General features: G+C 69.8%; 91 protein-coding genes, 1 tRNA gene and 1 pseudogene (1 of these 93 cut by a window edge). 41 read left to right on the forward strand and 52 right to left on the reverse strand.

Annotated features, from left to right (window positions below; all coding sequences use genetic code 11):
* Nucleotides 1-417: the 3' portion of a hypothetical protein gene (locus AC07OY_RS25605; RefSeq protein ID WP_495045415.1), read on the forward strand. Its footprint begins 744 nt before the window's first position; the window shows 417 of its 1,161 coding nt (coding positions 745-1,161); its start codon lies beyond the left edge, outside the window; the stop codon is at nt 415-417.
* A gap of 3 nt (nt 418-420) precedes the next feature.
* Here the strand turns inward: AC07OY_RS25605 and AC07OY_RS25610 are convergent, their stop codons facing one another.
* The 8 genes from AC07OY_RS25610 to AC07OY_RS25645 all read right to left on the reverse strand — a co-directional run bounded on the left by AC07OY_RS25610 (nt 421) and on the right by AC07OY_RS25645 (nt 10,467).
* Nucleotides 421-2,106 (reverse strand): flotillin family protein, encoded by a 1,686-nt coding sequence (locus AC07OY_RS25610; RefSeq protein ID WP_495045416.1) that lies wholly within the window; start codon nt 2,104-2,106, stop codon nt 421-423.
* Nucleotides 2,107-2,122: 16 nt separating this feature from the next.
* On the reverse strand, nt 2,123-2,749 hold the full coding sequence (locus tag AC07OY_RS25615) for a YqiJ family protein (RefSeq protein ID WP_495045417.1): 627 nt from the start codon (nt 2,747-2,749) through the stop codon (nt 2,123-2,125).
* Nucleotides 2,750-2,780: 31 nt separating this feature from the next.
* Nucleotides 2,781-3,446, reverse strand: a complete 666-nt coding sequence (locus AC07OY_RS25620; RefSeq protein ID WP_495045418.1) for a PspA/IM30 family protein — start codon at nt 3,444-3,446, stop codon at nt 2,781-2,783.
* Between the two features lies 1 nt (nt 3,447).
* A complete protein-coding gene (locus AC07OY_RS25625; RefSeq protein WP_495045419.1) occupies nt 3,448-3,942 on the reverse strand; it encodes a hypothetical protein in 495 nt (164 codons plus the stop codon).
* Between the two features lie 229 nt (nt 3,943-4,171).
* Nucleotides 4,172-5,224 carry a homocysteine S-methyltransferase family protein gene (locus AC07OY_RS25630; protein ID WP_495045420.1) on the reverse strand — a complete coding sequence of 351 codons (1,053 nt, stop codon included), beginning with the start codon at nt 5,222-5,224 and terminating at the stop codon, nt 4,172-4,174.
* On the reverse strand, nt 5,221-6,294 hold the full coding sequence (locus AC07OY_RS25635) for a tartrate dehydrogenase (RefSeq protein ID WP_495045421.1): 1,074 nt from the start codon (nt 6,292-6,294) through the stop codon (nt 5,221-5,223). Before AC07OY_RS25635 ends, AC07OY_RS25630 begins: the two co-directional genes overlap by 4 nt.
* Nucleotide 6,295: 1 nt before the next feature.
* On the reverse strand, nt 6,296-7,183 hold the full coding sequence (locus AC07OY_RS25640) for an alpha/beta fold hydrolase (protein WP_495045422.1): 888 nt from the start codon (nt 7,181-7,183) through the stop codon (nt 6,296-6,298).
* A 14-nt stretch (nt 7,184-7,197) separates the two neighbouring features.
* Nucleotides 7,198-10,467, reverse strand: a complete 3,270-nt coding sequence (locus tag AC07OY_RS25645; protein WP_495045423.1) for a hypothetical protein — start codon at nt 10,465-10,467, stop codon at nt 7,198-7,200.
* 232 nt (nt 10,468-10,699) lie between these two features.
* On the opposite strand from AC07OY_RS25645, the gene AC07OY_RS25650 reads away from it, so the two are divergent.
* The 3 genes from AC07OY_RS25650 (at nt 10,700) to AC07OY_RS25660 (ending at nt 13,879) form a co-directional block, all read left to right on the forward strand.
* Entirely contained in the window at nt 10,700-12,283 is a 1,584-nt protein-coding gene (locus tag AC07OY_RS25650) for an ABC transporter substrate-binding protein (RefSeq protein WP_495045424.1), read from the forward strand.
* Nucleotides 12,284-12,377: 94 nt separating this feature from the next.
* Nucleotides 12,378-13,277, forward strand: a complete 900-nt coding sequence (locus AC07OY_RS25655; protein ID WP_495045425.1) for a LysR family transcriptional regulator — start codon at nt 12,378-12,380, stop codon at nt 13,275-13,277.
* Nucleotides 13,274-13,879, forward strand: coding sequence for a M15 family metallopeptidase (locus AC07OY_RS25660; protein ID WP_495045426.1), 606 nt, complete (start codon nt 13,274-13,276; stop codon nt 13,877-13,879). Before AC07OY_RS25655 ends, AC07OY_RS25660 begins: the two co-directional genes overlap by 4 nt.
* Before the next feature lie 18 nt (nt 13,880-13,897).
* Here the strand turns inward: AC07OY_RS25660 and AC07OY_RS25665 are convergent, their stop codons facing one another.
* The 3 genes from AC07OY_RS25665 to AC07OY_RS25675 are packed head-to-tail and all read right to left on the reverse strand — an operon-like array spanning nt 13,898 to nt 15,590.
* The gene (locus tag AC07OY_RS25665) at nt 13,898-14,152 is read right to left on the reverse strand and encodes a hypothetical protein (RefSeq protein WP_495045427.1); all 255 of its coding nucleotides are present in this window, start codon (nt 14,150-14,152) and stop codon (nt 13,898-13,900) included.
* Nucleotides 14,153-14,169: 17 nt separating this feature from the next.
* Complete coding sequence (locus AC07OY_RS25670; protein WP_495045428.1) at nt 14,170-14,619, reverse strand: GNAT family N-acetyltransferase; 450 nt, start codon at nt 14,617-14,619, stop codon at nt 14,170-14,172.
* Nucleotides 14,620-14,627: 8 nt separating this feature from the next.
* On the reverse strand, nt 14,628-15,590 hold the full coding sequence (locus AC07OY_RS25675) for a helix-turn-helix transcriptional regulator (protein WP_495045429.1): 963 nt from the start codon (nt 15,588-15,590) through the stop codon (nt 14,628-14,630).
* Between the two features lie 91 nt (nt 15,591-15,681).
* Between AC07OY_RS25675 and AC07OY_RS25680 the strand changes: the two genes are divergently transcribed.
* Nucleotides 15,682-16,278, forward strand: a complete 597-nt coding sequence (locus AC07OY_RS25680; protein WP_495045430.1) for a hypothetical protein — start codon at nt 15,682-15,684, stop codon at nt 16,276-16,278.
* Between the two features lie 220 nt (nt 16,279-16,498).
* Here the strand turns inward: AC07OY_RS25680 and AC07OY_RS25685 are convergent, their stop codons facing one another.
* The 4 genes from AC07OY_RS25685 to AC07OY_RS25700 form a co-directional block, all read right to left on the reverse strand.
* Complete coding sequence (locus AC07OY_RS25685; protein WP_495045431.1) at nt 16,499-17,983, reverse strand: C13 family peptidase; 1,485 nt, start codon at nt 17,981-17,983, stop codon at nt 16,499-16,501.
* Nucleotides 17,984-18,005: 22 nt separating this feature from the next.
* Nucleotides 18,006-18,803, reverse strand: a complete 798-nt coding sequence (locus AC07OY_RS25690) for a substrate-binding periplasmic protein (protein ID WP_495045432.1) — start codon at nt 18,801-18,803, stop codon at nt 18,006-18,008.
* 23 nt (nt 18,804-18,826) lie between these two features.
* Entirely contained in the window at nt 18,827-19,915 is a 1,089-nt protein-coding gene (locus AC07OY_RS25695; RefSeq protein WP_495045433.1) for an alkene reductase, read from the reverse strand.
* Nucleotides 19,916-19,998: 83 nt separating this feature from the next.
* Nucleotides 19,999-20,124 (reverse strand): hypothetical protein, encoded by a 126-nt coding sequence (locus tag AC07OY_RS25700; protein ID WP_495045434.1) that lies wholly within the window; start codon nt 20,122-20,124, stop codon nt 19,999-20,001.
* Between the two features lie 96 nt (nt 20,125-20,220).
* Between AC07OY_RS25700 and AC07OY_RS25705 the strand changes: the two genes are divergently transcribed.
* On the forward strand, nt 20,221-21,129 hold the full coding sequence (locus AC07OY_RS25705) for a LysR family transcriptional regulator (RefSeq protein ID WP_495045435.1): 909 nt from the start codon (nt 20,221-20,223) through the stop codon (nt 21,127-21,129).
* Here the strand turns inward: AC07OY_RS25705 and AC07OY_RS25710 are convergent, their stop codons facing one another.
* The 3 genes from AC07OY_RS25710 to AC07OY_RS25720 form a co-directional block, all read right to left on the reverse strand.
* Nucleotides 21,130-21,360: a DUF1653 domain-containing protein gene (locus AC07OY_RS25710; protein WP_495045436.1), complete on the reverse strand. Its 231-nt coding sequence runs from the start codon at nt 21,358-21,360 to the stop codon at nt 21,130-21,132. It lies immediately after the preceding gene.
* A 6-nt stretch (nt 21,361-21,366) separates the two neighbouring features.
* Nucleotides 21,367-24,204, reverse strand: a complete 2,838-nt coding sequence (locus AC07OY_RS25715) for a peroxidase family protein (RefSeq protein WP_495045437.1) — start codon at nt 24,202-24,204, stop codon at nt 21,367-21,369.
* Between the two features lie 110 nt (nt 24,205-24,314).
* The gene (locus tag AC07OY_RS25720; protein WP_495045438.1) at nt 24,315-25,160 is read right to left on the reverse strand and encodes a hypothetical protein; all 846 of its coding nucleotides are present in this window, start codon (nt 25,158-25,160) and stop codon (nt 24,315-24,317) included.
* A gap of 49 nt (nt 25,161-25,209) precedes the next feature.
* Here AC07OY_RS25720 and AC07OY_RS25725 point away from each other — a divergent pair, with 49 nt between their 5' ends.
* On the forward strand, nt 25,210-26,247 hold the full coding sequence (locus AC07OY_RS25725; RefSeq protein ID WP_495045439.1) for a S66 peptidase family protein: 1,038 nt from the start codon (nt 25,210-25,212) through the stop codon (nt 26,245-26,247).
* Here the strand turns inward: AC07OY_RS25725 and AC07OY_RS25730 are convergent.
* From AC07OY_RS25730 to AC07OY_RS25740, 3 genes are read right to left on the reverse strand one after another with little or no spacing between them, the layout of a single operon-like run.
* Nucleotides 26,240-27,007, reverse strand: a complete 768-nt coding sequence (locus AC07OY_RS25730) for a substrate-binding periplasmic protein (RefSeq protein ID WP_495045440.1) — start codon at nt 27,005-27,007, stop codon at nt 26,240-26,242. The genes AC07OY_RS25725 and AC07OY_RS25730 overlap by 8 nt on opposite strands.
* A gap of 35 nt (nt 27,008-27,042) precedes the next feature.
* The gene (gene dacB / locus AC07OY_RS25735; protein WP_495045441.1) at nt 27,043-28,458 is read right to left on the reverse strand and encodes a D-alanyl-D-alanine carboxypeptidase/D-alanyl-D-alanine endopeptidase; all 1,416 of its coding nucleotides are present in this window, start codon (nt 28,456-28,458) and stop codon (nt 27,043-27,045) included.
* Nucleotides 28,458-29,390, reverse strand: a complete 933-nt coding sequence (locus AC07OY_RS25740) for an ornithine cyclodeaminase family protein (RefSeq protein ID WP_495045442.1) — start codon at nt 29,388-29,390, stop codon at nt 28,458-28,460. The genes dacB and AC07OY_RS25740 overlap by 1 nt, the downstream gene beginning before the upstream one ends.
* A 210-nt stretch (nt 29,391-29,600) precedes the next feature.
* Between AC07OY_RS25740 and AC07OY_RS25745 the strand changes: the two genes are divergently transcribed.
* On the forward strand, nt 29,601-32,513 hold the full coding sequence (locus tag AC07OY_RS25745) for a TonB-dependent receptor plug domain-containing protein (RefSeq protein WP_495045443.1): 2,913 nt from the start codon (nt 29,601-29,603) through the stop codon (nt 32,511-32,513).
* A gap of 101 nt (nt 32,514-32,614) precedes the next feature.
* Here AC07OY_RS25745 and AC07OY_RS25750 read toward each other — a convergent pair whose 3' ends face one another.
* The 5 genes from AC07OY_RS25750 to AC07OY_RS25770 form a co-directional block, all read right to left on the reverse strand.
* Nucleotides 32,615-33,517: a S66 peptidase family protein gene (locus AC07OY_RS25750; RefSeq protein ID WP_495045444.1), complete on the reverse strand. Its 903-nt coding sequence runs from the start codon at nt 33,515-33,517 to the stop codon at nt 32,615-32,617.
* A complete protein-coding gene (locus tag AC07OY_RS25755; protein ID WP_495045445.1) occupies nt 33,496-34,596 on the reverse strand; it encodes a serine hydrolase in 1,101 nt (366 codons plus the stop codon). The genes AC07OY_RS25750 and AC07OY_RS25755 overlap by 22 nt, the downstream gene beginning before the upstream one ends.
* Complete coding sequence (locus AC07OY_RS25760; protein WP_495045446.1) at nt 34,593-35,837, reverse strand: D-amino acid dehydrogenase; 1,245 nt, start codon at nt 35,835-35,837, stop codon at nt 34,593-34,595. Before AC07OY_RS25760 ends, AC07OY_RS25755 begins: the two co-directional genes overlap by 4 nt.
* A 340-nt stretch (nt 35,838-36,177) precedes the next feature.
* The gene (locus AC07OY_RS25765) at nt 36,178-37,371 is read right to left on the reverse strand and encodes an amino acid aminotransferase (RefSeq protein ID WP_495045447.1); all 1,194 of its coding nucleotides are present in this window, start codon (nt 37,369-37,371) and stop codon (nt 36,178-36,180) included.
* Nucleotides 37,372-37,398: 27 nt separating this feature from the next.
* Entirely contained in the window at nt 37,399-38,511 is a 1,113-nt protein-coding gene (locus AC07OY_RS25770) for a DUF2332 domain-containing protein (RefSeq protein ID WP_495045448.1), read from the reverse strand.
* A 56-nt stretch (nt 38,512-38,567) separates the two neighbouring features.
* On the opposite strand from AC07OY_RS25770, the gene AC07OY_RS25775 reads away from it, so the two are divergent.
* Nucleotides 38,568-39,221: a Crp/Fnr family transcriptional regulator gene (locus AC07OY_RS25775; RefSeq protein ID WP_495045449.1), complete on the forward strand. Its 654-nt coding sequence runs from the start codon at nt 38,568-38,570 to the stop codon at nt 39,219-39,221.
* 111 nt (nt 39,222-39,332) lie between these two features.
* Nucleotides 39,333-40,889 carry a tryptophan halogenase family protein gene (locus AC07OY_RS25780; protein ID WP_495045450.1) on the forward strand — a complete coding sequence of 519 codons (1,557 nt, stop codon included), beginning with the start codon at nt 39,333-39,335 and terminating at the stop codon, nt 40,887-40,889.
* Nucleotide 40,890: 1 nt separating this feature from the next.
* On the opposite strand, the gene AC07OY_RS25785 is transcribed toward AC07OY_RS25780, so the two are convergent.
* Complete coding sequence (locus AC07OY_RS25785; RefSeq protein ID WP_495045451.1) at nt 40,891-41,382, reverse strand: glutathione peroxidase; 492 nt, start codon at nt 41,380-41,382, stop codon at nt 40,891-40,893.
* A gap of 157 nt (nt 41,383-41,539) precedes the next feature.
* On the opposite strand from AC07OY_RS25785, the gene AC07OY_RS25790 reads away from it, so the two are divergent.
* On the forward strand, nt 41,540-42,502 hold the full coding sequence (locus tag AC07OY_RS25790) for a hypothetical protein (protein WP_495045452.1): 963 nt from the start codon (nt 41,540-41,542) through the stop codon (nt 42,500-42,502).
* Between the two features lie 18 nt (nt 42,503-42,520).
* On the opposite strand, the gene lplT is transcribed toward AC07OY_RS25790, so the two are convergent.
* Complete coding sequence (lplT, locus tag AC07OY_RS25795; RefSeq protein ID WP_495045453.1) at nt 42,521-43,810, reverse strand: lysophospholipid transporter LplT; 1,290 nt, start codon at nt 43,808-43,810, stop codon at nt 42,521-42,523.
* Between the two features lie 118 nt (nt 43,811-43,928).
* Between lplT and alr the strand changes: the two genes are divergently transcribed.
* Together alr and arfB are read left to right on the forward strand one after the other, a co-directional pair.
* Complete coding sequence (gene alr / locus AC07OY_RS25800; protein WP_495045454.1) at nt 43,929-45,041, forward strand: alanine racemase; 1,113 nt, start codon at nt 43,929-43,931, stop codon at nt 45,039-45,041.
* Between the two features lie 152 nt (nt 45,042-45,193).
* Nucleotides 45,194-45,592, forward strand: a complete 399-nt coding sequence (arfB, locus tag AC07OY_RS25805; RefSeq protein ID WP_495045455.1) for an alternative ribosome rescue aminoacyl-tRNA hydrolase ArfB — start codon at nt 45,194-45,196, stop codon at nt 45,590-45,592.
* Nucleotide 45,593: 1 nt separating this feature from the next.
* Here the strand turns inward: arfB and AC07OY_RS25810 are convergent, their stop codons facing one another.
* The 3 genes from AC07OY_RS25810 to AC07OY_RS25820 all read right to left on the reverse strand — a co-directional run bounded on the left by AC07OY_RS25810 (nt 45,594) and on the right by AC07OY_RS25820 (nt 48,533).
* A complete protein-coding gene (locus AC07OY_RS25810) occupies nt 45,594-46,895 on the reverse strand; it encodes a hypothetical protein (RefSeq protein ID WP_495045456.1) in 1,302 nt (433 codons plus the stop codon).
* Between the two features lie 103 nt (nt 46,896-46,998).
* Complete coding sequence (locus AC07OY_RS25815) at nt 46,999-47,904, reverse strand: DMT family transporter (RefSeq protein WP_495045457.1); 906 nt, start codon at nt 47,902-47,904, stop codon at nt 46,999-47,001.
* A complete protein-coding gene (locus tag AC07OY_RS25820; protein WP_495045458.1) occupies nt 47,904-48,533 on the reverse strand; it encodes a LysE family transporter in 630 nt (209 codons plus the stop codon). The genes AC07OY_RS25815 and AC07OY_RS25820 overlap by 1 nt, the downstream gene beginning before the upstream one ends.
* 72 nt (nt 48,534-48,605) lie before the next feature.
* On the opposite strand from AC07OY_RS25820, the gene AC07OY_RS25825 reads away from it, so the two are divergent.
* The 8 genes from AC07OY_RS25825 (at nt 48,606) to AC07OY_RS25860 (ending at nt 53,704) form a co-directional block, all read left to right on the forward strand.
* On the forward strand, nt 48,606-49,307 hold the full coding sequence (locus AC07OY_RS25825) for a hypothetical protein (protein ID WP_495045459.1): 702 nt from the start codon (nt 48,606-48,608) through the stop codon (nt 49,305-49,307).
* A 13-nt stretch (nt 49,308-49,320) separates the two neighbouring features.
* The gene (gene radA, locus AC07OY_RS25830; protein WP_495045460.1) at nt 49,321-50,685 is read left to right on the forward strand and encodes a DNA repair protein RadA; all 1,365 of its coding nucleotides are present in this window, start codon (nt 49,321-49,323) and stop codon (nt 50,683-50,685) included.
* Nucleotides 50,686-50,753: 68 nt separating this feature from the next.
* Nucleotides 50,754-51,185 carry a hypothetical protein gene (locus AC07OY_RS25835; RefSeq protein ID WP_495045461.1) on the forward strand — a complete coding sequence of 144 codons (432 nt, stop codon included), beginning with the start codon at nt 50,754-50,756 and terminating at the stop codon, nt 51,183-51,185.
* 7 nt (nt 51,186-51,192) lie between these two features.
* Nucleotides 51,193-51,597, forward strand: coding sequence for a VOC family protein (locus AC07OY_RS25840; protein ID WP_495045462.1), 405 nt, complete (start codon nt 51,193-51,195; stop codon nt 51,595-51,597).
* Between the two features lie 10 nt (nt 51,598-51,607).
* Nucleotides 51,608-51,955, forward strand: a complete 348-nt coding sequence (locus AC07OY_RS25845) for an antibiotic biosynthesis monooxygenase family protein (protein WP_495045463.1) — start codon at nt 51,608-51,610, stop codon at nt 51,953-51,955.
* Entirely contained in the window at nt 51,952-52,329 is a 378-nt protein-coding gene (locus AC07OY_RS25850; protein ID WP_495045464.1) for a hypothetical protein, read from the forward strand. The genes AC07OY_RS25845 and AC07OY_RS25850 overlap by 4 nt, the downstream gene beginning before the upstream one ends.
* 35 nt (nt 52,330-52,364) lie before the next feature.
* Nucleotides 52,365-53,309: a branched-chain amino acid transaminase gene (locus AC07OY_RS25855; protein ID WP_495045465.1), complete on the forward strand. Its 945-nt coding sequence runs from the start codon at nt 52,365-52,367 to the stop codon at nt 53,307-53,309.
* Between the two features lie 179 nt (nt 53,310-53,488).
* The gene (locus AC07OY_RS25860) at nt 53,489-53,704 is read left to right on the forward strand and encodes a zinc-finger domain-containing protein (RefSeq protein WP_495045466.1); all 216 of its coding nucleotides are present in this window, start codon (nt 53,489-53,491) and stop codon (nt 53,702-53,704) included.
* 2 nt (nt 53,705-53,706) lie between these two features.
* Here the strand turns inward: AC07OY_RS25860 and AC07OY_RS25865 are convergent, their stop codons facing one another.
* Nucleotides 53,707-55,668 carry a hypothetical protein gene (locus AC07OY_RS25865; RefSeq protein WP_495045467.1) on the reverse strand — a complete coding sequence of 654 codons (1,962 nt, stop codon included), beginning with the start codon at nt 55,666-55,668 and terminating at the stop codon, nt 53,707-53,709.
* A 66-nt stretch (nt 55,669-55,734) separates the two neighbouring features.
* On the opposite strand from AC07OY_RS25865, the gene AC07OY_RS25870 reads away from it, so the two are divergent.
* From AC07OY_RS25870 to AC07OY_RS25880, 3 genes are read left to right on the forward strand one after another with little or no spacing between them, the layout of a single operon-like run.
* Nucleotides 55,735-56,178 (forward strand): YybH family protein, encoded by a 444-nt coding sequence (locus AC07OY_RS25870; protein WP_495045468.1) that lies wholly within the window; start codon nt 55,735-55,737, stop codon nt 56,176-56,178.
* Nucleotides 56,179-56,189: 11 nt separating this feature from the next.
* Nucleotides 56,190-57,155: a YheT family hydrolase gene (locus AC07OY_RS25875; RefSeq protein ID WP_495045469.1), complete on the forward strand. Its 966-nt coding sequence runs from the start codon at nt 56,190-56,192 to the stop codon at nt 57,153-57,155.
* Nucleotides 57,156-57,167: 12 nt separating this feature from the next.
* Nucleotides 57,168-57,683: a DUF2946 family protein gene (locus tag AC07OY_RS25880; protein ID WP_495045470.1), complete on the forward strand. Its 516-nt coding sequence runs from the start codon at nt 57,168-57,170 to the stop codon at nt 57,681-57,683.
* Nucleotides 57,684-57,738: 55 nt separating this feature from the next.
* On the opposite strand, the gene AC07OY_RS25885 is transcribed toward AC07OY_RS25880, so the two are convergent.
* Entirely contained in the window at nt 57,739-58,278 is a 540-nt protein-coding gene (locus AC07OY_RS25885) for a c-type cytochrome (protein ID WP_495045471.1), read from the reverse strand.
* A 130-nt stretch (nt 58,279-58,408) separates the two neighbouring features.
* Here AC07OY_RS25885 and AC07OY_RS25890 point away from each other — a divergent pair.
* Nucleotides 58,409-58,484 (forward strand) — tRNA-Arg (locus AC07OY_RS25890).
* Between the two features lie 67 nt (nt 58,485-58,551).
* On the opposite strand, the gene AC07OY_RS25895 is transcribed toward AC07OY_RS25890, so the two are convergent.
* Complete coding sequence (locus tag AC07OY_RS25895) at nt 58,552-59,091, reverse strand: pyridoxamine 5'-phosphate oxidase family protein (protein WP_495045472.1); 540 nt, start codon at nt 59,089-59,091, stop codon at nt 58,552-58,554.
* A gap of 196 nt (nt 59,092-59,287) precedes the next feature.
* Here AC07OY_RS25895 and AC07OY_RS25900 point away from each other — a divergent pair, with 196 nt between their 5' ends.
* On the forward strand, nt 59,288-59,563 hold the full coding sequence (locus tag AC07OY_RS25900; protein WP_495045473.1) for a hypothetical protein: 276 nt from the start codon (nt 59,288-59,290) through the stop codon (nt 59,561-59,563).
* Between the two features lie 3 nt (nt 59,564-59,566).
* Here the strand turns inward: AC07OY_RS25900 and AC07OY_RS25905 are convergent, their stop codons facing one another.
* The gene (locus AC07OY_RS25905; RefSeq protein ID WP_495045474.1) at nt 59,567-60,457 is read right to left on the reverse strand and encodes a LysR family transcriptional regulator; all 891 of its coding nucleotides are present in this window, start codon (nt 60,455-60,457) and stop codon (nt 59,567-59,569) included.
* A gap of 92 nt (nt 60,458-60,549) precedes the next feature.
* Between AC07OY_RS25905 and AC07OY_RS25910 the strand changes: the two genes are divergently transcribed.
* From AC07OY_RS25910 to AC07OY_RS25920, 3 genes are all read left to right on the forward strand, one after another.
* Entirely contained in the window at nt 60,550-61,578 is a 1,029-nt protein-coding gene (locus AC07OY_RS25910) for an NAD-dependent epimerase/dehydratase family protein (RefSeq protein WP_495045475.1), read from the forward strand.
* Complete coding sequence (locus tag AC07OY_RS25915; protein WP_495045476.1) at nt 61,575-62,318, forward strand: proteasome-type protease; 744 nt, start codon at nt 61,575-61,577, stop codon at nt 62,316-62,318. Before AC07OY_RS25910 ends, AC07OY_RS25915 begins: the two co-directional genes overlap by 4 nt.
* A 186-nt stretch (nt 62,319-62,504) precedes the next feature.
* Nucleotides 62,505-63,602: a PEP-CTERM sorting domain-containing protein gene (locus tag AC07OY_RS25920; RefSeq protein WP_495045477.1), complete on the forward strand. Its 1,098-nt coding sequence runs from the start codon at nt 62,505-62,507 to the stop codon at nt 63,600-63,602.
* Between the two features lie 55 nt (nt 63,603-63,657).
* On the opposite strand, the gene nadC is transcribed toward AC07OY_RS25920, so the two are convergent.
* Together nadC and AC07OY_RS25930 are read right to left on the reverse strand one after the other, a co-directional pair.
* Complete coding sequence (nadC, locus tag AC07OY_RS25925) at nt 63,658-64,524, reverse strand: carboxylating nicotinate-nucleotide diphosphorylase (protein WP_495045478.1); 867 nt, start codon at nt 64,522-64,524, stop codon at nt 63,658-63,660.
* A 5-nt stretch (nt 64,525-64,529) separates the two neighbouring features.
* Nucleotides 64,530-65,228, reverse strand: coding sequence for a fumarylacetoacetate hydrolase family protein (locus tag AC07OY_RS25930; protein ID WP_495045479.1), 699 nt, complete (start codon nt 65,226-65,228; stop codon nt 64,530-64,532).
* Here AC07OY_RS25930 and AC07OY_RS25935 point away from each other — a divergent pair.
* Complete coding sequence (locus AC07OY_RS25935) at nt 65,227-66,120, forward strand: septal ring lytic transglycosylase RlpA family protein (RefSeq protein ID WP_495045480.1); 894 nt, start codon at nt 65,227-65,229, stop codon at nt 66,118-66,120. The genes AC07OY_RS25930 and AC07OY_RS25935 overlap by 2 nt on opposite strands.
* On the opposite strand, the gene AC07OY_RS25940 is transcribed toward AC07OY_RS25935, so the two are convergent.
* Entirely contained in the window at nt 66,117-66,863 is a 747-nt protein-coding gene (locus AC07OY_RS25940; RefSeq protein ID WP_495045481.1) for an SDR family oxidoreductase, read from the reverse strand. The two genes, AC07OY_RS25935 and AC07OY_RS25940, sit on opposite strands and share 4 nt — an antisense overlap.
* Before the next feature lie 51 nt (nt 66,864-66,914).
* Here AC07OY_RS25940 and AC07OY_RS25945 point away from each other — a divergent pair, with 51 nt between their 5' ends.
* The 5 genes from AC07OY_RS25945 to AC07OY_RS25965 all read left to right on the forward strand — a co-directional run bounded on the left by AC07OY_RS25945 (nt 66,915) and on the right by AC07OY_RS25965 (nt 72,176).
* Nucleotides 66,915-68,108 (forward strand): GGDEF domain-containing protein, encoded by a 1,194-nt coding sequence (locus AC07OY_RS25945; protein ID WP_495045482.1) that lies wholly within the window; start codon nt 66,915-66,917, stop codon nt 68,106-68,108.
* 142 nt (nt 68,109-68,250) lie between these two features.
* Complete coding sequence (locus AC07OY_RS25950; RefSeq protein ID WP_495045483.1) at nt 68,251-69,411, forward strand: GGDEF domain-containing protein; 1,161 nt, start codon at nt 68,251-68,253, stop codon at nt 69,409-69,411.
* A gap of 97 nt (nt 69,412-69,508) precedes the next feature.
* The gene (locus tag AC07OY_RS25955) at nt 69,509-70,093 is read left to right on the forward strand and encodes a DUF4337 domain-containing protein (RefSeq protein ID WP_495045484.1); all 585 of its coding nucleotides are present in this window, start codon (nt 69,509-69,511) and stop codon (nt 70,091-70,093) included.
* A 59-nt stretch (nt 70,094-70,152) separates the two neighbouring features.
* On the forward strand, nt 70,153-70,878 hold the full coding sequence (locus tag AC07OY_RS25960; protein WP_495045485.1) for a hypothetical protein: 726 nt from the start codon (nt 70,153-70,155) through the stop codon (nt 70,876-70,878).
* On the forward strand, nt 70,875-72,176 hold the full coding sequence (locus AC07OY_RS25965; protein WP_495045486.1) for an outer membrane protein assembly factor BamB family protein: 1,302 nt from the start codon (nt 70,875-70,877) through the stop codon (nt 72,174-72,176). Before AC07OY_RS25960 ends, AC07OY_RS25965 begins: the two co-directional genes overlap by 4 nt.
* Nucleotides 72,177-72,183: 7 nt before the next feature.
* On the opposite strand, the gene AC07OY_RS25970 is transcribed toward AC07OY_RS25965, so the two are convergent.
* From AC07OY_RS25970 to AC07OY_RS25980, 3 genes are all read right to left on the reverse strand, one after another.
* Entirely contained in the window at nt 72,184-72,801 is a 618-nt protein-coding gene (locus tag AC07OY_RS25970; RefSeq protein WP_495045487.1) for a hypothetical protein, read from the reverse strand.
* A 205-nt stretch (nt 72,802-73,006) separates the two neighbouring features.
* The gene (locus AC07OY_RS25975) at nt 73,007-75,052 is read right to left on the reverse strand and encodes a M13 family metallopeptidase (RefSeq protein ID WP_495045488.1); all 2,046 of its coding nucleotides are present in this window, start codon (nt 75,050-75,052) and stop codon (nt 73,007-73,009) included.
* 72 nt (nt 75,053-75,124) lie between these two features.
* Nucleotides 75,125-75,685 carry a YdeI/OmpD-associated family protein gene (locus AC07OY_RS25980; RefSeq protein WP_495045489.1) on the reverse strand — a complete coding sequence of 187 codons (561 nt, stop codon included), beginning with the start codon at nt 75,683-75,685 and terminating at the stop codon, nt 75,125-75,127.
* Nucleotides 75,686-75,717: 32 nt separating this feature from the next.
* On the opposite strand from AC07OY_RS25980, the gene AC07OY_RS25985 reads away from it, so the two are divergent.
* Nucleotides 75,718-76,650 (forward strand): NAD(P)-dependent oxidoreductase, encoded by a 933-nt coding sequence (locus tag AC07OY_RS25985; RefSeq protein WP_495045490.1) that lies wholly within the window; start codon nt 75,718-75,720, stop codon nt 76,648-76,650.
* A gap of 27 nt (nt 76,651-76,677) precedes the next feature.
* Here AC07OY_RS25985 and AC07OY_RS25990 read toward each other — a convergent pair whose 3' ends face one another.
* Nucleotides 76,678-76,926 (reverse strand): hypothetical protein, encoded by a 249-nt coding sequence (locus AC07OY_RS25990; protein WP_495045491.1) that lies wholly within the window; start codon nt 76,924-76,926, stop codon nt 76,678-76,680.
* A gap of 151 nt (nt 76,927-77,077) precedes the next feature.
* Here AC07OY_RS25990 and AC07OY_RS25995 point away from each other — a divergent pair, with 151 nt between their 5' ends.
* Together AC07OY_RS25995 and AC07OY_RS26000 are read left to right on the forward strand one after the other, a co-directional pair.
* Nucleotides 77,078-77,449: a VOC family protein gene (locus AC07OY_RS25995; protein ID WP_495045492.1), complete on the forward strand. Its 372-nt coding sequence runs from the start codon at nt 77,078-77,080 to the stop codon at nt 77,447-77,449.
* Between the two features lie 64 nt (nt 77,450-77,513).
* Nucleotides 77,514-79,019 carry a TonB C-terminal domain-containing protein gene (locus AC07OY_RS26000; RefSeq protein WP_495045493.1) on the forward strand — a complete coding sequence of 502 codons (1,506 nt, stop codon included), beginning with the start codon at nt 77,514-77,516 and terminating at the stop codon, nt 79,017-79,019.
* 10 nt (nt 79,020-79,029) lie between these two features.
* Here the strand turns inward: AC07OY_RS26000 and AC07OY_RS26005 are convergent, their stop codons facing one another.
* Both AC07OY_RS26005 and AC07OY_RS26010 read right to left on the reverse strand, forming a co-directional pair.
* A complete protein-coding gene (locus AC07OY_RS26005; protein ID WP_495045494.1) occupies nt 79,030-79,341 on the reverse strand; it encodes a hypothetical protein in 312 nt (103 codons plus the stop codon).
* Nucleotides 79,338-80,300, reverse strand: coding sequence for a zinc metalloprotease (locus AC07OY_RS26010; protein ID WP_495045495.1), 963 nt, complete (start codon nt 80,298-80,300; stop codon nt 79,338-79,340). Before AC07OY_RS26010 ends, AC07OY_RS26005 begins: the two co-directional genes overlap by 4 nt.
* 266 nt (nt 80,301-80,566) lie before the next feature.
* Here AC07OY_RS26010 and AC07OY_RS26015 point away from each other — a divergent pair, with 266 nt between their 5' ends.
* The 3 genes from AC07OY_RS26015 (at nt 80,567) to lnt (ending at nt 84,903) form a co-directional block, all read left to right on the forward strand.
* Nucleotides 80,567-81,667 carry an SGNH/GDSL hydrolase family protein gene (locus AC07OY_RS26015; protein ID WP_495045496.1) on the forward strand — a complete coding sequence of 367 codons (1,101 nt, stop codon included), beginning with the start codon at nt 80,567-80,569 and terminating at the stop codon, nt 81,665-81,667.
* A 156-nt stretch (nt 81,668-81,823) separates the two neighbouring features.
* On the forward strand, nt 81,824-82,489 hold the full coding sequence (locus tag AC07OY_RS26020; RefSeq protein WP_495045497.1) for a hypothetical protein: 666 nt from the start codon (nt 81,824-81,826) through the stop codon (nt 82,487-82,489).
* Nucleotides 82,486-84,903, forward strand: a complete 2,418-nt coding sequence (gene lnt, locus AC07OY_RS26025) for an apolipoprotein N-acyltransferase (RefSeq protein ID WP_495045498.1) — start codon at nt 82,486-82,488, stop codon at nt 84,901-84,903. The genes AC07OY_RS26020 and lnt overlap by 4 nt, the downstream gene beginning before the upstream one ends.
* Before the next feature lie 15 nt (nt 84,904-84,918).
* On the opposite strand, the gene AC07OY_RS26030 is transcribed toward lnt, so the two are convergent.
* The 8 genes and pseudogenes from AC07OY_RS26030 to AC07OY_RS26065 form a co-directional block, all read right to left on the reverse strand.
* Nucleotides 84,919-85,293, reverse strand: coding sequence for a VOC family protein (locus tag AC07OY_RS26030; RefSeq protein WP_495045499.1), 375 nt, complete (start codon nt 85,291-85,293; stop codon nt 84,919-84,921).
* Between the two features lie 246 nt (nt 85,294-85,539).
* On the reverse strand, nt 85,540-85,947 hold the full coding sequence (locus AC07OY_RS26035) for a hypothetical protein (protein WP_495045500.1): 408 nt from the start codon (nt 85,945-85,947) through the stop codon (nt 85,540-85,542).
* 80 nt (nt 85,948-86,027) lie between these two features.
* Complete coding sequence (locus AC07OY_RS26040) at nt 86,028-86,363, reverse strand: hypothetical protein (protein WP_495045501.1); 336 nt, start codon at nt 86,361-86,363, stop codon at nt 86,028-86,030.
* 160 nt (nt 86,364-86,523) lie between these two features.
* Entirely contained in the window at nt 86,524-86,955 is a 432-nt protein-coding gene (locus AC07OY_RS26045) for a putative signal transducing protein (protein ID WP_495045502.1), read from the reverse strand.
* A 107-nt stretch (nt 86,956-87,062) separates the two neighbouring features.
* A complete protein-coding gene (locus AC07OY_RS26050; RefSeq protein WP_495045504.1) occupies nt 87,063-87,611 on the reverse strand; it encodes a CC0125/CC1285 family lipoprotein in 549 nt (182 codons plus the stop codon).
* Between the two features lie 43 nt (nt 87,612-87,654).
* Nucleotides 87,655-88,062, reverse strand: a complete 408-nt coding sequence (locus tag AC07OY_RS26055) for a hypothetical protein (protein ID WP_495045505.1) — start codon at nt 88,060-88,062, stop codon at nt 87,655-87,657.
* 44 nt (nt 88,063-88,106) lie between these two features.
* Entirely contained in the window at nt 88,107-88,766 is a 660-nt protein-coding gene (locus AC07OY_RS26060; RefSeq protein WP_495045506.1) for a general secretion pathway protein GspB, read from the reverse strand.
* Nucleotides 88,767-88,780: 14 nt separating this feature from the next.
* Nucleotides 88,781-89,467 (reverse strand): annotated as a pseudogene (locus AC07OY_RS26065) (peptidoglycan-binding protein); the annotation flags it as partial.

Raw genomic sequence — 89,467 nt, forward strand, 5'->3', positions numbered from 1 at the left:
GCACCGCCCGCGCCGCCCGCGCCGATGGCCGTCCCGGTACCGCCGGTGCCGCCCATGCCCCTGCTGCTGCCGGGTCCCATGCTGCCGCGTGAAGGCGGCACGACGACGACGCTCGCCGCCAAGGAGATCGAGGGCGTCAAGGTCAGCGGCGAGCGCACCACCTGGACCATCGAGGCCGGCAAGATCGGCAACGAGAAGCCCATCGTCATCAGTCGCGAGGTCTGGCGCAGCCCCGAGCTGGGGCTGACGGTGCAGAGCCGCGATGCCGACCCGCGCTCGGGCGAGCAGAACTACCGTCTCGAGAAGATCCGCCGCGGCGAGCCCGATGCGAGCTTGATGAAGCCGCCCGCCGACTTCAGCGAGGGGCCGCGCCGCAGCGCCAAGCCCGCCGCGAGCGCGCCCTCTCGTTCATCCTGAGCCTCACTCCGCCGGTGTGGCCGGCGTGGTCGGCTTGAGCATGGCCGCCAGGTTGTGCGCCATGCCCGTGATGCCCTGATTGGACAGGCCGGCGTCCTGCATGACGGCGTCGACGATGGGCTTGGCGATCTGGTACTGCAGGGCCGAGTTCATGACCTGCTCGGGAAAGGTGGCGCCGTTGGCGGCTCCACCGCCTTCCGAGCCGCCCTGGCCGGGCATGCCGTTGACCTGGACGATGCGGATGGAGTCGATGTTCTCCATCGGCTTGACGGCCTCGGCCAGGATGGTGGGCAGCTGCTGCAGCAGCTGGGTGCGCACCTGCAGATCGATCTGCGCGGCCGACAGCGTGTTCAGCGCCTCGTTGATGGCGCGGCGGCCTTCGGCCTCGGCGATGGCCGCCGCCTGCTTGGCCTTGGCCTCGATCGTCAGCGCCTCGGCGCGGTCGATGGCGGCTTCCTTCTCGGCGGAGGCCGACACCTTCACCGCGATGGCATTCTGTTCGGCATCCTTGCTGGCCTCGATGAGCTGAATCGCCTTGTCACGCTCGGCCACCGCCACCTGGCGGGCGGTGTTGACCGTTTCCTCGGCCTTGACGGCTTCGGCGCGGGCCAGGTTGGCGGCGGCGTCGGCCTCGGACTGCTCGCGCGACTTGGTGGCGATGGCAATCTGCGTGTCCTGGCGGGCGATCTCGACCTGCTTGCGCTGGTCGGCACGCTTGAGTTCGGCCTGGCGCTCCTGTTCGATCTCGCGGGTCTGGATGACGAGGTTCTTCTCGATCTCGGCCGCCTTGATCTCGCGCTCGGCTTCGATGCGGCGCTGGCCCACCTGGCGCTCGGCCTCGATCTTGACCGTCTCGGCCTCGCGGTTGCGCTCGGCCTGCTGGGACGCGATCTGCGCGGACTGCTCGGCGCGCGCCATCTCGATCTCGCGCTTCTGCGTCAGCGAGGCGAACTCCTGGTCCTTCTCGATGGTCAGCTTCAGGCGGGAGGCTTCCAGGTTCTTGGTGCGCACCTGCACCTCGGTGTCCTGCTCGACGTCGTTGCGCTGCTTGCGGCGCGCCTCGGTCTGCTCCGTCAGGCGCGTCAGGCCCTCGGCGTCGAAGGCGTTGTTGGGGTTGAAGAACTGCTTGTCGGTCTGGTCCAGGCTCGTCAGCGAGACGGACTCCAGCTCCAGGCCGTTCTTCTCCAGGTCTTCGGCGACGGCGTTCTGCACCGCCTGCACGAAGTCGCGGCGCTTGTCCTGCAGCTCCTGGATGGTCATGGTCGCCGCCGTGGCGCGCAGGCTGTCGACGAACTTGTCTTCCACCAGGGCCTTCAGCTCATTGGGGCTCATGGTGCGGGCACCCAGCGTCTGCGCGGCGGTGCTGACGGCCTCTTCCGTCTGCTTCACGCGCACGAAGAAGGCGGCCGTCACGTCGACGCGCATGCGGTCCTTGGTGATCAGGCTCTCGCGCTCGCGGCGCAGCACCTCGAGCTTGAGCGTGTTCATGTTGACGAGCACGCGCTCGTGGAAGACCGGCAGCACGATGGCGCCGCCGTCCATGATGACCTTCTGCCCGCCCAGGCCCGTGCGCACGAAGGCCAGCTCCTTGGTGCTGCGCTTGTACAGGCGCGCGAAGACGAAGCCGATGGTCAGCAGGCCCAGCAGGGCGATGCCGGCAATGGCGCTGATTTCGATGATGTTGTCCATGTTCTGTCGATCTCCCTCAGATCAGGTTGGGATGCGGGTTGGCGATGCAGCGGTAGAAGGCGCCGGCCTTGCGCACGATCAGTATCTGCGCGCCTTCCTCGAAGACTTCATCGTCCAGGTCGGGTTCGACCATCAGGTAGTGGATGCGGCCATGGGCGTCGCGCACGCGGGCCTGGGCGGCCAGGCCGCGGCGCGCGGCACCGGCGCTGACAACGCCGCCCCGCCCCACCAGCGACTGCTCGCTGACCGCCGTCGTCTCGTCGCGCGGGATGATGTGGGCCACCAGCGAGCCCAGGCCGCGCACCGTGGCCAGGCCCGGCGGCACCGCCAGCAACCCCGCCAGCCAGGCCGGCAGAAAGCCGCCGAGCAGGTTGAAGGCCACCTTCTGCAGCGCATAGCCGAACAGCGCATAGCCCAGCAGGAAGAGCAGCAGCAGCACCAGGGCCGGCACGCGGCCCAGATGCAGCCAGCCCAGCACGCGGTCCAGGCCGGACTCGGGCAGGGCATGGGGCAGCAGGTCGTCGATGACATTGCTGGGGCTGAGCGCCACCAGCATGCCCAGGCCTTCCAGCAAGGCGATGGCCACGATCAGCGCCACGGCGACGCCGAAGGGCAGGGTCTGTGGCGCAGTGAAGAGGTTCATCCCGTCTCCTCAAGGTTCGAGGTGCGCATTCTTAGGCTTGTCCCGCCTTGATTTGCGCCATTCGCTCGGCGATCTTGTTGTCGCGCGCCAGTTCGTCCAGCTCGCGCAGCTGCGCCTCCTGCTTCAGGCCGCCGGGTTGGGAGCCATTCAGCCCGGTCTGGCGCTGATAGATCTTGTCGAAGGCATCGGTCACCTGGCCCAGCCGCTGCTCGACGTTGGACTGGCCCTGCGGCTGGGCGGCAGACCCGGCGGCGGCACGGCTCTGGCGGAAGTCGGCCAGCGCCTCCTGCATCTCGCGCTTCTTGGCCAGCAGCGCGGCGGTGAAGCCCTGCAGCTCCTGCTCCTGGCGGGCCAGGTCGGCCAGCGTCGTCTCCAGCACGGGGATCTGGGCCTCGATGTCGATCTGCCGCGACACGGCGGCGCGCGCCAGGTCCTCGCGCTGGGCGGCCAGGGCCTGGGCGATCTGGTCGCTCAGCTCCTCATGGCCGCGGTTCAGCTTGGCATGCTGCTGCTGGGCCAGGTGGCGGTTGGCGCTGACCATGCCGAGCTCATGACGCACCTCGTCGATGACGCCATCGGCCTCGCGGATGGCCTGCTCCATGGCGGCCTGCGGGTTCAGGTCTTCGATCTTGTCCAGCAGCGCATGCATGCCGCCGGCAATGACGCGGCCCACGCGGGCCTTCAGGGAATCGCTCATCTCATGCTCCTTTCAGTGTGGAAGCCAACTCGACGGTCGGGTTGAGGTGGCGCTTGACCACCTCGGGATCGAAGGCATGCGCCCCGCCAGTCGTGGCCTGGCGCAGCAGGGACTCGCCCAGCAGGGCCGCGCGGCGCACCAGGGCGTCTTCCAGCTTGGCGGCCTCGTCGGCGCTGGCCGGGGCATGGCTGATGACCAGGGCCATCAGCGTCGTGACCTGGTCCACCAGGCCGTTGAGCACCTCGGAGTGCCGGCCCTCGCTGCCCTCGATGCGCACCAGCGCCTCGCGCAGCCGGTGCGTCAGCTCGCGTGCCCAGGCGTGGGCGGCCACGTAGTCGAAGGCGCCGTCGTGCTGGCGCTTGAGCTGGCCCAGCAGCACGCGCAGCTTGTCGCTGTTGGTCGTGGCGCCTTCGACTTGCAGCTGGGCCAGCCAGAGGTAGAGGTCGCTGGGGATGCGAGCCGACAAGGGCTCCATCGTGATCGTCTGCGTCGCCATGCGGCACCGCCTTCAAATGAGTTCCAACGAACACGAATGTATTCGTTTGAATTCATATGTCAACAACAGAATCCGAAGTCAGCCTTCGGCCTGACTTGAGGTATCCGTCCTTGATGGCGCGAGAGTGAAAGGCGGCGGCCAGGACTCGTGCTTGCACGGTCCTGAACTTTGCTTGCGGAGGAATGCAGGTGAAGCGTGTTGTCCACGCTTCACAGGCGGCCGGCGTCGCTCAGGCCGCGTCCAGCATCTGGCTGAAGAACTTCTCGCCGCTGACTCGCGGCTTGTAGGCCGACACGGCCTTGGCGATGGCCGCGATGTGGTCGGGCGTGGTGCCGCAGCAGCCGCCGGCGATGTTGAGGAAGCCGGCCTGGGCGAACTCGCCCACCAGGCGGGCCGTCACGTCCGGCGTCTCGTCGAAGCCGGTGTCGCTCATGGGGTTGGGCAGGCCGGCATTGGGATAGCAGCTGACCGCCACGTCGCCGGCCACCTTGGCCAGCTCCTCGATATAGGGCCGCATCAGCGTCGCGCCGAGGGCGCAGTTCAGGCCGATGGCGATGGGCCGCGCATGGCGCACCGAATGCCAGAAGGCGGTCACGGTCTGGCCGGACAGGATGCGGCCGGAGGCGTCGGTCACGGTGCCCGAGATGATGACGGGCAGGCGCTCGCCGGTGTCTTCCATCAGCTCGTCCAGCGCGAAGATGGCGGCCTTGGCGTTCAGCGTGTCGAAGATGGTCTCGACAAGGAAGAGGTCGCAGCCGCCCTCCAGCAGGCCCTTGGCCTGCTCGTAGTAGGCCGCGCGCAGGGTGTCGAAGTCGACATTGCGGGCACCGGGGTCGTTGACGTCAGGGCTGATGGAGGCCGTGCGCGGCGTGGGGCCCAGCGCCCCGGCGACATAGCGCGGCTTGTCGGGCGTCGAGTATTTGTCGCAGGCGGCGCGGGCCAGCTTCGCGGCCTCGACGTTCATCTCGTAGGCCAGGCCGGCGAGGTCATAGTCCTCCTGGGCCACCGAGGTGGCGCCGAAGGTGTTGGTCTCGATGAGGTCGGCGCCGGCGGCCAGGTATTGCTCGTGGATCTCGCTGAGCACATCGGGCCGCGTGAACATCAGCATCTCGTTGTTGCCCTTCAGGTCCTTGTGATGGTCCTTGAAGCGCTCGCCACGGTAGTCGGCCTCGATCAGCTTGTAGCGCTGGATCATGGTGCCCATCGCGCCGTCGAGGATGGCGATGCGTTGCTGGAGCAAGGCCGGCAGGGACTGGCCGCGGGTGTAGGCGATGGACTTCATGCCCCTATTTTCGCAGCCTCTGCAATAGCCTCACCCAGTTGGGCACATGAGGCCTTGCCACCCAGGTCGGGAGTTCTTGGCGCGGCAGGGTCGGCCAGCACCGTTTCGATGGCCGCCATGACCGCATCGTGGGCGCCCCGGTGGCCGAGGAAGTCCAGCATCATGGCGCCGGCCCAGATCTGGCCGATGGGGTTGGCGATGCCTTTCCCGGCGATGTCCGGCGCCGAGCCGTGCACGGGCTCGAACAGGCTGGGCCATTCGCGAGTCGGGTTCAGGTTGGCGGATGGCGCGACGGCAATGGTGCCGGTGCAGGCCGGGCCGAGGTCGGACAGGATGTCGCCGAACAGATTGCTGGCCACGACGACGTCGAAGGCTTGAGGCCGCTGCACGAAATGGGCGCAGAGGATGTCGATGTGGAATTTGTCGACCGCAACGCCGGGGAACTGCGCGGCCATGGCTTCGACGCGCTCGTCCCAGTAGGGCATGGTGATGGCGATGCCATTGCTCTTGGTAGCCGAGGTCAGCTTCGCCCGTGGCCGCGACGCGGCCAGCTCGAAGGCGAAGCGCAGCACGCGGTCGATGCCGATGCGGCTCATGACCGTCTCCTGCAGCACGATCTCGCGCTCGGTGCCGGCGTACATGCGACCGCCCACGCTGGAGTACTCGCCCTCGGTGTTCTCGCGCACGATCCACATGTCGATGTCGCCGGGCGCTCTGCCGGCCAGCGGCGAGCGCACGCCGGGCAGCAGGCGGGCCGGGCGCAGGTTCACATACTGGTCGAACTCGCGGCGGAACTTCAGCAGCGAGCCCCACAGGCTGACGTGGTCGGGCACGATGGCTGGCCAGCCGACGGCACCGAAGAAGATGGCGTCATGGCCGCCGATCTGCTCCTTCCAGTCGTCCGGCATCATCTGGCCATGCTGCTCGTAGTAGCGGCAATCGGCGAAGGCGAACTCGTCGAACTGCAGCGGCAGGCCGAAGCGCTCCGCCACTGCACGCAGCACGCGCAGGCCCTCGGGCATGACCTCGGTCCCGATGCCGTCGCCGGCGATCACGGCAATCTTCTGCATGTCAGTCTTCCTCGAAGAAGGTGCTCGCCTCGGCCAGCACGTCGGCGGGCGCTTCCTCGGCGATGTAGTGGCCGCTGTCGACGGCACGGCCCGTGACGTTGTCGGCGGCAGCCTGCCAGAGCTTCAACGGCTCGAAGCAGGTCCCCACCACGCCCTTGGCGCCCCACAGCACGCGCAGCGGCTGCGTCACGCGGCGGCCGGCGGCGCGGTCGGCGCGGTCATGGTCGAGGTCGATGCCAGCCCCGGCGCGGTAGTCGGCGCAGACCCCCGCGGCCGAGCCGGGCCGGGCCATGCAGCGCTCGTATTCGGCCCAGGCTTCGGGCGCGAACAGGCCGGCACCCCGCCGACCCATGCCGTCGCGCAGATAGGCCTTGGTGTCCGCCTCGATGAGGCGCTCCGGCAGCGGCGCGGGCTGGATCAGGAAGAACCAATGCCAGTAGGCGCGCGCAAAGGCCTCGGTCGTGCCCTCGTACATGGCCAGCGTCGGCGCGATGTCCAGCAGCATCAGCCGGGTCACGGCCTGCGGGTGGTCCAGGGCCATGCGGTGCGCCACGCGGGCACCGCGGTCATGGGCCAGCACGGCGAAACGCTCATGACCGAGGGACTGCATCAGCGCGACGGCGTCTTTCGCCATCTCGCGCTTGGCGTAGGCCGCGCTGGCGTCGCCGGCCGGCGGGCGGTCGCTGTCGCCATAGCCGCGCAGGTCCATCAGCACGACACGGCGGTCCCGGGCCAGCGTCGGCGCGACGCGATGCCACATCGCCATGGTCTGCGGGTGGCCATGCAGAAGCAGCAAGGGCGGCCTGCCGGAGTCCGACGGGCCGCCCTGGCGGGCAAACAGCGTGACGCCGTCACGCTGAATGGTTAGAGGCTGGAAATCGGTCCACATGCGGACCGATTCTGTCAGGCCGTGCGCAGGAAGTAGAGGTTGCTGCTGCCACGCGCCAGCAGCACGAAGCCCTTCAGCGCCGGGATGTAGCGCAGGCGGTTCTGCAGGCCGCCGGAGCCCGGCGATGCCACCTTCACGCTGCCCGCAGCGGTCGCAAGCACGCTCATGTCCCACACATTGCCATCATTGGGCTTGATCACATAGACCCGGCCTGCTGCGTCGCCTTGACCGCTGTAGAACAGGAAGCGGTCGTTGTCCGCGTCGTAGTCCATGCCGGCATAGATGGGCTTGTCGGCCAGCCATTGCGTCAGCGCGGCGCTCGGGTTGAAGCTGACGGCGATCTGCTGGGTGCTGCCGGTGGGCATGCGGTAGGCCACCAGGCGCTGCGGCTCATAGCCCTGGCCGTCGCCCCACTGCAGGCTGAACACCTGGCTGCGGCGCGGGTCGAAGGAGATCGGCCAGCGCACCGGGTCGCCGTTGGGGCTGCTGACCAGCTCCGTCCACTTCTTGTCCACCGGCGACCACTTCTTGAGGGCGACGGTGACGATCTCGCCGGTGGCGCGGATCTGCGCGGCGCCGTAGCTGCCGGCCGGGATGTCGGGCCAGGTGCCGGCCTTGTCCCAGGTGTTGTTGTCGAGGTTGAAGCCGTCGACCTTGGCGAAGTCCCAGGCCGCGCCGTACACCGCGCGGGCGCCGAACAGCATCACGCGATTGAGCTGGGGCACGAAATGCAGCGAGCTGTAGACGTGGCGCGACGAGGGCGTGCCGTCGGTGTAGTAGGGCACGTTCTGGGTCGTGACCTTGCTGGGCTGCGAACGCACCGTCCAGGTCGGCGCGTCAGCGCCCAGGCGGAGGGAGACGACGCGGTTGTCCGCCGAATCGCCGTGGCCGCCGGCGCAGGCGATGATGATCTCGCTGTGGCGGTCGTTGATGGCCATGCCGCTGAAGGCATCGACGGCCGAGCCGCCGGCACCCGACGTGCCCGGGATCTCGAACCAGGTGTTCAGGGGCTTGCCGGCCAGCCACGCGGGCGTGATCTGCGCGGGCGCCACCGACCACACGGGACCGGTGTCGAAGCCGTCGCGCAGGGCCGGATAGTTGCTGGCCCGCGTCAGGCGGTCGTAGGCCGCGGCGGCGCCGGTGACGCCATGGCGCACGGCATAGCTCAGGGCCGGCATCAGATTGCCCCACATGGCGCGTTCGCCCGGCATGATTTCGCCGAACAGCGTGCCCTCGAGGTTGCCCAGCCAGCTCGGGCGCAGCAGATAGGTTGCCAGGTAGACGGCGGCGTCGCTGGCCAGCCAGGGGCCCTTGCCACCCAGGTAGTCCGGCATCAGGGCCGGCGAGATGGTCATGGTGTAGGGCGTGCCGTTGGCGTACCAGAACTCCGAGGAGGTACCCATGCGCATGACCGCGCTGCGCGCCTTCCAGCGGAAGAAGGCATCGTGCTTGGTCGCGGACGCGGCCGAGACCGGCAGACCCATGGCCAGCGAGTAGCCGAAGGCCGCGGTGACGAAGTCCTGCTGCCAGGGCGCGCCGAAGGTGTAGCCGCCGCCGTAGCCCTCGCCCGGCTGCACCCAGCCGAAGGGGTTGTTGCGCTGGGCCACATAGGTGGCGTGATAGTCCTCGATATTGGCTTCTACGCTGGCGATGAACTCCTGGCGCAGGGCCGTGTCGTTGTCGGGCGTGACGGCCAGCGCCTGGGTCAGCGCGCGCCATTGCCAGGCGCTCGAACGGGTCTGCCAGCCGCCGGCCACGGCATGCACCAGGCCCAGGGCGCCCTTGCGCATGTCGGCGCTGTCGGTCTTGGTCAGGTAGTTGGCCGTCGCGGCGAACTGCACCTGCTCCATGAAGTACCAGCGGCCGGTCACCAGATAGGCCATGTAGCCGACGGAGGGGCTGTGCGCGCAATCCCACATCGGCGGCAGCTTGCCGGTCGGCTTGGGCGTGTACTGGCCGCGCGTCGAGGCGCCGACGTCGCGCACATTGCTGGCCTCATGCAGCACCAGGTTGGGGTACTGGGAGAAGCGCAGCGGACGCTGGGTCTTCTCGTCGCGGTAATGGATGGCGTAGCGGCCCGCGGCATAGCCATTGCGCACCACGGCGCCATAGGCGTTCATGTTGTCGCAGGTCAGGTAGAGCACATCGTGCTGAGGCAGCAGGCCGATGGGCTCCTGGAAGCCGCTGGACGGCATGGCGTCCGAGTCGTAGGTGAAATTGGTCTGGGCCAGCGGCGTGTAGCTGGCCGCCAGCCGCGTCGCCACGGCGGCGTTGGGGTCGACGCGCGCGCTGTAGGTCGGCACCTGCTCGGTCGCCTGCAGATAGGCCTGGTCATGGCGCGGCGTGATGGCGGGGTCGTCGCCCAGCCAGTAGGACAGGGCCGCGCCGCTGATCAGCGGCGTGCGGCAGTGGTGGGGCAGGTCGATGGCCGCGGAGAAGCGCTGGCTGCCATTGATCTTGAAGCTGTAGGTCGCCGCCTTGCTGGTCGGGGCGGCCACGTTCAGGTAGCCGTTCTCGATCCAGGGCAGCACTTCGACGGCGCCGCCGGCGAACACGCGCACTTCCATCCAGGCGGTCAGGTGGGCGTCGCTGCCGAAGGGCTTGCGGAAGATCCAGGACGACATCTGGGCGCCACTGACCCAGGTCGTCAGCGGCGCATCCCAGTCGGCGGCCGCGAAGCTGGCGCTGCCCAGCGTGCCTGCAGCGAATTCGGCCGTGATGCCGGTCTTCTTCAGGTCGGCCAGGCTCAGGGCGGTGCCCGCGGCAGCGGCCGTTGAAATGACTCGCAGCCTCACGGTCTGCATGGCGTTGGCGGTCGTGTCGGCCACACCGGACAACTGGGCGAACTTCAGCGAGCCGTCGGGCCAGGTCGTGCGCGGCGTGACCTGCAGGGCGCTCAGGTTGGAGCTCACCGAGCTGCCGGCCGGAACGTCGCCGCGCCTGAAGGCAAAGCCCAGGCTGAAAGGCGCCTTCACCTGGTTCTTGGTGCTGACCAGGCTGAACTGCATCGCACCGGTGGCCAGGCCGAGCGTCGTGAAGGCCGACGGCGCGGGCGCCGGAGCGGGAGCGGGCGTCGGCTTGGGCGTGACAGGCGTACTGGGCAGCTTGATGACGGCCGCGGCGTCGCTCGACGGCAGCCCGTCGGTCGGCGTCGTCGCGGCGGGGGCTGCGATGGCCTCGCCCACGCTCTCCCCGCCGCCGCCACCGCCGCAACCGGCGAGGGGAATGGTGCCGCCCAGGGCGGCGGAATACTGGAGGAACTTACGGCGTTTCGGGTCGGTCATGGCAAAGCAATCCTTTGCAGCGGGACGTCGCTGCACTTCGTACTAGGGGGTGGCCTAGGTTGGCGGAGCGGATTCTGAGGGCAGGCTCTGACCGGACCGTGGCGAAACGTTACGAACTAGGGAGTCCGGAGGGTATAAGTTTGAGTTATGCGATTCGACCTTTGCCGCCCTTGCCGTGGCGCCTCAGGCTCCAAACAATTCCCGCCCGTTCTCCTCTGAAAAACACGCCGTCATGAAGCCCCTTCACGCCGCCCTGCTGACCCTTCTTGCGCTGGCCGGCGCACCCGCTGCGCAGGCCCAGGGCAAGCCTCTGATCTACTGTGCTGACGCCAGTCCGGAAGGCTTTGACCCTGGAATGTGGGACAGCGCTAGCACCAACACGGTCAGCGCCCAGCTCTTTGACGGTCTGTTGGGGTTCAAACGACCCACGACGGAACTGACTCCCAAGCTGGCCACAAGCTGGGAAATCTCGCCCGACGCGAAAAGCTTCATTTTCAGATTGCGGGAAGGCGTGAAGTTCCACAGCACCCCCTGGTTCAGGCCCACCCGCGACCTCAATTCAGATGATGTGCTGTTCACTTTTCAACGCTTCATCGACCCCAACCACCCGTTCAACAAGGCGTTTCCGGCAAATTTCATCTATCCGCAGAACCTCGGCCTGGCCAAGCTGATCGAGGGCATCGACAAGATCGATGACCGCACAATTCGTTTCCGGCTCCGCCAGCCCAATGTGACATTCGTCGCAAACTTCGCTTTCGCCTGGGCGGGCATCCAGTCCGCGGAGTACGCGGCCCAGCTGCTGAAGGACGGAAAAGCCTCGCAGATCAATGTGCAGCCGGTCGGCACGGGGCCCTTCCGCTTCAAAAGTTATGCCAAGGACGACGTGCTGCGCATGGAGGCCCACCCCGACTACTGGGGCGGCAAGCAGCCGACGAACAACCTGGTCTTCAGCATCAGCCGCGAGCCCAATGTGCGTGTGCAGAAGATCGCGGCCGGCGAATGCCATGTGACGGCGGCCGTGCGTGACGTCGACATCGCCGGCTTGGCCGGCAATGCCAACGTCAGCATCGAGAAGATCCAGGCGCTGAACATCTCCTACCTGAGCTTCAACCTGAAGAAGGCGCCGACCGACAAGCGCGAGGTGCGCGAGGCCCTGGACATCGCCATCGACCGCGACGCCATCTTCAAGGCCCTGTTCCCGCGCGGCGACGCCATGCAGGCCGTCAGCGCCTTCCCGCCGGCCATCCCGGGCTACAACAAGAAGCTGAAGAACGAGTTCGACCCGGCGAAGGCCAAGGCCCTGCTGGCCAAGGCGGGCTTCCCGAACGGCTTCGAGCTCGACCTCTGGGCCCTGCCCGTGCAGCGCCCCACCAACCCCAACGGCCAGCTGATGGCCCAGCTCATCCAGCAGGACTGGGCCAAGATCGGCGTCAAGGCCAGCATCAAGACCTATGAGTGGGGCGAATACCTCAAGCGCGCCAACAACGGCGAGCACAACGTCTACATGAGCGGCTGGAGCGGCGAGACCGGCGACGCCGACGACTTCCTGACGCCCAACCTCAGCTGCGCGGCCAACAAGAGCGGCGTCAAGTTCTGCAACGCCGAGTTCGAGAAGCTCATCGACGAGGCCCGCGCAACGCCCAACCAGAAGAAGCGCATCGCCATGTACGAGAAGGCCCAGGAGATCTTCAAGCACGAGCGGCCGTGGATCACGATGGCGCACTCCACCGTCTACATCCCGGTGCGCAAGGATGTCGTCGGCTTCAAGATGGCGCCCAACGGCTCGGTGGACTTTGAAGGCGTCTACAGAAAATGAAGCCCCCGGCCCGGCGAGTACGCCAGTCCGCCCCCCGAGGGGGCCAACTCGTTGACGGGGAGCGGCCCAGCGCTCGGCCCTGAATACAGAAACCATGCGCCTCAGACACATCGAAGTCTTCCACGCCATCATGCAGGCCGGCACCATCAGCGGTGCCGCCCAGCTGCTGCACATCTCCCAGCCGGCCGTGACCAAGGTGCTGCAGCACTGCGAGCTGCAGCTCGGCATGCCGCTGTTCGACCGCGTGCGCGGCAAGCTCTATCCGACGCCCGAGGCCCAGCGCCTCTTCGTCGAGATCGACAAGCTGAACCGCGACCTCGTCGGCATCCGCCGCCTGGCCGCCAACCTGAAGAGCGGTGAGAGCGAGCAGGTGCGCCTCGTCGCGACGCCGGCCCTGGCCACGGCCATCGTGCCGGCCGCGATGACGCCCTGGTGCAAGGCCTACCCGAACGCGCACTGCTCGCTGGCCACGCATCACACCCGCGAGATCGTGTCGGCCCTGCTGCTGGGCGAGGCCGACCTGGCCCTGTCGCTGCAGGATCCGCGCCACCCCGGCATCAAGGCCGAGGCCATCGCCGGCGGCATGATGGTCGCGCTCTGCCCTCTCGGCAGCCCCGAGGCCCAGGGCGAAGGGCCGCTGGGCCTGGCCGACATCCGCACCGAAATCGTCGGCCTGCAAAGCGACGATCCGCTGGCCGGCCTGCTCCACCATGCCGGCGAGGCCCTGGGCCAGCCGCTGGCCAGCCGCATCACCGTCCAGACCTACCAGCTGGCGCGTGCCCTGGTGGAGGCCGGTGTCGGCATGACGCTGGTCGACCCTTTCACAGCAGCCAGTGCGGACGCTGGCAAGGTCCGCGTGCGACCGCTGTCGCCTTCCGTGCCGGTCCAGCTCTATCTGCTCAGTGCCGCCAGCGCGCCGCTGGGCCAGGCCTCGCGCCGCCTGGTCAAGTTCATCACGGCCGCCGCGCACGAGCATCTTTCGCGTCTGCCGTGATCCCCATCGAAGACATCGCCTCGCATCCGGACTTCCGCCGCCTGGACACGCTGCAGCACGGCATCGCCACCGACCTGCGCTACGCGACGGCCGACAACTTCGTCGGCCATTCCGTCTATGCCGGCATTGACTGCGCCTGGCTGCGCCGCGAGGCCGCCGAGGCCCTCGAAGCCGCCGCCGCCTGGCTGGCGCAGCGCCGCCCCGGCTACCGCCTGCTGGTGCTAGATGCGCTGCGCCCGCAGCGCGTGCAACAGCGCCTGTGGGATGAACTGCAGGGCACGCCGTTGACGATGTATCTCGCCAACCCCGAGCGCGGCTCCATCCACAGTTTCGGCATGGCCGTGGACCTGACCCTGCTCGACCCCGCAGGCCGCGAGGTCGACATGGGGTCAGGTTTTGATGAAATGACGCTGGCTTCCCACCCCGACCACGAGGTCGAACACCTGGCCCTGGGCGCGCTCAAGCCCGAGCATCTGGTCGAGCGCGGCTGGCTGCGCGCGGCCATGCGCGAGGCCGGCTTTCACGGCATCGGCACGGAATGGTGGCATTTCGATTTCGGCGACCGCGTGGCGGTCAGGCGGGATCTGCCGCGGGTGCTTTGAGGCGCTGCCGCCGGCGATTCAATCGTCCAGCCCGGAAACCGGCAATCCCACTTCGGGCAGAGCTAGCCCCTCGGAAGCATCCGGCTTCAGCAACTGCCCTCGTGGCGTGAGCAGCCCCGCGATGAAGGCGACCAGCCCCGACAGCCCGGCGACAACGGCGACGGGCCATCCCCAATCACTTTCGCCAGCCATCAGCTTTCCGGACAGCACCGCCGCGATGGCGAGCAACACCACACCGAAGATCAGCGCAAAGCTGCGAAGGGCGTCTTGCATTGCGTCGGCACCGCGGCTCAAAACGCCTTCTGCATGAAGACGCTCAGCGGGTCATCCGCATAGCCACCAAAAGGCCCGCACCTCTCGTAGCCACTGGCGGCATACAGGCCCAAGGCCTCGGGTTGATAGGGCCCGGTCTCGAGCGTGATGCGTCGGCAGCCCTGGGCCGCCGCTTCGGATTCCAGCTTGTCCAGCAGCCTTCTGGCCACGCCACGCCCCCTCGCCCGCGGGCTGACGAACATGCGCTTGAGTTCGCCGAACTCCGCCCCCAGCACGATGGCACCACAGCCCACGGCCTCGCTGCCTTCATTGCGCGCCACGGCAAACAGCACGTGCGGCTGCACCAGCACGCTGAGGTCCAGCGCATGGCGGCTCTCGGGCGGGTAGAGCGAGTCCTGGTAGGCGTCCAGCTCGGTGATGAGGGCGATGACGTCGGGCTGGTCGGGGGATTCGAGGGCGATGCGCATGCAATGCACTATGCCTTGTGCCGCCGCGCCAGCTGCGCGCCCCAGGCCACGATCTGCTCGCGCAGCTCGGGCGGCTCCAGGGCCTCGGCCTCGGGCGCCAGCGACAGCACCAGCCGCGCCGCCTGCTGCAGGCTCTCGATGGGCAGCCTGACCTGGGCCAAGCCCTGCTTGTCCACCTTGGCCGCCGCGACCGCCTGGGCGGCATAGCTGCCCTTCTCGGCCAGGCGCCGCTTCCCCTCGGGCGTGAGCAGCAGCAGCGCCGTCTGCGGCCGCAGCTCGCGCTCGAAGCGCTGCAGCGAGGCCTGCCACCAGCCGGCCAGGTCGAAATCAGCGGGGCGTTCAAAGCTCTCCTCGGTCACGCTCAGTGCCTGCACATTCGACACCTTCAAGGTCATCAAGCGCGCGCCGGACCGCACGACGGCATACCAGCTGCCGCCCTTGAGCACCACGCCCAGCGGCTCGGCGCGCCAATGCCGCTCGCCCTTCCAGCTGAGGTAGTCCAGCTCGACGACGCGGCATTCCAGCACCGCCTGGGCCAGGGCCCGCAGATGGGCTGCCGGCTCGCCGCCCTGATACCAGTCCAGCGGATCTACATGCAGCCGCGCCTGCAGCCGGCCCGCCAGCGCGGCCGACTCGCCCGGCAAAGCCGACTGCAGCTTGAGCCGCAGCCGCTGCGACGCGCCACCCAGCCCCAACTCGCTGGCTGCGCCCGGCAACCCGAGCAGCGGCAAGGCCTGGGCCTCGTCACCCAACAGGCCGTTGAGCCGCGTCGCGAATGAACCCTCGCGCAGCTTGAAACCGCCGCCGCGGCCGCGCTCGGCGTAGACAGGCACGCCGGCAGCCGACAGCTCGTCGATGTCGCGCAGGATGGTGCGCACCGACACCTCGAACTCGCGCGCCAGCGCCGGCGCCGTGATCTGCGGGCGCAGCTGCAGCAGGATCAGGATGGACAGCAGTCGGCTCGCACGCATGGCCGGGATGATGTTTCGTAAAACATGACGTCGATTGTCATGTCTTGCCCAGCAGCATGCGCCACCTCCACTTTTTCAACGGGAAGACGCCATGACCGACACCACCGAACGCCGCCGCCTGCTGCAAGCCGCCGCGGCCCTCGCCCTGACTCCCGCCGCGGCCACCGCCGCGCCGGCGGCGCCCGCCGAACCCGTGCCCGGCCCCGCCATGACCGGCACGCGGCCCGCAACGCTGACGCCCGGCAAGCCCGGCGACTTCGACTTCCTGACCGGCCGCTGGAAGATCCGCAACCACAAGCGCAAGGACGGCGCCTGGGATGTCTTCGACGGCGAAGCCACCGTGCACGCCATCCTGGCGGGCATCTGCAGCGTGGAGGAACTGCGCATCCCGGCGCGCAAGTTCAGCGGCATGGGCCTGCGCCTGCTGGACCTGAAGAAGCAGCAATGGTCCGACTTCTGGGTCAACGGCGCCGCCGGCGCCCTGGGCGCCGAGGGCCTGCCCGGCAGCTTCGAGGGCGGCGCCGGCATCTTCCAGAGCGAGGAAGAGGACAACGGCGTCAAGGTCATCTACCGCAGCGTCTGGGACCGCATCACGCCGACCAGCTGCCGCTGGCAGCAGGCCACCTCGCGCGACGGCGGCAAGACCTGGGCCATGGACTGGTCGATGGACTGGACAAGGATCAGTTAGCCCCTCGCCTGGTCTTGCCGCGCTGGACGCGGGCAAGACCAGTCTGGGACCGCGCTGCGGCTCGCGCCTCAGCGCTTCGCCAGGCACATGCCGCCCACCGGGCGCCATGGGTCCGGGCGCAGCCCCCGAGGGGACGGCGATTGACCGGGCATTGAGCCCGGCCAACATCGCCAGACGGGCCGGCTTGGGAGCGGCCCGGCGCTCGGCCCGCAACAAGGCACTACGGTCGCGGCGCGAAGGCTCTTGCTTCGCGCGCGTCGAGTTCCCGCGCCAGCCGTTGCAGCACGAGGCGGATGCCCGCCCCCTCGCTGATCTGCGGATTGGAGTAGCCGTCGCTCTTGCCGGCTTCCTGCTCGCGCGACTCGATGACCTTGCGCGCGGCCGCATGCGCTTCGGTGAAGGACCAGGTCTTGCGCAACTCTTCTTCGTACATCGCACGGCCGAAGAAGGTCAGCTCGGAATGCTTGCCGCAGCCATAGGAGGTGTGCTGGGCGTCGGCTGCCGTCATCACCAGCGTGCCGTCGCCAGCCAGCGGCTCGACCCAGCTGCCCGAGTAGCAGGCCGACACCGAGACCACACGCCAGCGCACGCCGGCCTGGTCCAGCCAGCGCTTCAGCAGCTCGGGCGTGACGGGTTCGGTCTGCAGGGGCCAGGTGTCGGTGGCCAGCTTGCCGTCCCGGCCGCCATGCGAGGTCAGGTGCAGGAAGAGGACGTCGCGGTCGCGATCCATCACCGCGGCCATGCGGGTGATGGCCGCGCGCAGATGGGCCGGCGTGGCCCAGGGCAGGGTGTCGCTGCTGGCGCGGTTGGCCACCAGTTCAACCAGCCGCCCGTCCGCGCCGAAGCGCTCGCGCATCGTGCGGGCGACCGTGGCGCTTTCGCGCATGAAGACATCCTCCGAGGCATAGGGCGCGTAGGTCAGCGCATAGACATTGACCCGTCCCGGCCGTGGTGGCTGCACCGCCTGCAGTGCGGCGTCCAGGAGGCGCGCCTGCCTGAAGATGGACTCGTCGGTCAGCGGCAACCCGGTGTCGCTGACTTCAGTCCCAGCCTCCTCGGCGGCCGGCGCTTCCGGCCACCAGAAGCTCACCGGCGCCAGCCAGCCGCCAACCAGAGGCGGGATGACCAGGAACAGCATCACCACGATGCGCGCCCCGCCCGGGCCGGCAACCCGCCAGAGCAGCAGGGTCTGCGCGAGCCAGCCCCAGGCCAGGGGCAGCAGCCAGGCGCTCCATGAAAAAGCATCGGGCCACTCGCTCCAGGGACCCAGCAGGGCCCTCGCGCCGAGCAGGGCGACGCTGCTGCCCAGGCACAAGGCCAGCCCCGCGCCGAGCAGCACGGCCAGGACCGTGGCGGGCTTCAAGGCGGCTGCGGCGCTCAGCCTGCCGGACGACCTTGCGGCGGTCCAGCAGAGCCAGGCCAGCAGGGCGGTGCCCATCCAGCCATTGAGAATCCCGCGCCAGAGAAACCGGGGCGCCCCGCCCATCAGGACCCATTGCATGGCCAGCACGACCACGTAGCCGGTCAGCACCAGCGCGGCCAGCGTCAGCGGTCCCGCGTCCAGCCCCTCCCAGCGAGGCCGGCGCAAGGCCAGCACCCGCGCACCCTCTTGCAGCCAGGCCAGGCCGCCTCGGGCCACCGGCTGCCCAGGCGCGGCCGGCGGCGGCTCGGCCGCCATGGCTGGCGCCTGCCCTTCTTCGTTCATCCCTGCGTCCTCCCGGCCTCGACTATGGGGCATCCCGCGGCGCCGGCTGGCAGGCGGCGGCCGGCAGCCCGTAAGGCTTGAAGAGGGTGGCCGTCGTGCCGCTGCTGCACAGGGCCTGGAGGGTCCGGGTGAAGGCCAGCCGCTGCGCCGCATCGACGCGGCCCGGCACGAAGGCATAGCTGTAGGCCAGCTCTTTCACGGGCATCACCGGCTGCAGCTCACCGAGGCCGCCATCGGCCAGCAGACGGCTCGCAACGGCTTCATTGACGAGGGCCAGACCGTCCTCGCCGTAACGTCCGGCGCCCAGCTTGCGCAGCACGGCGGGATGATCGGGTTCGATCTCGGTCCGCGCGCCTGGCACGCCGGCGAGCAGTTGCTGCAGGGTGGCCGCCGCATCCGAGGGACCATAGGCGGCCAGCGTGCGGCCGGCCAGTTCGCGCGGGTCGGCGCTGAGGGCCGGCGCCTGGCCCTGCCGCGCCAGCAGCACATAGCGCGCCGTCACGACCGGTGGGCTGAGCTGAAAACTGGCGCGCCGGGCCGGCGAGTCCACGAGAGGAAAGATGCCGTCGACCTTGCCCTGTTCGGCCAGGGTCAGGGCCCGCCGCCAGGGCAGCGACTCGACCCTGCAGGTCCAGCCCAGGCGGGCGCACGCCGCCTGCAGCAGGTCCACCAGCGGCCCGGCGGGCCGGCCGGCCGCGTCGGTCAGCGCATAGGGCGGGAAGGGCTTGGTGACGAAGTGCAGGACGGGCGGATCGGCCCGGCCCGGGCTGCCCAGCGCGGCGAGGGCCGCGAGCAGCAGGACTCTTGCACGGCTGGCCATGGTGGGTCCTCCTGCCAGCTCGGTCAGGCCGCGGCGGCGGCTGCGGTGAACTGGGTGTAGCCCTCGGCGCCACCGCCGAAGTAGCCGGCAAAAGGCGCGTCGAACAGCGGCTTGTTGTCGCGCAGGCGCGCCACGAGGTCGGGGTTGCCGATGAAGGCGCGACCGAAGGCGACCATGTCGGCCTGGGCGGCCTCCGTGGCCGCCAGCGCGCGCTCGCGGTCATAGCCGTTGTTGGCGATGTAGGCGCCGCCGAAGGCCTGCTTCAGCGCGTCGAGGTCGATGGCCGAGGTGGCGTTGTCGCCGTGCATCTGGCCTTCGACGACATGCAGATACGCCAGACCACGCGCGCCGAGCTGGCGCACGAGGTGTTCATGCGTCGCCTGGGGCGTGCTGTCCAGCGGCGTGTCGCCGATGGCGGTGGACAGCGGCGACAGGCGCAGGCCGACGCGGTCGGCGCCCCAGACGCTCGCCACGGCGTCCACCACCTCCAGCGTCAGGCGGGCGCGGTTCGCGATGGAGCCGCCGTAGCCGTCATCGCGGTGGTTGGTACTGTCGCGCAGGAATTGCTCGAGCAGATAGCCGTTGGCGGCGTGCACCTCGACGCCGTCGAAGCCCGCGTCCTTGGCGCGCCGGGCGGCCTGGCGGTAGTCCTCGATCAGCGCGGCGATCTCGTCCAGCGTCAGCGCCCGCGGCATGGACGGCGCCTCGAAGCCGGCCTCGGTGAAGACCTGGCCGCCGGCCTGCAGGGCCGAGGGCGCGACCGGCGCGGCGCCGTCGGCCTGCAGGCTGGTGTGCGACATGCGGCCGACATGCCAGAGCTGCACGACGATCTTGCCGCCTTCGGCATGGACGGCGTCAGTGACCTGCTTCCAGGCCGCCACCTGGGCGTCGCTGTACAGGCCCGGCGTGTAGGCATAGCCGCGGGCTTGGGCGGAGATGTTGGTGGCCTCGGCGATCAGCAGGCCGGCCGTGGCGCGCTGGCGGTAGTAGTCGGCGGCCAGCGGCGAGGGCACGCCGTCCATGCCGGCGCGGGAGCGGGTCAGCGGGGCCATGGCGATGCGGTTGCGGACTTCGATGGCGCCGATGCGGCTGGGGGTGAACAGGGTGTGCATGAGGATTCCTTTCAGTGGGCAAGGCTCCGCCTGTGCCGCGACGCAAGGCCGCTGCAAGGAGGTGGGTGGGGTGGGCTAGCGGATCAGAGGAACTCGGGCAGCCAGATGCGGCCAGCCGCGGAGGGCTTGCGGCCGTGGCGCAGGCCGTCGAAGGCAGCGGCCAGCTGGCGTGCAGTGCGGGCGAGGGAGAGAAGGATCTGGTTGAACATGCTGGGCTCCTTTCGATGCCTCAATGATGGGCAAGCGGAGGCCATTCATCCAATTTATCCGTTGAATTCCAGACATTCACACGGCAACATAACTGCGTGCGCTACGACCTCAATCTGCTGCCCGTCTTCCTGACCTTGATGGAGGAGCGCAGCGTGACGCGCGCCGCCGAGCGTCTGGGCATCACGCAGCCGGCCCTGTCCAACGCGCTGACGCGGCTGCGCGCGCTGATGCTGGACCCGCTCTTCGTGCGCGAGCGCTATGGCATGCAGCCCACGCCCAAGGCCCAGGAGCTGGCGCCGGTCATCGCCGCGGCCCTGGCCAGCCTGGACGGTGTCATCCTCGGCCAGCAGGCCTTCGACCCGGCCCGGGCCGACCAGTTGGTCACGCTGGCGCCCAACAGCTATGTCGAGTTCGCGCTGATGCCGGCCATCGTCGCGCGCCTGCAGGAGCGTGCGCCGGGCATCCGCCTGCGGCTGACGCCCTATGGCAGCGACCTGGCCGAGACCGGCGTGATCTCCGGCACCACCGCTCTGGCTCTGGGCCGCTTCATCGAACCGACGGACAACGTCGTCGTGCAGCATCTGATGGACGAGGGCCTGGCCTGCGTCGTGCGGGCCGACCATCCGACGGTCGGCGGCAGCATCAGCAAGAAGCAGTACGAGAAGCTGCGTCACGTCAACATGCTGCCGCCGGGGCGGCTGCGCACCGGGCTGTTCCAGGCGCTGGAGAAGCAGGGGCTGAAGCGCGACGTCGCCGTGTCGGTGACCCATTTCCTGGCCATCCCCGAGATGGTGGCCGTGACGGACTTCTGCGCCACCCTGCCCAACCTCATCTGCCGGCGGCTGCAGTCCGACCCGCGGCTCAAGGTGCTGCCGGCACCGGTGGACCTGGGCAGCTTCCCGGTCGAGATGGCCTGGCATGTGCGCTACCGGCACGACCCGGCCCACCGCTGGCTGCGGTCGCTGATCGCCGAGGTTGTCAGCGAGGTCGCCGCGGCCGCGTGATCAGAGCCGAATGAAGCGCGGTTGCTCGACGCCGTCGATGACGACGCTGCCGGTGAACATCTCGAAGGGCCTCACCCACCAGCCGCTGTCGTTGTACAGCGGCCGGTAGACCACCACGATCTCCAGCGTCTCGCTGTGGCGGGCCACATGCAGCACTTCGTACTCGCCGCCCTTGTAGTGGCGGTAGCGCCCGGGGGCGAGGTGGGGCAGCGGAGGCAGGTCTGAGCTCATGGGGCGCTATTTGAACGCGGGGTCGCTTTCCGCTCCTTTGCGCGGTTGCCACCCGAGGCCGTAGTACTCGCCGCGATCGCGCGCCCAGGGGTCGAAGGCGTTGACGACATGGCTCAGTTCGGCGCTGAGCTCCGGCACGGTGCGCAGCAGCACGCGCTTGAAGGGCGAGACCTCGATGCGGTGGCCGTTGCTCTCCCGGGCCTCGAACTGCTTGCCGCCCGGGCCGTTGTTCTGCAGCCATTCCATGCCCAGGTGGCCATAGAACTCGGGCCGGAAACTGCTGGTGAAGAAGCGGTCGCTGAAGAGGCGGCGCGAGGCGTTCAGGATGAAGACCTGGAACTGCGTCTCCGAGATCGCATAGCCATGCGGCCGCGTGAACTCGGACAGCCAGCCGACCACCGTGTCCACGTCCTCGATGTTGTCCACCAGGCTGCCGTCGGGCTGGCCCAGGCAGTCGTTGATGGGGCTGCCGTCGAGGTTCTTCTGCGCGGCAGTGATGATCTTCTTCGCATCGCAGCGGTGCTGGCCGTAGACGCTGCGCAGGTCGTTGATGACGCGCTGCTGGCGGGCCCGCTCGGGCGAGTCGGCGGGCAGGCGGGCGTCGATGAAGTCGTCAAAGCTCGTCAGCTGGCGCAGGCCGTACTGGCGGCGGAACTCGTTGAAGCGCGGCACGCCGTGTTCGCGATCGCGGATGATGTCCAGGGCCGCGACGTCGATCTTGCCGCTGGCCGATTGCAGGCGCGGGATGGCGAGGTTCTGCAGGAAGGCCGGCGTGTTGCCCAGGGTCAGCAGGCCCAGGCGCTGGCGGCCCATGGACAGGCCCCAGTCGGCCACGCCTTCGCTGGCCAGCACGCCGGTGGCCTTGCCGCGGAAAGTCTCGATGACGGGCACCTTGGCGGCGATGCGGTTGGGGTCGCGGTCCCAGTGGCGCAGCTCGATGAGGTCGGGCACCAGGGCATGCAGGCGGTAGACGCTGACGAACTCCTCGGGGAAATTGAAGGGCGAGCCGAAATGGTTGACGCCGCCGTTCACATGCTCGGGGTTGGACAGGCTCCAGACGTCGTCCTTCTTGGCGTCATGCCGCGCGAACAGGCTGTCGTCCTTGTAGACCCTGGCGCCCAGGCCGAAGATGCCCGGCCCCGAGGCCAGGGCCGAATACCACTGGCCGGCCTTCTTGGCGTCGGTGCTCTTGCCGTAGTTCTGCACGACGATGGCCTCTAGGGCGTTTTCCACGAAGGGATGGCCTTCGAACAGCCCGCCCCAGTTGGCGTTCATGCCGAGGTAGAGGGGCTCGTCGTAGAGCAGCTGCGTCGTCCATTCGATGGTGTGGATCTTGGCGATCTCGGCGGCGACGACGAGGCGGCCCACCTCGAACAGCACATCGGGCGTCACGTCGCGGTAGCGGACCACGGCGCCCGGGTTGGCTGGGTCGCGCAGGCCGGAGTCGGCCTCGGGCGTGGCCGCGGCGCGGCGGCGGAACTCGGCGACGAAGGCGTTGTGCTCGCGCGAGAACACCGTCTGGTAGAAGCCGACGCCGATGCTCCAGTTGTCGGGAAAGGCGGCCGCGCCCTGGCCGGCCCATTGCGGCAGGATGGGGTCGTTCGCCGCGAACACCGGCAGCTGGCCCAAGGCCTCGCCGGCGCCGGCGCGTGCACCGGCGGGCATCAGCAGCCGGGCCGGGTCGGCCGGGTCGCGCTTGACGCGCTGGCGCGAGACGGCGTTGTAGCCATAGATCTGCGACGCGTCCCACCAGGCCGTGTTGTTGTTGGCATGGGTGCGGAAGGCGCGCGCCAGCGGCTGGGTACCGTCGGCCGCCGTGTAGCGCGGCGGCGCATTGCCCTCGGCAACCAGGGCGCGGTCGATGCGGTCCTCGGGCCGGCAGCCCAGCTTGGCGGCGTCGCCCGTGCAGCCCACGCTCATCCATTGCGGCGCGTTCGTGCCCTCCTGCATATGGGAGAACCAGTCATGCGTCATGAACTGGATCCAGAACGCCGCCAGCACATTGAAGAAGGGCGCCTTCTGGTAGTCGCAGTTCGCGTCCACCGGGTTGCCCGGCAGGCCCTGGCCGTCGCGGCACTTGGCCGGATCGCTCTGGGCACGCGTGAACAGCTTGCGGCTGATCAGCTGCGGGTCGGGCTGCAGCAGGGACAGGCGGTCGCCATGGCGGTTGCGGGCCAGCTGGTCGTTGCTGATGTCGGGATAGGTGGCCTCGAACTGGGCATTGCGGGCGAACAGCGTGCCGGCGGCGCCCATGCGGGGATTGCGGATGTCATTGCAGATGCCGTCGAGCTGGCGCCAGCGGATCAACTCGCCCTGGCAGAGCTGGGTGCCATCGCCGCCGACCGCCGCGTAGAACGGCGAACCGGCCGGCAGGCGCATCGAGGGCCAGGTCTTGATGGCGGCGCCGCCGACGCCGTCGCGGCCCAGCGCGTAGTCGGCGAAGCTGCCGGAGTTGTCGAACAGGTTGAACTTGATCAGCTCCATGCGCTGGTACTCGAGGTCCAGCAGGGCACCGTCGACACCGCGGCCGTTGGCGCCGAGATGACTCCCGACGCCCGTCGTGCCCGGCAGCAGCGTGGACTTGTCGCCGGTGGCCCAGTAGTTGGCCCAGTCGACATAGGGCGTGTGGCGGAAGGCGGCGGCCTTGTCGCTGCCACGGCAACGGGCCACCTGCTCGCCCACCTTGCCCTGGAAGCGCTCGCTGCGCTCGTCGGCCACCTTGCGGAAGCCCCCGGCCACCATGGCCGCGCAGTTCTTCGTGTCGTCCAGGCTGGCCTGGGGCGTGGTGCTGATGCAGCCGGCCAGCAGCAGCAGGCCCAACAGTTCCAATAGGCGATGCGTCATGAGGAGCTCCTCGTCTTGTTCTTCGCAGATCGCGCAACATAGCGAGGCCGGCCGCGCAGCGTCAATCCTGCGAAGGCCCCGGAAGATTCACCTTGAGGACAACCCGGCTGCTAGGGCAGCCGGCAGGCGCCGTCGGCCTTGGTGGCGGCGGACTGCCTGCACATCTCGCGCCACAGCCGGGTGACGAATGCACTCTCGCCACGCGCGAACGCCGGCACCGCCCCCACATGCAGGCGGCGCCGTTCGACGACGGGGCCGAAGCGCTCGACCTGGCGCGCCAGCGCGGCGTCCTGGCGCAGCCGCTCATCGAGGTAATAGCTGTGCACCAGCAGCAGCGGCGTGCGACCAGCCAGCAGCTTTTGCAGCGCGCTCTCGTGGCTGGGCGCCGGCTCGAGCGGCCAGCCGCGTTCCTGGGCCAGCATCTCGGCCCGGCTGCCGGCCGTCACGCCGACGCGGGCCTTGGGCGGCAGCACCGGCGCCTCCTGGCCGTCGGAGCGGCTGGCCACCAGGCCGCGGCGGGCGTAGAGGGCGTAGTCGACATGGCCGAGGCTGAGATCGAACTCGCGCCGGGCGCCGCTCGCGGGCGGCAGGGTCAGCAAGGCGGCCAGGGGGCCGCCCTCGCCCACGCCGGCGACGAGATCCAGCTGACCCGACTCGATCATGGCCCGCACTCGCCGCGCCGGCAGGCGCAGCAACTCGGCCTGCTCCAGGCAGCCGAGCTGGCGCAGCGCGGCCCGCATCCAGTCCACCAGCAGGCCGGGCGGCCGCTCGAAGTCGTCGCCCTGGCCGCGCAGAAAGGGCTCGGCGGGGGTGTCGGGGAAGGCGATGCGCAGGCGCTCGGGACAGGCCTCGGCCGCGGCCGTGCCGGTTATGAGGCATGCAGCAATAGTCAGCACATGGCGGCGCAACGCCGCCGCCACGGCGGACACAATGCCGCGCGAGGTCGACGAGTCCACGCGACCAAGTATGCGGTTGAGCCCTTATTTCTGACTGTTTGCAAACGATATGAACCCGTCACGTCGTCAACTACTGCACTTCAGCGCCGCCACGGCCGGCCTGCTCGCTGCCGCCACTCCCGCCCAGGCCGCCGGCGGCCCGCTGCTGGCGCGGCGGCTGCGCCCGGGCGACACGATCGGCCTGGTCAGCCCCGCCAATGCCACCTTCGAGCGCGAACCGCTGAAGATGGCGGTCGAGGTGGTGCAGGCCCTGGGCTTCAAGGTCAAGCTGGGCGAGTTCGTCGCCGCCCGCCGCGGGCCCTTTGCCGGCACCGATGCGCAGCGCGCCGCCGACGTCAATGCGATGTTCGCGGACGACGCGGTCGCCGGCATCCTCGCCGTGACCGGCGGCTCGGGCTGCAACCGCATCGTCGACAAGCTCGACTACGAGCTGATCCGCCGCAAACCGAAGTTCTTCGGCGGCTTCAGCGACCTGACCTGCCTGGTCAACGCCATCCACCGCCAGACCGGCTTGGTCGCCTTCCACAGCCCGGTGGCGGTGTCGGAGTGGAACGACTATTCGGTGCAGAGCTTCCGCGCCATCGTGATGAATGCCGAGGCGGCGCTGCTGCGCAACCCGGCCGTCAAGCCGGTCGACGACCTCATCGCCCGCGAGGAGCGCATCGCGACGATGCGCGCCGGCAAGGCCCAGGGCCGGCTGGTCGGCGGCAACCTGACCGTGCTGGCCTCGATGGCCGGCTCGGCCTATTTCCCGGACTGCCGCGGTGCGATCCTCTTCCTCGAGGACATCAACGAGTACATCTACCGCATCGATCGCTGTCTCTCGACGCTGCGCCTGGCGGGCGCGTTGTCGCAGCTGGGCGGCGTCGTGCTCGGCCGTTTCACCAAATGCGAGCCCGGCGACGGCTATGGCAGCCTGACGCTGGACGAGGTCTTCGACGACTATTTCCTGCCGCTCAACATCCCCGTCTATCGCGGCGCGGCTATCGGCCACATCAAGCGCAAGCTGACGGTGCCGGTGGGCGCCCCGGCCGAGATGGATGCCGACGCGGGGACGATCCGGCTGCTGCAGCCGGCGGTCATTTGACGCAGGCCGAAGCCCCCAGGCCGTGGGGCTTGAGCAGCTCGGCCGTGCGGCCGCTGCGGCAGAGCTCCTGCAGGACCTTGGCGAACGCCGCCGCCGTGGCCGCGTCGATGCGCTGGTTGCTCAATCCGAAGGCATAGCCGAAGGTCCTGACCACGCCGATGGTCTGCAGGCCGGCGATGCCTTCCTCGCGGATCAGATGCTGGGCGGCGCCCTCGTTGACCAGGGCCAGGCCGGCGTCGCCGTAGCGGCCGGCGGCCAGCTTGCGCAGCACCGCGCGGTTGTCGGTCTCCACCTCGGCCTGGGCGCCCGGCACGCCGTCGATGAGGGCCTTCAAGGCATCCTGCGCCGCGGACGGGCCATAGACGCCGACGACCCGTCCGGCCAGCAGCTGGGCATCGCCCTCGAAGCGCAAGGCCTCGCCGTTGCGCGCCAGCAGCACGTAGCGACCCTCGACGACGGCCGGCGACACATGGAAGCGCGGCCGCGGCGTGTAGGGCGGCGTGACGATGGAGAACATGCCCTCGACCTCGCCCGCCTGGGCCATGCGCAGCGCACGCCGCCACGGCAGGATCTGGACGCTGCAGCGCCATTCCAGCCGCGTGCAGGCGGCCTGCAGCACGTCGATCATCGGCCCGGCGGGCTGGCCATCGGCCAGATAGCTGTAGGGTGGCAGCGCCTCGGTGACGAAGCGCATCGTGCGCGGCTGCGCCTGGGCGGCCACCACGGCCAACCCCAACGCCAGGCCCATCATCAACCTCATGCCGGCCGCCCTCCTGCCGGCCGAGGATAGGCCGATCAGCGCTGCATCGCCACCCAGTTCACGAGGGCGTCCAGCACCGGCCGCCCCTTGCGCGCCGCCTCGGGGTGGTTGAGCAGGGCGACAAAAATCCAGGTCTTGCCGCTGGCATCGGGCACGAAGCCCGCCAGGCCGACGGCATCGCGCAGCGTGCCGGTCTTGAGCCGGGCCTGGCCCGTGGCGGGGCCGTCCTTGAGGCGGCGCGACAGCGTGCCGTCGACGCCGGCAATCGGCAGGGTGGCCAGCAGCTCGGGCGCCTGGGCGCCGCGCTGGCCCGCGCGCAGCAGGCCGGCCAGCTGGGCCGGGCTGATGCGTTCGCTGCGCGACAGGCCCGAGCCGTTGTCCAGCACCAGGCCGCGGTCGTCGAGGCCGTGAGCCGCGAACCAGGCGCGCACGACGCGCTCGGCGGCCGCCAGCGTCGGCTCGCCGCCCTGGACGGCCTGGGCGCCGAGCTGCAGATAGACGAGGCGGGTCAGCGCGTTGTCGCTGCGCTTCATGACGCCGCGCAGCACCTCGGCCAGCGGCCGGCCGCGGTGCGTGGCGAGTACAACGGCGTCGACAGGCGCGGCCCCCTCCACAGCGCCCGGACCCATCGCCCCGCCCAGCTCGCTCCAGAACTGGCGCACCGTCCGCGCGACCAGCCATTGCCGGTCGACGATCTGCAGCGGCGCGCGCTGCTTGCAGTTCGCCGGAAAGGCACCCTGCAGCTTCAGCGTCCAGCCGTCGCCCGCGGGTTCGACGACGGCAGGCTTCCAGTCCTCGTCCCAGTCCTTGCAAAACCGTGTCGACAGCGTCATCGCGCTCGCATCCACGCTCACGCCGGGCAGCCTCGGCAGGGTGTGCACGGCGACGCCGCCAGCGCTGGCCTGCAGCTCGAAGTCCAGCAGGCTGCCGTTCAGATGCAGGGCGTCGGGAATGACGTTGTAGTCGAACTCGGGAGCGTCATCGAAAGGCGGCAGGCCGACGTCCAAGCGCGTCGGCTTGAACAGCGTGCGGTCGACGACGAGGCCGCCGCGGATCGCGTGCACGCCGCTGTCGCGCAGCTGGCGCAGCAGCCACCACAGGGCCGGCCAGTCGAGGTCGGGGTCGGCGCCGCCGCGCAGGATCAAGGAGCCCTCGATGACGCCGTTGACCGGCGCCGCAGCCGCCAGCAACTCGGTGCGGCCGCGGTGGTTGATGCCGAGCTTGTCCAGAGCCACGGTGGCCGTGACCAGCTTCATCGTCGAACCAGGCGACATGGGGTCGTCGGCGCGGCGGCTGAACGCAGGCCGCGAGCCGTCCAGGGGCTGCAGCACGAAACCCAGGCTGTCGGCGGGCAGGCCGGCCTTGTCGAGAGCCGCCTGGACTGGATCCGGGACGGAGGTCGTCGCGCAGCCCGCGAGCAGCAGCGCGGCGGCAAGCAGCAGGGTGCGCATCAGCGGGCTCCCAGCCGGTGGGCGACGAGGCGGGCCAGGGCCACGTCCTCCAGGCCGATGCCGACGCTCTTGTAGACGACGATGTCCTGCGGCCCGCGTGGGCGCGGGCTGACGATGAGCTCGCCCAGCTCGACCAGGCGCTGCGGCGCGATGACGCCGGGCGCGGCCTGCACGATGTCGCCCGCCTCCAGCTCGGCGGCCGTGCGCCACTCGACGACGACATGGGCCGCCCGGCCCAGCAGCGCATCGTCCAGCTCGCGTGCCGCCTGGGTGCTGGAGCCGACGGCCGCGACAAAGGCGCCGGGCTTGACCAGGCCGCCGTCGAACAGCGGCGTGGCCGAGCGCGTCGCCGTCACGATGACATCGCCCTCGGCCGCCGCCGTGGCCGGATCGACGGCCTGCACCGGCAGGCCCAGGGCAGCCTGCAGTCCGGCGGCGAAGGCGCCGGCGCCCGAGCGCGCGCAGACCAGCACGCGCTCGAAACGCCTCACCCGGGTCAGCGCCTCGGCGTGGGCCCGCCCCTGGATGCCGGCACCGAAGACGGCCAGCGTTTTCGCATCGGGCAGTGCCAGCAGGTCGGCTGCCACCGCGCTGGCCGCGGCGGTGCGCAGCCGCGTGAACTCATTGGCTTCGAGCGTCGCGATCGCCGCGCCGGTGGCGGCGGAGAACAGGCTGACGAGGAAGTTGTACTTGCCGTTGCGCGCCGAATAGACCTTGGTGCCGAGCACGGCCGGCAGCTCGCCATCCGCATCCAGGATGGCGCCCATGGCGCTGATGGCCAGCGCGGCGCCGTCCTGGCTGGCGGTGGCGCGGTGGCGGGCCAGCACCTGGGCCTGGCCGCGACCCTGCTGGGCGAAGGCGGCACGCAGGGCGCTCACGGCGCTGTCCGGGTCGAGAACGGCCGCGACTTCGGCTTCAGTGATCAATCGCATCAGGGCTCCAAAACGCTCAGCGGGGGCACTGTAGAGGGGCTGCCATGCACAGGGGGCGTGCTTTCGTACGGGCACGCATTCCCGCAGGTTATGTGCAGCGCACAAGCATTCATTGAAAACCGCGCAACACCTGGGGTGCCGCCCCCTGGGCGGGCCCGCGCGCGACGGCGAACATAGACCGCAATCGAATCACATTGAGGAGCCCTTGAGATGAAGTTGAACCGCCTGGTCGCCCAACTCGCCGTCGTCGGTCTTGCCGCCCATACCAGCGTCGCGCTGGCCCAGAACGACGGCAACCGGCTGGAGCGCGTCGAGGTCACGGGCTCCAGCATCAAGCGCCTCAAGGACGAGGGCGCCCTGCCCATCCAGGTCATCTCGCGCCGTGAGCTCGAGCGCGCCGGCATCGCCTCGGCCGAGCAGATGATCATGCAGCTCAACATCAACGGCAACGGCCTGGACAACCTGGCCGGCAATGCCGACGTGGTGGACGGCGCCGCCCGCGGCAACAACGGCGCCAGCAGCGCCAACCTGCGCGGCCAGGGCAGCAACGCGACGCTGATCCTGCTGAACGGCCGCCGCGTGGCGGCTCACGGCCTGAACGGCGGCGTGGTGGACCTGAACCAGATCCCCTTCGCGGCCCTGGACCGCGTCGAGATCCTGAAGGACGGCGCCTCGGCCATCTACGGCACCGACGCCATCGGCGGCGTCATCAACTTCATCCTGCGGCAGAACTACAGCGGCGTGACCATCAACGCCCTGGCCGACGTGCCGCAGGAAAAGGGCGGCGCCATCTACGGCGCCGCGGTGACGGCCGGCTTCGGCAACCTGGACACCGACGGCTTCAACATCCTGGCCTCGCTGTCGGTGCGCGACAACAAGGTGCTGCGCGGCGACCAGCGCGACTTCGTCAACACCTACCAGCCCGACCGCGGCCTGGCCCCCGACACCCGCGGCACGCCCATCGCGACGCTGTTCGGCGTGGCGGGCACCAAGGAGAACGTGCTGACCGTGACCCAGCCCAACGGCACGCGCAGCAACACCGCCGGCCCGGTGGACTTCGCCAACCCGGCCCTGCGCGTCAACGGCATCAACACCCTGGACCTGCCCGGCGGCGCCGGCTGCTCGTCGGTGGACGGCATGAGCCCCTACCAGGAAGCGCTGTGGGCCACGGCCGCGTCGAAGTACGGCTGCGCCTGGGACACCGGCCGCGCCGCCGTCATCCAGCAGCCGATCAAGAACACCAACCTCGTCACCCGCGCCACCGTCAAGCTGGGCGACCACCAGATCTTCGGCGAGGCCGTGCTGGGCCGCGCCGAGTCGACCAAGAGCTTCTCGCCCAACCAGATCACCAGCGGCACCAACACCGCCAACACCTCGCTGCCCAATGGCACGACGGTGCCCAGCCCCTTCCGCGACCTGCGCTACCCCAGCACCGGCGCGTCCTACAACCAGATCTTCGACGCGCTGGTCAAGTCCTTCCCGGAGCTGGCCGGCAACCGCGGCCTGGGCATGGCCTTCCGCTGGCGCTGCATGCCCTGCGGCAACCGCGAGATCGACACGGTGGCCGACACGGCCCGCTTCCTGGTCGGCGCCGACGGCGCCCTGCCCTTCCTGAAGGACTGGGACTACCGGGTCGGCTTCTCGCGCGCCGAGAGCAAGGGCAGCTCCACCATCGGCAGCGGCTACCACTACTGGGCGCCCTTCGCCAACCTGATCAACACCGGCGTCCTCAACCCCTTCTCGCTGGAGCAGACGCCCGAGGCCATCAAGGCCCTGAATGCGATCTCGGCCGACGGCGTGACGCTGTATGGCGGCAAGTTCACCATGCAGCAGGCCGACGCCACCGTGTCGGGCCCGCTGTTCAAGCTGCCCGGCGGCACCGTGATGGCCGCCGTCGGCGTGGACTCGCGCACCGAGAAGTACAAGTTCGACGGCGACCAGCGCCCCAATGCCAACACCATCGACGCGCTGATTTTCAACGTGCCCTTCGACAACGCGCTGGCCACCGCCGGCACGCTCAAGCGCACCATCAAGGCCGTGTTCACCGAAGTGGCCGTGCCGGTCATGAAGAACATGGAGATCACCGGCGCCATCCGCCGCGACGAGTACACCGGCTTCGGCTCGACGACCAACCCCAAGGTCTCGATCCGCTACAACCCGACGGAGCAACTGCTGTTCCGCGGCGCCTACAGCACCGGTTTCCGCGTGCCGACCTTCAAGCAGATGTTCGACCCGGTGACGCAGAGCACCTTCGTCGGCGCCGACTTCACCGACCCGGCCACCTGCCCCACCCGCGTCGTCTCCAACGCGCCGGGCTGCGCCAGCGTGCGCGACTTCACCACGCTGTTCGGCGGCAAGGCCACCCTCGGCCCCGAGGAAGCCAAGATGTACAGCGCCGGCGTCGTCGTGCAGCCGAGCAAGGACCTGGTGGCCAGCATCGACTGGTGGTCGGTGCGCCGCGAGGGCACCATCCAGTCCTTCGGACTCACGACGCTGGCCGACAACTACCAGTACTTCCAGGACAACTTCATCCGCGACGGCAGCGGCAAGATCGTCGCCGTCGACACCCGCTATGTGAACGCCGGCGAGACCATCACCAAGGGCCTGGAGTTCAGCACGCGCGGCAGCGCCAATGCCTTCGGCGCAGCCTGGACCGGCGGCTTCGACCTGTCCTATCTGCTCGACAAGAAGTCCCGCCTGGTGCCGAGCGCCCCGATGGGCAGCAGCGAGGTCGGCCGCTTCACGCGCTCCGGCGACCTGGGCATCCGCTGGAAGCACACCGCCACGCTGACCCGCAGCGAAGGCAACTGGGCCGCGACGGTCCAGCATGTCTACCGCACCGGCTACCAGGACTTCGTGCTGCCGGGCGTCGCCAACGGCACGGTCAAGCCGGCCAACTGGAACCCGCGCGTCCCGGCCTACTCGACCATCAACACCAGCCTGGCCTGGAGCGGCATCAAGAACCTGACCATCACGGCCGGCATCAAGAACCTGCTCAACGAAGACCCGCCGTTCAGCGTCACCTACGACACCAACACCGGCGCCGGCTCGAGCTGGGAGCCGCGCGTGGCCGACCCGCGCGGCCGCTCCTACACGCTGCGCGTCGAGTACCGCATGTTCTGAGTTCCTCTGGCTCCTTCTGGAGACTCCCTGCCGGCCCCGGAAGCCGGCTTCCAGCCCCGCCTGTGTCGGGGCTGTTTTTTTATGGGCAGTCGAGAGGCCGCTCAGCAGAGCGCCAGCTTGCGCGCCCCCACGTCCATCTCCGCCATCACTCCCAACGGCAGCGGCCGGTTCGGCTGGCCATGGCCGGAAGGCCAGCCGGCCAGCACCGGGCAGCGCAGCCGGGGCAGATGGTCGGCCAGCACAGCCTCCGGGCTTTCAGCACCGCTGAAGCTGCCGACCAGCAGGCCGGCGATGCGGTCCAGCACGCCGGCGAGGCGCAGCTGGCTCAGCATGCGGTCGACGCGGTAGGGCTCCTCGCTGATGTCCTCGATGAAGAGCAGCGCGCCATCGACGTCCGGCAGATAGGGCGTGCCCAGCAGGGCGCAGAACATCGCGAGATTGCCGCCGATCAGCGGCCCGCGCGCAGCGCCGCCATGGCTCAGCGCATGCGGCGTGGCTTCGCCCACGACGTCACCGGCGCGCCAACCGCGGGCCAGGCGCTCGAACAGCGCGTCGGTGTCGGCCTCGGCGCCGGGCAGTCCCCAGTCGCTGGCCGGCATGGGCGCGTGCAGGGAGGGGATGCCGGCCTGGCTGCGCAGCGCATGCAGCACGGTCAGGTCGCTGTAGCCGATCAGCAGCTTGCGGCTGTGGGCCAGCAGGCCGAGGTCGATGCCATCCATCAGCCGGATGCAGCCCGAACCGCCGCGCAGGGCCAGCACGGCGTCGAAGCGCGGATCGCCAAAGGCCGTGTGCACATCGGCCAGGCGCACGGCATCGGGCGCGGCGAGAAAGTCCAACGGTGGCGGGCCAAAGCAGCTCGGCAGCAGCGTGGGCGCATAGCCGCGTTCACGCAGCCAGCCCTCGACGGGATCGAGCCGGCCCGGCTTGGGCGGGCCGGCCGGCGCGATGACGGCGATGCCGGCGCCCGGGCGCAGCGGCGGGATCAGGAATTCGCCTTCAGCCATGCATGCACCGCCGCACCCAGGGCCGGCACCTTCCAGGTCGTGGACGCCTCGGGGTGCGGCGCATAGCGCATGCCGAGGCTGGTCGTGACTGCGATCAGGTAGTGCAGCTCGCCGTCATGCACGATGCCGGCGTCGCTGGTGTAGTTCTGCGTGTTGCCGGTCTTGTGCGCGAAGCGCGCCGGGATGCCCGGCACCCAGCCCGGCAGGTGGCGCAGGGACTCGCTGCTGAGGTTGTGGTGCAGCTTCTGCGCGTCCAGCGCGCGGCGGATGACCTCGCGGCTGGCGGGGCTGAGCAGTTGCGGCACCGCCGGCGCATCGGCGTCCAGCCGCCACATCAGGCGCAGCGCATCCCAGGCCGTGGTCTGGATCTGGCCCACGCCCGAGCCGGCGCCATTGCCCCAGCCGCCGTCGGGCTGGGTGTTGGCGATCATCAGCCCAGGCAGGCCCGCGGCCTTGAAAGCGTCGTGCATCTCGTTGTGCACCTCGCGGCCGCCTTCGCGGCCCGATTCCCGACGAATGGCACCGCGCTCGTGCAGATGCACGACCAGGGCCGAGGTGGCCTCGTTGCTGCTGACGGTGATCATGTCGAACAGCCAGTCGGCTGTGGCGCGGGTCTTGTCCTTGTAGGCCAGTGGCAGGGCCCAGTCGCTGCGGCCGGCGTCGACGAGGCGGCCGACGCCGACGGCCACCATCATCTTCAACAGCGAGGCCGGATAGGGCGCGACAAAGCGCGGGCCCTGGCCGAACCATGCGGGGAATTCGATGCGGCTCCAGTCCGCGCCGGGCAGCCAGGCGTAGGAGTCGCCCTTGGCATCGCGCACATCGGCGTGGAAGGCGATGTTGGCGACGGCGCCCGTGGCCGGGTCGAAGCGCGCCACCAGGCCCTGGGGATGCTCGCGCGAGAACAGCACATCGGCGCAGACCGGCGCCGCGCCGCCGCGCGGGAAGACGGCCACGGCGAGGTCGATGCTGGGCGGCGCATCCACGGGCTGGCCGCCACGCAGGCTGTCGGCCGTCTGCTCGAAATGCTGGGCGCGCACCGCCGCCAGCAGGGCCTGGGCGAGTTCGTCAGCGGTCACAGCGTGAGGCCTTCAAGTGGCAATGGACTCTCACGGCCCGAGACCAGTTCGGCCACGATATTGGCCGTCGCGAACGAGAACGTGAACCCGAGGGCGCCATGGCCGACATTGAGCCACAGGCCGGGCACGCCGCTGGCGCCGAGGATGGGCGCGCCACTGGGCGTGGCGGGGCGCAGGCCGGCCCAGGGGGTGGCACGGTCGTAGTCGGCGGCATTGGGAAAGGTGGCGCGCACCGAGCGCTGCAGCGAGGCCAGGCGGCCGGCATCCAGGCTGAGGTCGTCGCCGACGAGGTCGACCATGGCCGCGATGCGCAGCTCCTGGCCGATGCGGGCATAGAGGATCTTCTTCTCGAAGTCGGTCACGCTGACCTCGGGCGGACGGTGCACGCCGTTGATGGGCGCCGTCAGGCTGTAGCCCTTGAGCGGGTAGAGGGGCAGCTCGACACCCACGGTGGCGGCCAGCGCCCGGCTTTGCAGGCCGGCGGCGAGGATGACGGCATCGGCGCCGAAGCTGCCCAGCTCGGTCCGCACGCCCAGCACGCCCCCCTGGCCGTCCAGCTGCAGGCCGTCGACACGGACGGCCAGCCGGCCGCGGAAGCCCTCGTGCTGGCTGAGGCGCTCATACAGGGCCGTGCAGAAGGCATGGCAGTCGGCCACCGCCTCGCCGGGCGTGAAGATGCCGCCGGCAAGGGTGGCTTCGGTGTCAGCGAGAGCAGGCTCCAGCGCCACACAGTCGTCATGCGACAGGGCCTGCTCGGCCCCGCTGCCCTTCACGCGGGCGGCCACGCGGGCGAATTCCGCCGGCTTGCGATAGACGACCAGCTTGCCCGGCGAGCGCAGCGCGATGCTGTCGCCCAGCTGGGCCTCGGCCTGCAGGCGCGCGAAGGAGGCCTGGCTGTAGGCGCCCAGCGCCAGCAGGCGCTCGGTGGTGCGGCGGTTGACCGGCCCACGGCAGTTGCGCAGGAAGGCGATCAGCCAGGACCATTGCGCCCAGTTCGCCTCGGGCTTGAAGCGCAGCGGGCCGTCGGGGTCAAGCAGCCAGCGCAGCGCCTTCAGCGGCACGCCAGCGTCGGCCAGCGGCGACACATAGCGGTAGCTGAGCTGGCCGCCATTGGCGCGGCTGGCGCCCTGGGCCACCTCGCCGTCGCGCTCGACCAGCGTGACCCCATGGCCACGCTCCAGCAGCGCCCAGGCGGTGGTCAGGCCCACCACCCCGCCGCCAATCACCACGCAATGCTTCATCCTGCCCTGGGCCATTTGTCTTGGCCGGCAGCGTAAAGACGCTCAGGAGGCGCAGCCAATGAAAGCGGCGGCTGCGGCCATCACCCCGCGTTATGGCGCAAGGGCCCTGGGAGGCTGTTCGCGCGGGTCGAGCGCCGGGCCGCCCCAAGCCGGCCCGCTAGGGTGATGTGCTTGCGGCTCGACGCCGCAAGCATCGCCGTCCCCTCGGGGGCTGAGGCCGGACACGGCAAGTCCTGTGGACTTGTCGTGCCTGCCGAAGCTCTGCGGCCGCTGGCCGCAGAGCGGTCCCGACTGGGCTCGCCCGCGTTCAGCGGCGCGAGACCAGGCGAGGGGCTTCAGGTCATGCCAGCACGGCCGCCATGGCTTCCGCCGTGGCCTCGACATTGCGGGTGTTGAGCCCGGCCACGCACATGCGGCCCGAGCGCAGGATGTAGACGCCGAACTCGGTCTTGAGGCGCTCCGCCTGGTCGGCCGTGAGGCCGGTGTAGCTGAACATGCCGCGCTGGGTCAGGAAGTAGCTGAAATCGCGGCCCGGCAGCTTGGCGGCGAGGACATCATGCAGCTGGCGGCGCATGTACTGGATGCGCTCGCGCATGTCCTTGACCTCGGCCTCCCACATCGCGCGCAGCTTGGCATCGGTCAGCACCTTGGCAACGATCTGGCCGCCGTGCATGGGCGGGTTGGAATAGTTGCGGCGGATCATGAACTTCATCTGGCCCAGCACGCGGGCGGCCTGGTCGGCATCCGGGCAGACCACGCTCAAACCACCGCAGCGCTCGCCGTACAGGCTCATGCTCTTGGAGAAGCTGTTGGCGATCAGGAAGGACAGGCCTTCGTCGGCCAGCAGGCGGGGTGCGAAGGCGTCTTCCTCGATGCCGTCGCCATAGCCCTGGTAGGCCAGGTCCAGGAAGGGCAGCAGCTGGCGCTCGCGGATGACGGGCACCAGGGCGCGCCACTGGTCCTGCGTCAGGTCGACGCCGGTGGGGTTGTGGCAGCAGGCATGCATCAGCACGACGCTGCGGACCGGCAGGGCCTGGAAGGCGGCCAGCAGGGCGTCGAAGCGCACGCCGCCGGTGGCCGGGTCGTAATAGGGGTAGGTCTCGCAGACATGGCCCGAGCCCTCGAAGACGGCGCGGTGGTTGTCCCAGGTCGGCTCGGACAGGTAGATCTTGCTGTCGGGGAAATAGCGCTTCAGCAGGTCGGCACCGACCTTGAGGCCGCCGCTGGAGCCCACGCCCTGGATGGTGGCGATGCGGCCGGCCTTGATGGCCGGGTGGCCGGCGCCGAACAGCAGGGCCTGCACGGCGCTGCGGAAGTTGGCGGCACCCTCCATGGGCAGATAGGGCCGGGCACCGGCGGCTTCGACGACGGCCAGCTCGGCGGCGCGCACCGAGGGCAGCATGGGGATGCGGCCGTCGTTGTCGAAATAGATGCCGATGGACAGGTTGATCTTGCCGGCGCGGGGGTCCTTCTGGAAGGCCTCGTTGAGGCTCAGGATGGGATCGCCGGCGTAGGCATCGACATGCTCGAACATGGGTGGGGCTCCGTTGGGGAGCCCTGATTATCCAAGCCAGGCGACCCAGCGCCCGTGGGGGTGGCTCCAGCCCAGGATTCGCTCGCCGATCTGGCCCGCCCGGGCCTGGCGCAGCGTCCACAGCGTGGCCGACGCCGCGACCTCGCCCGGTGGCAGGTCCGGCAGGGCGGGCACGGCCGCATCCTGGGCGCTGAGCTGCGGCAGTTCGCCGCAGATCCAGACCAGGCCGTGGCTCAGGGCCAGGCGGTCGACGCTCGCCCGCAACCGGGCCAGGTCGGCCGCGCTGAAGTAATACAGCACCCAGCTGGTCAGCAGCACCGGCTGCATGCCGGCGGGCAGGCCGGCCAGCCAGGGCTCGAGGGCGGCGACGCAGTCATCCGCCTGCACGATGCTGACCGGCAGGGCCGCCACCTGGGCCGCCGCCCGCGCCAGGCGTTCGCGCCGGGCGGCGTCGTGGGGCCAGAGGCAGGCCTGCAGCCAGCGCAGGCCCTCTGCGTCGGCCGGGTCGACGGGCGCCGGGTCCAAGCCATGGCGCAGGGCCAGCCGCCAGCCGACCGCGCCCGGCAGCGGCGCCGCGCCCACCCAGCGCGACTCGATCTCGGCGCGCCGGCCGTCGCGGGCGGGGCCGCGCCCATGCGCGAGGCCGTCGTCCGTCAGATAGCGCAGCGCGTACTGGTCGACGCCCAGGTTGAGGCCGGCGCTGCAGCCCAGGTCCATCAGCGCGAGATGGCGGGCGCCAGTCGCGCGCGCCGCGGCATCCAGGGCAGGCCAGAGGGCGGCGCCGCGGGCGATCTCGTTGGTCTGGGTGGCGCCATGGCGCAGGTGGTTCAGCAGCACCGGCCATTCACGCTGCAGGCAGGCCGACAGCGCGGCGGCCAGGCCGACATCGGGCTCACGGCTGCCACCGGCACTGGCGTAGTAGGCGGCCAGCTCGGGCGCCGTACCGGCCAGCACCCGTTCATGCAGGGCGGCCAGCAGCAGATTGACCTTGCGCTGCTCGGGCGGCGCCTCGGCCAGCAGGGCGACGGCCCGCTCGTCTTCGGCGGCGACGCCGCACAGGGCGACATAGAGGGGCTCCTGGCTGCATCCCTCGCGGCCAAACTGGGTCAGCAGCGCCGACAGGTCCTGTGTTCTTTCCATGCGGCCAGCATAGGCAGGCCCGGCGGCGGCTTGTGTCGGCCAGCCGACAATGCGGCATGGCCCACGCCTCAGCCCTGCAACGTATCTTCGAGGCCCATTTCCCGGGCGTCGCCCTGCCGGCCGACATCGCCGCCGGCATTGCCAGCCGGCGTCTGGCGGACGGCCGCAGCCTCTTCGTGCAGGGCCAGAAGACGACGGCCTTCTATGCGGTGGCGGCCGGCGAGATCGAGACCCGCTTCACGGCCGCCGACGGCACGGTGTCGGTCATCGAGAACGTCGGCCCGCCGCGCCTGTTCGGCCTGGCCGCCTTCGCCGCCGGCCAGCCGTCGGAATACGAGGCCATCGCGCGCGGCGCCAGCGAGGTGCTGATCTTCGGCCGCGAGGCCTACACGCGGCTGATGGACGAGGTGCCCGGCTTCGCGCGCGCCCTGCTGGCCGAGTTCGCGCGCCGCTACGACGGCACGCTGCGCCTGCTGCAGGCGGCGCGCCACCAGAGCGCGGCGGAACGCTTTGGGCTGGCCCTCGCCCAGCTGGCCCGCGAACGCGGCCGCGCGGCCGGCGACGGCTGGACGGAGGTGGTGGCGACGCAGACCGAACTGGCCCGGCTGGCCCATCTGTCCCGCCAGACGGCCAATGAACTGCTGGGCGCCGCCGCAGCGGCCGGCCAGGTCCGGCGTGGCCGCGGCCGCTGGCTTTGGCGATCCAGGTAACGACGGAAACGCCCGTGCAGGACGGCACGCTCAACGGCGGCGTTACAAGTCGCGCGAAGGGCCTTCGCCCGTAAGGTGGCGCCAGCCAAGTTTCTTGCTGGAGTTCATGCCGTGTCCGACATCCAATCCCTCGTCATCGTCGGCGGTGGCGCCACCGGCTGGCTGGCGGCCTGCTTCCTGCAGCGCGCCCTGGGCGCCGTGCGCCAGACGCCGCTGCCCATCACGCTGATCGAGTCGCCGCAGATTGCCGGCATCGACGCGGGCGAGGCCACGCTGCCGACGCTGCGCGGCATCATGCAGGCCCTGGGCGTTCCCGAAAGCGCCCTGTTCGGCGCCACCGATGCGACGCTGAACAATGGCGTGCGCTTCCATGGCTGGCGCCATGGCGGCAGCGCGCCGGGCGATGTCTATGACCACCCTTTCGACGCCCCGCCGCCGTTCAGCGGCTTCGCGACGACGGCGCATTGGCTCAACCTGACGCAGCGCGGCCTGACCCAGCAGCCCATGGCCCAGGCCTGCACGGTGCAGACGACGCTGTTCGACGGCCACCAAAGCCCCAAGCTGATGGACTCGCCCGACTACCAGGCGCCGGTCAGCTACGGCTACCACCTGGACGCCGCCAAGCTCGCCATGCTGCTGCAGCAGACCGCCATCCGCCGCGGTGTGCGCCATGTGCAGGGCGAAGTGGCCCGGGTGGAGAGCAACGCGGCCGGCATCCAGGCGGTCGAGCTCGCCGACGGCCGGCGCTTCGCCGCCAGCTTCTTCGTCGACTGCAGCGGGACGGACTCGCGGCTGCTGCAGCAGGCCCTGGGCGTGCCCTGGGTGTCCTACGCCGATTGGCTGCCCTGCGACCGCAGCGTCACCCTCCCGGTGGCCTACGCCGAGGCCGATCCCGCGCTGCGCAGCCACACCGCCATCACGGCCCAGGCCGCCGGCTGGAGCTGGGAGATCGACCTGCAGAGCCGCCGCGGCACCGGCCTGGTCTACGCCTCGCGCTTTTGCAGCGATGACGAAGCGCTGCAGCGCCTGCAGCAGCTCAATGCCGGCCACCGCGCCCTGGCCACGCCTCATTTCAAGACGCTGCGCGCCGGTCATGCCTCGCGCGTCTGGGAGGCCAACTGCCTGGCGCTGGGCGCCGCCGGCGGCTTTGTCGAGCCGCTGGAATCGACCAGCCTCTACCTCGTCGAATGGGCGCTGCAGATGTTTGTCGACCATGTCGCGCCGTCGGGCAACAGCGCCGCCTGCCGCGACCGGCTGAACCGCCTGGCCGGTGACTTCCATGCGGAGCTGCGCGACTTCATCGTCGCCCACTATGCGCTGTCGCAGCGCCGGGACACGCCGTTCTGGCGCGCCTGCACCGAGGAGGCTTCACTGCCGCCGCGCCTGGCGGAACTGCTGGCGCTGTGGGATGCCAAGGTACCGACGGCCACCGACCTGGACAGCCGGCTGTCCCCTTTCGGCCCCTCCAACTGGTCCTATCTGCTGGCCGGCCTGCACCGCCTGCCCAGCCGCGGCATCGGCCTGGCGGGTCATATCGCGGTGGAAGTCAGCCAGCAGGCCCTGGCCCATGTGCGCGACATCCGCCGCGCGGCCGCCGAGCAGTCACCGACGATGCGGGACTATCTGCGCAGCCAGCGGGATGTGATGCCCCGGGCCACGGCCCACTAGGTCAGGATGCGGCGAGAGCCGCTTCGATGTCCGCGCGGAGCTTTTCCGGCGGGTCATTTGGCGCATAGCGCTTGATCACCTGGCCGTCGCGGCCGATCAGGAACTTGGTGAAGTTCCACTTGATGGCCTCGGTGCCGAGGAAGCCGGGTTTCTCGCTCTTCAGGAACTTCCACAGCGGATGGGCCTCGCCGCCGTTGACCCTGATCTTCTCCATCATCGGGAAGCTGACGCCGTAATTGAGCTCGCAGAAGCTCGCGATCTGGTCGTTGCTGCCCGGGTCCTGGCCGCCGAATTCATTGCTGGGAAAGCCGATCACGACCAGCCCCTTGGGGCCGTAGTCTTCCCAGAGCTGCTCCAGGCCCTTGAACTGGGGCGTGAAGCCGCATTCGCTGGCGGTATTGACGATCAGCAGCACCTTGCCGCGCTGCGAGGCGAGGTCGGCCGGCTCGCCACGGATGGAAACGGCCTGGAAGTCGAAGACGCTCTCGCTCATGGGCTTCCTCCCTAGAAAGGACGCCCATGCTAACCGCGGGCAGGCCCGAGGGTTTGTAGCATGGCGCCGCGCGCGCGGCTGGCCTTCCAATCGCGCGAACTTCGATCGCCGCCTCCTCGGGGCGCCGCACGGTCAGCAACTTCGGATCACCCCCTTCATGGATCACCTGGCTTGCTTCACCCCGGCCGATCTGGCCGGCCGCACCCCGCCCGACTTCAGCACCTTCCGCTGGAAGCTGCTGGCCCAGGGGGACTCGTGGTTCTCGAATGCGCGCGCCAAGCTCAACGCCCACGCCAACCTGCTGCAGGAGCTGGTCTTCAAGGGCAACACGGCCGCCGTCAACTGCGCCGGCACGGGCAATGCGCTGTCGCACATGGTGGACCTGGAGTCCAGCCCCGACTTCGTGCGCCTGCTGACCGGCCCCGACGCCCCGACCTGGGACGGCATCCTGCTGTCGGTCGGCGGCAATGACCTGATCGCCGCCGCCCGCACGCCGGCCATGAACTGGAATGGCGAGCCCATCCCGCTGGAGCTGCGCCTGCTGCGCCGCCAGACCGAATGGGGAGCCCCCTCGGCCGGCGTCGCGCGCTATTTCTCAGAGCCCGGCTGGGCGACGTATGCGGAGTACATGCGCGCCAACGTCAAGCACCTGCTGAGCCTGCGCAACCAGGGCCCCTCGTCGGGCAAGCCGGTCTTCATGCACTGCTATGCCGTGCCCATGCCACGGCCGGCGGGCGCCGAGGGCGGCGACGACCTGGGCGCCAGCGGCCCCTGGCTCTTCCCGGCACTCAAGGCCTATGGCGTGCCGAGCGCCGACTGGGCGGCCGTCAGCCGGCTGATGGTCTTCCACCTGGCCCAGCTGTTGAAGAGCATGGCGGCCGACAAGGAAGCCTTCCCCGGCCTCTTCATCTTCGACTCGACCGCCGTGCCCCTGGCCCTGGCCGCGCCCGGCTCCACCGGCATCAGCGGCGACTGGCACAACGAGATCCACCTCAACCACAGCGGCTGCTTCAAGATCGCGCGCGCCTGGAGCGAGCACATCGAGATGGTGCTGGAAGGCAAGCACCTGATCCCGGTCCCCACCGGCCGCAAGGGCCGCGGCAGCAGCGCCAACAGCTGACCCCGGCCGGGGCCGCGCTCAGCGGTCCTGCGGGAGATGGTCGGTGCGAGCCAGGTCGAGCAGGTGCTCGACCTCTTCCTTGTGTTCGACCAGATTGCGCTGGTGCCAGCGCCTGATCCACCACATCGTGCCGGCGACGACGACACCGAAGATGGTGATGGCGCCAAAGGCCGACAGGCCGAAGCGCGTCATGGCCGTGTAGAAGGCGCCCAGGCCCAGGATGCAGGCCTGCTCGTTGAAGTTCTGCACCGCGATGCTGCGGCCGGCCCCCATCAGGTTGTGGCCGCGGTGCTGCAGCAGCGCATTCATCGGCACGACCAGGTAACCGCCGATGCCGCCCAGCAGGATCAGGAAGGGCGCCGCCACCCACACGTTGTGGATGAAGTTCATGAAGATGACCAGCAGGCCCATCGCGATGCCCAGCGGGATGACGGCGGTGGCGCGGTCCAGGCGGCAGTAGAGCGATGCGACGACGGCGCCGACGGCCGTGCCGATGGCGACGACACCGACCAGGGACGAGGCCTGCGTCGTGCCATAGCCCAGGGCCGCGGCCGCCCAGGCCAGCACGATGTAGCGCAGATTGCCGCTGACGCCCCAGAACAGGGTCGTCGTGGCCAGCGAGATCTGGCCCAGCTTGTCCTGCCAGAGGCGGCTGTTGCAGGACGAGAAGTCGCGCACCAGGCCCAGGAAGCTGTGCGCATAGGGCTGCAGCGGCGCCGAGGTGCGCGGGATGCGCAGATTGAACAGGGCCGCCAGCACATACAGGCCGACCAGGCTGGCAATCGCCGCCTCGGGGCCGGTGTCGATGCCGGTGTCCAGCATCGGCAGGTCGATGCCCAGCAGCATGTGGGAGATGCGGTCGCCGATCAGCTGGCCGCCCAGCAGCACGCCCAGGATGATGGAGGCGATGGTCAGGCCCTCGATCCAGCCATTGGCCTTGACGAGCTGGGACGGCGGCAGCAGCTCGGTCAGGATGCCGTACTTGGCCGGCGAATAGGCCGCCGCGCCCAGGCCGACGATGGCATAGGCCATCAGCGGATGGGCGCCGAACAGCATCATCAGGCAGCCCACCACCTTGATGGTGTTCGAGAAGAACATCACCTTGCCCTTGGGCACCGCGTCGGCAAAGGCACCGACAAACGGCGCGAGCACGACGTAGAACAGGGCGAACATCGGCACCAGGGCGGCGCGCTGCCACTCGGCGGCGCCGGAGGAACGCAGCAGCTCGACGGCGGCGACGAACAGCGCGTTATCAGCGAGAGAGCTGAAGAACTGCGCCGACATGATCGTGTAGAAACCGCGTTTCATCGGGCGTGGCGCAATCCTGAACTGTCTCTGAGTAGGCTGCCGAGCGGGTGCGGCGCGGGTTTATAGCACGCCCCTAGTTTGTACCGATGAAGGCTTGGACAAGGGCCAAAATGCTTGCATGCCGCGTCCCATCGAAGCCCTGATCCATACCGAAGCCCTCGCTCACAACCTGGGCCGCGCCCGTGCGCAAGCACCCAATGCCCGAGTCTGGGCCGTCGTCAAGGCCAATGCCTATGGTCATGGCATCGAGCGCGCCTTCGAAGGCCTGCGCGCCGCCGACGGCTTCGCGCTGCTGGACCTCGCCGAGGCCGAACGCCTGCGCGCCCTGGACTGGCGCGGCCCCATCCTGCTGCTGGAAGGCGTTTTCGAGCCCCGTGACCTGGAGCTGTGCTCGCGCCTCAAGCTCTGGCATTCGGTGCACTGCGAGGAGCAGATCGACTGGCTGGCCATGCACAAGACCCACGAACCGCACCGCGTCTTCCTCAAGCTCAACTCCGGCATGAACCGCCTGGGCTTCACGCCGGCGGCCTTCCGCGCCGCCTATGCCCGCCTGGAGGCCCTGCCCCAGGTCGATGAGATCGGCCTGATGACGCATTTCTCCGACGCCGACGCCATGCGCCAGGGCGTGGACGGCATCGCCCACCAGCTGGCTGCCTTTGACGCGGTGACCGAAGGCCTGGCCGGCGAGCGCACGATTGCCAACAGCGCGGCCACGCTGCGCCACCCCGGCCGCACGGCCGCCGACTGGGTGCGCGCCGGCATCATGAGCTATGGCGGCGTGCCGGATTTCCCCGAGCACGACGCCGCCCATTGGGACCTGCGCCCGGCCATGACGCTGCGCTCCAAGGTCATAGCCGTGCAGCAGATGCAGCCGGGCGAGACCATTGGCTATGGCAGCGCCTACACGGCCGACAAGGTCACGCGGGCCGGCATCGTCGCCTGCGGCTATGCCGACGGCTACCCGCGCCACGCGCCCACCGGCACACCCATCCTGGTGGACGGCAAGCGCACCCGCACCCTGGGCCGGGTGTCCATGGACATGCTGGCCGTCGACCTGTCGGATCTGCCGGCCAGCGGCTTCGGCAGCGAGGTCACGCTGTGGGGCGAGGGCCCTGTCATTGGCGGCAAGGGCAGCCGCCTGCCCATCGACGAGGTGGCCCAGTCGGCCGGCACCATCGGCTATGAGCTGATGTGCGCCATCACGACGCGGGTCCCGGTTCGGAATGCCTGAAATGAAGCCCCTCGCCCAAGGAGCACCTTGGTCGGTCCCCCGCGGGGACGGCGATGCTTGCCGGATTGACCGGCAACCACATCGCCAGCGCGGGCCGGCTAGGGAGCGGCCCGGCGCTCGGCCCGCAAACCCGGCCGGCCTTGGTAATTGAGATGGATTGGCACCCTAGGCCTGACGAACTCGAGTTCGACGCCATCCGCGCCAGCGGCCCCGGCGGCCAGAACGTCAACAAGGTCAGCAACGCTGTCCATCTGCGCTTCGACATCCGCGCCTCCAGCCTGCCCGAGGCCATCAAGGCGAGGCTGCTGAACTGGGCCGACCAGCGCATCAGCTCGGACGGCATCGTCGTCATCAAGGCCCAGGACTCGCGCAGCCTGGAGCGCAACCGGGCCGACGCCGTCGCCCGCCTCATCGAGCTCGTCCAGGCCGCCGCGCATGTGCCCAAGGCGCGACGGGCGACCAAGCCGACCTATGGCTCCAAGCAGCGCCGGCTGGAGGGCAAGGCCAAGCGCAGCGGCGTCAAGGCCGGACGGGGCCGCGTGCTGGACTGACTCAACCCAGGCAACGGGCGCCCGCCGGTGGCGGCAGGCTCAGGCCCGGCGTCTCCAAGGCGTAGTGCAGGCTGAGCAGTTGCCACCCCTGCGGCCCGAGCTGCCACTGCATGCTGTTGACGCCGGTGTAGGCCGCCTGGGGCTGGGCCGGGTCATGGCGGGTCTGCACCACGCTGTAGACCTGGGCATGGCCGCCGAAGCGGCGCTGCTGGCGCTCGATCTCGCACTCGGAGAGGCCGCGCTCGGCAGCCTGGGCCATGTCGGCCAGGAACTGCGCGGTGGACGAGACGCCCAGCTGCAGGCTGCTGGCCTTCAGCCGTTGGCCGAAGACGCGCGCCTCCGGGTGCAGCAGGCGCTCCAGTGCCTTCACGTCCGAGGCCTGGCCGGGCGCATGCCCGATGGCCCGCCACAAGCCGCTCACCGCCCGGTCCAGGGCCGCCTGGCTGTGCGCGCTGGCGGCGTCGCCCAGTTCGGCCAGCAGCGCGGGCCATGAGACCCGATGGACATGGGCCAGCCCCTGGGCGTCGCCGCGCGTGGAAGCGAAGTAGAGCCACTGCCCGTCGCCGCTGATGGAGGGCGTGAACTCTTGCCCCGGTCCGTTGATGGGCGCCGGCAGGCGCAGGGCGGGACCGAAGCCTTCGCCGACGCGCTCGGCGACATAGAGGTCGGCGCCGCCGCCTTCGGCGCCGAAGCGGTCGCTCCACCACAGCGCATAGCGGCCATCGGGGCTGAGCGTGAAGTCGCTGTTCTGGGCGCTGTCGTTGATGGGTGGCGGCAAGGGCTGGAGGGCGGCGCCGACGCCGTCCACCCGGTAAATGGACAGCTTGCCCTGGCCACCGGGCCGGCTCGCCGCGAAATAGAGGGTCTCGCCATAGCGCTCCGGGCCCAGCTCCTGGCCCGGGCTCTGCCAGGGCTCGGGCAGGCGGCGGGGCTCGCTCCAGCGGCCCTCCTGCCAGCGCGATTCATAGAGGTCCAGGTCGGCGCGCGGGGTGCCGTCGGCGCCGGGCCGGTCGGAGATGAAGCTCAGCAGCCGGCCCTGGTCGCTCAGATGCGGGTCGGAATCGCGCCAGCGCGGATCGCTGAAGGGAGCGGCCTGGGCGGGCTGCCATTGCCCGGCCACGCGACGCTGGATGAAGACCTGCGCCTTCTCGAAGCGCCGGGCCGACCGCGCGAACACCCGCACATCGCCCTGCTCCTGCAGGTTGTAGGCCTGCTGGGCCGGGCCTTCGCCGAGGTCCACGCGCTCCACCACCAGCGCCGCCGCGGACCCGCAGGCCAGACCGGCCGCCAACAACAACGCCATCCACCGCATCGCCATCCTCCTTGCGGCGGCATCCTAGGCAGGCCGCTCCGAGGTCGCCAGGCCGATGCGACAGACTCGCCCCCTGGCGGATGAACTGGGCAGGCTAGGCCTTCGCCGGCCGCGTCGCCACGAAGAGGCTGGCCAGGCACAGCACCATGCCGCCCACGGCCAGCGGCGTGGCCTGCCAGCCCTCCAGCACCGCCGACACGACCAGGGCGATGACCGGCACCATCACGCCGATCAAGGCCGCGTGCGCCGGCCCGCGGCGCTCCACCAGGCGGTAATACAGCGTGAAGGCGATGACCGAGCCGAAGGCGGCCAGGTAGACCAGGCTGCCCACATAGGTCCAGGCGCCGTCAAAGCGCAGGCCGTGGCCCTGGACCAGGGACATCACGAGCAGGAAGACGGCTCCATAGCCCATGCTCCAGGCCAGCACCGGCACCAGGGGCAGGCCGCGGCGCGTCAGCACGATGGTGAAGAAGCCGCCGATGCAGGCCACGACGACGGCGAAGAAGCTCAAGCCCAGGCCCAGGGCCGCATCCGGCCGCGCGCCGGTCGACGCCAGCTCGGGCCAGAAGACCAGGGCCACGCCCAGCACCGCGCCGCTGGAGGCGACCAGGAAGCGCCGGCTCACGGGCTGGCGCCACAGCAGCCAGGCCACGAAGGCGTTCATGAACACCAGCAGGCAGAACAGCACGGCCACCAGGCCGCTGGGCACATAGCGCTCGGCTTCGTAGATGGCCCAGTAGTTGCCGGCGTACTGGATGACGCCGGTGCCCAGCATGTAGAGGTGGGAATAGCCCGGCAGCTTCAGCGACGCGCCCTGCCAGCGGGCCAGGCCGGCCAACATCAGGGCCGACAGCGCAAAGCGCCAGCCGACCGAGGTCAGCACCGGCACCTCGGAGGCCAGCTGGTAGAGGATGACGTGCCAGGTGCTGGCCCAGATCAGCACCGGGGCCAGGAAGAGGAACCAGGTGGGCAGGCGGCCGGACTTGTTCTCCGCCGTCATCAGGCCGCGCGCTTGAACGTGGCCAGCAGGGCACCCGCCGCGACGAAGAGGGAGCCGAAGACGCGGTTCATCATCCTGATGTGGCCCTCGCTTTTCAGCGCCGCCAGCACGCGCGCGGCCAGGGCCGTGTAGCCGGCCATCACCACCAGGTCGGTGAAGGCCAGCGTGGAGCCGATGACGAGATATTGCGGCGCCAGCGGCGCGTGCAGGTCCAGGAACTGCGGCACGACGGCCAGCAGGAAGACCGTGCCCTTGGGGTTGACGGCATTGATGCCCCAACCACGCAGCACCAGCTGGCGGCGCGTGACGCTGGCGGCGCCGTCATCCGCCGCGGCCAGCGGCCTGGCCGGCGCCCGCCATTGCTGCACGCCGAGGTAGATCAGATAGGCCACGCCGGCCCATTTGACGATGGCAAAGCCCAGCGAGGAAGCGGCGATCAGCGCGCCCAGGCCGGCGCTGACGAGGATGACCTGGGTCAGGATGCCGAGGATGAGGCCGAAGGTCATGAAATACCCGCGCTTGAAGCCATGCGACAGGCCCGCGCTCATGGCCGCGACCGCGCCCGCGCCGGGCGACAGGCTGATCGCCCAGGACGCCGCGAAAAAGGCCAACCAGACCGAGAACTCCATGTCGGGCTCCATCCACAAACCAACGGATTCGAAGTGTCCCATGCGGGCCAAAGCCCCCATCAGAATCCGCCCATGCGCCGCGATCCCGAACCCGCCCCCTCGGCCCACCGCCACGCCCTCGGCACGCGCCGCTGGCTGCAGGCCCACCGCTGGCTGCGCCTGCATGTCGGCCTGATCGCGCTGTGCTGCCTGGCCTGCCTGTGGAGCTGCGGCGCCCTGCTGCGCAAGCTGGGCGTCGACACGCTGTCGCTGCGCTTCGCGCTGAGCCTGGCCATCAGCTATGCCGTCTATCTGGGCCTGCTGCGGCTGTGGGCGGCCTGGTTGCTGAGCCGCGAGGACGCCGGCGTGGCGGAAGCCCTCGATGTGGCCGACGTGGCCGCCGATGCCGGCCTGGCTGACGGGGTCGGCAGCGTTTTCGAAGCGGCCTCAGGCCTGGACGAAGGCGCCCTCGTGCTGCTGCCGATTGCGGCCGTCGTCGCCATGGCATTCGCGCTGGCGGCGCTGCTGGGCGCGGGGGTGAGCCTGCTGTTCGGCGTCGAGGTGCTGATGGCCGTGTCCGTCGAGGTGGCCCTGGCCGCCTTCGCCGCGGGCCTGGCCTGGCGGCACCAGCGCCAGTTCGAGCGCGGCGGCTGGCTGCGCTGCGCGCTGCAGCACACCTGGGTCGGCGCCCTGGTCGTCGTGCTGGCCGGCAGCGCCCTCGGTGCGGCGCTGGATCGCTGGATGCCCGAGGCCGAGTCGCTGCCCCATGCCGTCAGGATCTGGCGCACGCACTGACGACAATGGCCGCATGGCCACCCCCAAAAGCATCTACACCTGTACCGAGTGCGGCGGCAGCAATGCCAAATGGCTGGGCAAATGCCCGCACTGCGGCGCCTGGAACACCTTGACCGAAACGGCCGCCGAACCGACAGGCGGCGCCAAGAACCGCTACCAGTCCCTGGCCAGGAGCCAGCCGGTGGCGACGCTGTCCGAGATCGAGGCCAGTGACTTCGACCGCACGCCCACCGGCCAGGAGGAACTGGACCGGGTGCTGGGCGGCGGCATCGTCGCCGGCGGCGTCGTGCTGATCGGCGGCGACCCGGGCATCGGCAAGTCGACGCTGCTGCTGCAAGCGGTCGAGTCGCTGTCGCAGACGGTCAAGGTCCTCTATGTGACCGGCGAGGAAAGCGGCGCCCAGGTCGCCATGCGCTCGCGCCGGCTGGGCCTGTCGGGCACCAAGGTACGCGTGCTGGCCGAGATCGGCCTGGAGAAGATCCTCGCCACCATCGAGGCCGAGGAACCCGATTTCTGCGTCATCGACTCCATCCAGACCCTCTACTCCGAGCAGCTGACCTCGGCGCCTGGCTCGGTCGCCCAGGTGCGCGAATGCGCGGCCCAGCTGACGCGCACGGCCAAGGCGCGCGGCTGCTCCATCGTGCTCGTCGGGCATGTGACGAAAGAGGGAGCTCTCGCGGGCCCGCGAGTCTTGGAGCACATCGTCGACACGGTGCTGTATTTCGAGGGTGACACCCACTCCAGCTTCCGCCTGGTGCGCGCCATCAAGAACCGCTTCGGTGCCGTCAACGAAATCGGCGTGTTCGCGATGACCGAGAAGGGACTCAAGGGCGTGGCCAACCCGAGCGCCATCTTCCTGTCCACCCACGCCGAGCCGGTGCCGGGCAGCTGCGTGCTGGTCACGCTGGAAGGCACGCGCCCCCTGCTGGTGGAGCTGCAGGCGCTGGTGGACAGCGGCGGCGTCAGTCCGCGGCGGCTGTCCGTCGGCCTGGACCGCGACCGCCTGGCCATGCTGCTGGCCGTGCTGCATCGCCATGCCGGCGTGGCGACGGGCGACCAGGACGTCTTCGTCAACGCCGTCGGCGGCGTGCGCATCAGCGAGCCGGCGGCCGACCTGGCCGTGCTGCTGGCCATCCAGAGCAGCCTGCGGGGCCGGGCCTTGCCCAAGGGCTTCATCGCCTTCGGCGAGATCGGCCTGGCCGGCGAGGTGCGCCCCGCGCCGCGCGGCCAGGAGCGGCTCAAGGAAGCCGCCAAGCTGGGCTTCAGCGTCGCCGTGGTTCCGAAGGCCAACGCACCCAAGAAAGCCATCGAGGGGCTGACCATCCATGCCGTCGAACGCGTCGAGCAGGCCATCGAAGTGCTGCGCGGAATTGTCTGAACTGGTTTCCATGGTGCACGCCGGCGCAAAGTCTGCTTAGGATGGGGGCTCCACGGAGGAGCCCCTACATGTCCGACCCCGCCAACCTCAGGCAGTACCCGCGCACCGACTTTCTCGCCGCCCAGCACGACGCCGACTCCCTGCCGGGCTGGGTCTTCAAGCCGGTGCAGTTCAGCCAGGGGCCGGCCGGCCTGGTGCTGAACATGAGCGACGGCGGCCTGCAGGTGCTGACCAGCGCCGCCGAGCCGCTGACGGACGACAAGTACGAGGTCGTGCTGCTGCTGGGCCGCTCCGACATGGACGACGAGGAGGAGCAGGTGTCCTGGTTCAACGGCGTCGTCGAGCGCAAGTGGTCGCGCCCCGTGCCTCGCATGGGCATCCTGCACGGCATGAGCTTCACGGCGCGCAACTCCACGGCCGAGCAGTTCCTGAACGGCCACCAGGACGCGCTGGAGTCCGGCCAGTGGGTGCGTTGCGTGCTGCTCAAGGTGAACAAGTAGGCCGGTCATGGACCAATACGGCCGCCTGCTCGACCATGTGCATCTGCGCGTGAGCGACCTGGCGGCCAGCCGGCGCTTCTACCGTGCGGCCCTCGAGGCGATCGGCCGGCTGGAGGCCTTCGGCGAAGCGGCGGGCTGCTTCTACGCCGACGAGTTCTATGTCGACGAGGCCCAGGGGCGGGTCTCGCATGTGCACCTGGCCTTCCAGGCCCGCAGTGAAGAGGAAGTGCGGCGCTTCCACGCGATGACGCTGTCCGCCGGCGGCCGCGACCAGGGCGCGCCGGGGCCGCGCCACTACCACCCCGGCTATTACGCGGCCTTCGTGCTGGACCCCGACGGCAACAACATCGAGGCCGTCTACCACGGCCCGACGCAGCGAACAGCCGACAGCGTCGAAGTGACTCGGCTCTAGGATGTGCGCCATGAGCGCACTCCCGCAACCGCCCTACTACGCGGTCATCTTCACCAGCCAACGCACGCCAGTGGACGGCGGCTATGGCGACATGGCCGACCGCATGGTGGCCCTGGCCTCTGAGCAACCCGGCTATCTGGGCGTGGAAAGCGCCCGCGGCGAGGACGGCCTCGGCATCACGGTCTCCTACTGGCGCAGCCCCGAGGACATTGCCGCCTGGCGCCGCGACGCCGAGCACAAGGTCGCCCGCGACACCGGCCGCAGCGACTGGTACCAGCACTACACGCTGCGCGTGGCCAAGGTCGAGCGCGCCTATGCCTGGACGCGCGAAGACGGACTGAAGGACCCGCTGCCATGAACCCCTGGATCGGTGTTGGACTGGCCCTCGCGGCCCTCATCATCGGCGGCGCCCTGCTCGGCTGGCAGGGCGTCATCTTCGCCACCACGGGCATCATCTTCTGGCTGCTGCTGCAGATCTCGCGGCTGATGCGGGTCATGAAAAAGGCCGGCGCCGCGCCCCTGGGCTCGGTGGCCAATGCCGTCATGCTTTCAGCCAAGCTGCACGCCGGCATGAAGCTGGTCGACCTGATCGGCCTGGCCGGCAGCCTGGGCGTGAAACAGGCGCCCGAGACCTTTGTCTGGCGCGACGCCGGCGGGGACGCCGTGGAAGTCAAGCTCGTGAAAGGCAAGCTCGTCGAGTGGCGGCTGATACGGGCGGACGGCTCTTCGTAAAATCGCCGGTTTTCACCCAGCCCCTGGAGTACCCGATGGTTCCCGCCCCCCTGCACGACCGCGACGGCAAGATCTGGATGGACGGCGAGCTCGTCGACTGGCGCGACGCCAAGATCCATGTGCTGACCCACACCCTGCACTACGGCTGCGGCGCCTTCGAAGGCGTGCGCGCCTACGACACCGTCAACGGCACGGCCATCTTCCGCCTGCAGGAGCACACCCAGCGCCTGTTCAACAGCGCCAAGATCCTGCGCATGAAGATCCCCTTCTCGCAGGAGCAGGTCAACGAGGCCCAGCGCGAGGTCGTCAAGGCCAACGGCCTGAAGAGCGCCTATCTGCGCCCGCTGATCTGGATCGGCTCCGAGAAGCTGGGCGTCAGCCCCAAGGGCAACCAGGTCCACCTGATGGTGGCCGCCTGGAGCTGGGGCGCCTACCTGGGCGAGGACGGCATGAAGCGCGGCATCCGCGTCAAGACCAGCTCCTACACCCGCCACCACGTCAACATCACGATGACGCAGGCCAAGACGGTGTCCAACTACACCAATTCCATCCTGGCCAATATGGAAGCCGTCGACGAGGGCTATGACGAGGCCCTGCTGCTGGACGCCTCGGGCTTCGTGTCCGAAGGCGCGGGCGAAAACCTCTTCGTCATCAAGGGCGGCGTCGTCTACACGCCCGACCTGTCGGCCGGCGCGCTGAACGGCATCACCCGCAACACCATCTTCGCGATCTGCCAGGACCTGGGCCTCAAGCTGGTCGAGAAGCGCATCACCCGCGACGAGGTCTATATCTGCGACGAGGCCTTCTTCACCGGCACCGCCGCCGAAGTGACGCCCATCCGCGAGCTGGACCGCGTCGAGATCGGCTCGGGTGAATATGCGGGTCGTCGCGGCCCCATCACCGAAAAGATCCAGTCGGCCTTCTTCGACATCGTCAACGGCCGCAACCCCAAGTACGCCGAGTGGCTGACTTCAGTTTGAGCCCCTCGCCCAGCCTCGCGTCGCTGAACGCGAGCGAGTCTGGTCGGTCCCCCGAGGGGACGGCGATGCTTGCGGCATTGAGCCGCAAGCACATCGCCAAACGCGGGCCGGCTAGGGAGCGGCCCGGCGCTCGGCCCGCTGGCAATGCACGCTGCGAAACGCACAACTGACGAGAAAACATGAGCACCACCACCACGCCCGCCGCCACCGTCGAAGTGACGGCCAAGGACTGCAACGACAACGGCACCGTCTTCTGCCCCAATCCCAAGATGGCGCTGTGGAGCAACCATCCCAAGGTCTTCATCGACCTGACCCACGGCGGCCAGGGCCAATGCCCGTACTGCGGCACCGCCTACAAGCTCAAGGCCGGCGAGGTCCTCTCCTCCGGCCACTGAGTTCAGCGCGCCAACGCGGCGGCCCTGCGGCTGCCGCGGCGCTGGCTGTCCAGGTCGGCCTCCAGCGCCCGCTCCGCCACTGACAGCGGCTTCACCACCCCCATCGCCAGGGCGCCCTGGTCCAGGTTCTGGCCCCAGCTCAGGCCGGCGCGCAGTGGCGTCGGCGCCGCCAGGCCATTGGTGAAGCCGGCCGGCAGCCACGGCATGGTCTGGGCCAGCACCAGGGCCACGCGCGGCTTGATGGCCGCATCGCCGACACGGCCACGCTGGCCCCAGCCGACGACCAGGTCGGCGCTCGTGCCTCCCATCGGCAGTGCCGGCGTGACGGCCACGTCGCGCAGCACGCCATGGCGCAATTGCATCAACGCCTCCTCGGCCAGCATGGCCGTGTCCTCGCGCGGCACGGTCTGGCCGGCGGGCATGGAATAGCTGTACTCGTCGGTGACCCGGTCGCTGCTGAAGAAGCGCGTGATGTCTTCCGGCTGGTAGCCGCGCTGCGTCGCCGTGGACGCCACGCCGAAGAACTGCACCCGGCCCAGGTCGACCATGTCCTGTGAGTAGAAGGGCAGCTGGTTGCGCAGCTGCTCGGACGCCGTGTTGGCCGGCACCGCCTCGTAGACGCGCAGGCCACCGTTCACCAGCAGATGCACGCGCGGCGGCAGGAAGTCGTTGGCGTGGGTCAGCTCGTGATACAGCAGCCGGCCCAGGGCCGGGATCAGCGCGGCGCTGTCGCGCGAGGCGCGCTCCAGCACGGGCGGACGGCCGCCGGCCGACTTGTTGCCCTGCACATAGCGCCACAGCATGGTGTAGGCGAGGTCGTTGCCGTACTCGGCCCGCGGGTCGGGCGCCTCGCTGACCGTGTCGCGCTCGGCTGCCGTCTGCCAGAGGTAGTCGGCGTCGAGATAGATGGCGCCGGTGGCGCTCCAGTAGAAAGCCGGCCGCACCCGGGCGCCGATGACGACGGCCGTGGTGGCGTTGAGCAGGCGGCGGAAGTCGCCATTCCCGTCCTGCTCGCGCAGGAAGGCTTCGAAGCGCTGGCCCATCCAGTCGTTGGACACCAGCACCCGCGCCATGACCTGCTCCACCGTCGGCAGCTCGCCGCGGGTCTCGGTGCCCAACAGGGGCAGGCGGCTCAAGTTGCAGAGATTGGCGTTGTTGAGCGCCGGCGTGTAGATGCACTCGCGCAGCGCCGCGGCATGCGCGCTGGCCGCCACATAGGGATAGACGCGCGAGGACAGATTGCCCGAGCCGAACAGCGGCGACGCGGCCGGCGGCGGCGGGGCCTGCACCAGCAGGCTGAACTCCTGGCTGAGGCTGCGCCCGTCGGCCAGCGTGACCTCGGCGCGCAGGCGCAGCAGGCTGTCCTCGCTGACCGTGGGTGCCGTGAAGATGACGCGCCATTGGGCCGCGTCGCCCAGGTTGGCGTCGGGGCCGTCGACGCGGCTCCAGCGCACGCGCGCCGCCGCGTAGTCGGCCACGGCCAGGCCGTCGACCCAGGCGCGCAGCGAGGTCTGGCCGCCCGCCCACACCGAGGGCTCGCCGCGGATCAGCAGCGTGGCCGCCTCGGCGGCGCCGGCGTTGATCTCGGCCTGGCCGCTGTGGCTGGCGCCCCTGGCGTCGGTGAAGTCCACGCTGAAGGCATAGCGGCCCGCTGCTGCGGGGGCGAGGCTGAGGGACTGGGAGCGCGCCGAGGCCAGGGCCAGGGTGGCGCCGGCCGTCTGGCGCCATTGCACGGTCTCAAGCCGCGAGCCGGCGCAGGCCAGCAGCGCCAGCTCCTGGTTGCGCCCGGCGCTGGCCGTGGCGGGCAGGGCCAGGCGGGCCACGGAGCCGCTGAGGCATTGCGTGCCCAGCGGCGGCACCGGAGTCGGCCCGGGCGGCGGCGTCGAGTCGCCGCCGCCTCCTCCGCCACAGGCCGTCAACAACAGACACAGCAAGGCCGGAACAAGCGTCTTGAACAGAAGCATGGGTTGAGTCGGGCAGCGTGATGACCGCGCCAATGTAGCCGCCGGCCAACTTCCTACAATCGCGCCATGCCCCGCTCCGCCGCCCAGACCGCCGCCCTGCTCGCCTCGCCCGATGACACCGAGGCCCAGTTCTACGAGGCCCTGCAGCATGCCGACCTCGACCACCTGATGGCCCTGTGGGCCGATGACGAGGAAGTGGCCTGCGTCCACCCGGGCGGCCCGCGCATCGTCGGCCTGAGCGCCATCCGCGCCGCCTTCGAGGCGGTCTTCCAGCGCGGCGCCGTCAGCGTCCATCCCGAGCGCGTGCGCCGCCTGCACAGCGGCGACTGCGCCATCCACCACGTGCTGGAGCGCGTGCAGCTGCATGGCGAAGCCCAGCAGTCCTGGGTCATCGCGACCAATGTCTATCTGAAGACGGCGCTGGGCTGGCGCCTGGTGCTGCACCACGCCAGCCCGGGCAATGCGGGCGATGTCCAGGAGCTCGTCGCCGACGCCGGCACGCTGCACTAGGAGGTCAGCGCATGCAGTACCGCGCCCCCCGCTGGCTGCCCGGCGGCCATGCCCAGACCATCTGGCCCGCCCTCTTCAGCCGCCAGCACGACGGCCCGCAGCCCAACTGGACACGCGAGCGCTGGGACACGCCGGATGGCGACTTCATCGATGTCGACTTCCTCACGGATGCGCCTGCGGACGCTCCGCTGTTCGTGCTCTTCCACGGCCTGGAGGGCGACCGCACCAGCCACTCCAGCGTCGCCTTCGCCAGCGTCGCCCGCGCGCGCGGCTGGCAGATGGCCCTGCCCCATTTCCGCGGCTGCTCGGGCGAGCTGAACCGCGGCCCGCGCGCCTACCACTCGGGCGACTATGAAGAGGTGGGCTGGATCCTGCAGCGCCTGCGCGAACGCCACGGCGGCCAGCTCCTCGTCGCTGGCGTCTCGCTGGGCGGCAATGCGCTGATGCGCTGGGCCGAGGAGGCCGGCACGCAGGCGGCCCAGGTGGCCCGCGCCGTCTGCTCCATCTGCTCGCCCATCGACATGCATGCCGCCGGCGCGGCCATCGACCGGGGCTTCAACAAACAGGTCTATGCGCGCCGCTTCCTGCGCACCATGATCCCCAAGGCCCTGCGCAAGCTGCAGCAGCACCCCGGGCTCTTCGACGGCGAGCGCCTGAAGCGGGCCTCGACCATCTACGAGTTCGACCACCTCTTCACCGCGCCGCTGCACGGCTTCAAGAGCGCCGACGACTACTGGACGCGCGGCTCGTCCAAGCCGCATCTGCATCGCATCCGCATCCCGGCCCTGGTGCTGAACGCGCGCAACGACCCCTTCGTGCCCGGCCACAGCCTGCCGCATGCCGCCGAGGTCGGCCCGCATGTGACACTCTGGCAGCCCGGCCACGGCGGCCACGTCGGCTTTCCCGCCGGCCGCCTGCCCGGCCATCTGCTGACCATGCCCGAGCAGGTCTGCGACTGGCTGGCCAGGCACCGTTGACCCCGAGACGCCATGGACCCCATCGTCGAAGCGGCATTGAAGAAGTGGCCCCATGTGCCGCACTGCTACGGCTGGCTGGCCCTGGACGCGCGTGGCGACTGGTATATGCGCGACGAGCGCATCCAGCACGCCGGCCCCTTCCCACAGGTCAAGGGCAGCCGCATCACCCATGACAAGCTGCGCGCCTTCATCGAGCGCAACTACGCGGCCGACGACGCCGGCTGCTGGTTCTTCCAGAACGGGCCGCAGCGCGTCTATGTGGAGCTGGAGGCCACGCCCTGGATCTGGCGCCTGCAGCCTGATGGCCAGGTGCTCAGCCACACCGGCCTCGCCGCGGCGGTGCAATCAAGCGGCCTGGACGAAGCCGGGCGGCTCTACCTGTTCACCGACCTCGGCCCGGGCCTGGTCCACACGGCCGACATGAGCCTGGCGGCGGACGCCGTCGAGCAAGCCCGCTGGACGCCGGAGGAGCTGCGCGCCGACGAGCTGCCGCAGCGCTTCGGCTTCGTGCGCCAGCCGCTTCCCTGAGCCCAAAAACGACAAGGGCTGCCGAGGCAGCCCTTGCAGGTCAGGGATCGACTTCTTACTGCGCGGCCGAAGCGGCCGGGGCCGGCATCTTGGGCTCGTCGAACTTGGCACCGCCCTGGTTGGCCATGTAGACCACGGCGCGCGAGACCTCGAAGTCGCTGAAATCGCCGCCGCCCTGCGGGCCCATGCTGCCCTTGCCCTTGAGGGCCGAGTGCACGAGAGCGTCAAAGCCGCTCTTGATGCGCGGGCCCCAGGCTGCTGCATCGCCCAGCTTGGGGGCACCGGCGGCGCCGGTGGCGTGGCAGGCCGCGCACTGGGCCTGGAAGACCTGCTCGCCGGTCTTCATCGCGGCGACATCGTTGACGTCCTTGACTTCCACGCGGCCGACCGGCGCGATGCGCGAGGCGACGGCCTGGCTTTCCAGGGCGCCGGTGCCGGCAGCCGGCTTGGTGTCCGTGCTGACGTAGTTGGCCAGCATGATGATGATGACGACCGGCACGACGAACGAGAAGAAGACGGCCCAGGCCAGCTGCTTGGGGGTCTTGATGGGGCCCGTGTGGGCGTCGTCGTGGTCGTGATCGTGGCTGGCGCTCATGGATTCCTCTTGTCGGTCCTTGTTCGGCTCGGCAGTGCCCCGCGCTGCGGGACACAAAACCTGCGAATTATAGGCAGCCCCCATGGTGCCCCGGCCTCATGGGAACCCCGCTGCTAGAATCTGCGGCTTCGCGCCCGTAGCTCAATGGATAGAGTACTGCCCTCCGAAGGCAGGGGTTGTTGGTTCGATCCCAACCGGGCGCGCCAAGCGCAAAAAGCACTTAGCTCCACAGCCAAGTGCTTTTTTGTTGGACGGCTCAATTCGAGCGCGGGCTCAGAGCTTCAGATGCCCATGCACGCCCTCGTCGACGCGCTGGGCCGTGATGGCGCCGAACAGCATCTTCAGGCCGGCCACCAGGCTGCCACCGCGGGTGTCCCAGTATTCGCCGCTGACCGGATCGACGCGCAGCACGCAGATGCGCGGATCGTCCTCGCCCTCGGTGAACCAGGCGCGCAACTTGGGGCTCCAGAGGCGGTGGATGGTGGCCCGGTCGGTGACCTGGGCGACGTGGCCGTCGAGTTTCAGGTGGCCGCCGTTGTCGCCCTCCTTGAAGAACAGCGTGACGCGCGGGTCGCGCTCCAGCTCGATGGTCTTCAGGCTGTCGATCTCGGTGAAGAACCACAGGGTGCCGCCCTCGTCGACCTCCATGACCGTCATGGGCCGTGCATGCAGCTGCGTGCCCATGCCCAGCGTGCAAAAGAAGCAGCTGTTGCCGGCCTTGACCAGTTCGGCGATCTTCTGCGCGGCGGCCGGGCCGCTCAGGTCTTCCTCGGTACCGACCTCATCCTTGAGGTCGCGGCTGTCGTCTCGCATGTCGGCTCCTTGGCGTTGACTGAAGCTCAAGCCTAGGCAGAGGCCGGTCCGGCGCCTGTCGGTCTTCAGGACGGGCCGCTGTCGGCACGGGCCGCCTGCTCTCCTACATGGCGATAGGCCGCGGCCTATGAGTGCTGGCGTGGCTTGCTGCGCCAATCAAGGTTCCGGCATCACGCCCGCACCCAAGGAGCAAGCCATGCCCAGCGACAGCCCCAGCCACACCCCCCGGCCCTGGCTGGCAGCCGCCACCGCCGCCTTGGCGACGCTGGTCGCCTGCAGCCAACCGGCCCAGCAGCCGGCTGCGGCGCCCACGGCCGCCACGCCACCGGCCGAGGCGGCCAGCGCCCCGCGCGATCCCGCCGCCGTGCCGCCGGTGCTGCCGCCCTCGCCGATGCCGCCTTCGGTGGCGCCGCCTTCCTTCCCACCTGCGTCCGCGCCGCCCCCCTGGCCGGCTTCGAGCCCGATCCGCTGAAGTTCAGCCGCCGACGTGGCGCGACAGCCCGTCCACCAGCGCATCGAACACCGCGCGGCAGGCCTGGTTCTGGCGCAGGTCCTCGTGCATGGCGACCCAGGTCTCCAGCGGCCAGGCAAATTGGTCGGCCAGCACGCGTTCCAGCACCGGCTCGCGCCGGGCCAGCCCGACCTGGCAGACGCCGATGCCCGCGCCCGCCCGCAGCAGGGCGAGCTGGGCCAGGTCGGAGTCGCAGCGCAGCGCGAAGCCGTCGCGCGTGATGCCGCCCAGGCGGGTGGCGCCGGCGCGGATGAAGGGTGTCACCTTGTCGAAGCCGATCAGCGTGTGGCGCTGCAGCTCGGCCATGCCGGACGGCCGGCCGTGGCGGTCGAGGTAGTCGGGCCTGCCATACAGGCCCAGCTCGATGCTGCCGATGCGCCGCGCGATCAGCTGGCCCTGCTCGGGCGGCGTCATGCGCACCGCGATGTCGGCCTCGCGGCGCAGCAGGTCCTGCAGCTGGTTGCTCAGGGCCAGCTCCAGCACCAGGCCCGGATGGGCCTCGCGCAAGCCGGCGAAGACGCCGGCCAGCACCTCCACGCCGATGACCTCGCTGGCCGTCACCCTGACCGTGCCCCTGACCTCGTCGCCACGCGCCGTCGCGGCCCGCTGCAGGGCGGCCGCGGCGGCTTCCATCTGCTCGGCATGGCCGCGCAGGGCCAGGGCGGCCTCGGTCGGCAGCAGGCCGGTGGGCGAGCGCGTGAACAGGGGCTGGCCCAGGGCCTGCTCCAGCGCCGCCACATGGCGGCCGACGGTGGGCTGGGTCAGGTCCAGCAGGCGCGCGGCGCCGGACAGCGAACCTTCGCGCAGCACGCCCAGAAAGGTGTGCAGCAGCGCCCAGGGCGGTGTTGAAGTCATACAAAAATGTATAGCAGCACCGCCAGCTTCGGCAATTTTCAAAGCGTTCGCCGGTTTCCAGAATCCGTCCCATCAACTTCTGGAGAACAGCGATGCAAGGCAAGGACAAGACGGCCCTGGTGCTCGGCGCGAGCGGTGGCATTGGCGGCGAGGTGGCGCGCCAGCTGCGCGACGCGGGCTGGACGGTGAAGGCCCTCAAGCGGGGCCAGGCGGCGGCGCACGAGATGCGCGAAGGCGTCCACTGGCTGCGGGGCGACGCGCTGAATGCGCCCGACGTGGCCGGCGCCGCCCAGGAGTGCAGCGTCATCGTGCATGCCGTCAACCCGCCCGGCTACCGCGACTGGGACCGCCTGGTGCTGCCCATGCTGGACAACTCGATCGCCGCCGCGACGATCCAGCAAGCCACGCTGGTGCTGCCCGGCACGGTCTACAACTTCGGCCCGGACGCCTTCCCGCTGCTGCACGAAGACTCGCCGCAGCGCCCGCTCACGCGCAAAGGCGCCATCCGCGTCGAGATGGAAGCCCGGCTGCGCGCCGCCAGCGAGCGCGGCATGCGCAGCCTCATCGTCCGGGCCGGCGACTTTTTCGGCCCGCAGCCGGGCAACAGCTGGTTCTCCCAGGGCCTCATCAAGCCGGGCAAGCCGGTGAGCCGCATCAGCAACCCGGCCGCGCCCGGCGCAGGCCACCAATGGGCCTATCTGCCCGACGTGGCCCGCACCATGGTCGAGCTGCTGGCGCGGCGCGAGCGCCTGCCGGCGTTCGCCAGCTTCCACATGGCCGGGCACTGGGACGCCAGCGGCCGCGAGATGGCCGAGGCCATCCAGCGCGTCGCCGCCCGCCACGGCCAGCCGCCGCGCATCGCCGCCCTGCCCTGGTGGCTGCTGAAGCTGGCCTCGCCCTTCGTCGCCACGCTCAAGGAGATGCAGGAGATGCGCTATCTGTGGCAGCAGCCGGTGCGCCTGGACAACCGCCGCCTGATGGAGGTGTTGGGCTTCGAGCCGCACACGCCGCTGATGGATGCCGTCGAGGCCTCGCTGCGCGGCCTGGACTGCCTGGGCTGCCCGCAGCAGCGCCCCAGCCGTAACATGGCCGACAGCTCATTCGCCGGGACTTCCCCATGACCTATTGCGTTGCCATGCGCCTGCGTGCGGGCCTGCTGTTCGCGTCCGACACCCGCACCAACGCGGGCGTGGACCACATCGCGAGCTTTCGCAAGATGTACCAGTTCCAGATCCCGCACCAGCGCGAGATCGTCATCCTGACGGCGGGCAATCTGGCAACGACCCAATCCGTCATCTCGGTGCTGAACCAGCGCGTCCACGGTGACGGCGAGCACCTGCTCAACGTGCCGACGCTCTACGACGCCGCGGTGCTGCTGGGCCGCACGCTGAAGGAAATCATCTACCGCGACAGCGCCGACCAGCACGGCGGCGTGGACTTCGGCGCCAACATGCTGCTGGGCGGCCAGATCAAGGGCGAGGGCCCGCGCCTCTTCCACATCTACCCACAGGGCAATTTCATCGAGGCGACGGAAGAGACGCCCTATTTCCAGATCGGCGAGAGCAAATACGGCAAGCCCATCATCGACCGCGTGATCCGCTACGACACGACGCCGCTGGACGAGGCCGCCAAATGCACCCTGGTCAGCTTCGACTCGACCATCCAGTCCAATCTGTCGGTCGGCCTGCCCATCGACATGCTGATGCTGCGCGCCAACCAGTTCGAGATGGCCATGCAGCCGCCCCACCGCATCGAGCGCGACGACGCCTATTTCCAGTCCCTGCGCAAGGGCTGGAGCGCCGGCCTGCGCAAGGTCTTCGATGACCTGCCCAACGAACCCTGGTTCGACATCAACGCCTGAAGCTGACAGCCATCTCGCGGCGCGAAGCCTGACAACGGTGTCTCATCCATTCAGGGCTGTCGAGTCCGTTGACAGCGCGATGACCAGCGCAAAGTCAACCGCATTGGAATCAACAACTTAGGGGGTCTGGCTCGATAAATGCTCATTTTTGATGGCGAATCCGAGATTTCGCGTCAGAGGTGACATATGAAAAAGACGTCCTGGGGCATCCATCCGCAGTGGCTTCTGGCCCTGCTCCTCCCGGCCGGCCTGGCCAGTGCAGCACCGCTGCCGGTCTACGCGCCGACCTATCCATCACCCAACGCCGCCTGCGCCACTTTCGGCAACATGGTGTCCTGCTCCACCAAGGTGCTGGACAACCTGGCCTCACGAGGCTTTGCCGGCTTCACCGGCCCCTACAGCTTCGCCGCGAGCCAGGGGGCACTGCTCGACACCATTGTCGTGACGGCCAACGGCGGCAATATCCTCAACAACGGCGACCAGCTCAATCCGTCGGAAGACGGCTTCTCGACGAACAACGGCGGCAACAAGAAGTACTTCTTCACCGGCGACGGCAACGACCCGACCAACAACGGCGGCCTGGCCGGCGACACGCCCTACAGCTGGGACACCAGCATCGGCGCCCTCAACCAGAAGCTGACCTTCGGTGGTGCCTATCACCGCATGGCCATCGCCTTCGACTTCAACAATCCGCAGAACGACATCTCGAGCATCCCGATCTGGGCGCTGGTGACCATCCGCGATACCGACGGCAATCTGGGCAACAAGTACTTCGAGACCCAGGCCCTGGATCCCAACAACATCTTCAAGGATCCGTCGCTGCACAACTCGGGCAAGAGCTTCGACGGCAGCGCCGTCACGACGCCCGGCGCGGCGGATTTCGCGCTGACGGTGGGCGCGGTCTGCGTCGTCAACGCCACGGTGTCCTATCCCTCGCCCAACGGCTCCAGCTGCCCGAACGGCGGCCAGCTTGTCAACACCAACCAGGCCTCCAACGAGGTCGAGTTCATCAACTACATCCCGTCGATGGACCTGGAGGCGCTGCAGAGCCAGGGCTATGACACCATGTCAGTGCAGGTCTGGATGGGCTGCTTCAACAACGGCGTGAGGGGTGCGGGCCCGGCTCTGGCCAACGGCGGCTCGATCGGCCCCTGCGACACCGGCGGCTTTGGCGACATCTTCCTCATCGCCGGCGAAGAAGTGCACCGCGTGCCGGAACCCGGCACGCTCGGCCTCGCCGGCCTGGCCCTGCTCGGACTGCTGCGTGGTCGCCGCCAGCACTGAGCCGGCGAAACCGACCGAGAAACGGCGCCCGCGGGCGCCGTTTTCCTTGCCTGGCTCAGACCGGCCCAAGCACCCGCATCGAATAATCCACCGCCCGCACATCCTTGGTCAGGCGGCCGATGGAGATGCGATCGACGCCGGTGGCGGCGATCCAACGCAATTGATCGAGCGCCACGCCGCCCGACACCTCCAGCAGCGCGCGGCCGCCGTTGACGGCCACGGCCTCGCGCATCTGCGCCTCGCTGAAGTTGTCCAGCAGCACGCTGACGGCACCGGCATCCAGGGCCTCGTGCAGTTGGGCAATCGTCTCGACCTCGATCTGGATGTCCACGCCCGACTTCAGCGCCTGGGCCGCACGCAGCGCCGCGCCCACGCCACCGGCCGCGGCGATGTGGTTTTCCTTGATGAGGATGCCGGCATACAGGGCCAGGCGCTGGTTCTGCCCGCCACCGACGCGCACCGCGTACTTCTGCGCTAGGCGCAGGCCGGGGATGGTCTTGCGGGTGTCCAGGATGGCGCAGCCCTTGGCGTTCGGGCTGGCGCCGGCCACCGCGTCTACATGGGCTCGCGTGATCGTCGCCGTGCCCGACAGCAGCTGCAGGAAGTTCAGCGCCGGCCGCTCGGCGCTCAGCAGCGCGCGGCCATCGGCCTCGATGCGGCAGACGATGCTGTCCGCCACGGTCAGCGCGCCCTCGTCCACCAGCCATTCGATGCGCGCCGTCTTGTCCAGCGCGGCGAACACGCCGTCGAACCAGTCGCGGCCGCACAGCACCGCCGCTTCGCGCACGCGCACCTGGGCCGCCACGCGCCGGCCGGCGGGCACCAGCAGGGCCGTCCAGTCGCATTTGCCGATGTCCTCGGCAATGGCTTCCTGGATGTTGCGCGAGCGCGCCTGGGCCACGGTCTCTTCGGTCGAGAACATTGCGCTTACTCCGCCGGGCCGACCGTCAGCTGGATCTCGCCCAGGCCCTCGATGCGGCCCGTCAGCACATCGCCCGGCACCACGGCGCCGACGCCGGCGGGCGTGCCCGTGTAGATCAGGTCGCCGGGATGCAGGTGATAGAGATGCGACAGGTTGGAGACGATCTCGGCCTGGTTCCAGATCATGTCGGCCAGGTCGCCGCGCTGCTTCTCCACACCATTGACCGCCAGCGTGATGGCGCCCTTGTCCAGCGTGCCCAGTTCGCTCCTGCGCACGATGTCGCCGAGGATGGCCGACTGGTCGAAGCCCTTGGCCGTGTCCCAGGGCTTGCCGGCCGCCTTGGCCGCGGCCTGCAGGTCGCGGCGCGTCATGTCCAGGCCCGTGGCATAGCCCCAGATGGCGGCGATGGCCGCCTCGGGCGAGACCTTGAAGACCGGCGCGCCGATGGCCAGCACCAGCTCCATCTCGTAGTGGTAGTTCCTGGTTTCAGTCGGATACGGGACCGTCGCGCCCGAGGGCGTCAGCGCCGTGGCGGGCTTGGTGAAATAGAAGGGCGGCTCGCGCGTCGGGTCGGCGCCCATCTCGCGGGCATGATCGGCATAGTTGCGGCCGACGCAGAAGATGCGGCGCACCGCGTAACGAGCCTCCGTGCCACGCACGGCGGCACTGGGAATCTCGGCCGGAGGAAAGACGAAATTGCTCATGGCAAGGCTTGGCCAATGGAAGTACAGCGCGCAGCATACTGGGCTGGCCCTGGTGCTGGCCCTGCTGGGCGGCTGCGCCACGCAGTCCCCGGCGCCGGCCGATCGCGACGGCCCCCAGCCCAATCCGCCGGCCGAGCTGACCCGCGTGCCCGACGCCGTACCGCGGCTGGAGCCCATCCGCATCGGCGGGCCCAACAAGCCCTATGAGGTGCTGGGCGAACGCTACGAGCCGCTGAAGGGCGACGTCAGCTACGCCGAGCGCGGCCTGGCCTCCTGGTATGGCCGCAAGTTCCACGGCCGGCCGACGGCCAGCGGCGAGGTCTACAACATGTATGCGATGACGGCGGCCCACCCGACCCTGCCCATCCCCAGCTATGCGCGCATTCGCAACCCGGCCAACGGCCGCGAGGTCATCGTGCGCATCAACGACCGCGGCCCCTTCCACAAGGGACGCATCGTCGACCTCAGCTACACGGCCGCCCTCAAGCTCGACGTGCTGCGCGGCGTGGCGCCGGTGGAGGTCAGGCGCATCACCTATGCCGAGATCCGGGCCGGCAGCTTCCAGAAGCCGGCCGATGAGACGCCGCCCGTCTTCGTGCCCGACACGCCGCCCGGCGGCCCGCAGCGCGACACCACGGCAGTCGTTGCCGGCAAGCCCGGCAGCGCCTGGCTGCAGTTCGGCGCCTTCGCCAGGCTGGACGGCGCAGAAGGCCTGCGCCAGCGCATCGCCGAGGCCGACCTGACCCTGCTGCCCCTGCTGACCGTGGTGCGCGAAGGCGGCATGCACCGGCTGCGCGCCGGCCCCTTCCCGAGCGCCGACGAGGCGCGCGCGACGGCGGCCAGGCTGCGAGACGAAGCTGGCATCGAGGCCAGCGTGGTGGAGAAACGTTAGCGCCCGCCCGCCACGTCCAACAAGGTGCCCACCGTGTAGCTGGATGCATCGCTGAGCAGCCAGACGACGGCCTCGGCGATTTCCTCGGCGCGGCCCATGCGCTGGATGGGGATGTCCTTCACCTGAGCCTGCGCGCGTTCCAGCATGCCGCTGGTGGCGTGGATGTCGGTCTCGATGATGCCGGGCCGCACGCCGTTGACGCGGATGCCCTCGGCGATGAGCTCGCGGCCCAGGCCCTTGGTCAGCGTGTCGACGGCGCCCTTGGTGGCGGCGTAGTCCACATAGATGCCGGCCGAGCCGAACTCGGCCGCGCGCGAGCTGAGGTTGACGATGGCGCCCCCCGCGCCGCCATGCCGGGTGCTCATGCGCCGCGCGGCCTGCTGGCAGCACAGCAGCGTGCCCATCACGTTGACGTCGAAGAGGCGGCGCCAGCGCTCGGGCGTCATGGCCTCCAGGCGCGCGGCCGGCGCGACGATGCCGGCGTTGTTGACCAGGCCCGCCAGCCGGCCGCCCGCGGCATCCAGCTGCGCGAACATGGATGCCACCTGGGCTTCGTCTGACACGTCCGCCTTCAGCGTCAGCACGCGGCGACCGAGTCCGTGCAATCTGGCCGCCAGCGCTTCGGCGGCGACGCTATCCTGCGCGTAGTTGATGGCCACGTCCCAGCCGGCCTCGGCGCAACGCAAAGCCGTCGCCGCGCCGATGCCACGCGATCCTCCGGTGATCAATACCCAAGCCGACATGGCCGCGATTGTGGCGGGTCGGAGAAGATGCGTGGCCCCACCCCCTGCTGCATGGATTTCCTCGACGTCCCGACGGTCCTCAAGGTCAGTGCCCTCTTCAATCTGATGGCGGCACTGGCCTGGCTGACGCTCGCCCAGGCCTTCCGGATCGCGCCGCGCGCCGGCCGGCTGATGGCGGCGGCGCACCTGGTGCGCATCGCCTCCCAGAGCTGCGGCGACTGCCTGGCCGGCTGGCCCGATCTTGCGCAACAGGCCATCCCCGAGTTCGGCCTGCTGGCCGCGATGGTGCTGCTGCTGATGGCCCTGCGGCGCATGCTGCGCAGCCGCCATCGCCCGCGCGACATCAACTGGATCGGCGGCCTCGGCGCCATCGGCATCACGCTCGGCCTGGCCAGCGGCTCGGGCCTGGCGCCCCAGCTGGCCAGCACGCTCAGCGCCACCGCCCTGGGCATGCTGGCCGTGCGCGAGGTCGTCCGCGGCATCGGCAGCCAGCTGTCGCGCATCGTCACCGTCTGCACCGCCCTGCCCTTCGCGGCCCTGGTCGTCGTGGGCGCCGTCCACGCCTTCGAGCTGCTGACCGTGCCCGGCTGGGCCGAGCACTTCCTCAGCGGCGCCCTGCCCTCGCCGGCACGCGCAGTGCTGTGGTTCGTCATCACCGCCGCCATCACCCTCAGCCTGATCGCGTTGATGATCTGGCGCCTCATCAAGCGCATCCAGCACCTGACCTACCGCGACCCGCTGACCGGCGCCCTGAACCGCCGCGCCTTCGAGCAGGCCCTGATCGAGGCCCAGGCCCAGCTGCAGCGCGGCCGCGGCTTCGCGCTGGCCATGATCGACATCGACCATTTCAAGCGCATCAACGACCAGCACGGCCACCAGGCCGGCGATGCGGCCCTGCAGCATTGCGTGCGCGTCTGGCAGGCCGGCCTGCGCGAGGTGGACTGCCTCGGGCGCCTGGGCGGCGAGGAGTTCTGCGCGCTGCTGCCGCTGAACGGGCCGGCCGACCTCGCCACCGCCGCCAGCGTGGCCGAACGCCTGCGCGACAGCCTGGCCGCCCAGCCTCTGCACTGGAAGGGCCTCGAGCTGCCGCTGTCGGCCAGCTTTGGCGTGGCCCTGCCCGTGGCCGGCGACCCGCAGGGCGAGATCGGCCTGGCGCGCGCCGACGCCGAGCTCTACCGCGCCAAGGCCGAGGGCCGCAACCGTGTCTGCGTGGCGGCGGACCTGGCAGGGATGGCCGTCGCATGAGCCCCGCACGGCCGCCCGAAGGGGCTCGCTCCCGCTTGGCGGGAGTGAACCCGGACTGGCAATGCCCCTGCGGGCATTGCCTGCCTGGTGAACGCCTGGCCGCTCTGTCGGCCAGGCAGCGCGCAGCGCGCAGGGGGCGCCCATGATCACGGCCGCCCAGACCCAGACCCTGCTGGCCGCCATCATCCTCATCGCGTGCGTCGCGACCCTGGTCTGGACCTCGCTCGCCCTGGTCGCGCGCATCGCGCCGCGGGCCTCGCTGGCCATGGCCGGCGCCAATGCGGCGGCGGCGGCGTCGCTGACCCTGCATGCGCTGCGCGGCGCGCTGCCCGACGCCTTCACCTATTGGCCGGGCGACGTGCTGGCCATCACCTCCTTTGCCCTGCTCGGCGCCGCCGTGCCCGGCATCACGACGCGCGAGCTGGTCTGGAAGCCCGGCGCCCTCGTCGTGGCCCTCGCCGCCCTGCTGCTGCTGGCCCGGCCCTATGAGGGCGATCTGCACTGGCAGGCCCGCATCGTCAACTTCGCGGGCGCCGGCCTGACGCTGGCCGCCGGCCTGATGGCCTGGCGCGGCCTCGGCCGCCAGGCGACCGGGCGCCGCACGCCGGCGCCACTGGCCCTGCCCCTCTTCCTCATCGCGGCCCTGATGGCGGCGCGCGGCCTCGAGACCTTCACCAACCCCGGCCGCACGCCCGACCTGCGCGTGCCCACGGACTTCAACATCCTCTTCCTGTGGACGGCCCTGGTGCTGGCCCTGCTGCAGAACGCGACGCTGGCCTTCCTGGTGCTGATGCGCCTCATCAACCGCATCGAGCGCCTGCTCGAGCGCGACCCGCTGACCGACACCCTGAACCGCCGCGCCTTCGACCAGTCCCTGGAGCAGGCCCATGCCTGGCTCAAGCGCGGCCGCGGCTATGCCCTGGTCATGATCGACATGGACCGCTTCAAGCAGCTCAACGACACGCTGGGACACGCCGCCGGCGACGCGGCCCTGCGCCAGATGGTCAGCGAGCTGCAGCCCTGCGTGCGCGAGGTCGACCGCTTCGGCCGCCTGGGCGGCGAGGAGTTCTGCGTGCTGCTGCCCGACACCGACATCGCCGGCGCCGCCCTGGTCGCCGAGCGCATGCGCATGCTGGTGGACGAGGCGCCGCTGCGCTGGCTGGAGCAGGACTGGCCGCTCAGCGCCAGTTTCGGCATCGCCGAGGCCGAGCGCGACGATGCGGGCGTCGACACCGTGCTGGCGCGCGCCGATGCCGCCCTCTACCGGGCCAAGAACCAGGGACGCAACGTCGTGCAAGCCTAGCCTGGGCACCCCTCCCCCGAGGGGACGGCGATGCCCGGGAACTCTACGCGGCCAGTTGTCACACAGCGGGCAGACCGCAACAGTGCCAAGCCCCGCCATGACCGAAGCTCAAGACACCGCCGCCGCCAAGGAAGCCAGCGAGGACAAGCTGAATGCCGTCGTCGCCGTGATGGTGGCCGTACTGGCCACCTTCCTGGGCATCTGCAAGGTCAAGGACGACAACATCGTCCAGACCATGCAGCAGGCCCAGGTCGACAAGCTCGACTACTGGGCCTACTACCAGGCCCGCACCATCCGCGCCGACGTCGCCGAGCAGGCCGCCACCCAGCTCGAGCTGGCCAAGGCCGGCGCACCGGTGGCCCAGGCGGCCGACTACGACAAGGCCATCGCCGGCTACCGCGCCAAGCAGGCCGACCAGCTGAAGAAGCGCGACGAGCTGCGCGCGCAGGCCGAGACGGCGGAGCAGACCTACAAGATGCTGAACAAGCGCGACGACCAGTTCGACCTGTCGGACGCGCTGCTGGCCATCGCCATCGCCATGCTCGCCGTGACGGCGCTGACGCACCGGTGGTCGCTTTTCTTCGTCTCCATGGTGCCGACCGTCGGCGGCGTGGTGATGGGCCTGGCCGGGCTGATGAACCTGGCCATCCACCCCAACATGCTGTTCCAGCTGCTGGCATGACGTCTGGCGCCCGGTCCGACGCTGACTAAGGTGCGCCATCCTGACGGATGGAGCACCGCTTGAAAAGCATCGCCTTGCCGCTGGCCGCGGCCTTGTTGACGACGGCCGCCCAGGCCGCCCCCGATCCCGGCGGGCGCTGGGAAGGCGCGGCCGAGATCCCCGGCGCGCCCCTGCTCCTGGTGGTCGACCTGTCGCGCACGGCTTCGGGCGGGCTGCAGGGTTCGGTCATCCTGCCGGGGCGCGGCGTCAAGGGGGCGCCGCTGCAGGCCATGGCCAGCAGCGAGGCCGGCCTGAGCTTCAGCCTGGGCGCCGCCTTTGCCGGCCCCGCCGACAGGGCCCCGCAGGTCAGCCTGCGCTGGCAGGCCGACGGTTCCTTGGCGGGTGAATTCACACTGGGCGGCCTGAGCGCGCCGCTGCGGCTGCAGCGCGCCGGCAGCGCCCAGGTCGACTTGCCCGTGGCCCACACCGCCCTCTCGGCCGCCCTGCTCGGGCGCTGGGTGGGGCGCTACGAGCTCGGCGGCTACCCGCGCGAGGTGACGCTGACGCTGGCCAACGACCCGGCGGGCCTGGGCAGCGGCCAGCTGGTCGTGGTGGGCCGGCGGCGCACCGAACTCGTCATCGACCATGTGGCCCAGGGCCGCGAGTTCCTGACCCTGAAGGCCAGCACGGCCAACTACCGCATCGAGGGCCGCTACCAGGCAGGCCGCATCGAGGGTCAGGTCGTGCAGGGGCCTTTCGAGGCCGCCATCGTGCTGCGCCAGGCGGCGCCGGGAGCCACGCCATGAAGCGCCGCCATCTGCTGCTCGGCCTCACGGCCTTCACCGCCTTGCCCGCCGCCGCCCAGGGCATGTACCGCGGCGACGCCGCCCACAGCGGCGTGCTGCAGGCCCAGGCGCCGCGCCAGTTCAAGCGGGTCAAGTGGAGCTTCCCGACCGGGCAGCGCATCGTGTCCTCGCCGGTCTGGCATGAGGGCGCCGTGCTGTTCGGCAGCGACGACGGCCACCTCTACAGCGTGGACGCCGCCACCGGACGGCAACGCTGGATGCTGGCGACCGACGGGCCGGTGGCCTCCACGCCGGCCGTGGCCGGCGGCCGCGTCTATGCGCTGAGCTTCGACGGCCGCCTGTACGCGGCCCATGCCGCCACCGGTGAAGTGCTGTGGAAGTTCGCCACCGAGGGCGAGCGCCGCTTCGAGGCGCGCGGCCTGAACGGCATGCGGCCGCGCGGCCAGACCTTCGCCGATCCCTACGACGTCTATCTGTCCAGCCCCGTGGTGGCCGATGGCCGGGTCTATTTCGGCAGCAGCGACGGCCACGTCTATGCGCTGGACGCGGCCAGCGGCGCCCTGCTGTGGAAGCACCGCAGCGGCGACGTCGTGCATGCCTCGCCGGCCTACGCGGGCGGGCGCATCTACGTGGGCAGCTGGGACGGCAAGCTCTATGCGCTGGACGCCAGGACCGGCGCCCAGGCCTGGGCCTTCCAGGCCGGTGTCGACCCGCTGATGTTCAACCAGCAGGGCTTCCAGTCCTCGCCGGCCGTGGTGGGCGGCGTGGTCTACAGCGGCTGCCGCGACAGCCATGTCTATGCGCTGGATGCCGCCACCGGCCGCGAACTCTGGAAGCACGCCACCAATGGCAGCTGGGTCAACAGCTCGCCGGCGGTCAGCGCCGGCCAGGTCCATGTCGCGACGTCGGACTCGTCCCTCTACAAGGTGCTGGACGCCAGCACCGGCCAGCTGGTGCGCGAGCATGGCGTGCAGGCCTATGTGTTCGGCTCGCCCACCATTGCCGGCGACGTCGTGCTGCTGGGCGTGCTCAACGGCGTGCTGCAGGCGCGCGACAAGGCCAGCGGCGCCCTGCTGTGGGAGTTCCAGACCGAGGCCTCGCGCGCCAACCGGGGCTGGGCGCTGACGGCCGACAAGCGCTTCAACGGCAGCCTGCTCTACCCCTCGGGCTGGCACGACGCCATGGCCATAGGCGCCGAGCGCCAGCAGGGCGTGGGCTCCTTCTTCTCGACGCCGCTGGTGGTCGCCGGCGTGGTCTACATCGGCAGCGCCGACGGCCGCATGTACGCGCTGGAATGAGCGATGGCTAGGGCCTGCCGAGGCTGACGAGCAGCAGCGGCAGCCACAGGGGTGACAGCACGACGGCCCCGATGAACAGCACGCCGTCCGCGGCGACCGTGACCGGCGTCGCGGCGGCCTTCAGCACCTTCTCGGCGTCCGAGGTTTCCTCGCTGATGTGGACGTAGTAGTCCCGGTTCAGCTTCTGCAGGGGCAGGGGCATCTCGTTGCGTACCGCGTATCTCTGGCCCGTCATCAAGACTTCGCCAACGAGCTGGCCACCCCGGTCTTGAAAGCCGGCCCACCGGGCGGCCTGCAACTGGGCCGGGCTGACATCGTGCCGCATCTGCAGGACGAGCCGGCCCTGGATGCGGTTGTCGGCGCTGACCCGAAAGCCCTGGAAGTTTGCCGCTGCGATCGCCGGCTGCAGCAAGGGGTCCAAGGCCGCCGCCACCTGGGTCGGCGCGTCAAAGACATAGTGGTAGCGCCCGCCCACCACCACCAGGGATCGCTTGTCGGCCGAGATCAGCACGCCCTGGAGCTTCTCGGAGTAGCTCGCCTCCCGATGCATCTGCGTGGTGATGCAACCCGACAGCCCCGCCAGCGGCAGACCGGCCGCCAGACCCAGCATCCTTCGTCGATCCATATCGTCTTCCTCCTCGCGTCCGGCCCGCGGCAAACCGCTGCCAGGGGTCCGATGCGCGAGCTGATTGTGGGAAGACGGGATCGTGTCGGGTGAAGGCTTTGCGGGGTATCGCCAATCGACGCCAGCAGGCGCGGCAAACGCCACAAGCAAAGAAAAAGGCCGGCGAGAGTGCCCCTCGCCGGCCTTTGCAATCACGCTCAGCGCGTCACCAGACCTTGCAATGCTGGCCCGCCGGCTTCACCAGCTTGGCGCCCGGCTTGCAGGCAAAAGCCTTCTCGAACTGCGGCATGTTGACGACGACGCCGTTGATGCGCCACTTGGCCGGCGAGTGCGGGTCCACCTTGGCGTGCACGCGCAGCTGCTCGGGGCGGGCGTCCGCGCAGTCCCACTGCGCAAAGCCGACGAAGAAGCGCTGCTCGGGCGTCAGGCCGTCGCGGTTCTCCAGCGTCTTGCCCGCCATGTGGGCCTTCCAGGCCTCCCAGGCGAGGATGAGGCCGCCGAGGTCGGCCAGGTCTTCGCCCAGCGTCAGCTTGGAATTGATCTTGATGTCGTCGATCACCGGGTACTGGGCGTACTGGTCGGCCACGCAGGCGGCGCGCTTCTCGAAGGCCTGGCCGTCCTTCTTGGTCCACCAGCTCTTCAGATTGCCCTTGGCATCGAACTGGCGGCCTTCGTCGTCGAAGCCGTGGATCAGCTCATGGCCGATGGTGCCGCCGGTGTTGCCGTAGTTGGGCGCTTCGTCCATGCGCCGGTCGTACAGCGGCGGCTGCAGCACGCCGGCGGGGAAGTTGATGTCGTTCATCTGCGCGTCGTAATAGGCATTGACCGTCTGCGGCGTCATGCTCCATTCGCCGCGGTCCAGCGGCTGGCCGATCTTGGCCAGGCGGCGCCGGGCCTCGAAGGCATTGCCGCGCATGACGTTGCCGAGGAAGTCGCCACGCTGCACGGCGAAGGCCGAGTAGTCGCGCCAGCGCTCGGGATAGCCCACCTTGTTGACGATGGCCTTGAGCTTCTCGTGGGCGCGGGCCTTGGTCTCGGCGCTCATCCAGGCCAGGCTGTCGATGGAGCGGCCCATGGCCACCTCGATCTCGTGCGTCATCTCCACCGTCGCGGCCTTGAGCTCGGGCGTGAAGTTGCGGGCGATGAACTCCTGGCCCAGGGCCTCGCCGAGCTGCACGTCGACCAGTTGCACGCAGCGCTTCCAGCGCGGCTTGAGCTGGGGCGTGCCGGTCAGGGTCTGGCCGTAGAAGTCGAAGTTGGCCTGCACGAAACCGTTGTCCAGGGCCGGCGCCAGGCTGCTGGCCAGCTGCCAGCGCAGATAGGTCTTGAGGTCGGCCAGGCTCATGGCCTGGAGGCGCGCGGCGAAGGCCTTGAAGAAGGCCGGCTCGGTGACGTTGTAGCGGGCGTGCCAGGGCGTCGTGCCCAGGGCGGCCTGGTAGCTGGGCCAGTCGAAGCCGGGCGTCAGCGCCTTCAGGCCGGCGGCGTCGACGACGTGGAAGGTCTTGTAGGGATCGCGCTTGTCGACCTTGGACAGCGAGGCCTTGGCCAGCAGGGTCTCCGTCGCCAGCACGCTGCGCGCCAGCGCCTGGGCCGCCGCGGGCGTCTCGCCCAGCAGGGTGAAGACGTGGGCCACATGGGCCTCGTAGGCGTTGCGGATCTTCAGCGTCTTGTCGTCACGCTTCAGGTAGTAGTCGCGATCGGGCAGGCCCAGGCCACCGGCCGAGGCGAAGGCGATCTGGCGCGTCGCGTCGGCGAAGTCCTGGCCGGCGCTGAAGCCGAAGAACAGTCGCTCGTTGCCCGCCGCCAGCTGCAGCTCGGCCAGCAGGGCCGGCAGGTCCTTCTTGTGCTGAAGCGCGGCGATGCGGTCCAGCAGCGGCTGCAGCGGCTTGAGGCCGGCGGCCTGGGCGGCGCCTTCGTCCATGCAGCTGGCGAAGTAGTCGCCCAGCTTGGCCTGGGGAGCCGTGCGCTCGGCGCCGGCCTGGCCCAGCTTGTTCAGCACGCCCCACAGATAGCGCTGGTTCTCGTTGGCCATCTTGGCGTAGACCGACCACTTGGCCTGGTCGGCCGGGATGGGGTTGAGCTGGCTCCAGCTGCCGCAGGCGAAGCGGTAGAGGTCGTCGCAGGGATCGGCCGTGCGGTCCATGGCCGCCACGTCCAGGCTGGGCGTGTAGGGCAGGGCGTCGAGCGGGGTTTCGCCGGCTGCATGGGCCAAGGTGGCCGCGAGCAGGGCGGGCAGCAGCAGTCGTTTCATGATGGAACGGGAAATCTGGAAGTGGGCGGATTGTGGTGGCAGGCCGTGGCGACAGCCATTCGTCAGACCGGATCAGAGCCGGCGGCCCTCGGCCGCCGCCGCCATCAGCTGCTCCAGGCGGCGGTCGCGGGTTGCCCCCTGCTTGGCGCCCAGCACCCAGCGCAGCATCTGGCGCCGCCAGCCCGGCGGCTGGGCCTCGAACCAGGCCCAGGCCTTTCGTTGGCGCTTGAAGCGCTTCTCCAGCTCGGGCGGCAGGGCCGCCTCATCGTCCTGCTCATAGCCATAGACGACGCTGCGCTTGTCTGTGCGTTTCTCGAAAGCCGCCAGGCCGGCCGGCTGCATGCGGCCCTCGGCCGTCAGCACGGCCACGCGGTCGATGTTGATGCGGCTCCAGATCGAGGTCGGCCGGCGCGGCGTGAAGCGGATCTGGTAGCGCAGCTCGTCCACGCGCTTCCTCACGCCGTCGATCCAGCCCTGGCAGAGCGCCTCGTCGACGGACTGCGGCCAGGTCATGCTCGGCACGCCGCTGGCGACCTTGTGGAAGCCGACGATGAGCTCATCGGCCGTGGCGCCATGCTTGGCCAGCCAGTCTCGGAACTCGGCCGGCGAAGAGAAGTAGAGCGGTTCGGCCATGATGGGCGCATTCTGATTCGCCTGCCCCGGCCATGAACACCCTGCTTCTCCTCGTCCCCATCGCCGCCGAACACAAGGCCCTGCTGCTTGAGCGCTTCCAGGTCGTCGAAGCCCTCGATCCGGCCTCTCGCGCCGCCGCCATCGCGGCCCGGGGCGCCGACATCGAACTGGTGCTGACCAATGGCACGGTCGGATTCACGGCCACCGAGCTTGCCGCCTGCCCGCACCTGAAGCTGCTGGCCGCCCAGGGCGCGGGCTACGAGAACCTCGACGTGGCCGCGGCCCAAGCGGCGGGCATCCTCGTCTGCAACGGCGCCGTCACCAATGACGACTGCGTGGCCGACCACGCCCTGGCCTTGCTGCTGGCCAGCGTGCGGGCCCTGCCCCAGCAGGGTGCGGCGCTGCGCGCCGGCGTCTGGCGCGACGACCTGCCGCTCTTCCCCAACTTCAAGGGCCGGCGCCTGGGGGTCATCGGCATGGGCGGCATCGGCCGCAAGATCGCCGCGCGGGCCACGGCCTTCGGCATGGTCATCGGCTATCACAACCGCCGTCCGCGCGAGGACGCCGGCGATGCGGCCTGGTTCGACAGCGTGCTGTCTCTCGCCGCCTGGGCCGATGACCTTGTCGTCGCCACGCCCGGCGGCGCGGCTACCCGCCACATCGTCAATGCCGAGGTGCTGGCGGCGCTGGGCGCCGGCGGCCATATCGTCAACATCGCCCGTGGCAGCTGCGTGGACACCGCGGCGCTGGCGGCGGCCCTGCGGTCGGGCCAGCTCGCCGGCGCGGCCCTGGACGTCTACGAGAGCGAGCCGCGGCCGCCGCTGGAACTGGTGGACCTGCCCAACGTCATCCTGACGCCCCATGTGGCCGGCTGGTCGCCGCAGTCCATCCGCGCCACGGTGGAGAACTTCATTGCCAATGTCGAGGCCTGGCGGCGCGGCGAGGCCCTGGTGACGCCGCTATAGGGCCCATTGCCGCAGCGTTCGCAGGCCCTAGCGCTTTTCCAGCACCACGCTCTCGTCGCGGGCGGCGTATTGGCGCCGGCTGCCCTCCTCCAGCGCCACCTCGGCGGCCAGCCGCCCCATCTGGGTGCTGGCCAGCGCCTGAAGCACCCGCAGCTCGGGTTCGTCCGGCATGCGGGTGTCCTGCTCCAGCACGGGTTCCACGCGCGCAGACCGTCGGCGCGCGAACAGCGCATCCAGCGTCAGCAGGCGGCGGGGCGTAGGCAGCAGGGGCTTCATGGGACCTCCCGAGGGCGGCGGTATCGCAGTGAATCGCAGGCGTGTAGGGAACAGACGTCATCGCGACACCGGATGCGACACGCCCGCCCCCCTTATTTCGGGGCCGGCCGCTGCGCTACGCTGCCGGCCTCTGCCTCGCCAAGGATCCGCCATGGAACTGGGTGCCTTCTCCATCAGCCTCGCGGTCAAGGACATTGCCGCCTCCCGCGCCTTCTATGAAGCCCTGGGCTTCAGCGTCTTTGGCGGCAACCAGGAGCAGAACTGGCTCATCCTGAAGAACGGGACCACCGTCATCGGCCTGTTCCAGGGCATGTTCGAGAAGAACATGCTGACCTTCAACCCCGGCTGGGACAGCAATGCCCAGGCCCTGGCCAGCTTCACCGACGTGCGCCAGATCCAGCAGCAGCTGCAGGCCCGAGGCCTGAAGCTGGACCAGCAGGCCGACCCCGCGGCCACCGGGCCGGGCTATCTGTCGCTGACCGACCCCGATGGCAACCCGGTGCTGATCGACCAGCACGTCTGAGGACGGGACGCATGCGCTGCCTGGACCCTGCCGAGCTGAATCGCCCCCATTGGCTGGGGCTGGCTTGAGCCGCTGGTCCAGCAACCCCAGCCGCGTACCGACGCTGGCACCCTGGCCGCGGCGGCGCCCGCCGTCCCGCCCCTGGACGGCCTGGGGCGTCTCGCTGGTCCTGCACGCCCTGCTGCTGAGCCTGACCTTCGGCGGCGCGGGCCTGGGCCTGCCGGGCCTGAGCCTGCCCTGGCAGGCACGCCGCGCCGAGGCGCCCGACCTGCGCGTCGTGCTGCTCGCGCAGGCACCGGCACCCGCGCCCGCCGCGCTGCCGCAGCCGGCTGAAGAAACGCCTGAAGAGACGCCTGAGGCGCCCGTCCCGCCCTCCCGCGCCGAGGCTGTCGAGGCGCCGCCGCCCGCCGCGCCGCCGGCGCCCGCCCTCATTGCCGTGGAGCGCCCCGCCGAGACCACCTGGACCGTGCCGCCCACGCCGCCGGCCTCGGCGCCCGTTCTCGCCGCCTTGTCCGCCGCCTCCAGCGCCCTGACGGCGCTGACACGCGACGACAGCGCACGCACAGCCCCGGACCGCGAAGCCCGCGAGCGCGCTGCGGAGATGGCCCAGCTCGACCGCGCCCGGCGCGAGACCCAGCAGCAGGCTCAGCAGCAGACGGAGAAGTTGGCCGAGGCGGAACGCCTGGAAACCGCCAGACAGGAAGCGGCCCGGCAGGAGGCCGCCCGCAAGGAAGCGGCGCGCATCGAGGCCGCGGCCCGGGCCGAGGCCGCGCGGCTGGAAGCCGAACGCGCCGAAGCCCAGCGCCAGGCCACGGCGAAGGCGGAGGCGGCCCGCCTGGAAGCCGAGCGCCGCGCCGCCGCCCAACAGGAAGCCGCGCGGCAGGAGAGCGCGCGTGCCGAAGCGGCGCGTGCCGAAGCGGCCCGGCAAGAGGCCAGCCGCCAGGAGGCGGTGCGCCAGGAAGCCGCGCGCGCCGAAGCCGCTCGCCAGGCCGCCGAGTCTGCCCGCCAGGAAGGCGCACGGCAGGAAGCCGCCCGCGCCGAGGCGGCCCGGCAGGAAGCTGCCCGCAACGCCGCGGCCAAGCAGGCGGCCGCCAAGGCCGAAGAGGAGCAGCGCGAGGCCAGGCTGCGCGCCATCGGCCAGCAGCTGAACGAGGAAGCTGCCAAGCGCGATGCGGCCCGCCAGGCCCAGGATTCGCGCCCCTCGTCCTGGAGCAGCCTGCGCCGCGGCCGGCTGTTCGGCCGCACCGACGCCAATGCCGAGATGGTGCTGTACGCCGAAGCCTGGGCGCGCAAGATCCAGCTCAACCCGACGACCATGGATCTGGTCCGCGACGCGCTGAAGCAGCCCTATGCCGATCCGCTGGTGACCGTGGCCATCCGCGCCGACGGCACGGTGGAATCAGTCAGCTTCTACCGCTCCAGCGGCGTGCCGGCCCTGGACGAGGCCATCCGCCGCGTCATCGAGAGCCAGGCCAACTACCCGGCCTTCACGCCGGCGCTGGCGCGCGAGTACGACGTCATCGAGATCCGCCGCACCTGGCATTTCGACTCGGCCATCCGCCTGTACTGAAGCGCGCGGATCAGCCTGGCAGCTTCTTCAGCTTGAGGCTGGCGCCATCGTCGCTGCAGGAAGCCTCGAAAACCGCGGCCGCATAGCCGCTGCGGTGCAGCACCAGCCGCTTGCCGTCGAGCTGGTACGTGCCGGCCGCCTGGACCGAGCGGTCGTCGGCGCCGGGCCGGCCTTCCTCGAAGCTGCCGTCGTCCAGGAAGGTCAGGCGCTGGCGGCCCCGGCTGGGCGGCAGCGCCTCCCCGGCGTCCACGTAGACGCTGGTGCCCGAGCCGTCGCGCTCGTGCGCATGCACCCAGCTGCCGAGGAGTTGCTGCTTGTTCACGTCCAGAGCGTCTTGCGTGGTCCCTGCAATGCAGTATGCATCCGCGCCACCTGCTCGGGCGTGAACATGAACATGGCGGCGTCGTCGACATAGTCCATGTAGTTCATGAACATGTCGCCATTGGGTCCGTTCTGGCAGCTGATGCTGGGGAAGCCCGGCGCACCGAAGTTGGGGCCTTCCGCATTGGGCGTGTCGTCGACGCCATCGCCGCCGCTGCAGTCCGGCGTGTCGCCCCAGATGTGGCGCAGGTTCAGGTAATGACCGACCTCGTGCGTGCAGGTGCGGCCCTTGTTGAACGGGGCCTGAGCCGTGCCGCTGGTGCCGAAGGCATTCAGCGAGATGACTACGCCGTCGGTCGCAGCCGGGCCGCCGGGAAACTGGGCGTAGCCCAGCAGCCCGTCCTTGAGCTGGCCGACCCAGATGTTCAGGTAGCGGTCCGTCGGCCAGGGCGCGCTGCCGCCGCGCTTGGGATCCTTCATCGAGTCGTTCTGCCCGAAGGCCACCTCCTTGGTCGGCACATGCAGGATGCCGGTGGTCGCCTTGCCCTTGGGGTCCTTGGTGGCCAGCTGGAACTCGACCATGGCGTCGGCCACCAAACCCTTCCAGACCGGGGGGGTCTTGCTGCGATCGGCGTTCTTGGCACGGAAGTCCTGGTTGAGGACCTTGATCTGCGAGGCGACCTGCGCGGCCGTGACCTTGGGCGCGCCTGGCGACTGCAGCAGATGGACGACCACGGTCACCTTGTAGGGCTTCCTGGGCGCGACCTTGGCCATGCGCCGCGAGTCCATGAAGGAATGCTCCAGGTCGCTCTGCGCCATGCGGTATTGCGGATGCTGCTCCAGCAGCCAGTAGTGGACGGACATGCAGCCGCAGCGGCGATGCAGCCCGGGGGCCGCGGCCTTCTTGGCGGACGGGGCAGCGGTCTTGGCGCCAGCGGCGCCCTTCTTCTTGGTGGCCATGGCATGACTCCTGGTGGCGGGAGGGACAGGGGCGCCTGCGGCGCTGCGCAAACGTAGCCGCTGCCGCCGCAATGCGCCTCCCCACCCTTGGGGAGGAACGGGGGTTCTCCCGTCCCTCTTGCTGCAGCGCACACAGAGGGAATGTCCGCAATGGCCCCCGCAGACGCGGTGCTAGCGTGAAGCCGTTGTTCGTGGTTCCGGCCCGCCGACGCGGCGGCCGGACGCTCTGTTGATTCCCTTTGCAACACACAAGCTAGGAGACACAGATGAGGACTTCCCTGAGCGCCGCCATCCGCCGCGCGACCCGCCGATTCGGCCTGCCCCTGCTGGCAGTGATATGCGCCACACCGGCTTCCGCCAGCACGTTGACACAGAACGTGTCCTGGACCATCAACCGCGCCGGCACGACGGCCAAATACCGCATCGTGGCCTATGGCGACTCCATCTACGCCGGCTACAACGGCTCGGTGCTGAACGCGGCCAAATACTCGGCGCCCACGGTGGATGCCGAGTACCTGGCGGCCAGGTGGAATGCCAGCATCGAGAGCGTGCGCCGCACCAAGTCCGGTGCGGTCGCCTCCGACATCTACAACAACAAGATCGTGGCCGAGAAGTCGTACATGCAGGCGGCCTCCACGCGCGTCGTCACCTTCGAGATGTGCGGCAACGACGGCCTGCAGGCACGCTCGGCCTTCAAGAGCCAGACCGGCACCTGCAACTACGCGGGCATGGACGCCGCAGTCAACAGCTGCAAGACCTATGTGGCCGCGGCCATGGACTTCATCAACGCCAACGCCTATGCCGGCGTGAAGCTCAAGCAGATCTCCAACCTGCACTACCCCGGCTACAACGCCGACAACGCGCAGAGCAGCTGCAAGGATCCCGGCACCGGCGCCACCGTCAACATGCGCGACCGCTTCCTGCCCAAGGTCGCGACGATGAACTACTGGATGTGCGAGTACGCCCGCCAGAAGGGCTTCAACTGCGCGGACAATTTCGCGCAGTACATGGGCGCCGACTACGACAGCAACGGCGACGGCGTCATCGACTCCGAGGCGCTGCGCTGGGTGCCGGGCGAAAGCGAGGCCAGCTACGTGGGCCGCATCACCGGGGCGCTGAAGCCGACCATCCGCGACGCCAACGCCAAGTTCGTGTCGGCCAGCAGCAGCTACGACTACATCCAGTCCGACGACACCCACCCGACCTACACGGGCGGCACCGTGTCCGCCGGCCTCTTCGGCGGCACCACCGGCTCGGGCGCCGCGCGCTACACCTCGTTCACGAACGGCAAGAGCCCGATCTGGAACCAGTACGGGCATGAGCGCATGGGCTGGGCGATTTCGACGTCGAACCCGGCAGCGCCATAACGTGAAGCCCCTCGTCCAAGGAAGACCTTGGCCGGTCCCCCGAGAGGACGGCGATGCTTGCCGGATTGACCGGCAAGCACATCGCCACAGCGGGCCGGCCAGGGAGCGGCCCGTCGCTCGGCCCGCAAAGGTTCACCACGGCAAGCGAGCTGTGTCATGACGCGTCCGCGCGAGCGCAAGCAGAACGCCTGGGGCCCCTCTCCCTGGGTGCTGGTGATCGCGCTCGCCGCCGTGGCCGGCGGGCTGGCCTGGTGGTGGCCGACGGCCGAGGCACCCGCGCCCGCGCTGCTGGCCGCCGTACCCGCCAGCGCACCCATCGCCGCTGCGCCGCCCGTCACACCGCATCCCCTGGCCAGCATGCCCGAGGCCACCGTCGTCGCGATGGCCACCACGCCGGCCGCACCGGCGCCGCGCATCCCGCGCCAGCGCGACCCCAACGGCGACCAGACGCCCGACCTGGCCGACTACGTCAACGAAGGTGAACGCCCGACGATGGCTGAAGTGATCCAGAGACTGCATGCGGCCGGCGTGCGCACGGGCCTGGGCGCCTTCAATCCGCCCGGCACCCGCCCGCCCCTCATCGGCCTGGCCGTGCCCGAGAACTTCGAGCTGCCGGCCGGCTATGTGCGCCACCACCAGGCCACCGACGACGGCCAGCGCATCGAGCCCATGCTGATGTTCTCGCCGGATGCCTCGACGGTCGTCGTCAACGGCCGCACGGTGGCCGTGCCGGCCGACCGCGTCGTGACGCCCGAGCTGGCGCCGCCCGGCCTGCCGCTGCGGCGCATCGTCGTGCCTGCGCCGGTGGACGGCCCGCGTTGAGCCGCCTCGCCGACCAGCGCGGGGCCGGCATCGTCCTGGCGGCCCTGCTGTGCGGCCTCTATGCCCGCGGCGGCCCGGCTTGGGTGCTTGGCTTCGTGGCCCTCGTCCCCTGGCTGCGCACGCTGGATGCCGAAACCCGGCTCGCGCCCCTGCTGCTCGGCGCCTGGGCCATGTCGATGGCCTACACGGGCGCCGTCTTCTACTGGTTCGGCAGCGCCCTCGGCGCCTACACGCAGATCGGCGCGGGTGCGGGCCTGGCCCTGCTGCTGCTCGCGGCACCGCTGTTCCAGCCGCAGATCCTCGTCTTCGCCCTGGTGCGCCATGTCGCACGTCGCCACCACGGCCCCGTGCTCGCGGCCTGCGCAGGTGCCGCCGCCTGGGTCGGCACCGAATGGGCGGTTCCTCATCTGCTGGGCGACACCCTCGGGCACGGCCTCTATCCCGCCCCGCTGCTGCGCCAGGCCGCCGAGCTGAGCGGCGCCACCGGCCTGACCGTCGTGCTGCTGCTGGCCAACGAGGCCCTGGCTGTCGCACTGGCGCGCCGCCGCCGGGGCCTGCTGAAGCCTCTGGCCCTGGCCGCTGTGGGTCCGCTGCTGCTGGCTGTCTACGGCCTGATGGCACCGTCGCAGCCGCAAGCAACAGCCCGGCCGCTGCGCATGGGCCTGGTGCAGTCCAACATCACCGACTACGAGCGGCTGCGCCGCGAGAAGGGCGCCGAGGTCGTCGTGCGCGAGGTGCTCGATACCCATTTCGCGATGAGCCATGACGCCGTCGAGCGCCAGAAAGTCGATGCGCTGCTGTGGTCGGAGACCGTCTACCCGACCAGCTTCGGCCAGCCCAAGAGCGAGGCCGGCGCCGAGCTGGACGCCGAGATCCGCGCCATCATCGACGCGGCCGGCGTGCCCTTTGTCTTCGGCAGCTACGACCGCGATGCCAAGGGCGAGTACAACGCCGCCGCCTTCGTGCAGCCGGGCGCCGGGCTGCTGGGCATGTACCGCAAGACCCGGCTCTTCCCCTTCACCGAATACCTGCCGGCCTGGCTGGACAGGCCTGCCGTGCGCGCCGCCCTGCCTGGGGCCGGCAACTGGCGGCCGGGCGATGGCGCCCGCGTCTTCCCGCTGCGCCTGGCCGACGGCCGCGAGATCCCCGTGCTGCCGCTGATCTGCCTGGACGACACCGACCCCGGCCTCGCCATCGCCGGCGCACGGCTCGGAGCGCAAGTCATCCTGACGATGTCCAACGACGCCTGGTTCACGGCCCACGAGCAGGGCGCCGCCCTGCACCAGGCCGTCGCGGCCTTTCGCAGCATCGAGACCCGGCTGCCGCAGTTCCGCGTCACGACCAATGGCTTCAGCGCCGTCATCGATGCGCGTGGCCAGGTCATCGCTGGCACGCGCATGGGAGAGCGCACCCTGGTCATCGGCGACCTGCCGGTGCGCGACCCGGCGCCGACGCTGATGGTCCGCTGGGGCGACTGGGTCGGCCGCGCGGCGGCCCTCTTCCTCGCCGCACTGGCAGCCATGACGCTGCTACGCCGCGGGCTGACGGCCCGGCCCGCCGACGCCACGGCCGCACTGCCCGCCCGCCTCGTCGTGCTGCCGCCGGCAGTTCGCCTCATGGCCGGCCTGCTGCGGCTGGTCTCGCGCGGCGGCGCCCTCGCCATGGGCGCGGCCGTGCTGTGGGGCGACGGCCTGGTGCAGGCCAATACCATGGCCCTGATCCGCATGTTCGCGGCCCTGTGCCTCATCCCAGAAGCGGCCGCCTGGGTGCTGCTGCGCATCTGCACGGCCGAGGTCACGTTGGCCGATGGCCGCCTGGCGCTGGCGCGCGGCAGCCAGCGCCTGGAGGTTGCGCTGCAGGACATTGCCGCCCTCCAACCCTGGCGCCTGCCCCTGCCCGGCGCTGGCGTCTCGCTGCGCCTGAACGCTGGAGGCCATTGGCCTTACGGTCTCGCCTTGCGCGATCCCTGGGCCTTGGCTCACGCCCTGGGCATTCCCCTGCACCAGGCCCCGCCGTCAAGCGGCTGGTGGGCCTATGCCCGCGGCCGCGCGCAGCGCCCCTGGAGCCGGCTGGCCCAGCCGGCCTTCAAATTCCTGCTGCTGCCCCTGCTGCTGGCCGTGCCGGCCTTCCAGCTGCATCAGAAGATCGCCTACGGCAGCCCCTTCGGCGAGCTCTACAGCTATGGCCTGGGCGCCTATCTGGCGGCCTTCACGCTGTGGTGGGCCGCCTGGGCCATTGGCGTCGTGCTGTGCTCGGCGGCCGTCCGCGCGCTGATCGAGGCCGGCGCGCTGGCCGGCGGGCTGCTGCGGCCTGCGCAGGCGGGTGTCGCGCGTGCCTGGCTCGAGAGGCTGGGGCTGCTGACGCTCTACCTGGGCCTGCCGGCCTGGATGTTGATGCGGGCGCTGGCGGCTTGATGCAGGGGGCGGCAGTCAAACGCCATTTGGATACTGGGCCAACTGCAGTTGGTTGCCCTCTGGATCCTGCAGCGTGGCCAGCACGCCGCCCCAGGATTGCGCCTCCGGTGCACCCGTGAACGTGACGCCCCTCGAAACCAGTTCCTGGTACTTCTCCGCCACTGAGCTGACGGCAAAGGACAAGCCTGTGAAACGGCCTACCAGGACTTGCTCGTCTTCGGGCGCCTCCGGTGGCACGGACTCGACGATGAGCTGCGCACTGCCTGGCGCAAACACGCAGTAGCCGTGGGCCGCGCCTCCCGCACGCAACGGCAGAAGCAACTTCCTCGCGTAGAAGTCTTCGGCTGCAACAAGGTCTCGCACAAAGACTCGGGCGGTGTTCAGGTTCATACGCGTCCTCCTCAGCTCCGTTCTGGTCGGCGATGCGAATTCTGGCGGCGAAGGGCGAAGCGCAGCTGCATATTCCGATGCGACCTGAGCCCAGGTTCAGCATCTTCTGCGCACGGAATCCGGCGCCTGATGAGCACCTTGTGCGGAGGTGCTTTGCAGGGCGGCGTGTCCGGCGGCTTGACCACCCAGTCCAGCGCAGAGTGCGGAGATGCTGGCCGCTTCAGGCTGGAAGCGGACTTTCTCGTCTCACGTCAGCTGCTTTAGGCGGTTTCGACGCTCCAACAGGCAAGCCGCGATCGTTACTGCAAATCCCGCCAAGAAGAGCCCGATCGCCATTTCGTCGACGCTGCCACTCTGGCAGGCAACGAATGCTGAGGCGGAGGCTCCGGCAAATAGGAATATCCAACTCGTCCATCTTTCCAGACCTCTAAGCAGACATAGAACGTACGTCGGCAGACCGACCAAGAGCGTTGCTGCATACGCATACGGCAATGCAATGAAGCCGAAGAGGACGCCAACCTGAAATTTGTGGTTCAGGTCGTGCTGCGAAACGATGCAGGCCGCAATGAAAAGCGCAATGGGACAAGCTAGCACCCAAACTAGAGGCGCGAAGACAAATACCTTCCATGGGAAGACATGCTCTTTGACCGTCATGGCATCGATTCTGCCTAAGCGGTGATGTCCGCCTGCGCTGCAGAGCGGCAGTCGGCTCTAGGCTGACAGCGGACTTGAGGCTAGGCCCGACGGAGCGACCTCGCAAGGAGTTCCGCAGGATAGGCGCCCAAGTGACCGCATCCCGCCTCCGCAATGGCGCTGGACAGGGTGCCTTCAACGACGACTCTCTTGCCATGCAGCTGGGTGCATACCTTTTCATCGAAGCCGAGTGCGCCACTTCCTACCCATAGCCAAACCGCTGATTCAAATCCCTCGCGTCGCTCCGATGCCGGGAAGTGCCGGATGCAGACTTCCTCGAAGTCAAAGCTGAGGATTCCTTCGACTGCGACATCGGTGCCGCTCAGGTGCTCTATCTGTTCGAGCGCCTTGTTGACGGAAAGGGGGAAGTGTTCCATGCCAGCAGCGTAACTCCCTTGTCCGCAACCGCTGCGGAGCGGCAGTCGGCTTTAGGCTGGAACGCAGGCCGGAACCCCGAACTTGGGGCCTGCGGCGCTCAAGTTCTGAGCTCAGCCAACCAGTACCGCGCAGCCGGTTCGGGTCGGCTGCAGCGAGAGCTTAGAGCTCGCCATGCGCAGGCTGACCACACGACATACACCTTCGAACCTTGACCGGCGGGAAGGCTGCCTTGCATATGAATAGCAGCAGGAATGACAACGCAACAGAAGCCCAGTCTTTCCCTTCTTCAAAGGTGGTGGCTCCGCATTTGGAGCAGACGGGAGCCTCGCTCGGCCATTGCTCCAGCAGGGCCTGTTGCATGACGCCTTGGTCTCGCAACGACAGGACCTCGCGCGCGCTGGCGAGGCTGCCGGCGGGGACAAGTACGCGGACGCCACCCAGCATGAGCGCCATCGGCCAGATGGCCCCAACGTGATGCTCGCTGGCAAGCGTGGCAGGTATGCCCTCCGACTCAAGGAGTGCGCGGCTGACGTGCGCCTCCCAAGGACTCAGATGAACTTCCAGAAGTGCGAACTTGATCTCAGCGCCCATCGCGAGCTCCAACGCAGAAGCAACCGGCGATTTGCAGCAGGAAGGCGTCCGGGTGACGGCCCTGTTCTGTCACAGTGAAAGCTGCGGCCCCCGCTGGAATCGAGCAGTCAGCCACCGGTCCTTGCCCGCACAAGATAGGTCTTGTCATGCGGAATCACATTGCCGGTCGGGCAGCGCTCAGAGCCGGTGACATAGGGCTCGATAGCTGCCAGCAGGACGCTGGCGTTGTAGCTCAGACCTGATGGGGCTGAGCCTGGTTCGCTGATGAGTCGAACCGTGCCGTGATACGACGGATAGTTGAAATTTCCGAATGTGGGAACGATGTCGCATGGGGACGTCGCCTTGGGATTCACATACTTCCCTGACGACAGGCCTGGATTGAGATCCAGGATCTGAAATCCCCAGGCGCCCTTCTCACGGGCCAAGGTCGCCGCTCGATAGAGCCAGAAGGTCTGGACCGTCTCCCATGAAGGATGGTTCGTTCCCGCATAGACAACTGAATAGACGTCTGCGGACTTGGCTTTCACTTCGTGTCCGCCACCCCATCCCATCGGGTGATAGCGATAGCGCTCGCTGTCCGCGTTGGAGTAGGCGCATCCGGCCAGCAGAGTTGCCGCGGCGAGGAGGATGTAGAGACAAGGGCGCTTGATGTGCATTGGATTTGATGGCTGATGTCTTGACTGAGCGACGGACCCAGCCTCACTGCGCACACCGGACACCGATGACGTCGTTGAACTGATTCGGTGCCCAGGATGCAGCCCTCCAGCGGTAGGTACCAGGGCCGATGAAGCGCATTTCCCACTCACGGTACTCAGCAGGAATGCCCTGAAGCTCTGATCCGTAGCTGATGAACAGTGAGTTCCCTTCGGCACGCAGGATGGTGGCGCTGTACTCGGTGACCTCGGCGCCTGTTCCGATCTTCCACCGACGATCATTCTTCAGCGTGAGCTTCTTGCGGTCAGGACTGACCTCGAAGGTCTGGTGCAGATTGTCCTGGTGGCAGCCGAACTGATGCTTCGTGCTTTCGGCCCATTTCCCTTCGAGCAGCTTCCAGTTGAAGTCCTGCGCCATCGTGGCGCCGGAGCCCAGTGCAAGAGCGATGAACAAGCAATGGCGCATGGAAGCTCCAAACTTTGGACAGCGTGCCCGCCTCAAACCGGCACCCGATACCTCTGCCCCTTGAAGCGCAGCACCAGCTCGCGCGGCCGGATCTGTTCCAGCACGAGGTCGGCGCCCAGCGAGGCGCCTTCGCGCATCACTTCGCCGTTGATCATCACGAAGCGGCTGGCCGGGTTGTCCGAGTAGACCGATCCGCTGATCGCCAGCTGGGGCAGCTGCCGGCGTGTGGCCTCGGGCAGTTCGGCCAGGCGCGGGATGGGCGCCTCGGCGGCCGGCGCGGGGGGCGGGTCGAAGGCAGGGGCCGATCGGGGTATGGGGGCAGGCGCCACGGCGGCCGGCGGCGGCACGGCAGGCAGATAGGGCGAGGCTGAAGCCGCCAGTGCCGGCATCGGCGCGCTGGCAACCGACGCCGGCGCAGGAGCGGGCAGCGGGGCGACTTCGGCAGGCGGCGCCTTGGCGGCAGGCGGAGGCGGCGGCGCGGCTTCCTGCGGCCCGCTCGCCCACCAGACGCCGGCGCCAATGCCGGCCAGCAGCAGCAGGCCGCCACCCGTCCAGGGCAGCCAGCGGCGCCGGCCGGCGCCTCGCGCGGCCTCGCTGCCGGAAGGCGGTTGGGTGTGCAGGCCCGGCACCTGGCCGCGCTCGCGTTCGCGATCGGCTTCGGCACGGCGCAGGGCGTCGAGGATGTAGGACATGGCAGTTCTGTCGTTCAGTGTGCCGCGTCCAGGCGCGGCTCGGCGACGCCCGTCGCACGGTTGATCTGCATCAGCGTGATGGGGCCGATGCGGCCATCGGGCTGCAGGCCCTGGCTGGCCTGGAAGGCCTGGAACTGGCGGGTCAGTTCGGCCCAGCCCTGCGGCGTGGAAGTGGCTGCGCTGGCGGGCGACGCGATGCCCGGCACCTGGGCCAGCTGGGCAGCCAGCCATTCACGCAGCGGCCCCATGTTCTCGGCGCGGTTGACATAGCCCGGCGGCACGCGCCAGAAGGTGGCGAACTCGCCTCGCCACAAGCCGGCCAGCTCGGCCACCGCGACCCGGCGCGGCTTGCCGTCCACCAGCAGCGTGGCCTGCTGCCCATCCAGCCCGACCAGCGCGGCCAGGGCCGGCGGCTGGCCCGGGCGCCGCAGCGTCAGCAAGACCGGGCGGTCGATCAGGCGGATCAGCGACAGGCTGCCGGTGGTGCTGCGATAGCACTGCAGGCCGCGCTGGGCGGCGACCGTGCAGGCGTCGGCCTGGTCCGGCAGCGGCAGGCCCCAGCGCTGGGCCAGCCCGCCCCAAGCGTCGTCGTCCCGCGGTGTCCAGCCGGCCAGCTGCAGGGCCTCGGGGGCCGGCGCGGCTGCGCTGGCGGCGGAGGCCGGCTGGGGTGCCGCACTCGCGGCCGGCGCCGCCGCCGAAGC

The organism is Roseateles sp. GW821-FHT09H10 (genome assembly GCF_059415865.1).

Coding starts and splice junctions, on each gene's coding strand:
- AC07OY_RS25790 (WP_495045452.1), top strand. CDS start 41,540: ATGGATCACCTGGCTTGCTTCACCCCGGCCGATCTGGCCGGCCGCACC.
- AC07OY_RS26035 (WP_495045500.1), bottom strand. CDS start 85,947: ATGACGGTCAAAGAGCATGTCTTCCCATGGAAGGTATTTGTCTTCGCG.
- AC07OY_RS25685 (WP_495045431.1), bottom strand. CDS start 17,983: ATGAACGAAGAAGGGCAGGCGCCAGCCATGGCGGCCGAGCCGCCGCCG.
- AC07OY_RS25930 (WP_495045479.1), bottom strand. CDS start 65,228: ATGAGCAATTTCGTCTTTCCTCCGGCCGAGATTCCCAGTGCCGCCGTG.
- AC07OY_RS25895 (WP_495045472.1), bottom strand. CDS start 59,091: ATGCGAGACGACAGCCGCGACCTCAAGGATGAGGTCGGTACCGAGGAA.
- AC07OY_RS25955 (WP_495045484.1), top strand. CDS start 69,509: ATGACCGAAGCTCAAGACACCGCCGCCGCCAAGGAAGCCAGCGAGGAC.
- AC07OY_RS25665 (WP_495045427.1), bottom strand. CDS start 14,152: ATGCAAGACGCCCTTCGCAGCTTTGCGCTGATCTTCGGTGTGGTGTTG.
- AC07OY_RS25840 (WP_495045462.1), top strand. CDS start 51,193: ATGGACCAATACGGCCGCCTGCTCGACCATGTGCATCTGCGCGTGAGC.
- AC07OY_RS25700 (WP_495045434.1), bottom strand. CDS start 20,124: ATGTTCAACCAGATCCTTCTCTCCCTCGCCCGCACTGCACGCCAGCTG.
- AC07OY_RS25885 (WP_495045471.1), bottom strand. CDS start 58,278: ATGAGCGCCAGCCACGATCACGACCACGACGACGCCCACACGGGCCCC.
- AC07OY_RS25940 (WP_495045481.1), bottom strand. CDS start 66,863: ATGTCGGCTTGGGTATTGATCACCGGAGGATCGCGTGGCATCGGCGCG.
- AC07OY_RS25670 (WP_495045428.1), bottom strand. CDS start 14,619: ATGCGCATCGCCCTCGAATCCCCCGACCAGCCCGACGTCATCGCCCTC.
- AC07OY_RS25635 (WP_495045421.1), bottom strand. CDS start 6,294: ATGCAGAAGATTGCCGTGATCGCCGGCGACGGCATCGGGACCGAGGTC.
- AC07OY_RS25695 (WP_495045433.1), bottom strand. CDS start 19,915: ATGCACACCCTGTTCACCCCCAGCCGCATCGGCGCCATCGAAGTCCGC.
- AC07OY_RS26020 (WP_495045497.1), top strand. CDS start 81,824: ATGACGCGTCCGCGCGAGCGCAAGCAGAACGCCTGGGGCCCCTCTCCC.
- AC07OY_RS25950 (WP_495045483.1), top strand. CDS start 68,251: ATGATCACGGCCGCCCAGACCCAGACCCTGCTGGCCGCCATCATCCTC.
- AC07OY_RS25945 (WP_495045482.1), top strand. CDS start 66,915: ATGGATTTCCTCGACGTCCCGACGGTCCTCAAGGTCAGTGCCCTCTTC.
- AC07OY_RS26050 (WP_495045504.1), bottom strand. CDS start 87,611: ATGCACATCAAGCGCCCTTGTCTCTACATCCTCCTCGCCGCGGCAACT.
- AC07OY_RS25770 (WP_495045448.1), bottom strand. CDS start 38,511: ATGGAAAGAACACAGGACCTGTCGGCGCTGCTGACCCAGTTTGGCCGC.
- AC07OY_RS25645 (WP_495045423.1), bottom strand. CDS start 10,467: ATGACCGACCCGAAACGCCGTAAGTTCCTCCAGTATTCCGCCGCCCTG.
- AC07OY_RS25975 (WP_495045488.1), bottom strand. CDS start 75,052: ATGAAACGACTGCTGCTGCCCGCCCTGCTCGCGGCCACCTTGGCCCAT.
- AC07OY_RS25775 (WP_495045449.1), top strand. CDS start 38,568: ATGGCCCACGCCTCAGCCCTGCAACGTATCTTCGAGGCCCATTTCCCG.
- AC07OY_RS25730 (WP_495045440.1), bottom strand. CDS start 27,007: ATGAGGTTGATGATGGGCCTGGCGTTGGGGTTGGCCGTGGTGGCCGCC.
- AC07OY_RS25625 (WP_495045419.1), bottom strand. CDS start 3,942: ATGGCGACGCAGACGATCACGATGGAGCCCTTGTCGGCTCGCATCCCC.
- AC07OY_RS26030 (WP_495045499.1), bottom strand. CDS start 85,293: ATGAACCTGAACACCGCCCGAGTCTTTGTGCGAGACCTTGTTGCAGCC.
- AC07OY_RS25920 (WP_495045477.1), top strand. CDS start 62,505: ATGAAAAAGACGTCCTGGGGCATCCATCCGCAGTGGCTTCTGGCCCTG.
- AC07OY_RS25910 (WP_495045475.1), top strand. CDS start 60,550: ATGCAAGGCAAGGACAAGACGGCCCTGGTGCTCGGCGCGAGCGGTGGC.
- AC07OY_RS25860 (WP_495045466.1), top strand. CDS start 53,489: ATGAGCACCACCACCACGCCCGCCGCCACCGTCGAAGTGACGGCCAAG.
- dacB (WP_495045441.1), bottom strand. CDS start 28,458: ATGCGCACCCTGCTGCTTGCCGCCGCGCTGCTGCTCGCGGGCTGCGCG.
- AC07OY_RS25725 (WP_495045439.1), top strand. CDS start 25,210: ATGAACCCGTCACGTCGTCAACTACTGCACTTCAGCGCCGCCACGGCC.
- AC07OY_RS25985 (WP_495045490.1), top strand. CDS start 75,718: ATGAACACCCTGCTTCTCCTCGTCCCCATCGCCGCCGAACACAAGGCC.
- AC07OY_RS25980 (WP_495045489.1), bottom strand. CDS start 75,685: ATGGCCGAACCGCTCTACTTCTCTTCGCCGGCCGAGTTCCGAGACTGG.
- AC07OY_RS25655 (WP_495045425.1), top strand. CDS start 12,378: ATGCGCCTCAGACACATCGAAGTCTTCCACGCCATCATGCAGGCCGGC.
- AC07OY_RS25810 (WP_495045456.1), bottom strand. CDS start 46,895: ATGGCGTTGTTGTTGGCGGCCGGTCTGGCCTGCGGGTCCGCGGCGGCG.
- AC07OY_RS25905 (WP_495045474.1), bottom strand. CDS start 60,457: ATGACTTCAACACCGCCCTGGGCGCTGCTGCACACCTTTCTGGGCGTG.
- AC07OY_RS26060 (WP_495045506.1), bottom strand. CDS start 88,766: ATGTCCTACATCCTCGACGCCCTGCGCCGTGCCGAAGCCGATCGCGAA.
- AC07OY_RS25990 (WP_495045491.1), bottom strand. CDS start 76,926: ATGAAGCCCCTGCTGCCTACGCCCCGCCGCCTGCTGACGCTGGATGCG.
- alr (WP_495045454.1), top strand. CDS start 43,929: ATGCCGCGTCCCATCGAAGCCCTGATCCATACCGAAGCCCTCGCTCAC.
- AC07OY_RS25760 (WP_495045446.1), bottom strand. CDS start 35,837: ATGAAGCATTGCGTGGTGATTGGCGGCGGGGTGGTGGGCCTGACCACC.
- AC07OY_RS25765 (WP_495045447.1), bottom strand. CDS start 37,371: ATGTTCGAGCATGTCGATGCCTACGCCGGCGATCCCATCCTGAGCCTC.
- AC07OY_RS25740 (WP_495045442.1), bottom strand. CDS start 29,390: ATGCGATTGATCACTGAAGCCGAAGTCGCGGCCGTTCTCGACCCGGAC.
- AC07OY_RS25745 (WP_495045443.1), top strand. CDS start 29,601: ATGAAGTTGAACCGCCTGGTCGCCCAACTCGCCGTCGTCGGTCTTGCC.
- AC07OY_RS25875 (WP_495045469.1), top strand. CDS start 56,190: ATGCAGTACCGCGCCCCCCGCTGGCTGCCCGGCGGCCATGCCCAGACC.
- AC07OY_RS25970 (WP_495045487.1), bottom strand. CDS start 72,801: ATGGATCGACGAAGGATGCTGGGTCTGGCGGCCGGTCTGCCGCTGGCG.
- AC07OY_RS26040 (WP_495045501.1), bottom strand. CDS start 86,363: ATGGAACACTTCCCCCTTTCCGTCAACAAGGCGCTCGAACAGATAGAG.
- AC07OY_RS25870 (WP_495045468.1), top strand. CDS start 55,735: ATGCCCCGCTCCGCCGCCCAGACCGCCGCCCTGCTCGCCTCGCCCGAT.
- AC07OY_RS25900 (WP_495045473.1), top strand. CDS start 59,288: ATGCCCAGCGACAGCCCCAGCCACACCCCCCGGCCCTGGCTGGCAGCC.
- lplT (WP_495045453.1), bottom strand. CDS start 43,810: ATGAAACGCGGTTTCTACACGATCATGTCGGCGCAGTTCTTCAGCTCT.
- AC07OY_RS25850 (WP_495045464.1), top strand. CDS start 51,952: ATGAACCCCTGGATCGGTGTTGGACTGGCCCTCGCGGCCCTCATCATC.
- AC07OY_RS25680 (WP_495045430.1), top strand. CDS start 15,682: ATGACCGACACCACCGAACGCCGCCGCCTGCTGCAAGCCGCCGCGGCC.
- AC07OY_RS25620 (WP_495045418.1), bottom strand. CDS start 3,446: ATGAGCGATTCCCTGAAGGCCCGCGTGGGCCGCGTCATTGCCGGCGGC.
- AC07OY_RS25640 (WP_495045422.1), bottom strand. CDS start 7,183: ATGTGGACCGATTTCCAGCCTCTAACCATTCAGCGTGACGGCGTCACG.
- AC07OY_RS25855 (WP_495045465.1), top strand. CDS start 52,365: ATGGTTCCCGCCCCCCTGCACGACCGCGACGGCAAGATCTGGATGGAC.
- AC07OY_RS25715 (WP_495045437.1), bottom strand. CDS start 24,204: ATGACGCATCGCCTATTGGAACTGTTGGGCCTGCTGCTGCTGGCCGGC.
- AC07OY_RS25820 (WP_495045458.1), bottom strand. CDS start 48,533: ATGGAGTTCTCGGTCTGGTTGGCCTTTTTCGCGGCGTCCTGGGCGATC.
- radA (WP_495045460.1), top strand. CDS start 49,321: ATGGCCACCCCCAAAAGCATCTACACCTGTACCGAGTGCGGCGGCAGC.
- AC07OY_RS25750 (WP_495045444.1), bottom strand. CDS start 33,517: ATGGCTGAAGGCGAATTCCTGATCCCGCCGCTGCGCCCGGGCGCCGGC.
- AC07OY_RS25995 (WP_495045492.1), top strand. CDS start 77,078: ATGGAACTGGGTGCCTTCTCCATCAGCCTCGCGGTCAAGGACATTGCC.
- AC07OY_RS25965 (WP_495045486.1), top strand. CDS start 70,875: ATGAAGCGCCGCCATCTGCTGCTCGGCCTCACGGCCTTCACCGCCTTG.
- AC07OY_RS25650 (WP_495045424.1), top strand. CDS start 10,700: ATGAAGCCCCTTCACGCCGCCCTGCTGACCCTTCTTGCGCTGGCCGGC.
- AC07OY_RS25835 (WP_495045461.1), top strand. CDS start 50,754: ATGTCCGACCCCGCCAACCTCAGGCAGTACCCGCGCACCGACTTTCTC.
- AC07OY_RS25710 (WP_495045436.1), bottom strand. CDS start 21,360: ATGAGCTCAGACCTGCCTCCGCTGCCCCACCTCGCCCCCGGGCGCTAC.
- AC07OY_RS25935 (WP_495045480.1), top strand. CDS start 65,227: ATGGCAAGGCTTGGCCAATGGAAGTACAGCGCGCAGCATACTGGGCTG.
- nadC (WP_495045478.1), bottom strand. CDS start 64,524: ATGTTCTCGACCGAAGAGACCGTGGCCCAGGCGCGCTCGCGCAACATC.
- AC07OY_RS25880 (WP_495045470.1), top strand. CDS start 57,168: ATGGACCCCATCGTCGAAGCGGCATTGAAGAAGTGGCCCCATGTGCCG.
- AC07OY_RS25630 (WP_495045420.1), bottom strand. CDS start 5,224: ATGAAGTCCATCGCCTACACCCGCGGCCAGTCCCTGCCGGCCTTGCTC.
- arfB (WP_495045455.1), top strand. CDS start 45,194: ATGGATTGGCACCCTAGGCCTGACGAACTCGAGTTCGACGCCATCCGC.
- AC07OY_RS25785 (WP_495045451.1), bottom strand. CDS start 41,382: ATGAGCGAGAGCGTCTTCGACTTCCAGGCCGTTTCCATCCGTGGCGAG.
- AC07OY_RS25675 (WP_495045429.1), bottom strand. CDS start 15,590: ATGCGTGCGAGCCGACTGCTGTCCATCCTGATCCTGCTGCAGCTGCGC.
- AC07OY_RS25615 (WP_495045417.1), bottom strand. CDS start 2,749: ATGAACCTCTTCACTGCGCCACAGACCCTGCCCTTCGGCGTCGCCGTG.
- AC07OY_RS25610 (WP_495045416.1), bottom strand. CDS start 2,106: ATGGACAACATCATCGAAATCAGCGCCATTGCCGGCATCGCCCTGCTG.
- AC07OY_RS25690 (WP_495045432.1), bottom strand. CDS start 18,803: ATGGCCAGCCGTGCAAGAGTCCTGCTGCTCGCGGCCCTCGCCGCGCTG.
- AC07OY_RS25865 (WP_495045467.1), bottom strand. CDS start 55,668: ATGCTTCTGTTCAAGACGCTTGTTCCGGCCTTGCTGTGTCTGTTGTTG.
- AC07OY_RS26015 (WP_495045496.1), top strand. CDS start 80,567: ATGAGGACTTCCCTGAGCGCCGCCATCCGCCGCGCGACCCGCCGATTC.
- AC07OY_RS25825 (WP_495045459.1), top strand. CDS start 48,606: ATGCGCCGCGATCCCGAACCCGCCCCCTCGGCCCACCGCCACGCCCTC.
- AC07OY_RS26045 (WP_495045502.1), bottom strand. CDS start 86,955: ATGGGCGCTGAGATCAAGTTCGCACTTCTGGAAGTTCATCTGAGTCCT.
- AC07OY_RS25845 (WP_495045463.1), top strand. CDS start 51,608: ATGAGCGCACTCCCGCAACCGCCCTACTACGCGGTCATCTTCACCAGC.
- AC07OY_RS25815 (WP_495045457.1), bottom strand. CDS start 47,904: ATGACGGCGGAGAACAAGTCCGGCCGCCTGCCCACCTGGTTCCTCTTC.
- AC07OY_RS26010 (WP_495045495.1), bottom strand. CDS start 80,300: ATGGCCACCAAGAAGAAGGGCGCCGCTGGCGCCAAGACCGCTGCCCCG.
- AC07OY_RS25915 (WP_495045476.1), top strand. CDS start 61,575: ATGACCTATTGCGTTGCCATGCGCCTGCGTGCGGGCCTGCTGTTCGCG.